Source organism: Pseudoalteromonas sp. R86517, assembly GCF_042466295.1.
Classification (GTDB): Bacteria; Pseudomonadota; Gammaproteobacteria; order Enterobacterales; family Alteromonadaceae; genus Pseudoalteromonas; species Pseudoalteromonas atlantica.
This window is the reverse complement of sequence record NZ_JAXHCB010000001.1, coordinates 1391441-1506783: the sequence shown is the minus strand read 5'-3', so window position 1 is coordinate 1506783 and position 115343 is coordinate 1391441. Positions and strand designations below refer to the sequence as shown.

General features: G+C 39.9%; 103 protein-coding genes (1 of these 103 cut by a window edge). 43 read left to right on the top strand and 60 right to left on the bottom strand.

Features of this window, described 5'->3' with window-relative positions; genetic code table 11:
- The first annotated feature begins 106 nt into the window (after positions 1–106).
- Together SJY38_RS06750 and SJY38_RS06745 are read left to right on the top strand one after the other, a co-directional pair.
- Complete coding sequence (locus SJY38_RS06750; RefSeq protein ID WP_377109463.1) at positions 107–907, top strand: hypothetical protein; 801 nt, start codon at positions 107–109, stop codon at positions 905–907.
- Between the two features lie 162 nt (positions 908–1069).
- A complete protein-coding gene (locus SJY38_RS06745; RefSeq protein WP_054982492.1) occupies positions 1070–1729 on the top strand; it encodes an NADPH-dependent FMN reductase in 660 nt (219 codons plus the stop codon).
- Between the two features lie 60 nt (positions 1730–1789).
- Here the strand turns inward: SJY38_RS06745 and SJY38_RS06740 are convergent, their stop codons facing one another.
- Complete coding sequence (locus tag SJY38_RS06740) at positions 1790–3805, bottom strand: TonB-dependent receptor (protein WP_377109462.1); 2016 nt, start codon at positions 3803–3805, stop codon at positions 1790–1792.
- A 235-nt stretch (positions 3806–4040) separates the two neighbouring features.
- On the opposite strand from SJY38_RS06740, the gene SJY38_RS06735 reads away from it, so the two are divergent.
- On the top strand, positions 4041–5858 hold the full coding sequence (locus SJY38_RS06735; protein WP_273610827.1) for a serine/threonine protein kinase: 1818 nt from the start codon (positions 4041–4043) through the stop codon (positions 5856–5858).
- Positions 5859–5913: 55 nt separating this feature from the next.
- Here SJY38_RS06735 and SJY38_RS06730 read toward each other — a convergent pair whose 3' ends face one another.
- Together SJY38_RS06730 and SJY38_RS06725 are read right to left on the bottom strand one after the other, a co-directional pair.
- Positions 5914–6438 (bottom strand): hypothetical protein, encoded by a 525-nt coding sequence (locus SJY38_RS06730; protein ID WP_377109461.1) that lies wholly within the window; start codon positions 6436–6438, stop codon positions 5914–5916.
- Positions 6439–6461: 23 nt separating this feature from the next.
- Positions 6462–7457 carry a YHYH protein gene (locus SJY38_RS06725; protein WP_377109460.1) on the bottom strand — a complete coding sequence of 332 codons (996 nt, stop codon included), beginning with the start codon at positions 7455–7457 and terminating at the stop codon, positions 6462–6464.
- 164 nt (positions 7458–7621) lie between these two features.
- On the opposite strand from SJY38_RS06725, the gene SJY38_RS06720 reads away from it, so the two are divergent.
- Positions 7622–8053 (top strand): DUF3859 domain-containing protein, encoded by a 432-nt coding sequence (locus SJY38_RS06720; protein WP_377109459.1) that lies wholly within the window; start codon positions 7622–7624, stop codon positions 8051–8053.
- 254 nt (positions 8054–8307) lie between these two features.
- On the opposite strand, the gene SJY38_RS06715 is transcribed toward SJY38_RS06720, so the two are convergent.
- The 3 genes from SJY38_RS06715 to SJY38_RS06705 all read right to left on the bottom strand — a co-directional run bounded on the left by SJY38_RS06715 (position 8308) and on the right by SJY38_RS06705 (position 10470).
- Positions 8308–8724, bottom strand: coding sequence for a VF530 family DNA-binding protein (locus tag SJY38_RS06715; protein ID WP_004586518.1), 417 nt, complete (start codon positions 8722–8724; stop codon positions 8308–8310).
- A 73-nt stretch (positions 8725–8797) separates the two neighbouring features.
- Positions 8798–9787 carry an MDR family oxidoreductase gene (locus SJY38_RS06710; RefSeq protein ID WP_377109458.1) on the bottom strand — a complete coding sequence of 330 codons (990 nt, stop codon included), beginning with the start codon at positions 9785–9787 and terminating at the stop codon, positions 8798–8800.
- A 50-nt stretch (positions 9788–9837) separates the two neighbouring features.
- Positions 9838–10470, bottom strand: coding sequence for a TetR/AcrR family transcriptional regulator (locus SJY38_RS06705; protein ID WP_138685721.1), 633 nt, complete (start codon positions 10468–10470; stop codon positions 9838–9840).
- Positions 10471–11080: 610 nt separating this feature from the next.
- On the opposite strand from SJY38_RS06705, the gene rmf reads away from it, so the two are divergent.
- A complete protein-coding gene (rmf, locus tag SJY38_RS06700) occupies positions 11081–11251 on the top strand; it encodes a ribosome modulation factor (protein WP_004586522.1) in 171 nt (56 codons plus the stop codon).
- 70 nt (positions 11252–11321) lie between these two features.
- Here rmf and fabA read toward each other — a convergent pair whose 3' ends face one another.
- Positions 11322–11837 (bottom strand): bifunctional 3-hydroxydecanoyl-ACP dehydratase/trans-2-decenoyl-ACP isomerase, encoded by a 516-nt coding sequence (fabA, locus tag SJY38_RS06695; RefSeq protein WP_004586523.1) that lies wholly within the window; start codon positions 11835–11837, stop codon positions 11322–11324.
- A gap of 204 nt (positions 11838–12041) precedes the next feature.
- Between fabA and SJY38_RS06690 the strand changes: the two genes are divergently transcribed.
- Genes SJY38_RS06690 through SJY38_RS06680 form a run of 3 tightly spaced genes read left to right on the top strand, consistent with a single transcriptional unit; the run spans position 12042 to position 14150 of the window.
- Complete coding sequence (locus tag SJY38_RS06690; RefSeq protein ID WP_029772284.1) at positions 12042–12899, top strand: 6-carboxytetrahydropterin synthase; 858 nt, start codon at positions 12042–12044, stop codon at positions 12897–12899.
- The gene (locus SJY38_RS06685; RefSeq protein WP_248442368.1) at positions 12892–13710 is read left to right on the top strand and encodes a M23 family metallopeptidase; all 819 of its coding nucleotides are present in this window, start codon (positions 12892–12894) and stop codon (positions 13708–13710) included. Before SJY38_RS06690 ends, SJY38_RS06685 begins: the two co-directional genes overlap by 8 nt.
- Positions 13711–13715: 5 nt before the next feature.
- The gene (locus SJY38_RS06680; protein ID WP_096041759.1) at positions 13716–14150 is read left to right on the top strand and encodes an acyl-CoA thioesterase; all 435 of its coding nucleotides are present in this window, start codon (positions 13716–13718) and stop codon (positions 14148–14150) included.
- Between the two features lie 209 nt (positions 14151–14359).
- Here the strand turns inward: SJY38_RS06680 and SJY38_RS06675 are convergent, their stop codons facing one another.
- Genes SJY38_RS06675 through SJY38_RS06655 form a run of 5 tightly spaced genes read right to left on the bottom strand, consistent with a single transcriptional unit; the run spans position 14360 to position 19943 of the window.
- The gene (locus SJY38_RS06675) at positions 14360–15682 is read right to left on the bottom strand and encodes a Na+/H+ antiporter family protein (protein ID WP_377109457.1); all 1323 of its coding nucleotides are present in this window, start codon (positions 15680–15682) and stop codon (positions 14360–14362) included.
- Between the two features lie 8 nt (positions 15683–15690).
- Positions 15691–17652, bottom strand: a complete 1962-nt coding sequence (locus SJY38_RS06670; protein WP_377109456.1) for a transglutaminaseTgpA domain-containing protein — start codon at positions 17650–17652, stop codon at positions 15691–15693.
- Positions 17645–18658 (bottom strand): DUF58 domain-containing protein, encoded by a 1014-nt coding sequence (locus SJY38_RS06665; protein ID WP_377109455.1) that lies wholly within the window; start codon positions 18656–18658, stop codon positions 17645–17647. The genes SJY38_RS06670 and SJY38_RS06665 overlap by 8 nt, the downstream gene beginning before the upstream one ends.
- Positions 18642–19547: a MoxR family ATPase gene (locus SJY38_RS06660; protein WP_248442361.1), complete on the bottom strand. Its 906-nt coding sequence runs from the start codon at positions 19545–19547 to the stop codon at positions 18642–18644. The genes SJY38_RS06665 and SJY38_RS06660 overlap by 17 nt, the downstream gene beginning before the upstream one ends.
- 12 nt (positions 19548–19559) lie before the next feature.
- Positions 19560–19943, bottom strand: a complete 384-nt coding sequence (locus SJY38_RS06655) for a response regulator (RefSeq protein ID WP_273588242.1) — start codon at positions 19941–19943, stop codon at positions 19560–19562.
- 466 nt (positions 19944–20409) lie between these two features.
- Here SJY38_RS06655 and SJY38_RS06650 point away from each other — a divergent pair, with 466 nt between their 5' ends.
- The 6 genes from SJY38_RS06650 to SJY38_RS06625 all read left to right on the top strand — a co-directional run bounded on the left by SJY38_RS06650 (position 20410) and on the right by SJY38_RS06625 (position 27147).
- Positions 20410–21732, top strand: coding sequence for a hypothetical protein (locus SJY38_RS06650; RefSeq protein ID WP_029772291.1), 1323 nt, complete (start codon positions 20410–20412; stop codon positions 21730–21732).
- 139 nt (positions 21733–21871) lie between these two features.
- Positions 21872–23176, top strand: coding sequence for an ABC transporter substrate-binding protein (locus SJY38_RS06645; protein ID WP_377109454.1), 1305 nt, complete (start codon positions 21872–21874; stop codon positions 23174–23176).
- Positions 23177–23294: 118 nt separating this feature from the next.
- Positions 23295–24167 carry a carbohydrate ABC transporter permease gene (locus SJY38_RS06640; protein WP_024033631.1) on the top strand — a complete coding sequence of 291 codons (873 nt, stop codon included), beginning with the start codon at positions 23295–23297 and terminating at the stop codon, positions 24165–24167.
- A 2-nt stretch (positions 24168–24169) separates the two neighbouring features.
- Positions 24170–25000, top strand: coding sequence for a carbohydrate ABC transporter permease (locus SJY38_RS06635; protein ID WP_377109453.1), 831 nt, complete (start codon positions 24170–24172; stop codon positions 24998–25000).
- Positions 25001–25010: 10 nt separating this feature from the next.
- On the top strand, positions 25011–26024 hold the full coding sequence (locus tag SJY38_RS06630) for an ABC transporter ATP-binding protein (protein ID WP_029772719.1): 1014 nt from the start codon (positions 25011–25013) through the stop codon (positions 26022–26024).
- Positions 26025–26187: 163 nt separating this feature from the next.
- On the top strand, positions 26188–27147 hold the full coding sequence (locus SJY38_RS06625; protein ID WP_004586535.1) for a sugar-binding transcriptional regulator: 960 nt from the start codon (positions 26188–26190) through the stop codon (positions 27145–27147).
- 891 nt (positions 27148–28038) lie between these two features.
- Here SJY38_RS06625 and SJY38_RS06620 read toward each other — a convergent pair.
- The 15 genes from SJY38_RS06620 to SJY38_RS06550 form a co-directional block, all read right to left on the bottom strand.
- Entirely contained in the window at positions 28039–28815 is a 777-nt protein-coding gene (locus SJY38_RS06620) for a DNA/RNA non-specific endonuclease (protein ID WP_377109452.1), read from the bottom strand.
- 467 nt (positions 28816–29282) lie between these two features.
- The gene (locus tag SJY38_RS06615) at positions 29283–30107 is read right to left on the bottom strand and encodes an alpha/beta fold hydrolase (protein WP_377109451.1); all 825 of its coding nucleotides are present in this window, start codon (positions 30105–30107) and stop codon (positions 29283–29285) included.
- A gap of 338 nt (positions 30108–30445) precedes the next feature.
- On the bottom strand, positions 30446–32095 hold the full coding sequence (locus SJY38_RS06610; RefSeq protein ID WP_377109450.1) for a response regulator: 1650 nt from the start codon (positions 32093–32095) through the stop codon (positions 30446–30448).
- 68 nt (positions 32096–32163) lie between these two features.
- Positions 32164–33276, bottom strand: a complete 1113-nt coding sequence (locus SJY38_RS06605) for a hypothetical protein (RefSeq protein WP_377109449.1) — start codon at positions 33274–33276, stop codon at positions 32164–32166.
- The gene (locus tag SJY38_RS06600) at positions 33273–34436 is read right to left on the bottom strand and encodes a hypothetical protein (RefSeq protein ID WP_377109448.1); all 1164 of its coding nucleotides are present in this window, start codon (positions 34434–34436) and stop codon (positions 33273–33275) included. Before SJY38_RS06600 ends, SJY38_RS06605 begins: the two co-directional genes overlap by 4 nt.
- A 9-nt stretch (positions 34437–34445) precedes the next feature.
- Entirely contained in the window at positions 34446–35261 is an 816-nt protein-coding gene (locus tag SJY38_RS06595; RefSeq protein ID WP_004586588.1) for a type II secretion system F family protein, read from the bottom strand.
- Positions 35258–36133, bottom strand: coding sequence for a type II secretion system F family protein (locus SJY38_RS06590; RefSeq protein WP_377109447.1), 876 nt, complete (start codon positions 36131–36133; stop codon positions 35258–35260). The genes SJY38_RS06595 and SJY38_RS06590 overlap by 4 nt, the downstream gene beginning before the upstream one ends.
- On the bottom strand, positions 36126–37424 hold the full coding sequence (locus tag SJY38_RS06585) for a CpaF family protein (protein WP_377109446.1): 1299 nt from the start codon (positions 37422–37424) through the stop codon (positions 36126–36128). Before SJY38_RS06585 ends, SJY38_RS06590 begins: the two co-directional genes overlap by 8 nt.
- Positions 37425–37430: 6 nt before the next feature.
- Entirely contained in the window at positions 37431–38198 is a 768-nt protein-coding gene (locus tag SJY38_RS06580; protein ID WP_054982510.1) for a hypothetical protein, read from the bottom strand.
- 64 nt (positions 38199–38262) lie between these two features.
- Positions 38263–38652: a hypothetical protein gene (locus SJY38_RS06575; RefSeq protein WP_024033620.1), complete on the bottom strand. Its 390-nt coding sequence runs from the start codon at positions 38650–38652 to the stop codon at positions 38263–38265.
- A gap of 395 nt (positions 38653–39047) precedes the next feature.
- Positions 39048–39725, bottom strand: a complete 678-nt coding sequence (locus SJY38_RS06570) for a tetratricopeptide repeat protein (protein WP_377109445.1) — start codon at positions 39723–39725, stop codon at positions 39048–39050.
- Positions 39722–41641 (bottom strand): pilus assembly protein N-terminal domain-containing protein, encoded by a 1920-nt coding sequence (locus tag SJY38_RS06565; RefSeq protein WP_377109444.1) that lies wholly within the window; start codon positions 41639–41641, stop codon positions 39722–39724. The genes SJY38_RS06570 and SJY38_RS06565 overlap by 4 nt, the downstream gene beginning before the upstream one ends.
- A gap of 183 nt (positions 41642–41824) precedes the next feature.
- Complete coding sequence (locus SJY38_RS06560; RefSeq protein WP_024033616.1) at positions 41825–42397, bottom strand: tRNA-(ms[2]io[6]A)-hydroxylase; 573 nt, start codon at positions 42395–42397, stop codon at positions 41825–41827.
- Positions 42398–42472: 75 nt separating this feature from the next.
- Entirely contained in the window at positions 42473–43102 is a 630-nt protein-coding gene (locus tag SJY38_RS06555; RefSeq protein ID WP_377109443.1) for a sulfotransferase, read from the bottom strand.
- Between the two features lie 11 nt (positions 43103–43113).
- A complete protein-coding gene (locus SJY38_RS06550) occupies positions 43114–43488 on the bottom strand; it encodes an MAPEG family protein (RefSeq protein ID WP_377109442.1) in 375 nt (124 codons plus the stop codon).
- Positions 43489–43606: 118 nt separating this feature from the next.
- On the opposite strand from SJY38_RS06550, the gene SJY38_RS06545 reads away from it, so the two are divergent.
- A complete protein-coding gene (locus SJY38_RS06545) occupies positions 43607–44965 on the top strand; it encodes a DUF2254 domain-containing protein (protein ID WP_377109441.1) in 1359 nt (452 codons plus the stop codon).
- On the opposite strand, the gene SJY38_RS06540 is transcribed toward SJY38_RS06545, so the two are convergent.
- The 3 genes from SJY38_RS06540 to ggt form a co-directional block, all read right to left on the bottom strand.
- Positions 44955–45683 (bottom strand): SIMPL domain-containing protein, encoded by a 729-nt coding sequence (locus tag SJY38_RS06540; RefSeq protein WP_054982514.1) that lies wholly within the window; start codon positions 45681–45683, stop codon positions 44955–44957. The two genes, SJY38_RS06545 and SJY38_RS06540, sit on opposite strands and share 11 nt — an antisense overlap.
- 152 nt (positions 45684–45835) lie before the next feature.
- Positions 45836–47530 carry an NAD-dependent malic enzyme gene (locus SJY38_RS06535; RefSeq protein WP_004586602.1) on the bottom strand — a complete coding sequence of 565 codons (1695 nt, stop codon included), beginning with the start codon at positions 47528–47530 and terminating at the stop codon, positions 45836–45838.
- 142 nt (positions 47531–47672) lie between these two features.
- Positions 47673–49451 (bottom strand): gamma-glutamyltransferase, encoded by a 1779-nt coding sequence (gene ggt, locus SJY38_RS06530; protein WP_054982516.1) that lies wholly within the window; start codon positions 49449–49451, stop codon positions 47673–47675.
- A gap of 97 nt (positions 49452–49548) precedes the next feature.
- On the opposite strand from ggt, the gene rrtA reads away from it, so the two are divergent.
- Complete coding sequence (rrtA, locus tag SJY38_RS06525; protein ID WP_377109440.1) at positions 49549–50133, top strand: rhombosortase; 585 nt, start codon at positions 49549–49551, stop codon at positions 50131–50133.
- 78 nt (positions 50134–50211) lie between these two features.
- Here rrtA and SJY38_RS06520 read toward each other — a convergent pair whose 3' ends face one another.
- The 5 genes from SJY38_RS06520 to SJY38_RS06500 form a co-directional block, all read right to left on the bottom strand.
- Positions 50212–52716 (bottom strand): prolyl oligopeptidase family serine peptidase, encoded by a 2505-nt coding sequence (locus SJY38_RS06520; protein ID WP_377109439.1) that lies wholly within the window; start codon positions 52714–52716, stop codon positions 50212–50214.
- Between the two features lie 104 nt (positions 52717–52820).
- Positions 52821–53984, bottom strand: coding sequence for an endonuclease/exonuclease/phosphatase family protein (locus tag SJY38_RS06515; RefSeq protein WP_377109438.1), 1164 nt, complete (start codon positions 53982–53984; stop codon positions 52821–52823).
- A 115-nt stretch (positions 53985–54099) separates the two neighbouring features.
- On the bottom strand, positions 54100–55251 hold the full coding sequence (locus tag SJY38_RS06510; RefSeq protein WP_096739643.1) for a 5-(carboxyamino)imidazole ribonucleotide synthase: 1152 nt from the start codon (positions 55249–55251) through the stop codon (positions 54100–54102).
- A 2-nt stretch (positions 55252–55253) separates the two neighbouring features.
- A complete protein-coding gene (gene purE, locus SJY38_RS06505) occupies positions 55254–55736 on the bottom strand; it encodes a 5-(carboxyamino)imidazole ribonucleotide mutase (protein ID WP_024033606.1) in 483 nt (160 codons plus the stop codon).
- A gap of 150 nt (positions 55737–55886) precedes the next feature.
- On the bottom strand, positions 55887–57476 hold the full coding sequence (locus SJY38_RS06500) for an ABC-F family ATPase (protein ID WP_083901794.1): 1590 nt from the start codon (positions 57474–57476) through the stop codon (positions 55887–55889).
- Between the two features lie 636 nt (positions 57477–58112).
- Between SJY38_RS06500 and SJY38_RS06495 the strand changes: the two genes are divergently transcribed.
- Positions 58113–59324 carry a porin gene (locus SJY38_RS06495; protein WP_377109437.1) on the top strand — a complete coding sequence of 404 codons (1212 nt, stop codon included), beginning with the start codon at positions 58113–58115 and terminating at the stop codon, positions 59322–59324.
- 203 nt (positions 59325–59527) lie between these two features.
- Positions 59528–60664, top strand: a complete 1137-nt coding sequence (locus tag SJY38_RS06490) for an MFS transporter (protein ID WP_377109436.1) — start codon at positions 59528–59530, stop codon at positions 60662–60664.
- Positions 60665–60958: 294 nt separating this feature from the next.
- Here the strand turns inward: SJY38_RS06490 and SJY38_RS06485 are convergent, their stop codons facing one another.
- Entirely contained in the window at positions 60959–61573 is a 615-nt protein-coding gene (locus SJY38_RS06485) for a MarC family protein (RefSeq protein WP_377109435.1), read from the bottom strand.
- A 172-nt stretch (positions 61574–61745) separates the two neighbouring features.
- Positions 61746–62228, bottom strand: a complete 483-nt coding sequence (locus SJY38_RS06480; protein ID WP_054982522.1) for a GNAT family N-acetyltransferase — start codon at positions 62226–62228, stop codon at positions 61746–61748.
- 99 nt (positions 62229–62327) lie between these two features.
- On the opposite strand from SJY38_RS06480, the gene SJY38_RS06475 reads away from it, so the two are divergent.
- Positions 62328–62531, top strand: a complete 204-nt coding sequence (locus tag SJY38_RS06475; protein ID WP_004586614.1) for a hypothetical protein — start codon at positions 62328–62330, stop codon at positions 62529–62531.
- A gap of 63 nt (positions 62532–62594) precedes the next feature.
- Here the strand turns inward: SJY38_RS06475 and SJY38_RS06470 are convergent, their stop codons facing one another.
- A complete protein-coding gene (locus SJY38_RS06470) occupies positions 62595–62789 on the bottom strand; it encodes a CPXCG motif-containing cysteine-rich protein (protein ID WP_004586615.1) in 195 nt (64 codons plus the stop codon).
- 236 nt (positions 62790–63025) lie between these two features.
- On the opposite strand from SJY38_RS06470, the gene msrA reads away from it, so the two are divergent.
- From msrA to SJY38_RS06455, 3 genes are all read left to right on the top strand, one after another.
- Positions 63026–63625 carry a peptide-methionine (S)-S-oxide reductase MsrA gene (gene msrA / locus SJY38_RS06465; protein WP_377109434.1) on the top strand — a complete coding sequence of 200 codons (600 nt, stop codon included), beginning with the start codon at positions 63026–63028 and terminating at the stop codon, positions 63623–63625.
- Positions 63626–63833: 208 nt separating this feature from the next.
- The gene (locus SJY38_RS06460; RefSeq protein ID WP_029774377.1) at positions 63834–64748 is read left to right on the top strand and encodes a 2OG-Fe(II) oxygenase family protein; all 915 of its coding nucleotides are present in this window, start codon (positions 63834–63836) and stop codon (positions 64746–64748) included.
- Between the two features lie 137 nt (positions 64749–64885).
- Complete coding sequence (locus tag SJY38_RS06455; protein ID WP_024033597.1) at positions 64886–65635, top strand: ABC transporter substrate-binding protein; 750 nt, start codon at positions 64886–64888, stop codon at positions 65633–65635.
- Between the two features lie 53 nt (positions 65636–65688).
- Here the strand turns inward: SJY38_RS06455 and SJY38_RS06450 are convergent, their stop codons facing one another.
- The 4 genes from SJY38_RS06450 to SJY38_RS06435 form a co-directional block, all read right to left on the bottom strand.
- Positions 65689–67797 (bottom strand): TonB-dependent siderophore receptor, encoded by a 2109-nt coding sequence (locus tag SJY38_RS06450; RefSeq protein ID WP_377109433.1) that lies wholly within the window; start codon positions 67795–67797, stop codon positions 65689–65691.
- A gap of 90 nt (positions 67798–67887) precedes the next feature.
- Positions 67888–69150 (bottom strand): DUF3526 domain-containing protein, encoded by a 1263-nt coding sequence (locus tag SJY38_RS06445; RefSeq protein WP_154944487.1) that lies wholly within the window; start codon positions 69148–69150, stop codon positions 67888–67890.
- Complete coding sequence (locus tag SJY38_RS06440; RefSeq protein ID WP_377109432.1) at positions 69147–70595, bottom strand: ABC transporter permease; 1449 nt, start codon at positions 70593–70595, stop codon at positions 69147–69149. The genes SJY38_RS06445 and SJY38_RS06440 overlap by 4 nt, the downstream gene beginning before the upstream one ends.
- Positions 70595–71422, bottom strand: coding sequence for an ABC transporter ATP-binding protein (locus tag SJY38_RS06435; protein WP_377109431.1), 828 nt, complete (start codon positions 71420–71422; stop codon positions 70595–70597). The genes SJY38_RS06440 and SJY38_RS06435 overlap by 1 nt, the downstream gene beginning before the upstream one ends.
- Positions 71423–71726: 304 nt before the next feature.
- On the opposite strand from SJY38_RS06435, the gene SJY38_RS06430 reads away from it, so the two are divergent.
- Both SJY38_RS06430 and SJY38_RS06425 read left to right on the top strand, forming a co-directional pair.
- The gene (locus SJY38_RS06430; RefSeq protein ID WP_377109430.1) at positions 71727–72428 is read left to right on the top strand and encodes a metal-dependent hydrolase; all 702 of its coding nucleotides are present in this window, start codon (positions 71727–71729) and stop codon (positions 72426–72428) included.
- Between the two features lie 400 nt (positions 72429–72828).
- Positions 72829–73431: a thiamine biosynthesis protein ThiC gene (locus SJY38_RS06425; RefSeq protein ID WP_377109429.1), complete on the top strand. Its 603-nt coding sequence runs from the start codon at positions 72829–72831 to the stop codon at positions 73429–73431.
- A gap of 363 nt (positions 73432–73794) precedes the next feature.
- Here the strand turns inward: SJY38_RS06425 and SJY38_RS06420 are convergent, their stop codons facing one another.
- From SJY38_RS06420 to SJY38_RS06405, 4 genes are all read right to left on the bottom strand, one after another.
- Complete coding sequence (locus SJY38_RS06420; protein ID WP_377109428.1) at positions 73795–74490, bottom strand: hypothetical protein; 696 nt, start codon at positions 74488–74490, stop codon at positions 73795–73797.
- Between the two features lie 140 nt (positions 74491–74630).
- Positions 74631–76460 (bottom strand): AAA family ATPase, encoded by a 1830-nt coding sequence (locus tag SJY38_RS06415; RefSeq protein WP_126007106.1) that lies wholly within the window; start codon positions 76458–76460, stop codon positions 74631–74633.
- Positions 76461–76605: 145 nt separating this feature from the next.
- Positions 76606–77079, bottom strand: a complete 474-nt coding sequence (locus SJY38_RS06410) for a hypothetical protein (RefSeq protein ID WP_126007108.1) — start codon at positions 77077–77079, stop codon at positions 76606–76608.
- A 261-nt stretch (positions 77080–77340) separates the two neighbouring features.
- Positions 77341–77937: a cold shock domain-containing protein gene (locus SJY38_RS06405; protein WP_377109427.1), complete on the bottom strand. Its 597-nt coding sequence runs from the start codon at positions 77935–77937 to the stop codon at positions 77341–77343.
- Positions 77938–78353: 416 nt separating this feature from the next.
- On the opposite strand from SJY38_RS06405, the gene SJY38_RS06400 reads away from it, so the two are divergent.
- The gene (locus tag SJY38_RS06400; RefSeq protein WP_058550084.1) at positions 78354–78974 is read left to right on the top strand and encodes a trimeric intracellular cation channel family protein; all 621 of its coding nucleotides are present in this window, start codon (positions 78354–78356) and stop codon (positions 78972–78974) included.
- Between the two features lie 94 nt (positions 78975–79068).
- On the opposite strand, the gene SJY38_RS06395 is transcribed toward SJY38_RS06400, so the two are convergent.
- Positions 79069–79578: a DUF421 domain-containing protein gene (locus SJY38_RS06395; protein WP_096041721.1), complete on the bottom strand. Its 510-nt coding sequence runs from the start codon at positions 79576–79578 to the stop codon at positions 79069–79071.
- 308 nt (positions 79579–79886) lie between these two features.
- On the opposite strand from SJY38_RS06395, the gene SJY38_RS06390 reads away from it, so the two are divergent.
- Complete coding sequence (locus tag SJY38_RS06390) at positions 79887–80297, top strand: hypothetical protein (protein ID WP_377109426.1); 411 nt, start codon at positions 79887–79889, stop codon at positions 80295–80297.
- A gap of 77 nt (positions 80298–80374) precedes the next feature.
- A complete protein-coding gene (gloA, locus tag SJY38_RS06385) occupies positions 80375–80902 on the top strand; it encodes a lactoylglutathione lyase (protein WP_248461512.1) in 528 nt (175 codons plus the stop codon).
- Between the two features lie 82 nt (positions 80903–80984).
- Here gloA and htpX read toward each other — a convergent pair whose 3' ends face one another.
- The 6 genes from htpX to bioB all read right to left on the bottom strand — a co-directional run bounded on the left by htpX (position 80985) and on the right by bioB (position 87610).
- Entirely contained in the window at positions 80985–81848 is an 864-nt protein-coding gene (htpX, locus tag SJY38_RS06380) for a protease HtpX (protein WP_024033579.1), read from the bottom strand.
- A 229-nt stretch (positions 81849–82077) separates the two neighbouring features.
- Positions 82078–83649, bottom strand: coding sequence for an FAD-dependent oxidoreductase (locus SJY38_RS06375; RefSeq protein WP_377109425.1), 1572 nt, complete (start codon positions 83647–83649; stop codon positions 82078–82080).
- A 145-nt stretch (positions 83650–83794) separates the two neighbouring features.
- Positions 83795–84478: a dethiobiotin synthase gene (bioD, locus tag SJY38_RS06370; RefSeq protein WP_248450969.1), complete on the bottom strand. Its 684-nt coding sequence runs from the start codon at positions 84476–84478 to the stop codon at positions 83795–83797.
- Between the two features lie 29 nt (positions 84479–84507).
- Positions 84508–85404 carry a methyltransferase domain-containing protein gene (locus SJY38_RS06365; RefSeq protein ID WP_377109424.1) on the bottom strand — a complete coding sequence of 299 codons (897 nt, stop codon included), beginning with the start codon at positions 85402–85404 and terminating at the stop codon, positions 84508–84510.
- Positions 85401–86558 carry an aminotransferase class I/II-fold pyridoxal phosphate-dependent enzyme gene (locus SJY38_RS06360; RefSeq protein WP_377109423.1) on the bottom strand — a complete coding sequence of 386 codons (1158 nt, stop codon included), beginning with the start codon at positions 86556–86558 and terminating at the stop codon, positions 85401–85403. Before SJY38_RS06360 ends, SJY38_RS06365 begins: the two co-directional genes overlap by 4 nt.
- Before the next feature lie 11 nt (positions 86559–86569).
- Positions 86570–87610: a biotin synthase BioB gene (bioB, locus tag SJY38_RS06355; RefSeq protein ID WP_004586639.1), complete on the bottom strand. Its 1041-nt coding sequence runs from the start codon at positions 87608–87610 to the stop codon at positions 86570–86572.
- A gap of 92 nt (positions 87611–87702) precedes the next feature.
- On the opposite strand from bioB, the gene bioA reads away from it, so the two are divergent.
- The 6 genes from bioA to SJY38_RS06325 all read left to right on the top strand — a co-directional run bounded on the left by bioA (position 87703) and on the right by SJY38_RS06325 (position 94206).
- Positions 87703–89004, top strand: coding sequence for an adenosylmethionine--8-amino-7-oxononanoate transaminase (bioA, locus tag SJY38_RS06350; RefSeq protein WP_377109422.1), 1302 nt, complete (start codon positions 87703–87705; stop codon positions 89002–89004).
- A 163-nt stretch (positions 89005–89167) separates the two neighbouring features.
- Positions 89168–89980, top strand: coding sequence for a hypothetical protein (locus SJY38_RS06345; RefSeq protein ID WP_377109421.1), 813 nt, complete (start codon positions 89168–89170; stop codon positions 89978–89980).
- Positions 89981–91021: an extracellular solute-binding protein gene (locus SJY38_RS06340; RefSeq protein WP_004586642.1), complete on the top strand. Its 1041-nt coding sequence runs from the start codon at positions 89981–89983 to the stop codon at positions 91019–91021.
- Positions 91022–92521, top strand: a complete 1500-nt coding sequence (locus tag SJY38_RS06335) for an iron ABC transporter permease (RefSeq protein WP_096739626.1) — start codon at positions 91022–91024, stop codon at positions 92519–92521. It begins immediately after the preceding gene.
- Between the two features lie 14 nt (positions 92522–92535).
- Positions 92536–93549: an ABC transporter ATP-binding protein gene (locus SJY38_RS06330; RefSeq protein ID WP_286936598.1), complete on the top strand. Its 1014-nt coding sequence runs from the start codon at positions 92536–92538 to the stop codon at positions 93547–93549.
- An 18-nt stretch (positions 93550–93567) separates the two neighbouring features.
- Positions 93568–94206, top strand: a complete 639-nt coding sequence (locus tag SJY38_RS06325; protein WP_377109420.1) for a Vat family streptogramin A O-acetyltransferase — start codon at positions 93568–93570, stop codon at positions 94204–94206.
- A gap of 18 nt (positions 94207–94224) precedes the next feature.
- Here SJY38_RS06325 and SJY38_RS06320 read toward each other — a convergent pair whose 3' ends face one another.
- A complete protein-coding gene (locus SJY38_RS06320) occupies positions 94225–94659 on the bottom strand; it encodes an ATP-binding protein (RefSeq protein WP_004586647.1) in 435 nt (144 codons plus the stop codon).
- A gap of 447 nt (positions 94660–95106) precedes the next feature.
- Between SJY38_RS06320 and asnS the strand changes: the two genes are divergently transcribed.
- Together asnS and SJY38_RS06310 are read left to right on the top strand one after the other, a co-directional pair.
- Complete coding sequence (gene asnS / locus SJY38_RS06315; RefSeq protein WP_024033570.1) at positions 95107–96504, top strand: asparagine--tRNA ligase; 1398 nt, start codon at positions 95107–95109, stop codon at positions 96502–96504.
- A gap of 150 nt (positions 96505–96654) precedes the next feature.
- On the top strand, positions 96655–97587 hold the full coding sequence (locus tag SJY38_RS06310) for a PstS family phosphate ABC transporter substrate-binding protein (RefSeq protein WP_377109419.1): 933 nt from the start codon (positions 96655–96657) through the stop codon (positions 97585–97587).
- 50 nt (positions 97588–97637) lie between these two features.
- Here SJY38_RS06310 and SJY38_RS06305 read toward each other — a convergent pair whose 3' ends face one another.
- Positions 97638–98564 (bottom strand): electron transfer flavoprotein subunit alpha/FixB family protein, encoded by a 927-nt coding sequence (locus tag SJY38_RS06305; protein ID WP_121637523.1) that lies wholly within the window; start codon positions 98562–98564, stop codon positions 97638–97640.
- Positions 98565–99314: an electron transfer flavoprotein subunit beta/FixA family protein gene (locus SJY38_RS06300; RefSeq protein WP_377109418.1), complete on the bottom strand. Its 750-nt coding sequence runs from the start codon at positions 99312–99314 to the stop codon at positions 98565–98567.
- A 206-nt stretch (positions 99315–99520) separates the two neighbouring features.
- Between SJY38_RS06300 and SJY38_RS06295 the strand changes: the two genes are divergently transcribed.
- The 6 genes from SJY38_RS06295 to SJY38_RS06270 all read left to right on the top strand — a co-directional run bounded on the left by SJY38_RS06295 (position 99521) and on the right by SJY38_RS06270 (position 106452).
- The gene (locus tag SJY38_RS06295) at positions 99521–101167 is read left to right on the top strand and encodes a 4Fe-4S dicluster domain-containing protein (protein WP_377109417.1); all 1647 of its coding nucleotides are present in this window, start codon (positions 99521–99523) and stop codon (positions 101165–101167) included.
- Between the two features lie 133 nt (positions 101168–101300).
- A complete protein-coding gene (locus SJY38_RS06290) occupies positions 101301–101765 on the top strand; it encodes an acyl-CoA thioesterase (protein ID WP_004586653.1) in 465 nt (154 codons plus the stop codon).
- Between the two features lie 240 nt (positions 101766–102005).
- A complete protein-coding gene (locus tag SJY38_RS06285) occupies positions 102006–102575 on the top strand; it encodes an outer membrane beta-barrel protein (protein WP_024033565.1) in 570 nt (189 codons plus the stop codon).
- Between the two features lie 292 nt (positions 102576–102867).
- A complete protein-coding gene (gene tsaA / locus SJY38_RS06280) occupies positions 102868–103572 on the top strand; it encodes a tRNA (N6-threonylcarbamoyladenosine(37)-N6)-methyltransferase TrmO (protein WP_377109416.1) in 705 nt (234 codons plus the stop codon).
- 90 nt (positions 103573–103662) lie between these two features.
- Positions 103663–105387 (top strand): proline--tRNA ligase, encoded by a 1725-nt coding sequence (locus SJY38_RS06275; protein WP_054982550.1) that lies wholly within the window; start codon positions 103663–103665, stop codon positions 105385–105387.
- Between the two features lie 225 nt (positions 105388–105612).
- On the top strand, positions 105613–106452 hold the full coding sequence (locus tag SJY38_RS06270; protein WP_029773612.1) for a UDP-2,3-diacylglucosamine diphosphatase: 840 nt from the start codon (positions 105613–105615) through the stop codon (positions 106450–106452).
- Positions 106453–106469: 17 nt separating this feature from the next.
- Here SJY38_RS06270 and SJY38_RS06265 read toward each other — a convergent pair whose 3' ends face one another.
- The 4 genes from SJY38_RS06265 to SJY38_RS06250 all read right to left on the bottom strand — a co-directional run bounded on the left by SJY38_RS06265 (position 106470) and on the right by SJY38_RS06250 (position 112617).
- Positions 106470–109526 (bottom strand): ATP-binding protein, encoded by a 3057-nt coding sequence (locus SJY38_RS06265; protein ID WP_377109415.1) that lies wholly within the window; start codon positions 109524–109526, stop codon positions 106470–106472.
- Between the two features lie 292 nt (positions 109527–109818).
- On the bottom strand, positions 109819–111027 hold the full coding sequence (locus tag SJY38_RS06260; RefSeq protein WP_024033560.1) for an ABC transporter permease: 1209 nt from the start codon (positions 111025–111027) through the stop codon (positions 109819–109821).
- Positions 111020–111808 (bottom strand): ABC transporter ATP-binding protein, encoded by a 789-nt coding sequence (locus SJY38_RS06255; RefSeq protein ID WP_024033559.1) that lies wholly within the window; start codon positions 111806–111808, stop codon positions 111020–111022. The genes SJY38_RS06260 and SJY38_RS06255 overlap by 8 nt, the downstream gene beginning before the upstream one ends.
- Entirely contained in the window at positions 111805–112617 is an 813-nt protein-coding gene (locus SJY38_RS06250) for a DUF3025 domain-containing protein (protein ID WP_377109414.1), read from the bottom strand. The genes SJY38_RS06255 and SJY38_RS06250 overlap by 4 nt, the downstream gene beginning before the upstream one ends.
- Positions 112618–112730: 113 nt before the next feature.
- On the opposite strand from SJY38_RS06250, the gene SJY38_RS06245 reads away from it, so the two are divergent.
- Together SJY38_RS06245 and SJY38_RS06240 are read left to right on the top strand one after the other, a co-directional pair.
- The gene (locus SJY38_RS06245; protein WP_096041668.1) at positions 112731–114356 is read left to right on the top strand and encodes a M28 family metallopeptidase; all 1626 of its coding nucleotides are present in this window, start codon (positions 112731–112733) and stop codon (positions 114354–114356) included.
- Positions 114357–114496: 140 nt separating this feature from the next.
- On the top strand, positions 114497–115343 hold the 5' portion of the coding sequence (locus SJY38_RS06240) for a putative manganese transporter (RefSeq protein WP_377109413.1). The gene runs 323 nt beyond the window's last position; 847 of the gene's 1170 nt are visible here — the first part of the coding sequence; its start codon is at positions 114497–114499; the stop codon falls past the right edge of the window.

Sequence of the window (115343 nt, the reverse complement as noted above, 5' to 3'; positions counted from 1 at the left end):
TGATATGAGCCATTTTTTAAATAAATTGTTTAAAAAGGCATCTTTTTATTGCTGAGCTTCGTTAAATAGCACTATTATGCGCAACTTTTTGGTTTTGGACCTTTTAATGAAAACTAATTTAAAAATCTCTCACTTGCTCTGCATTATGTCGCTGGCTTTAGGTACTAGTAAAAGCGCTGCGAATGAATCGCCACACGAGCTTGAGGTAGGTGTAGGGGGTAATATAAAAAGCGTTGCACACACTGACCACGAAAATGAAAAATTAAATTTTCATATTCATCCTTTATGGGAAAGCCATTATGTGACAGAAGGGCGCGATAACTTGCCCGGTAGCGCTTTAGCCTCTATTGCGGGCGAAATAAATTACAATGACTTTACGTTTATCCCTTGGTTAGCAACAGACACTGATAATGACTACGATGAGCTAAATTTAAATGCGATTTATTCGACTGAGCTTGCAGAGCACCTAACTTTGTATGCAGGTTACAACCATATAAAAGCACGCGAGGAAGGAGTAAATTCCCATGATAATGAGCTTAGCCTAGATATAAGCTATGCATATGATTGGGATATACATGCAATGGCGAGTATTTACCACTCGTTATCGCTCAGCGGCTCTTTTATAGAGCTGGCAATTACAAAAGAGTATGCATTTAGTGATTTAATGCGATTGGAGCTGCAAACTGCGGCGGGTTTTAATAGTGGTTATGTAAGTGATGGCCACAATGGCCTTAATAACGTAAAACTTGCTGCTAATTTATCTTATCAACTATTAAATAATGTCATGCTATCTGGCTATGCCAGTTACAGCGTTGCAATAAACAAAGATGCTGCACACTATAGCGGTGATGAGCATTTACGCTCCTTATTTTGGGCAGGACTTGGTGTTAGTTATCAATTTAATTAAGTGGAGATTAGGCGTTAGCATTAAAGCGTAAGTGATGGGTGCCACCCTTATTAATTTTTGTTTAGAGTGCTAAAAATTGTGCAAACAAATAAAAGTCTCGCATTTTTAATATGTTTTAGGTTTAAGGTATAGTGGGTACAACACTCAATTAAGGAGGCTTTTATGAAATTTTTAGTTTTTTTAGGCACCGTTCGAGATAGCACACCCCCTAAGCCAGCACGATTAGGAGAGCGAGTAGCTGAGTCATGCCTCAAATGTTTAAACCAGCGCTACAGCGAGCACGAGTTTGAGCTTATAGACGCGCTCGACTTTCCTTCAGAGGATGTATTTAAACCTCATTTTGCCTATGCAAAAAGCCAAGCTCCAGCACATTTAACAGCCTTAGCAGATAAAATTACCCAAGCAGATGGCTATATAATGGTAAGCCCAGAGTACAATCATAGTATGAGCCCGGCATTAGCTGATTTGCTAAACCATTTTGGCAGCTCGTTGTTTTCGTACAAGCCAAGCGCTATTGTCACCTATTCGGCAGGGCAATGGGGAGGGTTACGTGCGGCAATTAGTTTACGTACCTTTTTATCAGAACTTGGGTGTTTGCCAGTCTCTGCAATGGTTCATGTACCAAAGGCGCAAGAGGTGCTAAATAGCGATGGTTCAATGCAAGAGGGCGAAGAAGAAAAATCGTGGTTTAATTATTATTCGCGTACTTTTAGCCAACTGATGTGGTGGGCACAGGCGAGCAGCCAACATAGTAAAAACGTAGATCCCCACGCTATGTTAAAAAGTTTTAAAACAGCGCCATCTCAGCGAAATGCACCTTAAAAAATGTATTAAGGTGCGCTTTTATATGTGTGCTGTTTTTATATACAGTGTTTTGCTCGATTAAAACAATAAGCTAATTGATAAGCGGGCTGTGCGAGGCTCAATAGGATGAAAGTGGTTATCTTCTACACCTTGTGCAGGCTCGCCCGGTAAGCGCGAAGCGTAGTAGTAATCTATATCGTGATCGTTACTATCAAATAAATTCAGTAGTTCAAAATCGACTTTCCAGTGAGTTTGTTTATAGCTAATAGCACTATTAACTACCGTTAATGGTTCAGAGCGAATATCACCAGAGTCAGAAAGCGTACGTTTACCTATGTGGCGTACTCTAAATGATGATTGCCACATTTGACTTATATGCCAATTTAAACCTGCACTTGCAACAACAGGTACTGCGCCTTCTATATAGTTCTTGTCAGAGTTTATATTTAATCTTGAATGAGTAAACGAGGCTTCCATGTCTAGGCTAAAGCGTTCATTAATCCAGTAATACGCGCTTAGCTCTAGACCATAACGTTTTGATGCATCACTGGGCTCTGTATTACCCGCATCACCTACAAATAAAAGCTCTGAGTCGAGTGTAAGCCACCATAAAGCGGCTGATAAATTAACGTTTTGATCATCGGCAAAACGCAGGCCTAGTTCAGCACCTTCACTTTTTACCAGTAAATCTACTTTTTCGGCATTTTGTTGGCTAACAGGGTCAATATTAATGGTAGTGCCGCGGGCATCGTTTGAATGAAAAGACTGCCCCCAGTTTGCATAAGCGACTAACAAATCAGTAAGTTTATAATTTAAACTGCCTTTAAAGCTTACTAAGTCATCGTTTGCTTTTCCCGAGTTTACCCGTGTAATACTGCTTACATCGGTATCAAAATAGTCGTACCGCACGCCTGCAGTGGCCTCTAATTTAGGTGTGAAAAGTATTTTTGTTTGCCAATAACTCGAATAGCTTGTTTGTTTTATTGCATCTTGTCTTATTGTATTGAGTCTTTCTCGCGCTTTAGTGTTATAAAGTCCTACCTTGTCTATATCGTCATGGCGAACCTCAAGCCCTGCTGTGTGCTGCATATTTAAACCAGCAGTAAGGGAGTCAAATTGATAACTTAGCTCACCACCATAAATAGTGCGGCTATCTTGTTGGTTAAACTGATCGCCATTTATAGGGTCGTTTAAAAAATAGCTAAAGTTAGAAAACAGCGTTAAATCATAATTTATGGCATAAATACTGGTTTTTATATGCTTGCCTTGCCAAACACTTGATAGGCTATAGCGACTCGAACTCCCCCCAAGGGTGGTATCAAGCGACCCTAAGGGTGACGTTATATTTTGTGACACTGCGCGCTGTGGAATTTGATCGGCTGATTGCCATGTATTGTCGTAGGCCATTGCTGTAATAGATAAATCTCTATTTAAAGCTTTGCCAACATAACGAAGTAGGGCATTTTTCTTATTTACGTTTTCGTTTATATCATCCCATGGGCCATCGTAGCCTTGCCACTCAGCTGCTGCTATTAACTTGGCATTAGATACATCAACCGCACTAAGCACAACTGCACGTTTATAGTTATCTTCACCAATGCTTAGCTCTATTTGCTTGTGCTTTAAGTTATTAGCTAAATTAAATTGCGCACTCCCCGCACTTGAAAAGTCCCCTTGTGTAGCGCTGTATGATCCTTTTTGGTAATTTATAGTTGAAATAGCTTCTGGAATAATAAAATTAAGATCGGTATAACCTTGCCCGTGTCCATGGCTTCGCATATTTATGGGCATGCCCTCAATGCTGGTGGCAAAGTCGGTGCCATGATCTAAATTAAAGCCTCTAATAAAGTATTGATTAGCCTTACCCGAGCCACTGTGTTGTGTAACCGCCATGCCTGGAATAAGCTCTAACATTTCGGCGCTTCTGAGCATGGGGCGCTGCTGTATTTCTCCTTGACCAATAATACCGCTTGAGGCACTGATAGACTCGCCAATTAAACCATCTCTATGTCCATAAACAGTAAGGGTCTCTATATTCGCGTAGCTGCTAGTGCTAAATAACGTGCTCAGTGTAAGTAAGGCTAATCTCTTCATCGCTAAAATCCCTATGTATTTACTATCTAAAATAAGCAGATAGTTTAAATACGGCTTAGCTAATTGATTGGATGCAACATTTGTTAGCAAGGTGTAATAGCGCATATTAAACACTTAGCTAGTTAGCTTTTTATGTATGAGTAAAAACTACTTGGTGAGTATTGTAATCTGGCTATATAACACTAATAATCATCTGGCTAACTCACTATTTAACCTATAAAACAAAGAGCCTGTATTGAAAGCCAAAGAAATTCGCAATTTTTATATTAACGAAGAGCAATCTGTTTATTTGCTGTCGCATAGAGATGCCAAAAAACACCGTCAATGGCTTAATATTTGTATTAAACAACTGAGTGCGCTTGGGTATAAAAATGTAGAGATGATTGGCTCAGGCGCGTTTGGGTTTGTGTTTGCTGGCAATGACGAAAATGCCTTACCTTGGGTGTTTAAGTTCTCGCGTATAACGCTTGCCCAAAGTGTGCGCGACCGCCTAGAAGACGAAGCGTATATGCTCTCGCAAATTAATAACCCGCTAGTGCCCACCTTTTATGCTTTTGAGCGTATAAAAAAGCAAGGTATTTTAATGATGGCCCGCGCCATTGGAGAAGACCTTGAAAAGGTATCGCTAAAAAAAGGGCGTTTTAGTGCCGCCCATATTATGCAATTAGCGGTGCGGCTGCGTAATGTATTAATTGACCTGCGTAATCATAAAAATGGTTTAACCCCTCAACCTATAGTGCATGGCGATATTAAACCTTCTAACTTAGTATGGGATGAGCAAAGCGATGCGCTGTCTTTAGTTGATTGGGGAAGCTCTGTTTACGCACAGGTTGATAGTAAGGGTGAGCCTATAGCCAGTAATTTTATGGATTTAATGTCGGGAGATTTAAGCACTACTAATGCCAGAATGGGCGATGTGTATTTTATAGGTGATGCGCAAATGTCCGGTGAGCAGTCATCACCACGCTTTGATGAACAAGGCGTGGCTTCTACTTTATATGCACTTGCCTCCGCACAGTCGTGTCGTTTTGGCGCGCAAGCCATTCCTGCAAGCTCGCTTGGCTTACCCAAAGAGCTTGCCAATGTAATTGATGGCATGCTGTCTAAAAATAAAACCATACGCGATGGCGCAGGCGATTACTTTATGCGTAACATTACTAAAATGGCTAAGGCGTATTTACCTGAGCTTAAAAAAGCTGAGCCTCGTCCTGCTATCCCGTATTGGTTTGGCAAAGGTGATAAGCCCGACACCGTAGTATATAGCTCGCGCAAACAGTTTTTACGACAAGCCGATCATAATCAGCAATTGCTTGATGTAAACGATGCTCAATTAGACCGTTACTATAAAGAGTTTTTGTTTGATACCGGCGATACCGAAAAAGCCTTTTTGGCCTCTATTAGCCGCCTAGCTAAATACCCAGTAGTGGGTGGATTGAGTTTTCATTGGAAAGATGAGTCGTTGTTTGTTGAGTCATCGCTTATTATGCATGATGAAAGTTTAAAAACAGCCTTTACCGATGCCATTAATAATACCGTGATGCTTGCACAAGCAATAAGTCAAAAAGGTTTATTTAAGTGTTGTTTATTTGATGCGCGTAAAACCATTCAGTTAGAGCGAGATGGAACCGGGGCGTTTAAGTTTGATAACCTCCCTGAGCTTGATTATGAAGTTGTCAGTATGAAGGCAAACGAAATTGCACGTCCACATTCTTACTTTGAAGACGGTAAAGACCCTGATGAGCAGCTACAACTGCCTAAAAAAGTGATTAGATGCGTGTTTGAGTTAAACCAAATTCATCATACTGGCTGTATTATATTTGAAGCCCTGCCAGATAGAATGAAAATACACCATTACTATCGCTTACTCGATGAAAGCAAAGAAGTAGAGTTTAAACGGTTACTTAATAAATTAATGCAGTATGCAGTTAACATTACTGATGTAGGGGTAGCAGGATTTATGAAGCTTCCTTATAAAAACACTCGCGAATTTTCGCTTTGCGAAAAACAACCAGAGAATTTCTTTCCTAAAAATCCAAAATTATTAGCGCAGTAAAAATAAAAAAGGGCAGCTTAATTTTAAGTCTGCCCTTGGCTACTTAATTGTTAGTTTAAAACACTGTGCTAAAAGGAGTACGCGGTGTTAAGTCAAACTGATGAGTCATTTTTTGCTGTTTGTTAGTGGCAGTAATGTGGTACTTATTTAAATCAGAATTTTGACTAAATAACCTAACGTTTAATTTTAGTTGTGCGCTTATATTGGGCACTGTATATCGGCCCGTAATCGTTATGTACTCAATGTTATTAGTATCAGTATGCGACACTTCAGGGTTTAGTAATACGCCCTCTAAAGAAAACTTATAATGATGATCGTTTAAATAAACCCCTCGCATTATAGTTTTGCTGATTTGCTTTTTATGGGCGTTAAATTCATCCATAGATACTTTTTTATTTAAATCATCATCAAGGTTATTAAATGCTGAAATAGGTAGCGAGAGTACTATAAAGGCATGGTTATCAATCACGTTTAATGTTCCGTGTTGAGCCACCATTAAATGTGCATAAACAACCGGTGCTATAACAATGTTGGCCACTAAAATAAGCGCAACCAGTGCTTTTTTATGTAATTTCATCATGCTCACTTTGCCTATAAGTAAATTTATAGCTCGCCTTTAACACAGCGTTGAAAAAACGGATAAGTGTCAGTTGCATAGTAATGGTATATGCCTTGTGGAAATTCAGGGGTAACACCAAAGCGCCCGTTACACTCATCTAAATCGCCAGAGCCAGCTACATACTCCCAATCTTGTGCAAAAGTTCCCAGTGGATAAATATCGGTAGAAGGGCGGTTATCGCTCACAGTACTAATATGTTGGTAGCTACCTGTCATCACTTTAAGTGACGAACTTGCATCATCCGCGGTGCTATAGCCATAGCGCGCATAAATAGGAAACCCATCAGCCGCCCATGCGATTAGGGTCATTGTTGAGCTGTTGCCGCCTCTAAGGGAGATAAATCCCTCAGGCATGCCATGATAATGATATGTGCCATCGGGCTGTACGTGTGCGTTGTTATCGTCAGTACCAAAACTAAAGGTATCTTGGCTTAGTGCTTCAATACTCCAGTTGCCACTGTTATCGCCAAGCGAGCAATTATCGCCAGAGTTATCACAACTGCCGCCGGTACCGGCATCAATTTTAACGCCATTTAGTACTATGCCTAACACGCCTCGAGGGCCACCCATTAAGGTTGCGGTATCGCTTTGTATAGGCGTTAACGTAAAGCTCTCACTCACTGTTTGCTCAGAAATGGTGTTTGGATTGTCGGGGTTAGGAAACGTGCCCACATCATGATCGGGAATGCCATTAGCAACTACATCGCGTGTTGTACCTGTGCATGCCCAATCAGCAGAACTGGTGGTTTGAACTGATGTTGAGTCGTTGTATTCATTGTAACTGTATTCACATAGCACTTGCTCGGTTGAGCTGGTGCCACTTGTTGCTGTTGTGCTGTCACTGCTTGAACTTGTACTTTCATCAGTGGCGGTTGTTAGGTTTTGCTCATCACTGCCACATGCAACAAGAGAAGAAATTGCTGCGCTTAATAACGAAATTTTTAATAGTTTAACTTTATTACATAGAGAGTGATTCATCATACACTGCCAATTAAGTACTAATTGACGCTATTTTTGATCTTAAATGTGCAAGCAATGTGCAAAAATAAATCAACATTGAGTATGTTTGTTAATCAGGTGATTTTACTTAAGCTGCATGTATTATAAAATCAGTGCATTAACAGCCTAAAGTAAAGAATGGTGTAATGGCAAAATCAAAACCTGAGGTGTCGATTCAAAGTTGTGGGATTTATTCTACATGGGATAGCAAAAGTAAAGCGTTGCCACAAATTGAGCAATTTACTACCCATGTAATTGCCAAGCTTGATGTTGAATTTGGTTTAATAATTAATATCAAAAAAGCAAAAGGCGAAAAACTTCACTTTTGTATTTATCACCCCGATATACCAGACAGTAATGGCGAAATAATGCCGCCCTTTGAAGGCGTTGAATACATTAAAGAGAACGACTGGCAGTTTTACTTAGGTGATACGCTGTGGGAGCCTATTGAAAATAAATTAGGTGATTGGCGAATGACACTCACCCTAAATAATAAAATTATTGCCGATAAAACATTTAACGTTGCACTTGAAGAGCAAGGCTCTGTTAATGATTTTTGGCGTAAACGAGGTTACTGAGCCCTAAAACTGCAGAGCTAAAAAAGCCAATATACATTGGCTTTAAAAATATAACTTAACCTGAACTCTGGTTAAGAGATATACCAACATAATTTATCATGATGATCTTTAAGCTTAATTCTCTAGCCAGCGGTTTTCGGTGAAAACAAGGCGAATTTACGCGTCAATAGCTAGCCTATTGCAAGTAAATTCAACGCTGTTAGCGCTGAAAATAGCTGCTAGAGATAGATTTATTATCCAGAGTTGAGGTTAACTTAGTTACCCCACGGGTTAGTTGCATTTGAGCGTTGTTTTCGTGCCCTGGCGCGTTGTTTAGTGGCCTTTTTTTCCATAATTCGCTTTGCATCACTAAAACTTAATTCGCACGGCTCCCCCGGTTTATGATCAGCAGGAATGACTCTATCTCGTGGCGGTAATTCGTATTGCACATCGTCGGGTTTAGGTAAGTTTTTAAGGCGGTATAGGTAAAAGTTATCTACCTTTTCTTGTGCCCATTGTGTTTTACGTAAAAACTTAACCGCCGATTTTACATCTGGGTTGTTTTTAAAACAGTTTAATTGCAAATAAGCGTGTAGTAGCTCCCACCCATATTGCTCAACCAGTTCTTCAACCACTTGCTCTAATTTTACGCCTTGCAGTGGGTTATTACTGTAAAGATCTTGGTTGCTCATAGGTGTTGCCTCATTAATAAAAATACAAATGCCATTATAAATTTAATAACGAGGCTTTAATAGATAAAATTGCTTAACTTTGGCAATTAACAACTACGCGGCCGCGAATTTTACCTTCCATAAGTTGCTCGGCATTTTCGATTACTTTTTCAAGTGTAATTTCGGTTGAAATTTTATCAAGGTAATCGGCTTTAACTAAGCTTGCTAGTCTGTCCCATGCTTCTACTCTGTCTTTTTTAGGGCGCATAACGCTGTCTATACCAATTAAAGATACACCACGTAAAATAAAGGGCGCTACTGATGCGGGTAAATCCATGCCTTGGGCTAAACCACACGCAGTAACCACACCACCGTATTTAAGCGATGCACAAATATTAGCAAGCGTGTGGCTGCCTACCGAATCTATAGCACCCGCAAAGCGTTCTTTTTGAAGTGGTTTACCTGGGGTTGAAAGCTCATCGCGGCTAATGATTTGTGACGCACCTAGCTCTTTTAAGTAATCGCTTTGCTCCATTCTTCCTGTTGCAGCGGTTACGTTATAGCCTAGCTGATTTAATAAATAAATAGCAAAGCTGCCAACACCGCCGTTTGCACCGGTCACTAATATTTCGCCATCACTTGGAGTGATGCCTTGTTTTTCAAGGGCAATAACACTCAGCATTGCTGTGTAGCCCGCGGTGCCAATTTGCATTGCTTGTTTTGGCGAAAGCGTTGCAGGGAGGGGGATTAACCAATCACTATTAAGCGATGCCTTTTGTGCAAGGCCGCCCCAGTGTTTTTCACCCACACCAAAGCCATTTAGAATTACATTATCGCCAACAGTAAATTCATCGGTACTTGTTTCACTTACTGTGCCCACTAAATCGATGCCTGGTACCATAGGAAAACTACGCACAACAGGGCCTTTACCAGTTATGGCTAGCCCATCTTTGTAATTGAGCGTGCTGTAAAGTACATCAAGTTGTACGTTTTGATCTGGTAGGTCACTTTGCTGCACTTCACTAAGCGCCGCAGCGTAGTTTTCGTCTTTCGTAATTACAATAGCTTTAACTGAGTTACTCATAACATATCCTTTTAGACCGATCGGTTTTTAATGGCTAAATAAAATGCGCATTAGGTGAGTAATGCGCGTAAAAACATTTCTGTATACAACGTAAGGGGTTTACTTGATTGGGTAAGTTTAGCGCGCATAACGGCGCCTTCCCAGCCAATCCAAAAATATTCACTCATAAGCTGCGTATCAACAGTTTTAGCAAGCGTGCCTTGTTGCTGTGCTTCATTTAAACACAGCTCCACTTGCTGCTGCCATGCTACGTAGCTTTGTAGTAGCCGGATTTTAAATTCATCACTTAAATGATTGAGCTCTTGATTTAAATTTCCGACCAAACAACCGCGTTTGTACTGGTATTTTTGCATGCCCATAATGGCACTTTGCGTAAAGTGAATTAAGCGCTCAAGGGGCGGTGTATTGCTATCGGTTAAATATTTTTTGAGCTTAGTAATAAAGTAGTCATCGTAGGCATTTACTAAGGCAATACCAAACGCTTCTTTACTTTTAAAGTAATGATAAAACGAGCCTTTAGGCACGCCGGCTTTTTTTAAAATGGTATCAAGGCCAGTTGCGCTAAAACCAAATTCAGTTAAGGTTTCTAGGCCAACCCTAATAAGGTGCGCTTTGGTATCGGCGTTTTCGCGAGGTATTTTAGGGGGTCTTCCGCGCCGTGCAGGTGCCTGAGCAGTGTTCATTATAAGTAACCCCTAATAGCTTTTTTTTAAAGTTAACCTATATTAGACCGATCGACTTTAATTAATCAAGCATAAATACCAATTGTTTAAAAATAAATCGTTAAAGCTGTTTTTTAAACAAAAGGGAAAATTGCAATAAAGTTGTCATGATTACATTTTTGTTTGGAACTTAGCTAAAAAAGGTGTGTCGGATAAACAGGACGTGTTGATTTTTGCTGGTTAAATTTGCAGTGGTGTTTGGAATTTAGACAAGGCGATAATGCACCATAAATACCAACTATATGCTGCCCATTAGGTGCTTTCATTAAGCAGTTATTTAATCGCTCTACTGGATATATTTAAATCAGCAAAGTAGAACACGCCTTAGCACTTAAGTGCATTTAAGCGGTTAGATAGCCGTATTGTAAATTAAAGAAGCAGTAAGAAATGAAGTGGTACGACCACTGTGTTTTTATTAATGTTAAATTATTTTTGCATCAGCATGTTAGTTAATGTCAAATAAATTAATTAATTTTGCTATTTGAATTTAACATTTTTATTAACTATTCATTAAATGTAGATTTCACTAATGCTACAAAATTTATAATTAAAAAAGGTGAGGATATTACCGATGAAGAGACAAAAAAGAGATCGTTTAGAAAGAGCTCATTCTCAAGGTTTTAAAGCAGGTTTAGCCGGGCGCTCAAAAGAGCTATGCCCTTATCAGCAAATCGATCCTAAGTCCGAATGGTTAGGCGGTTGGCGTGAAGCAATTGAAAACCGAAACATGTATAAAACCTAATTCATCAGATAAGAATTAACGTAAAAAGGCCTCCAACTGGAGGCCTTTTTGCATACATTCATTACTAATTTTAGAATGCGCTTGTGTCTTGAAATAAGCCCACTTTTAAATCTTTTGCTTCGTAAATTACGCGGCCATCTACTTCAACTGTGCCATCAGCCATGCCCATAAATAATTTACGCTTAATTACACGTTTCATATCAAGGCGGTACGTTACTTTTTTAGCGGTAGGTAAAATTTGACCGGTAAATTTAACTTCACCCACACCTAAAGCACGGCCTAAACCAGGGCCACCAGACCAGCCTAAGAAAAAGCCAACGAGTTGCCACATAGCATCTAGCCCTAAACAACCTGGCATAACTGGGTCACCTTTAAAATGGCAATCGAAAAACCATAGGCTTGGGTCAATATCAAGCTCAGCTACAATTTGGCCTTTACCGTGCTCGCCGCCATCAGCAGTGATTGAAGTAATACGGTCCATCATTAACATGTTGTCGCTTGGTAAACGGCAGTTACCTTCACCAAACATTTCACCTTGACCACATAGGATCAAATCTTCTTTTGTATAGCTATTTTTAGGTTCCATAACACTTATCTTCGCTTAGAAATTGCCAAGTACTTTAGCGTACACTTGTACGCTAAACAACTCGGAGCAGTTGAAAAAAACACTTTTTTGCGTGATTTATCGCCAATCAGTAGTGGCGATTGCTTTTTGCACTATAAAACCGCGCAATTACAATCAGAAATCATTATAATTACCCCTGACTTATAACCAGTTTAAAGGAAGTTTATGATCCTTTTTGTTAACTCACTAACAGTGATTGATTTTTCTTACTTATGTAACAAACGCGGCGCCGTTGGCGAGAGCTGGATTGTTGATTTAACGTTGCATGGCAAGCTAAATGAAGAGTCTATGGTGTTAGACTTTGGCTTAGTTAAAAAGCAAATTAAAGGCATAATTGACGACTGTTTAGACCACAAATTAGCAATTGCTAAAGGTTTAAATGGCACAGTACAAGAATTTGATTCGCACAAAACGCTCGATTGCACATTTGGTGATAACCACCATTTAGCCATGAGTGCTCCGCATCAAGCTTATTGCATGATAGATGCACCAGAAATTAGCGTTGAATCAGTGACTGAATTTTTAATCGACACTATTTTACCAAAACTGCCAGGAAACATTGAAAAAATTGAGTTGTCGCTTAAACCAGAGCACAGCCAAAGTTTTTATTACCATTACAGCCATGGCCTTAAAAAGCACGATGGTAACTGTCAGCGTATTATTCATGGCCATCGCTCGCAAATTGGAATTAGTTTAGATGGTATGTCTATGCCACGCTTACAAAAGCAATGGGCAGAAAAATGGCAAGATATTTACTTAGCCACGCGTGAAGACCAAATCACAGCAAGCGAATTAAAACACATAAGCGCTAAAAACGATGATGTGTGTTTTGCTTACACCGCTGCACAAGGTTACTTTGAAATGGCGATTAGCGAGTCACGCTGTGACATTTTACCTGTTGATACAACGGTAGAATGTATTGCTCAACACCTTGCTGAGCAAGTTAAGGCAGAATACCCAGACAAAGACGTAAAAATTACCGCTTATGAAGGCGTAGGAAAGGGATCGATTAGTTATGCTTAAAACTCTTTTAGCAACAGCGCTTGTAACCACAACTAGCTTTAGTGCATTAGCGCTTGAGCTAAAAGGGCACCTAACGCAGGGCGGCTTAGTGACAGGTAAGCTTGAAAATGTGAAGTCGGTATCGCTAGATGGTAAAACATTAAAGTTATCAGACTCTGGCGATTTTGTGTTTGGCTTTGGTCGCGATGCGAAAGCAAAACACGCCCTTACGTGGGTAGATAATAACGGTAAAACACACACGCAAGATTTAATGATCACTAAACGTGATTATAAAATTGATAAAATTACCGGTGTGGCTAAAAAGTATGTGTCGCCCCCTAAAGAAGTAAGCGCACGTATTAGCCGTGAGGCGCAAGCAATACGTAAAGCGCGCGCGGTTAACTCTGATTTACAGTACTTTTTAGACCCGGTATTAAAGCCTGCACAAGGACGTATATCGGGTGTTTATGGTAGCCAACGTTATTTTAACGGCGAACCGCGACGCCCACATTTTGGTTTAGATATTGCCAATAAAACCGGCTCGCCTGTTTATGCTCCGATTAGTGGTACCGTGGTGTTTGCTGACCCCGATTTATACTACTCTGGCGGTACGCTTATTATTGACCACGGCCATGGCGTTACCTCTACATATATTCATTTAAGCAAATTAGATGTAAAAGTAGGCGATACAATAAGCCAAGGCGACAAAGTTGCCGAAATAGGTGCAACAGGGCGTGTAACAGGCCCACACCTTGATTGGCGTTTTAACTGGGAAGGCGAGCGCCTAGACCCAGCATTATTGATGCAAGATAAGCTTGCTAATAAAAAGTAGATACTATGACAGACATTAACCGCGATGCAATTATTGCAAAGCGTATTGAAGACTCAACGACCTCGGTTACTAAAACGGTTTTTCCTGGGCGCACTAATCATCACAACACATTATTTGGTGGCGATGCGTTAGCATGGATGGACGAGGTTGCTTTTATTGCCGCCACTCGTTTTTGCCGAAAGCCGTTAGTGACTATTTCATCTGATAGAGTTGATTTTAAAGAGGCTATTCCAGCGGGGACTTTTGCTGAGCTAATTGCTAAAGTTGTGCATGTGGGCAATACATCACTTAAAGTGGATGTGGATATTTGTTTAGAAACCATGCATAAAGATGATAAGCACTCGGCTATTTCAGGCAGCTTTACCTTTGTAGCCGTAGATGATGATCACAGACCGACACCGGTTGTGTGCGATAAAATGATTTACGGTTTTGATAATTAAATATTAAGGCAAGCGGCCTTTAAATAAGCACCTTTATTAGGTGCTTATTTAATTTATATAAAAAGAACACATCATACTAATTAATTGTAAAAGCAACCTTAGCAGCTATAAAAATATATAGATTAAGTCAGCAAAGAGGGAGTTATAAAAAAGGCATGAAATACATGCCTTAAAAATAATGAATTATACACACTATAAGTGCAGAAGTGTTAAAGCACCATAGCCGCAATCCAACCAAATATAAGTAATGGAATATTAAAATGTATAAAGGTGGGGATCACCGAATCTCGTATATGGTCATGTTGACCATCGGCATTTAAACCCGATGTTGGCCCAAGTGTAGAGTCAGAGGCTGGAGAGCCCGCATCACCTAATGCACCCGCTGTACCCACTAAAGCCGCAGTTGCCATAACCGAGAAACCTAAATCTAAACATAAAGGAACAAATAAGGTAGCTATAATTGGCACTGTAGAAAACGAACTACCAATACCCATTGTTATCAATAATCCCACCAATAAAATAGAGCCCGCAGCGAGGGGCTTATTGCCATCAAATAACGCCGCGCCACTGTGAACTAAACTTGCTACATCACCGGTTGCTTTCATTACTGAGGCAAACCCTTGAGCCGAAATCATAATAAAGCCAATCATCGCCATCATGGCGACGCCTTTACTAAATACGTCGCCGTTTTCTTCCCACTTAACAACACCAAATACACTAAATATCATCACGCCAACAAGGCCGCCTAATATCATAGAGCCACTTAGGTTTTGTGCAACCAATGATGAAAGTACAGCAAACAAACCCACGATCATCACTTTTTTTGGTTTCTCAATGTCGCTAGCTTTACTTTGTGTTGTTAACGGTTGCGCTTGGTAGTCACGGCGCTTTGCGTAACTTATAAACACCGCAATAATTAACCCAACCAGCATACCGCAGGCAGGAATAATCATTGCCATAGGCACTTGTGTGTTAACTATGTCTAGGCCGTTATCAACTAAGTTTTTATGCAAAATAGAGTATAAGTAAATGCCACCAAATCCATAAGGCAATACCATGTAAGAGGTAGCTAAACCAAACGTTAATATACAGGCAATGGCGCGGCGGTCTAAACGTAGTTGATTAAACACAACGAGCAAAGGGGGGATTAAAATAGGTATAAAGGCTATGTGCACAGGCACTAAATTTTGAGAAGAAATAGCGCAGCCTAATATAATTAATAAAATAAAATAGCTTAAAAAGGTTTCGCTGCCTGTACCTTGTGCATTCACTTTGTTTAATAGCTTTTCGGCGAGGATACGGGTTAATCCCGATTTTGAAATAGCCACTGCAAAGGCACCTAACATTGCGTAACTTAGTGCAATTTCAGCGCCGGCCGACAAGCCAGAATTAAATGCATCAACACTTTCTTTTATCCCTAAACCTGCTGTTAAACCAGCTACAAGTGCACTAATTATCATAGCTACAATGACATTTACACGGGCTAAGGAGAGCCCAAGCATTAAAATAACGCCTATAACAACCGCATTCATAGTTTTCTCTATTTTGAAGATTTAATTAATTTTATCAGATCTTTAGCCTGATTTTTACGTTCTTTAGTAAAAGGTTTTTTAGCGTAGCGCACTTGGTTAAATAAATAGCTAAATTCGCTTAAAGGTTCCGCAGCATCAGGGCTTTGCTCAGCAAAGTATATTAACTGCTGATTAGGTGAATAGTGACTAGGCGCCGCTATGTCGTTTTTATCTGCCCAGTGCTTAATTGCTTCAAATTCTGAAACTAACGGCGGGCGTTTACTTTTATTGCGTGGCCAATTTAAATAAATAAAGTAAGCAGCAAAGCTAAAAGCAAGTCCTAAAATAACCGCTAAAGGTACCAGCCAAAGATGTTTACTACCAAAAAGTGATTTTAAAAAGTTGCTTTGCTTTTCTTCGTCAAAGCCAAGTACCCAGCTGGTCCATTGGTAATCAAGGGTTTCTAGTTTGAGCCTTAACCAATTAACGGCTGCAAAGTTACTTAAACTCACTAAGCCAAAATCGAGATTACTTTTAAATTCATCATTGAGTTCTTCGTTTTGCGAAAGTGAACCATTTAAACGCTCGGGGGCGACCACCGCAGTGGCATCAAAAATCTGCCACTGATTATTAATATACACTTCAACCCAAGCGTGGGCATCGTATTGGCGAACCGATAAATAGTTATTTGTTTGGTTTTTTTCGCCACCCAAATAACCGCTGGCCAAGCGCGCGGGAATACCGGCGCTTCTAAAAATATACGCTGCTGCACTGGCGTAATGGCCGCAAAAGCCGCGTTTTTTATCAAATAAAAATTGATCAATAGTGCTGTCACCGGTCATTGGCTCAGGGGTTAACGTGTAACTAAATTCTTGTTTCGCAAAGTAGCTAAGCAATGCATTATAAAAGTCACTTTGCGAGGTTGTTGATTGTTTAAGTTTGGCAGCAAGCTTGGCTGCTTGTTGGTTTGTTTGGTTATTTAAGCGTGTGTAATAAGCGGTTTGCCAATTTGAAAGTTGCTCTGTACTCAGTGCTGCACTTGATACCTGATACTGCAAGCTTTTAGCTTGATATTGTTTTTTTCGTAATAGCCCTAGCGCATTACTTTCAACATTTTTATTATTACTGGTTGCGTATTCAAGCCCATATAACCATTTTTGATTAGCAGGCTCGGCAATAATAGTGTAGGTATGTTGTACTAAAGTTTGTTTATTGGGATCAGCGCTTTGATTATTATATTTTAATAAATCAGATGTTTTCCACGCTTTACCATCAAAGGTATCGTGTACAAGTGCTCGCCAATAATAAGGTGAGGCGGGCGTGTCGTTATCAAAACGCGCTCTAAAAACCAGTTCATCAGAATTAGACAGCTTTGCAATATCAAACGGGTCTACTTGTTCAGAGAGCCCTGTTTTAGCAAGCTTTGGCCCAGGTAACTGCCAAAAAGCGGGCATTTTAGGTAAAAACAACAGCAAAAATATTGCTAAAGGCAAAGCAATAAATAACAGCTTAGCACTTTGTTTAGAGGCTAATTTTAAACTATGCGAAGATTCAATTAAGCTCAATACAGCAAAGTTGAGTAAAAATAGGGCGCTCATGGTTAAGGTGGTTATTATGCTTTGGTTAAACAAATACGCCGATGAAATAGAAAAAAACGTGAGTGTGACAATAATATGGTAATGTTTTTTTGTTTTAGCCTGCAGTAATTTAAAAATACTAGAGAGCAATAACATAGCAACAAATAATATTACTGTATCGCCTATACCTATGGTGTAAATCATTAATATTAAAGCTAATCCAGCCAAAATATTTGCAAGCCACGCGTTAGGTTTAGGGTTGTTAGTCAGTGTTAAGTACACGTTCCAAATGCATAAAAGCGATAAAACCCCAATAAACAGTATGGGCATATGCGATAAATAAAACGCAAATAAGCAGGCGTATATAAAGCTCATTGCTAAATTAATTGCCCGGTAATTTAATAGCTCAGCCATTAGTTGCTCCGCCGTATTCGCTCAGAAGTGCTAAACACTGTGATTTATCGTGCGTGTCGTTAGTTGCTTTGTAACTTGCTGAGGGCAAAATTAGTGTAAACGGTGTGTTGTTTTCGCATGCATTACACACTAAAAAGCAAAGCTGACTCAAGCGTTGCTCGGTGTTACCCGTTAGCAGGTTAAAATCAAAAACAATATCGGACTTTTTATAATCTATAAATTCTTTTACGAGTAACTGCTGTGATTTAGCGTAATGTTTCCATGAAATTCGCTGCAATCCCATTTCTGGTAAATGCGTAATTAGCTCATCAAACTCTTCGCTGCCGAGCTCTTTAATACTGCCTGTTTGCGTTGTGTGTTCAAACGTACTGTTGTAAGTGTCGTTTAATACATGCTCTGGCGCAGGGTAAACGTAAACAGAGTCATTGGGTTGTATATAACTCCACACGCTTACCAGCCCAAATGGGTAATTACTGTGTATTTTAAAACGTTCAAGGGTATATTTACCGCGGGCATTATAAGGTAGGTTAATAATTAAAGCGCTGTCTTTGGGCGTAACTTGCGCTAAGTGCTTTGCATATTCAGGGTCACTCGAGTAGCTAAGCGATACTGATTGCGTAAGTGTAGGGGCTTTTAAAATAAATTTAACCGAGCCTTTATTTGGTGAGAAGCTGGCAAAACTTTTTATATATTCAACTTTTAGCCCTTTGGCATTTGTATAACCAAGCAGAACGGCAATAATCATCACCACAAACATTAAATAAGCCATCACCAAAATTAAGTTATTTTGATAATTAATGCCCATAACAAAATTTAAAATAGCCACAATAATAAAGTAAAAGCCGAGTTGCGAGGGCACTACATATATATTGTTATGAGCCAGCGTAATGGATTGCTTTGAATGCTTGTTTTTAAGTAGTTTATTAAGTAAACGCTTTTTTAATGCGCCTAATATACTGACCTTTTTGGCTTTTTTTTTAAATAACACGTTAAACTGGCACAGCAACGGTTTTTAAGATTTCATTTACTTGCGCTTCTCCCGACTCGTTATGCAGTCCTAAGCGGTGTTGGCACACACTTGCAAATACAGCTTGTACATCGTCAGGGGTTACAAACTCTCGCCCTTCAATAAATGCCCACGACTTAGCCGCTTTAGCCAGCGCCATACTTGCCCGAGGGGAGAGAGAGCCTGCAAATGCTGCGCTTTGACGAGTATGCGTTACTAATTCAATAATATAATCGATTACAGGGCTACTTATCACAATTTGGTTAATTAAGGTTTGAATTTGTTGTAGCTGCTTAGCGTCTATTCTTTGTGGTAATTTGCTGTAGTCTCGCGGTTTAATGTTTAAAATAAGTTGTTTTTCAGCCTCTTTAGGAGGAAAACCTAAACTTATACGCATTAAAAATCGATCTAACTGCGATTCTGGAAGTGGGTAAGTACCCGACTGATAAAGCGGGTTTTGCGTGGCAATTACAAAAAAAGGATTTAGTAATGTGTACTTAGTACCATCTACTGTAACTTGCTGCTCTTCCATTGCCTCAAGCAATGCACTTTGCGTTTTAGGGCCCGCGCGGTTTATTTCATCTGCTAATACAACTTGGCTAAAAATCGGCCCTTTATGAAATGTAAACGTGTGCTCATTAGCGTTAAATACATTAGTTCCTAAAATATCGGCAGGTAAAAGATCGCTTGTAAATTGTATACGCTGATACGACAGCCCAAGCACAGCAGCAAGTGCATGTGAGAGCGTAGTTTTGCCCATACCGGGTAAATCTTCTATCAGTAAATGTCCTTCACTGAATAAGCAGGTGAGTGCTAGTTTTATTTGTTGTTTTTTTCCAAAAATTACACTCGATAAATCGTCGATAATTGCCGTAACAGTGCTTTGCATACTGACCTTATATTATTCGCTTAGTTCGAGACGCTTCATAACAGAATTAACTTTTTTAGCGTTAAAAGGTTTTTCTATAAAGCCTTTAGCGCCTAATTCCCATGTGTTTTGCACGTTTTCAAGGGTGTTATGACCCGAGCACATAACAACGTGAGCGTGAGGGTAGCTATCATTAATATGTTCTAGAATATCAGAGCTTTCAGAATCAGGTAAGTCCACATCCAAAAATATGACATTGGGTAATTTTTTATCAAGAAGGGGTTTTGCAGAAAGGTAATCGTTGCTTTCTAAAATATCTTCAAAGCCTAGCTCCGTTAATATTTGATTTAGGTAGTCACGTATTTCCTTAACGTCATCAATAATAAGTATAGGCTCAAGCGGGCGCACAAATTCCATATGTTAATTACTTCTATTTTTTATACATCTAAAGTAATTTAATTTTATGCTAAGCACTGTATAAGCTCAAGAAAGTAAATCAAAAAACAACCAATTAGCGCTTTTACGCGCCTAAACCTGCCGTATTAATTAAACGCCCATACCATTTAATTGGTTAATAAATGTTAAATAACGATCTTCAACAGCCCTCTACAGAACACTTTAAATAAGACTTTAGTCATAACTGGCAATTTTATTTTGGAATTCAAAACTATTAAACCCTTGTTTATAAATGTAAATTTTTATAAGTGCGATTTCATGTAAATGTTTTGTAATAAAAGATGTTGACGTTACATTATTCATTTGTGATTATGCTCATTAGCTGGGCCAATGCTCATTACGAAGTTTAAAAACACATTTAAATAAAATGCCCATTTGCTTTAGCTGCACACTGAAAATACACAACACACTAAATAGAGAGTTCATTATGTTAAATAATAAGAAAGCTAAATTTGCGCTAACTTTAGTAGCAGCAGCATTGGCGGCGCCTGCACAAGCAGAAATGTCAGATTACTTTGACCGCCTTGACGTTAACTTTCTAGCAATGCAAAACTTTCAGTCTATTCAAGCTAAAGACGGTGCATTTCGTCCTGGAGATGAAGAACAATCATCAGGTTTTGGGCGTATTAGAGCTAACTTAATGCTTAAGTTTCATATAAATGAATACATTACTGCCGACATTGATATAGCCGAAGAGCCAAACGATTTTGGCGGCGGCGACCGTGATTTTTCGTTCCATAACGACTTTGCAGGTATTGAATTTGATTTACTTGGCTTATACGGCACACCAAACGAAAACGAAAATTTAACGCTTCGTTTAGGTAATATTGGTGCGTCTCCATTTCAGTTTAAAGGTTTTCAAGATGGCGCAGATAACCAAGGTAATGCCTTAATTGGTAACGGCATTAACGACTACGCAACCGCAGAAAACGGTGCACAATTAAGCTACACAGAAACTTTTGACAGTGGTGTGCTTCGTTCTTATAACGTGGCAGGTCACATTACTACATCAAGCTTTGGCGAAGCATTTCAAGAAGATAGAGGCTTTAATTACCGCTTACAAGGTACATTAGAGTTTGAAGGTGGCTTTAAAGTTGGCTTAAATTACTTACAAGCTAACCAAGGCGACCAACTTCGTTTTGAAAATGGCGTAGCGAGCTTAGATGGACTCACAACAACAAATTACCGTTTTGGTGATGGCGAAAACTATAACTTTTCGGCTTCTCCTTCAAGCGAACGTGATACTCACGTAGGTGTTATGCCAGGGCTTGATCAGTCTATCATTCAATTAAATTTAGCGTATCAGCCATCAGATCAAACCAGCATCATTTTAATGTTGGGTAAATCGTCTGACGATTACACCTTTGCAGACTCTGCAGGTAACGCAGTGGCAGGTATTACCTATTTTGGTACAGATGGCGTGGCAGACGAAAACGGTACTACGTTTGATTCTAACAGTGTAATTAAAGGCGAAAGCTCAGTAGAATATTACGCCGTTGAAGCACAGCAATATATCATTCCTGAAAAACTTTACGTAGCCGCGCGCTATGCAGAGTCAGAAAACACTTCCGATTTAATCAGCCAAAACGATAACACCGTTGAGCGCTTACAAGTAGCCGCAGGTTACTGGTTTACAGATTCTACACTTTTAAAAGTTGAGTATGTAAATCAAGAAGAAGGCGCAAACTCAGGCGGCCAAATTGGTCGTGGTTTTGACGGTTTCACCTCAGAAATCTCAGTTAAATTTTAAATAGCTTACTAACTTACTGTTTGGTTTAAAAGTAATTTCAGCGCTGTAAATACGTTGAAATTACTCACCGCTTTATTTACTAAGGCGCTTTACAGTTATTTTTTAAGCGTCATTTAACATATTTATGAGGGTTAACCCGATGAAAACTAAATTATTAATGCTCGCGTGTTCAGTTATGGCTATTAACGTAGCCGCTAAAGAAACCATAACCATTGCCACTGTTAATAATGGTGACATGATCACCATGAAAGAGCTAAGCAATCATTTTGAAGAACAAAACCCAGATATTTCATTAAAATGGGTAACACTAGAAGAAAATATTTTACGTCAACGTGTAACAACCGATGTTGCCACAAAAGGCGGCCAATACGATGTAATGACAATTGGCACATATGAAGTGCCAATTTGGGGTAAACAAAACTGGCTAACTGAGCTTGATAACCTAGGTGAAAATTACGACGTTGATGACTTACTACCGGCTATTCGCAGTGGTTTAACCATAGATAACAAATTATACGCGGCCCCATTTTATGGCGAAAGCTCTATGGTTATGTACCGTACAGACCTAATGGAAAAAGCCTGCCTAGAAATGCCAAACGCGCCTACGTGGAGCTTTATTCAAAAAGCTGCAAAAGCGATGACCAATAAAGATGAAGGTGTTTATGGCCTTTGCTTACGTGGTAAAGCAGGTTGGGGCGAAAATGTTGCTTTAATTACTTCAATGGCAAATTCGTTTGGCGCTCGCTGGTTTGATGAAAATTGGAAACCACAATTTAACACCCCTGAGTGGAAAGCCACACTCCAGTACTATGTAGATGTTATGAAAGAGTCTGGTCCTGCGGGTTCGTCAGCGAATGGGTTTAACGAAAACCTAGCGTTATTTCAAACGGGTAAATGTGGTATTTGGATTGATGCAACGGTTGCTGGCGCATTTGTAACCAATAAAAAAGATTCTGAAGTCGCTGATAAAGTAGGCTTTGCACTTGCACCAGATAATGGCTTAGGTAAACGCGGTAACTGGCTATGGTCATGGACACTTGCAATTCCTTCTAGCAGTAAAAAATCTGATGCTGCAATGAAATTTATTAGCTGGGCTACATCAAAAGAGTACAGCCAATTAGTTGCCGATAACAAAGGCTGGGCAAAAGTACCGCCGGGTACTCGCGCATCACTTTATGAAAACGAGCAATACATGAATGCAGCACCGTTTGCACAAATAACGCTTGATTCTATTAATTCGGCCGACCCGAAAAACCCTACTGTTAAACCCGTGCCTTATGTTGGCATTCAGTTTGTTGCTATCCCTGAATTTCAAGGAATTGGCACTGCTGTTGGGCAGCAGTTTTCCGCTGCACTTACTGGGCAAATGACTGTTGAGCAAGCGCTTAACACATCACAACGCCTAGTTGAGCGCACAATGCGTAAAGCACGCTACCCAAAATAAATAAGTAGGCGGGTAAGTTTAACGCTTACCTCGTATTTTTCGTCAGCATTAGCATGTTATCTAGTAGCCGTTTGTCGTTGTTGCTAAGGTTAATGCTGACTTTTTGAAGGTCACTGATATGGCAACTACACAGTCTCGTACGCTTGCACGCATAATGCTATTTCCTAGTGTAATTTTATTACTAGGATGGATGATAGTGCCGCTGTGCATGACACTCTATTTCTCGTTTGTAGATTACAACTTACTTATTCCTGGTGAACGCGAATTTGTAGGCTTTTTAAACTACGAGTTTTTTTTAACAGATCCCGCGTTTGTTGAATCCTTTTTTAATACCCTTTATTTAGTAACGGGTGTATTAGCTATCACAATTTGTGGTGGTATCGGTTTAGCTGTTCTCCTCGACCAAGCAATATGGGGGCGAAACTATGTTCGTATTATGGTTCTCGCCCCATTTTTTGTTATGCCAACCGTATCGGCTTTGGTGTGGAAAAACATGTTTATGAACCCTGTAAATGGATTATTTGCACACTTTGCAATTTGGCTCGGGTTTGAACCTATCGACTTTTTTGCGCAAATGCCTTTGTTTTCAATCATTATTATTGTTTCTTGGCAGTGGTTACCGTTTGCAGCGTTGATATTACTCACGGCAATTCAATCCCTTGACCGCGAACAACTCGAAGCTGCCGATTTAGATGGTGCAGGGCCTTTTAGTAAGTTTTTTTACATCGTGCTGCCGCATTTATCACGCGCTGTTACCGCTGTTATTTTAATTGAAACTATATTTTTACTGTCTATTTTTGCAGAAATTTTAGTGACAACCAGTGGCGGGCCTGGGTATGCATCCACCAATATTACTTACTTAATTTACACCCAATCGTTATTACAATTTGATGTAGGCGGGGGCTCAGCAGGGGGCATAGTTGCAGTAATTATTGCCAATATTGTAGCCATATTTTTAATGCGCCTTATTGGTAAAAACTTAGAGGGTTAATCATGGCTAGTGCAGCAAATAAAAAATCAAAACTAATTTATACCCTGGCAGCATGGACCATCAGTGGGATGATATTTTTCCCAATTTTATGGACATTAATCACCAGTTTTAAAACCGAAGCAGAAGCAATATCAGCCACACCAGCGTTATTTGCTTTTGATTGGACACTGGAAAACTATCAAGATGTGTTAGCCCGCTCGCCGTATTTTGATCACTTTTGGAACTCGGTGGTTATATCACTCGGCTCAAGTTTATTGGGCTTATTAATAGCCGTACCAGCCGCGTGGTCAATGGCGTTTGTGCAAACGAAAAAAACTAAAAACCTACTTATGTGGATGCTTTCTACAAAAATGCTCCCGCCGGTAGGGGTGTTAATTCCTATTTATTTACTCTTTAGAGACTTTGCTTTATTAGATACAAAACTGGGCTTAGTTATTGTTATGACCTTAATAAACTTACCGATTATGATATGGATGTTATACACCTACTTTAGAGAAATTCCGGGTGAAATTTTAGAGGCGTCACGAATGGATGGTGCAACTATTGGCGAAGAAATATTTCATGTATTACTGCCAATCGCATTACCCGGCATAGCCTCAACATTACTGTTAAACGTAATTTTGGCATGGAACGAAGCATTTTGGACACTCATTTTAACCGCTGCGAATGCCGCACCACTAACGGCATTTATTGCCAGTTACTCAAGCCCAGAAGGGTTATTTTACGCCAAGTTGTCGGCAGCTTCTGCCATGGCCATTGTGCCAATATTAATTCTTGGTTGGTTTAGTCAAAAACAATTAGTGCGCGGCTTAAGCTTTGGCGCAGTAAAGTAGGAGAACACACATGGGCAGCATCACACTAAAAAAAGTAACTAAAAGTTTTGATGAAGTTAACGTAATTAAACCGCTTGATTTAGAGATAAAAGACGGCGAATTTATTGTATTTGTAGGGCCATCGGGCTGTGGCAAATCAACATTACTACGTATGATTGCTGGATTGGAAGACACAACCAGCGGCACAATTGAGATTGATGGCCAAGATGCAACACAGACGCCACCGGCAAAACGTGGTTTAGCTATGGTCTTTCAGTCGTACGCTCTGTACCCGCACATGAGTGTACGCAATAATATTGCGTTTCCACTAAAACGTGCAAAAGTAAGCCCTGCTGAAATTGAAAGTAAAATAGCAAATGCTGCTAAAATACTTAATTTAACTGATTACTTAGACCGTAAACCAGGGCAATTATCGGGCGGGCAACGCCAACGTGTAGCAATAGGGCGTGCAATTGTTAGGCAACCGTCGGCTTTTTTGTTTGACGAACCGCTTTCAAATTTAGATGCATCGCTGCGTGTAAATATGCGCTTAGAAATTTCTGAGCTACACAAAAGCTTAGCTACAACAATGATTTATGTAACACATGATCAAGTTGAAGCGATGACTATGGCAGACAGAATTGCAGTATTTAATGGGGGGATTATTGAGCAAGTCGGTACGCCACTTGAGCTGTATCAGCACCCGGTAAATAAATTTGTGGCAGGCTTTATTGGTTCACCAAAAATGAACTTTATTGAAGTAGATAACGATAGCCATGCACAAACGCATAGTTTAGGTGTGCGTCCTGAGCACTTTGAAATTTCAACTGAGTCAGGAACTTGGCAAGGTACTGTGGGCGTTATCGAGCATTTAGGTTCTGAAAGCTTTTTACATGTAACTATTAACGATGGCAGCACGGTTACGGTAAAAGCAGATGGCGATTGCCCATTACAATATGGCGATACAATATATTTAAGTGCGCCTGAGCACAAGGTACATAGATTTGATAAAAATGGGTTAACGATTAAAAACCCAACAGTTTAATCCGCCGTTTTAGGCCAATACTTTAGGAATAGCAAATTTACCTAAAGTATTGGTTATTAAATTAATGTGACACTTCGGCATTTTATAAATGAATGATATATTTGCAAATATTATAAAATGATTTATCGCTAAACTAAGCGGCTTATCAAAATAAGAGGTTTGTGTGGCAAAGCTATCAAATACAGAAATACGTAAGCTCGATGATGCAGCTAGAGCAGGGTGGCTCTATTATGTTGCGGGTAAAACACAAGACGAAATTGCCAAAAAGCTCAATGTATCTCGTCAATCGGCTCAACGTATGGTGGCATTATCTGTAAGCCAAGGGCTTATTAAAGTAAGGCTCGATCATCCTATTGCTAAATGTATGGATTTAGCAGAAAAAATTAAAAGCCGTTTTGGCTTAGACTCTTGTGAAGTAGTGCCTAGCGATGGCTCAGATCCAAACTCTACAGTAGGTTTAGCGCAAGCCGGTGCAGCTGAAATACAACGTCATTTAAAATCAGAAACACCGAAAATTTTAGCTATGGGTACTGGGCGCGTATTACGTGCATGCGTTGATGAACTGCCAACGCTAGATTGTAGCCAACACAAAGTTGTGGCTATGCTTGGTAACATGGCACTTGACGGGTCGGCTTCACCTTATGATGTAGTTGTTAGAATGGCCGAGCATATAAATGCAAAGCATTACCCAATGCCGCTTCCTGTATTACCAAGAAGTGTTGAAGAGAAACAGCAATTGCATTCACAACATAATATTACCAGTAACTTAAAATTGGCCACCCAAGCCGACGTAACGTTTGTGGGTGTAGGTAGCCTAGGCGAAAAATCGCCATTGCATATTGATGGCTTTGTTGATGAGCAAGAGCTAAAAGAGCTACAAAATTTAGGGGCTGTGGGCGAAATGATCAGCTGGGTTTACGACAAACGCGGCCAATTAATTGACTGCACTGTAAACCAACGAGTTGCCAGTACGCCATTAAAAATTGAAGGTAATAAACAAATTTACGCTATAGCCGCCGGTGAAGATAAAGTACTTGCGATACTTGGTGCAGTTAGATCGAATATGATCAGCGGTTTAATTACTAACGAATACACAGCAGAACGTATTTTAAGTATGGATTAGCTAAGGTTGTTTAGCTAGCTTTTTAAAATCTACGGATAATAACTGACTGAATGAGCCTTTATTTTTCAAATAAAGAAAATTAACAGGCTCATTTAAAATACCAATAAAGTTTTAATAAATTTAGCCTTTTCATAAAACGTTTTAAATAGCGCTGTAATAAAAGAGCGCCGCAATGAAAGAACGTTGATGAAAATAGCAAAGCAAAAACTGGTGTAGTTAAAATTTTAAAGTAGCCAATGCTTAAAGTTCTTTGTAAGTAATATAGTTAGTAAAGTTTTAAGTGTAATGGATAATAAAAGCGTAATGACCAGAAATAAACTAAAAGCACTTAGCAAAGTAAGGCTTGGTATAGCTTGGTAAAAACAACCTTAATGTCCGATACCGTCTAGTATTGGACATAGTGGGAGTGTAATACGCACTCCTTATTATAATATACATAACTACCTATAATTCATATTATGTTAAATAAGGTAAATTAATACATAATCAGAGTAACTATGCTTCTATTATTACGTATAAACCCCTATTTATGGTGTTTTGAGTAATAGTCTTTTAAAGTTGGTCTTTCAGTTAACCGTTCGAATTATTATGCACAGTAACTTTTAACAACAACTTACGCACTACATTTACACCGATATTTTCGCTAATATTTATGTAGTCTTTCAATCTTATAAAGCCTAGCTATTACAAATTCCATATAGCAGCCTCTATATTCCCTTTATAAAAATTAATTACCCTTTTTAAACAGAATCAAATTTAGTAATCTTCGTTTCTATCATTTTATTTAAAGCTAACTTATTGCTACAAGATTTTTTGCGACTCATATCAGGTTTAATTTAAAGCCTTAGATTTTTCTTCAAAACCTAAGGCTTTACTCAAAAATAATATGACTTAGTTACAACCTAGCTCAGACCTTAAACCATACACTGATGATTCAATTGTTTGTGCACTGTTATACGATAAGTTTGGCATTACATTTATACCAGAGCGCGATTCAACTTCATCAATACTTACTTCGGTATTACAAAAGTTATCACTGCGACTTGCTGTTTGCTCCATAATAAACGCCGATGCTTTAATTGTGCTACCAGTTTGCTGCATAACAATTTTAAAATAGCCACTTGGAATGGTATGCGCTTCGTTAGCTTGTGGTAACTCTGCAAAATAATATTCGTATAATGGACCCGTTACTACATATAAATCATTTCCATTTCCTACGTGATTTCGCACTGCAGATTCAAGCCTAACCCATGGGCCTTGATTTAATGCGGATGATTGCGGCGTAATATTAGAAAGTAAGTTTGTTAGTTTCCAATCATCCGTATTGCTAAAAGATGCTAATGGAACTTGATGGCCTCTATCGGTATTTATTGTTGCATATGCATCAGTATAATCATTAGGCTCTAACGTGTAATGTGAGTATAGGTCAGGATCGGCTTTCCAACTTCTGCTTCTCGATGGTCCACTCATAGTGCTAGTCGTAACATGGTAAGCTACCCAATCTGCAAACTTTGTATAACGATTATTTTTTAAAGTATAAATACTTCGCTCAATTGTATTACCATTATTCAAACCTGTTGGGCAACCTTGTAAACAATTGTCTGCACTTGCACTGTGCGCAAAACATAAACCTGTAAGTACTATTGATGCCTTTATTATTGTCTTCATTGTTTTATCCTCAATTAAATGAGGGTAAAAATTAGCAGTACATTATTACAGCAATATGTATCTAACTAATTGTTTATAAATACAATAATATCGTCTTAGGCTTTTGGTATTACTAATAAAAGTCGCGAGTATACAGTTACCCTCGCCTTATATTTAACGTAGTAACGTCACTTGTAGACCTAGCGAATAAAGGGGTTTTTATATACCTACATGTATTATGTTAAATTGAGTTCTTTGTGGTTTTCTATGCGTAATAACCCTGATATAAAGCGTTTACGCATACTTTTAATGTATGAATATTGAGCTATTAGTAGCGGTTTATACTTAAATGGTTTAATACTAAAAAATAGATGAAAACAAAAAGCCGTTTGAGTAACTAATTATATAAAAATTAATACAGCTCAAACGGCATGGTGTTATATACATGTTAGCCAAAGTGGCTAACTAGGCTTTTAAATTAAGGTATTTTAAAACTTTTTATCAGCCAAAAATTCACCCATTAACGAAGTTACCCGTTCTGGTTTTTCATCAATAACCCAGTGCCCTGCTTTTTCTATCCAAGTTAGTGTTGCATTTGGTAAGGTTTGAGCTAACTGAGGTGCATATTTAGGTTTTTGAAAGTTATCTTCATCACCCCATAAAATGAGGGTTTCATGCTTTAAGCTTTTAAGCTCACCGGCAATTGCTTGTGTATACTCTTTATTAAGTCGGCGCATATTATTAAATAACGCTGCTTTACCTTGCTCATTACTCCATTGCTTTAAATACTGTTTTTTCAGCTCATCGGTCATTATGCTTTTATCGTATACACCTTTTGGCATAAAATCATTTAGCGTACCAACAAACTCATCAACCGATGTTTCTTGCTCTACACCAGGCTCAAGCAAAGGTTCAAACTCGGGTATTGGCCAAGAATCAAAGCAAACACTATCAATTAATATTAAGCTGTTTACTTTATCTGGGTAATTTACCGCCATGAGTTGTGCAATTCCGCCACCTATATCATGAGAGGCAATGTTTGCTTTAGCAATACCTAGCTCATCCATAAATTGAATGATTATTTTGCACTGAGCATTAATTGATACATCGGTATTTTTTGGCATATCCGATTCGCCGTAATTGAGTAAATCAGGTGCAATAACACGATGTTGCTCACTCAGTGTTGGCATAACATTTCGCCATAACGATTTATTAGTCGGAATACCATGTAATAATAGTAGAGGTGTGCCCTCGCCCATTTCTTGATATGCAATTTTGTGGCCTTCAACGGTAATGGTTTGTGTTTTACTCATACTTAATATCCTCATCAATATTTTAAATTTAGCCTAAACCTGTGTATGTATAGAGATGAGCAATTATCATCCCAGCTTGTTTTTTAAATAATTTTTTTGAGGTTTAAATAATTACAAAAACCTGAGAGCGCTTTAAAACGCGGTCTGTGGCTATTAATGGTAAGTAGGGTTAATTTTGAGTTAAGCGAAAAGAGTAAAATATAAAGAGTTATAAAATAACCTTCATTTTTAAAATTATGAAATAAAGTAGCAGCTACATGAAATAATTACTGCCAGTTTGGGCCTATTAAAAATAATAAGCCCTGTGTATTTTACAGTTTTATATTGTTTAATTTGGCCTAGCTTAGCAAATGCTTAATTTTATTAATTAATACTTGCTGCTTTACTGGTTTTTCAAGCATGTCGTCAAACCCAAGCTCAACATACTTAGCATTACTATTTGTGTCAGAATCTGAAGTGTGGGCAATAATTTTGGTCTGCTTGTCTGCGTTATGTTTTTTTATTTTAAGCATCGCGTCTGTGCCCGAGAGTTCTGGCATAACAATATCCATTAAAATAATATCGTAATTATTTTGCGACACCATCAACATAGCTTCTATTGCATTGCTTGCATAATCTATTGCTACGTTTTCATCTTTCAGCATGGCTTTAATAACCATTTCTACGAGCGGTTCATCATCAACTAATAACAACGATTTGGTGTTGTTAAATTCTGTATGCGTTGTAGTTTCAGTAATAAACTCTTGCTTGTTTGCACTTACGGGTAACAATTCTACCGTGTTAACTAATAACGATAAATTAATAGATGTTGTTTTACCGCGCTCGTGCACAGTAATATTTTTACCGCCGAGCATTTTAAAAATTGAGAGAAAAAACCGCAGCTCTAATGTAGCATCAAAATTAATATCGCTTTCAAAAGACCGTTGTTTGCATACCATTTGTAACTGACTATAAAAACTTCCCTGATTTGCTAAGTTATTTATAGAAAAATCCAGCGACAAATAATGTTTACCTTGCTCGTTAATCAGCTCAGAATTTAACGACAATTTGCCTTGATGTGTGCTTTCTATAAGCTCACTAGCAAGCTGAATAATTAATTGCATAATCAGTTTTTCATCACTGCTTATGCCTTTATCTATGGGCACATTGTTATTAATAATTATATTTTTATCATCAGAGTCTTTATTAAGAATATCGGCCGTATTTTTAAGTAAGTCAGCTAAATTAATAGCGCTCATTTTAAGCTTTAATTTACCGGTATCGGTTTTATTTATATTAACCAACTGCTGCACAACACAACTTAACTGTGTGCATGCATTTTCTAACTCATTGTTAAAATTGCCTTTACTGTTTTTATAATTAAGCTCTACTATAGATTGCAGTGAACTAAGTGGTGCTTTTAATTGCATTGCTAAGCGTGCTACAAATTTATCTTTTAGCTGGTTAGCTTGCTTAGATTTTTCTACTACTTGGGCAAGTAATAACTCTTTTTGATGCGCTTGTGTTTCATCTCTAAAGTAACAAACAAAGCCACCAAAGTCGGTATGCCTTTGCACAACGGTGATCCAGCGGCCATCGCTAAATCCTATATCTATTAATTGGCTATGTTCATTAGCTAATTTATTATGCTCTTGATAATGCGTAATAATATTATTTTGTTGAGAAATACTCATTATTTGGCTGTAACTTAATTGCTTATTGTTTTGAATAACATGAGAAAACAATTCGTTAAATGCCTGATTAGTTATTACCGGAAATTCGTTACTATTAAAAATGGCAAAGCCATGCGGCAGCGCATCAAGCGAGCTTGAAAACAGCGATTCTCTATTAAGTATAAGGGTATTTTTTTGTTTAATTTCGTCATGTAAGCGCCTTGGTAAACGTAAAAAATAATAAACAAATGCAAATATAGCTAAGCTAATTAATGCCAGTTTAAATAAGTCGAACCTAGATACATTAGCAGGCGTTATCGGTTTAATGGGTTGCACATGCAAGCGCCACGTAGCAGGAAAACGGCTACTTGCTGCGCTTATGCTGTTAGGGATAGTTTTAACATTTAGCTCCCCCTACTTCCTAATATAAACTGAGGGGTTGATATAAATAAATTATAATTTTGCGTATTTAGCTTACCTATTATGGCATTTAAAAACTTACTTAAATCAAAGGCTGTGAGTGTATAAATAGCGCTATTACCCAAGTTTATTTCTGAAATTAAAAACGCTGTATCGGCCACAGTAAATACCTCTACTGATTGTTTATTTGCTCGCATTGAAAATGCGTTTAGCCACTTAGTAAAGCCGTAAGCTGCTAAATCAAAGTTGTTTTTAGACCATATGGCAAGTTGTTTATAGTCATTATCAAATACAACAAAACCTTTATACGTTAAACTGCTTGATACCTGCGTTTTTACTAAATCACTTAATTGTTGCTGAGTATAACTTTGTTGGCTTTTTAAAAAGCCTGCGACAATTTTATCTTTTTGAGTAATATAAAGTGCTTGGTTGTCAAAGCGCTCTAATGCATCAAACAGCGTTTGCCTTAACTGCTGAGTTTGTATGGCATAGGCACTTTTTTTATCTTTTTTATCTAACGTATATAAAAGCAAAGCCGAGAACGAGCAAATAACCAGCGCAATTAAAAAGGCCACCGGCGCTAAGCTAAATAAGTGAACAAAACGATTTAGTGATTTTGTCTCACTCGGTTTAATTGTCTTAGTTGGGGTAAAATGCTTATTAAGCTGGTTTTGCAGTAATTGCGCAAAAGATACAAATTGCTCTTTTTGAGAGCCTATAAATGTTTTAGGTGAAATATCGGCAATGATCAGTACGCCAATTAAGCTGTTATCTAAATTATAAATGGGATATTGAGAGTAAAAGCGTACCTGTTGGCAGCGCCCTTTTGTTAGTGGGTCAAATAAGGTGTCTTCAATTATGTAGAGTTTTTCTTGTGTGCACGTTTGTGCCAAGCTATTTAATTCACTGTCGGCTTTGTATGGGTCATCGCAGCTAATAATTTGTTGCGTATACAAGGCATTATAATCAACGAACTTAACAATAGAAACATCATAAAACTGCTTCATTAGGGTCAGCGTTTCGGTTATTTCTTGTTTTATTTCATCTATTTGTGTGTTGTTAAATTCATTTATATTATTTGCATATAAACTGTTCATGGGCGCACTCCTTCACCTTTCGGCGGTGTAGAAATCCAACGCGTGCTGTTAGCACTTGTATGTGATGGAAGTTTTACTCTAAATGGCGGAAGTAAGTTATTTAAAGCAGGTTCGCCTTGTGTATTTAACACCGGCTCTGCCGAAGTTAAATTGAGCGAAGCCTCGCAGTAAGTTACGCCAGGCTCTATGCCAATAAGGGCCAGCGTTTGAATAATTATGTCGTTATTTATTAAATCGATACCTAGCAGCTCAAAGGTTGTTTCTAAAATTGTAAATACCAGTGTTTCTACTATATTTTCATCTTCTTCTAGTTGCGTACCTTGTGGGCAGCAAATACTGCCTAGCTCTACATCTACACTGCTTGCTACACCTATGAGCGACAGTGCATCAAGCGCGGTTCCTAATAACACTTCAACTTGTGGCAAATATAAATCAAGAATATCGCCTTGTGGCTCATACCCTGTTTGGCAACTATTGCACGACTGCGATAATTGCTGACTGTCTATGCCTAATAACGGATTACCAAGCGCAGTTACACCAACCAAGCAACTACTATCGGCTTGCTGTTTAGCAATTGAAAAGCTTTCGCATGGGTTACCAGTAACTACCTTTTGAGACATATAGCGCGATACAATTTCGTCACCGGTTGCGGGGCACGCTAATGCTGTACTTTTTAGTAATTGCCCCATTACGGAGTTACTTAATTGCCCAATGGCATAATTAGGGCCTTGCTGTAGCGCATTGATATAACTTACATTGCCACTATTCGCGGTGTTACTAACTCCTAAACTATCTGAAAACTCATCACTTAAACTTTTTATACACGGGTTGCCTTGGCAATTAGGCGCATCGTAATAAATGGCTTCTCGTGAGGTGAACCTGTCATCGCGTATCCCAATTAAAGCGCGATATGTTGCATTGACTTGGCGGTCTGTGTAAAAAATTAAAGGGGCCTGGTGCTCATCAAACCCAATGGCGATTCCCAAAGGGGTGTTATTAGCATCAACCACTGTTATTTGATTATCTACTTTTGTGTGATAGCGCTTAATAAGTGCATCGCGCACTAAAATAACACCCCCAATAGAGCCAATAATTAAAATGGTAATAATTAAAATCAGCTCAATAGTGAGTATGTAGCCCTGTTGGTATTGTTTATTCATAGAGCGCTCCTATAGCACTTCAACCAGCATTTTTAGTACATTCATTACCTGCAACGCCGCAGGAAAAAACACCAGTACTAAAAACATAGGAAAACAAATTAAGATAATGGGAAAGGTGGTATGCAGTGCTTTTTTATTTACTTTTTTAGCTAATAAAATATTTTTTTTAAGCGCAAAGCTTTCTAATTGTGACTCAACCGCCTGTATTAACGGGGTGCCAAGTTTAGAGCCAATAAGCATTAAATTAGCTAATTTTTTTAAACCCGAAACCCCTGTTCTGTCATATAACGAATTAAAGGCTGTTTCGCGGTCTTTACCGGCACTGAGCTCAAACAAAAATAGTTTAAGCTCTTTATATAAAGGGTGTTTTTTACTTAACCCGTGATCAACCGCTAAAGCAAATGCGCGCTCTAGCGAAAAGCCAGCGCGCATATACACTAACAACACACTTAAAAAAAACTCTAAGCTATTGTTTATTTGTACTTTACGCTGGCCTTTTTTAAATAAAAACCACATATCAGGTGCAAAAAAACTAATAAAACAGATAATGGCTACAAGCGGTGTACTTAATACATAACCAGTGATCTCTATGGCAGTATAAGCACAAAATGTGGCGGCCATTTTAAAGCAGTACATGCTCAATAAAATTTTATTTAACTGATACCCTGCTTGTCTAAATTGGCTTTTTGAAATAACAATTAATGGATACCAATTTATATTGGTTTTGATAGGTTGCTGAACCTCAGCCTTTAATGACTGCTTTTGAATATGGATAAATGCACCCATACTTACCAATAAGCCAACAAATAAAAATATGTCTATCATAGCGTTATCCTCAAGCTTAGGCGAAGCCATAAAAAGCCAAATAACTGGCAAAGCACAGCAACGGTAATAAAGGCCATGCCATTGGGGTTATTTAACAGCGGATCGAACCAAGTTGGATCGGTGTAATTAAATAAAGGCACTAAAGCGTAGGGTAAAACGCCACTAAACAGCGCAGCGTATTTAGTACCAGAAAGCTTAGCTTTGAGCTGCTGGCGATCTAGCGTTCTTAACGACATCATTTTGCATACACTTTTAAGCATGTCAGTTAAATCGCACTGGCTTTGTGTATGAGTAATTATGCTATGTGAAAATAACCGCACGGTTTCGCAGTTGTAGCGTTTAATTAAAGGGGCAAATGAGCTTTGTATATCACTGCCCATATTTAAGCGCTGCAGTAATAAATGACTTTGCGGTTTAATGTATTTATCAGCGTGTTCGTCGGCAAATTGCATAGCCTGAACAAGTGAAAGCCCAGTACTTAAACACGATTGTACGGTTTCTATGTACTCTAAAAATAAGTGCTCAAACTTGGCTAATTTATAGTGCGCTAAATCAATAATCACAATAAAGCAGGTTATAAATACAACCAAAGAAACGATTAATGCACTCGTAGTTGCTTGAGGGTAAAAATACTGTGCAACATACCAAGTACTGGTGGCAAGCGAGCAAGCAACGCTTATAAATAAAGCATTACTGATGTTAATCCCAAGTACCCGCAGTGACACTGTGATAATGTCTTTTTCTTCAAGTACATCGACCTCGTGCTTAGTATTTGTAGCGTGTGTTTTTACTTTAAGTGTTATAAAAACACTCAGTGCTAAAGTAAATGACATAATACTTGCTATGGCCAGTAAGTAATCAAGTTTATTCATAATTACGCTCCCTGGCCGGTTGCAGTAATGCACTTATTTCGTTTGCATTGGCACCTTGGCTTTGCATAAAGCTCACCACGCTTGAGGTACTAATTGCCTTATCATTTACTTGCTCGGTATCACTTACGCTATACAGCGCAGAGTATTGCGCACGTGCGTCTACTCGCTTTATTTCGCCAATACTTTTTAGGGTTCTTACACCGTTTGTATTTCTAGAAACATGTACAATTAACTGTATGCTTGATGCGATTAATGCGCTGGTGTGGGTATCGCTTAGCTGCGCGTTATGTAATTGCACTAGCGTTGATAATCGGGTTACCGCATCGCTTGCACTATTAGCATGTACGGTGGTCATTGAGCCTTGATGGCCGCAGTTCATGGCTTGCAGCATGTCTATTACTTCACCTGCGCGTACTTCGCCTACAAGTATTCTATCGGCGCGCATTCTTAGTGCCGCTTTTACTAAATCACGCAGGGTAACGGCGCCTTTTCCATCGCTGTTGGTGTCGTGCGCCTCTAACTGCACAACATGATTATGGTGCAAATTTAGCTCTGCACTTTCTTCTATAGTTACTACCCGCTCGTTGGTATTTATTGAATTAGCCAATACATTTAACAAAGTAGTTTTACCTGCGCCGGCATTACCACACACTAAAATATTAACCCCTAAGGCCACCGCGGTTTTTAAAAAAGTGAGGCAGTTTTTGCTTAAAAACTTATTGTCGATTAAAAAATCATCGTTAATTTTTTTGTGGTTAAATTTTCTAATCGAAACAATAGCAGCACTGGTGCATGCCGGTGGCACCACAATATGTACCCTGCTGCCATCTTTTAGTTTGCCATCTACAATGGGAGTCAGTGCGTTAACTTGTCGAGCGCAACTATCAAGTAATCTATCAACAAAACGACGTAAGTGACGTTCATCGTCAAACTTACTGGCTGTACATAGCAATTTACCTTGCTTATCTATCCAAATATTTTGCGTATCGTTAATTAAAATATCGCTTACTTGGTCATCCAGCATAAATTGCGCTATTGGCCCTAAACCTTGTATTTCGTCGTAAACGGCTTGTACTACTTGAGCTTGTTGATGGCAGTTAAATGATGATTGTGCAAATTCGTCAATATCACTGCAAAGGGCAGATATTTTTTCAAGCAGCGCATCATTCAGTAAAGCACTTGGGTCTTGCTCGTACTCTTCAATTACCGCATCGTGTAGAATTTTTTTAAGTGATTCAAAGGTATTTAAATTGGTTTCTACAGACTCTGGTTTACTTGATAAATTAAACATAGCGCCTCACTTAGCCACATATACAGCTTGGTTTTTAACGCCTTTAACCACTTGAATTGTTCGGCTAGTTTGTAATTGGGAGAAATTTTGTAAGCGCCCTTGTTCAATGTCATAAGCGCTGTGCACAATTATCGATACCTTATCTTGGGTATCAATTGCGGCTAACGAATATACATCTTTAGGAAGTACAGCCAACACTAATGACACACCCGCGCTGGTTGCCGGCTCCTTTTTTGCTAGGCTGTCCATCACGCCATTTTTTTGCGCTTTACTGCCAGGACCTTTTGAAATGCCAATAAGCTGCACATCGCGCGCAACGGTTCTTACAAGCCGGTTTGTTTTAGCAACAATATCTAAGCGGTCGCCTTTGTGCACCCGCGATAATGGAATATCTAAAGTGGTTAATTTTAATGTATAAAGCACTCTGCCTGCGGGGATCGCCTCTGATAAATTTTGGCTTTTAACCTGCATAAAATCTGTTTCAAATAGTGGTTGTTCACCCATTTTATTAGTGGCTAATTGCTTACCAATAAAGGCGCGGGGATTTTGTATACTTAGCGCCATATTTGCATAGTTACTGGGGTTTACATCTTTTTGGGCAATATCGTGCACACTCACTACTTGCCCCGCCGACATATTTTTATTTACCACCCAGGCAGTAACTAAGTCTTGTTCGTTTACTTGTCTGATGCCAAGCGCTGAGGCCAACATGCCAGAGGTGATAAGTAAGGTGAGTGCAGCGGTAGTCGCCCCTTTATTATTTTTACTTTTCATAATTTCCTCCTGACAAATTTCACTGCCACACGGTTGTGGCAGTGTGATTTAGGTAGTTATAAATTTAATTACCTTGTGAACCACCTGCTGCTGTACGTGTTGCAGCATCGCCGCTTGGCGTTGCATTAATAAGTGCAGCACTTTCACTAAAGTCAGAGGCAACAAAAGTAAACGAGCTACCATCACCTGCGTAAACATCTACTGCATCAACATAGCCAGAGCCTGAAATTTCTGCAGTGCCTTCGGCGTTGATCATGCCATCAAATACATAGCTTTGATCTAACGAGCCAATTGCTTCTGCTACATCTTCAAGCTCGCTGGTTACAGAGTCTCGTAAGGTTGATAAACCAATTACCAGCGCTGCCACCATAGAAGTTGAAAGAATAATTAGCTCAGAAGTAAGTACAAAGCCTTGTTGTTTTTTACCGTTTAAGTTGCTTTTCATAGTTTTCATAATGATCACCTTAAATGTGTTAGAGCTTATGCCCACTTTATATATAGCGAGGACCGTGCCATTTATTAAGTACATAAAAATCAGTTAGTTACTTTTATTTTTTAAAATATGCTTTGCTTATCCTTGTTATGATTCGCATTTTGCAAATCATTATTAAAGTGCGTTAAAACGCAAGCAGAGATTAATTAAAAGGCAAGGTGTTAACTCATTTATGGCAAGCTTTTAAAAGTAAGAGAGACGAGCAATTAGTTGGGATTATTCACAAAGCGAGATAGGTTTAAACAACGCCGAGGATTGCTATTTTAATTGTTTAGGTAAGTACGTTGCTTTTACTTTTTATGAGCGGGTTTAACTAAGGAGTGCGCAGTTTTATAAAATAAAAAGGCCTTGCGGCCTTAACTTTTACAATTACCAAGTACCGAAAGTTTCGCGTAGCGTGCTGTGGCTTGGCTGTGCTGCGCATCAAAACCTATTGCCTCATTATAATAATGACACGCCAATGCGTTATCAGGTGTCGCCTCAGCTATTAGCCCTTTGTGATAGTAATAATGACTTTTATGCGTGCCAAATTTATAGGCAAGCTCTAAATAATTAGCTGCGATAACATAATGCCCTTGCGCATAATAAATAGACGCCATTTGTAAATACAGTGAAGCCTCAGTACCAAATTCATCAATAGCGTACTGGGCAATTTGTTTTGCTTTGGCTAAATTACCTTGCTCAATAGCCAAGTTAATACCTAAAGATAGCGCGTTTAAAGGTGGATTAGGTAAATTAAGAAGCTTGTTTATTACCGATTGCGCCTGATTAGCACGTCCGCTTTTATACAGCGCATAAGCTGATACAGATAAAATAACCTTATTGTTTGGGTGCTCAAGCATTAACTGGTTAAGCTCATGCACTAAGGCTAAACAATTAACCGCGCTTGCCCCTTCACAAGTTAAAGCACTGCTGTTTAGTGCATACTTAGTAACAATATCACTGATTGCAGTATGTGGGTTTACACTGGGCGCATAATCTATATGTGCGCAGCCCGATATACTCAGTAAAATAACGATATATATTATTTTCATAACCCTTGCTCCTGTATAAAACTGGCCATTTGGCTATCTAAATCAACTGTTTGCCATACGCGTAAATTATTAACCGGCTCGCGGACTAAATTAGGGGTAACCACAATAATCAACTCGCGGTTGTTCTCGCTTTTACTGGTTGTTTCGCTTAATTTACCAAACAGGCTCTCGCCGTTTGCATCAGGTACAAAGTCGTGACTGGCGTTGTTATCTGTACTAATTAATCCACCAATAATTAAAGGTTGCCCGTCTTGTAAACGGGTAGATGTTTGCATGCTGCGCGTATTAAATGCACTGCTGTTTAAACTGCTGCCGGTGCTTTGTGCTATTTCTGCTGTGAGTGTGGTGTCTGGCAATGAAATAACCGGATTTAAATCAAGGGTTATGCGGTCTTTGTCATCCACTAAAGCACGTACATTGAGCTCAACGCCGAACGATTTAAACTCAGTACCACTAAACACTGAACCGCTGTTACCTTGTTGCCCGCTGGTAACGCCAGATGGGCTATAGCTTGTAGGTACTGGTACTTCGCCGCCGACTTTAAATACCGCGCTTTCGCCTGCAAGTACGGTAAGTGTAGGTCGCGAAAGCGTTCTTGATATTCCCTCTTGCTCTAGCAAAGAAAACAACATATCAATGGCAAATTGCGAGGTTGATAACTGTAAGTTATTTGTTAATTGTCCGCCAATTAATTGCAGTGCGTTTTCTATTGATGCTGAGCCAGACTCACGGGCATTCATGCCTTCTAGACCAAATAAACCTTGCTCGTTGTTATACCCATTAGAAAGCACGCTAATATCTGGACGCCATTGCTTTAAGCGGCGCTGATTAACTTCATAAAGCTGCACCGACACCCTCACTTGAGGTAAGTCTTCTACTTCAATGCTTGAGAGCACTTTACCTTTAGCCACCGAAAGCAAAGTTGCCCGCGCTACGTTTGAATTTACATTACTTAAAGTCAGGCCAGAATCGTCATTTAATAAGCCGCCAGACTCATTTGCGAGTACTTCAATAGCGCTTGTTTCGTTTTGCGTTGCACTACTGATAAGCCCGTTTGGATCTAGTGCCGAAGTGGGTGCTTGGCTTGCTTGCTCTGGTTCAAATAATTTATTGATGGTATTTAATAAACGCACCAGTTCAATTTGATTTTTAACCGTGCCGCTGAGCATAAACACATCGTTATCATCGTTTGATAACTCATCAACCGAAATACGTTTTACAGTTACTTTGTCAGCCCCCATCGATTTTAACACCTGCGCTATGCGCGCCTCCTTAGGCTTTGGCGCTTGCGTAACTTTAATAAGGTTAATAATCGCTACTTTACTTGAGCTTTGTGCTAAGCCATTGTTTAAATTACCCATGCCCTGTAAGCGCTGCGCTAAAGAATTAAACATTCCTTGGTTAGGAGCAGAGGTAATAACAGGTTGAGCCGATTGCGAGCTACTTGCATATAAATAGTTTTTTGCCGCTTCGTGGGCTGCATGGCGATAATTAAGCGTAGGTACTTCGCCGCGTAGAACCACTGCGTGTCTATCAGGTGCGATGGTGAGCGCTAAGTTAGAGTGAATATCGTTAAGGGCATTTTCAAGTACACTGTAGTCTTCGGTCACGCCTAGTAAAAATGTTTCTGATGTGTTGTCGTCATACCACACCATCATAGAGGTGCGGCCCAACTTTTTAGCTAAAATTAATAGCTCGCGTCCGTTTACTACGTTTACATCGAGTGTGGTTTCGTGGCCTAGCGCAACACGTGCTATATCGCGGTTAAATACAAAGCGAGTATGGGTCCACTTAACTAAGTGGGATACTTTTTTTACTCTATCGCCATTGGCGTTTTCTATGTAATTTAAATTGCTTTGCTTAGCGTATACACAGCACGGTAAAAAAAGTATTACAAAAATAATGGCTTTAAACATATGCGCGTCCTCAAGTATGCGTTGGTTTAACAGAGCAAGTTTAAGACCAGCAAATATTTATTTTTAAATTCAATAAATTAAAATGATTGGAGATATAAGCACAGGCGGCTTTAGTATTTTGATTTGCAAAATGCAAATGAAGTTAGGAGAGAAGGCACAAAGCAGTGCTTTGTGCCAAAAATATTAATGCAGTGCGGCAGTAAAAGGAATGTTTTTACAAATTTCGGCTTCAGCGACTAGTAGCTCTTCTAAACGAACATCAACTTCTTCTTTATCAAAGTATTCGTACGCTAACTCTACAAATAAGTTTTTATGTTTTTCTTCTGATTTAGCAATCGCCACATAAAAGTCTTTTTCTTTACCCTCTGGTAATGCTTGGGCAACCAATGAAAAGCGCTCGTGGCCGCGGGCTTCAATAACGCCGCCAACCAATAATCTATCCATTAAAAATCCATCACGGCCATGTCTAAATAAAGCGCGTATTTGTTTTATGTATGGATCTTTTTTGTCATCACCTAAATTAGTATCGCGTTCAATAAGCAGTTTAAGCACTTGTTTAAAGTGGATTAACTCCTCAAGCGCTAAATCGGTCATGGCTTTTACCAGTTTACGTTTGTCTGGGTAATGAGACAGCATAGAAATAGCCATGCCCGATGCCTTTTTCTCAGCAGCAGCGTGGTCTTGTAAAAACGTATTAAAGTCGGCTAAAACCGCTTCGGTCCATTCAAAGGGGGTGTTGTATTTTAATTCAAACATTTTTTGTACTACTTAAAAAATAATGCGGGGATTTTAGCGTATTTAATAGTAAAAATCTTGCAGCGCAGGGCAAAATTAACGCATATAAGGTAAATGCTTATCTATGCGCCCTTTTGCTGTTGAGTCAATTTTTAACGGGTGTTTAATATCGTTCCATGCGGTCACTTTGCCGCCTATGTTCATTTTTTCAAAGTCGGTGCGCTCGCTTTTAATGTCTAAAAACGCAGTAAGCTGGGCAAAACTTTGTGGCTTTGCTATATCAATTTCTAAGTAGTCGTTACTGCGGTGCTTAAAATACTCACGCGCGTTGGCTAAATGTGTGTTGTAGCACTTTGCTAAATAATCATCTTGGTTAATATTATCAATCGTTAAGTCAGTAAAGGTCGTTAAGTAACACCGTTTTATATGAATATTAAAACCACCGTCTGGGCGCGTTAAATTAGTATGCATTCGCAGCAGCAATTGCCTAATTGAGGCAATCCAGGGTGTTTTTTCGCGCGCTAAATATATAAATTTAGCGCCGGGGTAATGGCTATCTAATGCTCGGTAGTCATTAAACACAGGGGTATCGGCTATGGCTGTGGCGTTTTCAAAACAATACGAGGTGTACGCAGTGTGCGCCGTGGCAATGCCAAACTCTAAAAAAGCATGGCATACACTAGTGGTGCCTGTACGCGGAAGCCCTATTATAAATATTTTACTCATAACAGCTATTACTAACTATTGCGTGTTACAAGCAATAAAAAGGCACTAATAACCATCACTAAAAAGGTGGCAATGGTACCAATTTGGCGATATTTAAGATTGTTTTCAACAATGCCTAAATTGTGAAAAACGCGCCCTACTAATAATGCCCCCCCTAAAATATTACAATAATGACTGGCGAGGCCTTGGTATTCGGCTAAAAAAAGCAAAATAATCGCAAAGGGTACGTATTCCATAAAATTAGCATGGGCACGCACAGCACGTTGTAATTTAGGGTTGCCGTTATCGCCAAGCGACACTTGCTCACTGCGGCGCACTTTGATCACATTGAAACTTAAGTAAATATAATAAAACGCTAAAAGCGCAGCATACGTAGAAACTATCACGGTGTTGTCCTGTTTTATTTTTGGCAATAATAACATAGTTTTGCACAATCATAAGTTTACTTAGTAACTATGCTACAGTGTGTATTAGTTGAATTTTATAACGTAATGAAAGGAATTTATGTTTGTCCCTCGCAAAGTAGCCGACCGCTATCGTGAAATGATCAACAGCATTGGCTTTTACCCTTCTGTACTTTCGGTTGGTTTTTTACTTTTTGCTGTAATTACCATGTCGCTTGAATACATAGCGCCTGTAGAGCAGCTCAAGGCGATTATATCTGTTGTGCTCGTAGATAGCGCCGAAAATGCCCGCACCATTTTAAGCACCCTAGCAGGCAGTATTATATCGCTTACGGTGTTTAGTTTTTCTATGGTGATGGTGGTTTTAAATTCGGCCAGTGCCAGTTTATCTCCGCGGGTTGTACCTGGGCTTATTACCCGTAAGTCGCATCAAATGGTATTGGGCTTTTATTTAGGCAGCATAATTTACTCAATTATTATGCTCATTAATATTAATAAGCTTGAAGGTGGCGATACTGCTATTCCATCGCTTGGGGTGCTGCTGTCATTGGTGTTTGGCTTAGTATCGCTTGGCTTGTTTGTATTTTTTATTCATTCAATATCTAAAGCCATTCAAGTAGATAATGTACTTAACGGTTTATTTAGCCAAACTAAACGCGAAATTCAAACCATTGTTGATAGGCAATCAGAAAAACCGTTCACTGACTTTCCTGATTTTACACAATGGCACTCAGTTAATAGCACCACCGAGGGTTATTACAAAGGGGTGCATACAGATAAGTTATGCGCCATATTAGCCGAGGAAAATATTCGGGTGTATATCTCGGTAAACCAAGGTTACTTTACCGTTAAAGGCTATCCGTTTTTAAAATGTGATAAAGACATTTCTAACAACGAAGAACTTATCGCTAAAATTTTAGACTGCTTTATTTTTTATATAGAAGAGTACATTAGCGATCATTACCGTTATGGATTAACGCAAATTTCAGAAATTGCCGTTAAAGCAATGAGCCCAGGTATTAACGACCCTGGTACAGCGGTTAAATCGATAGATATGCTGAGTATTTTATTAATTGAGCGCCTGTCGCTTAACGATACAAACTATTCGTTTAAACACAGCGACAACGCCCCGTTACTCTTTATACACGAAACCAGTTTTGATGAGTTACTGCACGATAACTTTACGCCACTGCGTAATTACGCAAAAGGCGATGCGTATGTAATGACGAACGTTTTAGAGGCATTTAAAAATATATTGTTTGTAGCGCATGGCAATGATGCAGCCCGAAACAGCCTATTTAATTACTTAAATGCCATTGTAGATGACATAAACGAGCATGTAAGTAACGAATACGACAGACAAGAAATTACCAACATGCTTAACGCGATTGCCCGCATTAGCAAGCCACAAGGGGATAAACTAGTGGCTCGTTTTACCTGCCAACATACTAGTCAATAAAGTAAACCGCATAGCTAGACGCTGTTACTTTAATTTCTCCAGCATGATATGCATCAGGAACAAAATTACCGGGTGCGCTATCTGCTACCATCATGGTTTTTTCTGAGCGTGCATAAGGCTGAGCAGGTACGTTCATTGGGCTTAGCGATGCCGTATATAACCCTTTTAGCTCAACGCCGTAATCGGCACTTAATTCTTTGGCGGCTTTACGGGCATCTTGAATGGCCAATTTTTGCGCCTGTTTGTGCAGCTCTTCATAGTTACTTGCTAAAAATTGAGTTTGATTTATTTGGTTAATGCCGTTATTTACCAGGTTTTGTAACAGCTGAGGGTATTTTTCGATTTGCGAGAGTTTAACGCTTAACGTGCGCGACACTCTAAAGCCTTTAAATTCTTGCTCGCCAGAGCTTCTGTTGTATTGGCTTTCGCGATTTATAGAAATATGCCCTGCATTAATATTACCGTCTTTAATGCCAAGCTCTTTTACTAATTTGATCGCTTTAGCCATGGTTTTATCGGCTTTGTTTTTAGCATCAATTAGGTCTTTATCTATTTCTACAATGCCTACGCTTAATTGTACGTAGTCAGGCATAGTGGTTACGGTTGCTTCACCTTTAACATAAATATGAGGAGCGTTAGGTGTTGAGTTTGCATGCGCATCAAGGCTCAAGGTACTTAAGGCAATTGCGCTACTTAATAAAAGAATGTGTGTTTTCATTGCATTATCCATTGTATTTTTGTTGTCACCATTAAAGAGCCTACGTGGTTAACAATAAATGAACAAGCACAAAAAAACAGGCAATTGCCTGTTTTTTGTAACTGGCTGTAACGCAATGTACAGCCTTATTTACTTTACGTTACTCAGCGTAATTAAATGCTGCAACGTTTGTAGTTACGGTATTTAGGTAACCAGTAATTTCTATCAATAGCAGCCCACAGTGCATCGTCGCTAATCTCAAGAGCTACGCCCTCTTCAATTGCTTTTTTAGCCACTGCAAATGCAATACGCTTACTTAATGTTTCAATTTCAGTCAGTGCAGGTAATAAGCTGCCTTTACCGGTGTTTGCACGTGGTGATGACTCAGCAAGCATTTCGCTCGACATACTCAGCATTGCATCGGTAATGCGTGTTGCTTTTGCTGCAATTACACCTAGGCCAATACCTGGGAAAATATAACTGTTGTTACACTGTGGGATTGGGAACACTTCACCATTAAATTCTACTGGCTCAAACGGGCTTCCCGTTGCTACAAGTGCTTTACCTTCAGTCCATTTAATAACATCAGCTGGGTGTGCTTCAACCTGCTTAGATGGATTACTTAATGGGAAAATAATCGGTTGTTCACAGCCTGAGTGCATCGCGCGGATAACTTGCTCGGTAAATAAACCCGGTTGACCCGATACACCAATTAAAATGTCAGGTGCTGCACAGTGCATTACATCTAATAATGAAGCGTATTCGCCGCTGTAAGTCCACTCGCTTAATGCAGCTTGTGGTTGCGCTAGTGCTTGTTGGAAATCGCGTAAGCCTTCCATGCCTTCAGTGAGTAGGCCAAAACGGTCAACCATAAATACTTGGCTGCGCGCTTGTGCTTCGCTAATGCCTTCAAACACCATTTGACTAATAATTTGCTCTGCAATACCACAACCGGCTGAGCCTGCACCAACAAATACCACTTTTTGCTCGCTAAGGGTTGAGCCTTTAACACGACACGCAGCTAATAAAGAGCCTACAGTTACCGCTGCAGTACCTTGAATGTCATCGTTAAAGCTACAAATTTCGTTACGGTAGCGTTTAAGTAATGGCATAGCGTTTGGCTGTGCAAAATCTTCAAACTGCAGTAATACATTTGGCCAGCGACGTTTAACCGCTTTAATGAATAAGTCTAAAAACTCATCGTACTCATCTTGCGCAATACGCTTATGACGCGCGCCCATGTACATAGGGTCATTAAGCAGTTTTTCGTTGTTAGTACCTACATCAAGCATTACAGGTAATGTGTACGCTGGGCTAATACCACCACACGCTGTGTAAAGTGATAATTTACCAATAGGGATACCCATGCCACCAATACCCTGATCGCCTAGGCCTAAAATACGTTCGCCATCGGTAACCACAATTACTTTTACTTTGCCTTTGGTGGCGTTACGTAGAATGTCGTCAATTTGATAGCGATCTTCGTACGAAATAAATAAGCCACGTGCACTGCGGTAAATATCTGAGAATTTTTCACAGGCATCACCAACCGTTGGCGTGTAAATAATTGGCATCATTTCTTCAAGATGATCACGCACTAAACGGTAGTAAAGTGTTTCGTTGTTATCTTGAATGGCACGCAAGTAAATATGCTTGTTTAAGTTATCGTTAAAGCTTGAATACTGCTGATAACAACGCTCAACCTGCTCTTCAATTGTTTCAAAACGTGGAGGAAGCAAACCCGCAAGGTTAAAGTTTTCGCGTTCTTTTTTACTAAACGCGCTGCCTTTGTTTAAAAGCGGAGTTTCAATTAGGCCAGGGCCAGAGTAAGGAATATAAAGGTAGTTAGGATCAGTATTAGTTGTCATATTTCCAGGCTTTAACGGAGTCTTAAGTTATGATCTGCCATTATCATTGTAAAAGGTTAAATTGCAATGACAATTAAGCTTGTCAGACCATTGAGAGAAAACACATGCAGGCTTCACTGCCTGCATGGCTATTATACATAAATTAAAATTTGATAGTGGCGTTTTTGTCAGTTAAATCCGACAAAGCAACCCCTTCACGGCGCGGATCGGCACCGCCATACAATTTATTGTTTTTAACTTCTACGGCATGTAAGCCAGAGTTTAAATCAAGCACACGTACCGCATGGCCGCGTTTAGTTAATTGTGGGGCTATGGCTTCAAGCGCGGTGCCTTTTTCAAGGCTCGTGTAATCGTTACGATTGGTGGTTCTTGGCAGGTTAATCGCCTCTTGTGCCGATAAATTCCAATCCAGCACACCAATAACCACTTGCGCTACATAATCAATGATACGGCTGCCACCTGGCGAGCCAACCACTAAGCGTAAGCTGCCGTCGTTGTTAAACACCATTACTGGCGACATAGAGCTACGTGGGCGTTTGCCCGCCTCAACGCGGTTAGCTACTAATTTGCCGTCAATGCGTGGCGAAAGCGCAAAATCGGTTAATTGGTTATTTAAAATAAAGCCATTAACCATCACAGTTGAGCCAAACGCCATTTCAATTGAACTGGTCATTGATACGGCATTACCAAAGCTATCTACAATGGATACGTGCGATGTTGATGGCAACTCAAAAGAATCATCTTTTGCGTAGCTTAAATAGCCTACCGGATTACCTGCAACTGCTTTTGTGTCTTGCTCAGTAATAAGCTTGGCGCGCGATGCAATGTACTTTTTATTTAACAGCTCTTTGGTAGGCACTTGTGTAAAATCAGGGTCGCCCATGTACATATTACGATCAGCAAATGCTATGCGTGAGGCTTGGCTAAAGTAATGAATTGCCTCTTCGCTATTAGGTTTAAGCGCGCTCATGTCTTTGTGTTCAAGCAAGCCCAAAATTTGTAATACCGCTACACCACCACTGCTCGGTGGGGCCATAGAGCACACATTATAAGCACGGTATTTAATACATACTGCATCGCGTTGCTTACTTTTGTAATTAGCCAGGTCTGATTCGCTTAATGTACCCGGTGCAATTTTTGAATTTTGCACTGCGTTTACTATTTGCTTAGCGTTATCGCCTTTATAAAATGCATCAATGCCTTGTTTAGCAATGTCTTTGTATAAATTAGCTAAGGGCTGATTTTTTTTAATCGTACCGGCTTTAATTAATTCGCCATTAGGGTAAAAGTACTCGTTAATCACCGGCATACTCATTACACCTGGGTTTAATTGGCGTGCCAATAAACCGTGTAAACGAGGCGACACTTCAAAGCCCTGCTCGGCAAGTTTAATAGCGGGTTTAAATAACTCGCTCCACGCAAGTTTACCGTATTGTTGATGTGCACTTGCAAAGGCATGCAAAATACCTGGCACACCCACAGAGCGACCGCCAACAACTGCTTCAATCCACTTAACGGCTTTACCGTGTTTATCTAAAAACAGATTTTCGTCAGCATTTTGTGGCGCGGTTTCTCGGCCATCAAAGCTTGTAAGTAGGTTATCGGCTTTGTTGTAGTACATCATAAATGTACCACCACCAATGCCCGATGATTGTGGCTCAACTAAGGTAAGCACTAATTGCGTTGCAATTGCCGCATCTACCGCGCTTCCGCCTTTAGCTAAAATCTGTTGTCCGGCTTGTGAGGCATACGGGTTGGCCGCGGCCACCATATATTGATCACCGGTTACTAATTGTTTTTGTACAATTGAGGTGGTGGCTTCTGGCTCACGAATTTCTAATTTTGCAGGTTCTTTTGCTATTGTTGGCAGCGTTACTGCAAACAAACCAATAGTAAATAATGACTTAAGTTTAAAATGCATAAAAATACTAAAAACACTTAATTACGTAGTTGTATTTGGCATCTTAAAGTTAAACGGGCACAATATGCAAAAATTTTGACTAAAAAAACATAATAAAATGCTTAATTTACCGCTACAACCTCGTTATTTACTTCCGCCATTATTTTTGATGCTTTTTAGTATTGTTTTTGCTGCATTTGATTTAAATAATTTACTTGAATTTAACCGAGCGCTCATTGAAAACGGCGAAGTTTGGCGAGTGTTTACCAGTCAATTTGTTCACGCTAACTGGGCGCATTTAGGATTAAACGCATTAGGCATATTTTTAATTTGGTTACTGCATGGCGAATACACATCACCTGCACGTTATGCCTTTAATGTGTGTTTTTTAGCACTGTGGTGTGGGGTCGGCGTATTATGGTTTTGCCCTGCTATATCTATATACACGGGCTTAAGCGCCCTATTGCATGGTGTCATTATTTGGGGAGCGGTGAAAGACATTACCCTGTCACTTAAATCGGGTTATTTATTATTTATAGGTGTGTGGATAAAAATAATAATGGAGCAAGTAAACGGCCCCGATGCCAGTATTGGCCAATTAATTGATTCAACCGTTGCCATTGATGCGCACTTAATTGGCGCAGTGGGCGGCACATTGCTTGGCATACCTTTAGCAATTAAATACTTAAAAAATATCGATTAAGCTTTTCAATATTAATAAAAACGCCGCGTTAGTTAACGCGGCGTTTTTGTTTTTACACTTTAATTTTTAAATTTAAGATTAAAGTGTTTCTTTAAATAATTTATGAATACGGCGGTATTCATCTAACCAGCTTGACGGCTGTACAAAGCCATGCGGCTCTACCGGGAAGATAGCTGTTTCAAAGTTTTGTTTTTCAAGTTCAATTAATCGCTGTACTAAACGTACTGAGTCTTGAAAAAACACGTTATCGTCAACCATAGGTGCGTTAATTAATAAGCGCTTGTTTAAGCCCTCAGCGTAATAAATTGGCGAGCTGCGCTCATACGCAATGGGATCTACATCTGGGTGATTTAAAATATTAGCCGTGTATGCGGTGTTGTAATGCGCCCAATCGGTTACTGGACGAAGTGCTGCCCCAGATTGAAATAGCTCAGGGGCAGTAAATAGCGCCATAAAGGTCATAAACCCGCCGTATGAGCCACCGTATGTGCCTACTGCGTTGGTATCAACATTTGCGTTTTGCGCCATCCATTTAACGCCATCTGCTAAATCTTGCGTTTCAGGTGTACCCATTTGGCGATAAATCGCAGTACGCCAATCGCGGCCATAACCTTTAGAAGCGCGGTAATCCATATCCATCACTATGTAACCTTCATCGGCAAGTAATGAATGAAACATAAACTCACGAAAATACACAGACCAACCCATGTGTGAGTTTTGTAAATACCCTGCTCCGTGGTTAAAAATAACCGCTTTACGGGATTTGCCTGTTTCACCTTCTACATAGTCACTTGGGTAATACACCTTGGCATAAATAGGTTGCTCTGTGTGGCTAGATGGCACAGCAACAATTTTAGGTGCGGTGAGCTTTTTAGCTAAAAATTCATCCGACACCGTATGGGTGAGCTGTGTAGCCGTGGTGTTAGCTTTAGCATCGGCAACAAAAAGCTCTGTTGGCATTGTTATTTTAGAGTGCTTAAGCAGTAATTTACTTTCGTCTGGGCTTAACGTGTAGTCGGTCATACCGTTAAGGTCAGTCACTTGCTCGTTTTTACCTGTTTGTGGATTAACACGGTAAATTTCGTAAAGGCCTGGGTGCTCTACGTTTGCCTTGTAATAAATAGCGCTATTATCATGAGTTAACGTAATGTCCGATACTTCAAACTGGCCACTAGTTAAAGCGGTTGCTTTGCCGTTAAGCGGTTTTTTGTAAAGCTGACTATAGCCCGACTCTTCTGATAAGTAATACAGGGTGTTTGAATTATGTAACCAGCCAAAATTGTTAAACGCATAGGCTATCCAAGCATCATCATGTAGGCGGTGCTGCGACACAAGCTCGTTTTTATCAAAGTCGATTGTGGCTATCCAGCGGTCTTTGTTATCCCACGCCTCTAGCATAATGGCAACTTGCGTGCCGTCATCGTTCCACACTATGGGAGCTTGGTTTAAACCCCAATTAGTAATTAAGTTAATACCGCGTGGCGCTTTTTTAGATTTATACGTTTTACCATCACGCGCGTAGTTTTCTTTTTTAACCTCGGCTAAAACATCTTCATCAAAGCCCGGTAGCGTATCAAAGCTCAGTGGCGTTTGTGTTTTATCTACAAGGTTAATGTGTATCACCGATGATGTTTGCTCTTTTGCATCAGCCACACGACGGCGCACTTTTTTAGGCTCAATAGTGGCATCATCGGTGATGTAATTAGGCATAATATCGCCTTTATCACGCCACGATTGCTGCTTTTGCAGCACAACAATTAAAGCATCACCGTTTGGCGATAGTTGCGCTTCTTTAATTACATTGCCATCACCTAAATAAAAAGCGGTGTTAGCAATGGAGCTATTTTGCGCGTTTATTTGTTCATTGCGTGTTTGTGTATCCTGCTTGTTTTTATGTTGCAGCGCCACAAACTCAATCAGTTTATGCTGCTCTTTTGCTATGTAACTAGTTGGCTCTTGTAAGCCTTTTGGCTCATCGGCCAATTTTAAGTTAGCAAGCTCTGTACTTAGCCCTGTTTTTAAATCAACTTTAAAAAACACATTACCTTGGCGGTAAACTAAATCGCCATTATTTAAAAACTGTGGTTTAGACTCATTTGCTGAGGTGGCTGTTATTTGTTTAAGTTCACCCGTTGTTAGGTTTTTAACAAATACATTGCCTTTAAACGTATAAGCTTGAAGTGTTCTATCTGATGAATAAACCGCTTTAGAAGCACCTACAGTATGCAGTTTATCAAGTGATACTTGCATCGCTTTTTTGCTGTTAATTGGCTGGCTATAAATATCGTTTAGGTTACTGCCTTGCTGCTTTTGAGCATAAATAATGGTGGCTGAATCACTTGCCCAGTACGCATTTTTAGGCTGGTTGCCTATCCAATCAGGGTTTGCCATGGCTTGTTCTAGCGTAATATTTTGCGAGCCAGCATCAGCAGGTGTGTTTACAACCGCAGCAACGGGAGTTGCTGGTAAAGCGCTTTGCTGTGATGAAGAGGTATTAGCGGTAGCACTACAACCTGCAAGCATAATGCTAGAGGTTACAGCAAGCGCTACTAATGTTTTTGATGACGATAGGTTAAAAATCATAGTGCTTCTATACGGTTATTATAATTGAGCCGTATTTAAGCAGAAGCACTTGAGTTATTGCAATTTTTTAAGATAAATAACACATTTTCACGGTAAAGCTGAGTTTACTCTATTAGCAAATCGAGCCACACCAATCGGTGATCGCTCGATGCGTTTCTATCTTTTATTAATCTATATTGCTCGCTGTTTTTAGTGGGCCAAAACACCCCGCCATCGTGTATTTTAAACCCATAGGTAGAGGGTAAAACATAATCTACACGCGCCTGCCAGTTAGCGGTAAAGTGCTTTGCGTATGGCTGCGGGTATTGCTCTTTAGCACCGGCGCTTTGCGGTATAAATTGCGAATTTATAAGTGGGTTATTTAAAATTTGATTGGTGGTTTCAACCCGTGCTTTATCCCCTTCAGGCGCGGCGTTTAAGTCACCTAAAATAACAAACCGCGAGTTTGCTTTTAATCCGCCTTTTTGGCCGTTATCGTCGTAAATATAGGCTTTATTAGCAACATAATCGGCAATTAACCTAACTTCGTCATGATTACGTTTGCCGTTTCTGTCTTCGTCGCCATCAAACACCGGCGGTGTTGGGTGCGAGGCAAGTACATGCACTGTTTTATTATTTACTACAACAGGTACATCCCAAAACGATTTAGAGCTAAGCCTAAGCGCCTGCCATTCTTGCGTGTTATACCAATTCTCTTTTGTTTTTGGGTCTATTGGCATTTGCGCATTAGGCATATCTTTATATTTAAACGTTTGAAGCGTGCGCAGTTTCTCAAGGTTAATGGGGTATTTAGATAAAATAGCCATAGCGTAATGGCCTTCAAAAAAACCAAAGCCTTGAGCATCGCCCATTACAGCGGTTTTTTTACCGTTGTTATCAAGGTCAAACTCAGTAGCAAGGCCTGTATTTACAGGGGCAATAAAACTGTATGGGTAATCAATCGGGGCTTGTTTATTTTGGCTTACATTTAAAAACTGGCGTTTAAAATAATCTATACCTTGCGCTTTTGGTACGTAGTCAAACTCGTTTAATAAAATAATGTCAGGGCGAACACGCTGAATTATTTCGGCTATATTTTTTATTTGCTGGTGGTTTGATTTTAGTGCATTAACTAGCGCATCGGGGTTAACTTGTTCGCCTTTTGGCGTGTGATTAGTTGCATCCATACTCACATTAAAGGTGGCAATACGAAGGCTCTCGCTGGCTGTAGCATTTAAACTAAATGAAGCGGCAATGGCTAATGCGCCATAAAGTATGTTTAGTTTCATTTTTTTACTTCAAAAAATTAAAAAATAGACTTTACCAGTATTACACAATTAATACCTATTTTTATGACAAAAAAATACCGGCTTAAGCCGGTATTTAATAAGTTAATTACAGCCTTTACTCACTTAGCATAAGTGCAGTAGCGGCTTTTAAAATGCCGGGATACGCTTGCTCAGGTAGGTAATCGGTAAGTTGCCCAAGCTTATCGGCAAGGTTATTAATGTTATCTGCAGATACATTAATATGCCCCATTTTACGTCCAGGTTTTGCCGTTTTTCCGTACCAGTGGCTGGTTACATCACTGACTGTTAAAACCTCGGTAGGAATACATCCTTGGCCCAACACATTAATCATGGCGGTAATATGCTTAAGCTCTGTACTACCTAGTGGTAAACCCGCTACAGCTCGCATGTGGTTTTCGAACTGCGAACAATGGCAGCCTTGCTGTGTCCAGTGCCCTGAGTTATGAACTCGCGGCGCAATTTCGTTAACCAGTAAAGTACCGTTTACATCAAAAAACTCAATGGCAAGTACGCCAACATAATTAAGCTCGTTGGCAATTTTTGTAAATGCACTATGGGCCTGCTGCTCAACCAGCGTGTTATTTTTACCTGCAATCGACAAAGTAAGCACACCGTTGGTGTGCTCGTTTTCAGTAATTGGGTAAATAGCCACATTACCTTGCTTATCGCGTGCACCAATAATAGAGACTTCACGGTCAAACGGGATCATTTTTTCAGCAATAATGCTGTGGGGCGCATCTTGTGTGCCAGAGGCAATAAAATCAGCCATTTCTGACCAAATTTGCTCAATTTGGTCATCTGATTTTAAACGCCACTGCCCTTTACCATCGTACCCTGCTTGGCACGTTTTAATAACCAGCGGTTTACCTAGGGTTTTAACCGCTAACTCTAAATGCGCTTTTTCTGTGATCAGTTGATACGGCGCACATGCTACGTTTGTTTTATCTAGTAACGCTTTTTCTAATGCGCGGTCGCCACCAGTTTTTATGGCAGCTTTACCTGGGTAAAATTTATTACTGTTGCAGCACAGTGTAAGTACATCATCGGGGATATGCTCAAACTCTGCGGTAATTGCATCAGCGTCACTAATTGCCTGCTCAAGTGTGGTTGTGTAAATTTCACCGGTTAGCGGATGCATAATTTTTTGGCTGCCTACATCGTAAGCAACCACATTTAAATTAAGGGGGGCGCCTGCTAGGCTCATCATTCGCGCAAGTTGGCCGGCACCTAAAATTAAAATTTTCATTTTTACTCTGCAGGATTAGGGTTAGCTAAAATAGTCTCGGTTTGCTCTTTACGAAATGCTTCAATTTTTGCAAAAATTTCTGGGTTTTGGCACCCTAAAATTTGTGCAGCAAGTAAACCTGCGTTAGCAGCGCCTGGCTCACCAATAGCCAGTGTACCCACGGCTACGCCTTTTGGCATTTGGCAAATAGATAACAATGAATCTACACCGTTTAAGGCTTTAGATTTAACCGGTACACCAAGCACAGGAAGCGATGTAAATGCCGCTGCCATACCTGGTAAATGCGCAGCACCACCGGCGCCAGCAATAATCACTTTTATGCCACGATCTGCGGCTGAATTTGCATAATCTGCAAGAAGTTGAGGAGTGCGGTGCGCAGAGACCACTTTTGTTTCGTACTCAATACCAAATTTTTCGAGCATGAGCGCTGCGTGTTCCATGGTTGGCCAATCTGATTTAGAACCCATAATAATGCCAACAGTCATAAATACTCCTCAGTAATGTATTTTAAAAATAGCGGACTTATGTCCGGTTTTAGGCGGGTATTATACCCAAACCAAGTTTAATTGCGACTCACAAAAACAAAAAAAGCCACGTTTAAACATGGCTTTTAAAGGGTTGCAGTTACAAAGTGCTTATACTTCTTTGCTTGCTAGGTATTCGCTGTAGTTGCCTCTAAAGTCAATCACCTGGCCGTCTTTTATCTCCCAAATACGGGTGGCAACCGATGATACAAACTGGCGATCGTGCGATACAAACAGTAATGTGCCTTCGTACGCTTCTAATGCAAGGTTTAACGCCTCGATAGACTCCATATCCATGTGGTTTGTTGGCTCATCCATTAACAGTATATTTGGTTTATGCATCATAATTTTACCAAATAACATACGGCCTTGTTCACCACCTGAAATAACCTTTACAGACTTTTTAATATCGTTTTGCGAAAACAACATGCGCCCTAAAAAGCCACGAACCACTTGCTCGTCGTCGCCTTCTTGTTGCCATTGCTCCATCCACTCAAACAAGTTCATGTCTTTTTCAAACTCGTCAGCATGATCTTGCGCGTAGTAACCAATATTGGCATTTTCAGACCACTTAAACTCGCCCGACTTAGGTGCTAAACGCCCAGCAAGCGTATTAAGTAATGTTGTTTTACCTACACCGTTTTCACCGATAATAGCAATGCGCTCGCCTACTTCTACTAAGCCTTCTAAATTTGAAAACAACGTATTGTCTTCAAAACCTTGGCTTAGGTTAGTCATTTCTAGTGCGTTACGAAATAGCTGTTTTTCTTGCTCAAAGCGAATAAACGGCGATTGGCGAGAAGAGGCTTTTACTTCTTCTAGCTGAATTTTATCAATACGTTTTGCACGCGACGTTGCTTGTTTAGCCTTTGACGCGTTTGCAGAAAAGCGCGATACAAACTGTTGTAGTTCAGCAATTTGGCTTTTCTTTTTCGCGTTTTCACTTAATAGGCGCTCACGTGCTTGTGTTGCTGCAAACATGTACTCATCGTAGTTACCTGGGTAAATACGAAGCTCGCCGTAATCAATATCAGCCATGTGCGTACATACTGAGTTTAAAAAGTGACGGTCATGCGAGATGATGATCATGGTGCAGTCGCGTTGATTAAGCACATCTTCTAACCATTTAATGGTGTAAATGTCCAAGTTATTGGTTGGCTCATCAAGTAGCATAATATCAGGGTCAGAAAACAGTACTTGCGCAAGTAACACACGTAGTTTAAAACCGGGTGCTATTTCAGACATTGGGCCGTAATGCTGCTCTGTCGAAATACCTACCCCTAATAAAAGCTCACCCGCTTTAGACTCAGCTGAATAGCCGTCCATTTCGGCAAATTCAGTTTCTAAATCGGCTACTTTCATGCCGTCTTCTTCACTCATCTCTGGTAATGAGTAAATGCGATCGCGCTCTTGTTTAATATCCCATAATTCTTTATGGCCCATGATCACAGTATCAATTACAGAGTATTCTTCGTAAGCAAACTGGTCTTGGTTTAGTTTAGCCACACGTTCATTTGGATCTGTACTTACGTTACCTGCAGAGGGCTCTAGTTCGCCACTTAGGATTTTCATAAATGTAGATTTACCACAGCCGTTTGCACCAATTAAACCGTAACGGTTTCCTTCGCCAAACTTTGCAGATATGTTTTCAAATAACGGTTTAGCACCAAATTGCATGGTGATGTTAGCTGTACTAATAATAGCGCTACCCTCCAAGGGGACATGATGTATTTAAATTGCGCGCAGTTTAAACTAAATACAGCTTTTTTTCTATGAAAGTTTAAGGTTGAAAGCGCATGAACTATGCCCTATTCCACTCATTAAAGGCGTAAATTACTGCCTAACAAATAGTGCCTAAAACGCGATTAAGCCAGTGAATGCTTATTCAACTAAAAAAATGCGCTTAGCTAAAAATAATAGCGCGATTTGTGCGCCATATCAGGGTTTAAATTTTAATTAATAAACCCGTTTAACTTAATAAGTCGATTGTTTATCGCAAAGCATTTTAAAAAACAGATAGCTGGGTATATATTTATGATATAAAATGCTTTTTAGAGTTTTTGCACTAGCGTTTTATTTTTATCCAACATGAAAAAAACTCAATTTAAAACCCACTTACTTGCGCTATTTTCAGCACTATTTACGTAGTTTTTAATCAAAAAAAACCTATCCCTTAACAGATAAAAAACACCATTAACCTCCAGTGAATATTTATTCATTTTTGGCGCTAATTTCATTGATTATTTTTCACTTTTGAGCCCATAAGGGCTTTGTTAGTCTTCATGCCTTCTAAATTTAATGTCACTTTTTAAAGTTAATACACACAAGGCATCACAAATGATTAAAAACTTTGTAACCCTACTATTAGGAACAAGCATAGTAGTCGCGCCAGCTGCTTCAGCAGTAGAGCTCTATAAGGATGAAAAGAACACTATTAAAGTAGGTGGTTACCTTGATGTGCGCGTTATTAATACGCAAAACCAAACCGAAGTGGTAAATGGTACATCGCGTATAAACTTTGGCTTTACTCGCCAACTTAAAAAAGACTGGTCGGCACTGGCGCTAGTTGAATGGGGTGTAAACCCTGTTGGTAGTAGCGATATTATTTACAATAACCGCTTTGAATCTATTCAAGATGAGTTTTTATATAACCGTTTAGGTTATGCTGGCCTTTCGCACGAAAAGTACGGGCAAATTACCATTGGTAAACAATGGGGTGCGTGGTACGACGTAGTTTATGGCACCAATAACAGCTTTGTATGGGATGGTAATGCTGCGGGGGTTTACACATACAATAAAGACGACGGTGCAGTAAATGGTACTGGCCGTGGTGATAAACTAATTCAATACCGAAATAGCTACAACGACTTTAGCTTTGCAGTTCAAGCGCAACTTAAAAACAGCGAATTTTATACCTGTGATGTTAATGACATTTCGGAAGAAGCGTGTGAAGCCCTGTGGAATACTGGCGACAGCGCAGCTCAAGAAGTAGAATTTAACTACACCTTTGGTGGTTCTGTAACTTATAACGCAACCGACATGCTAACGTTAACAGCAGGCGTAAACCGTGGTGAATTTGATGTAACGTATGGCGATGGCACAACACAAACTGTTGAAGACTTAATTTTTGGTGCGGGTGTAATGTGGGGCAGCATTGAAAAACCAGGTTTATACGTTGCCGCTAACATAAATAAAAGTGAAAACCACGATACCGATAACCTAGGGCGCTTAATTAAAGACTCTATTGGTGTAGAAACATTTATGTCGTACCGTTTTGATAACGATGTGCGCCCTTTTGTGGCTTATAACATTTTAGATGCCGGTGACGATTACGTTATTCAACCTAACTTTAATACCGATCCTAATGATGTATTCAAACGTCAGTTTGCTGTGATTGGTGTTCATTACTTAATTGACGAAAACACCATTGCCTACGCTGAAGCCCGTAAAGATTTTAGCGACTTTGAAAGTGATGACAAAGACCAGCAATCACAAATGGAAGCGTCAGAAGACGACGGGATTGCATTTGGTTTTAGATACAAGTTTTAACTTCCCACCATAACAACAAACAAAGCCCAGCTATTTGCTGGGCTTTTTTATTTTAAACGTTAAATGATGAAAAAAATTAAATGTTTGAATGCGTTAACAATCGCTATTATTTGTTATAACACTTTATAAAAGCTGTGTGCGCTGCGTATTAATAATGCCTGTAAACATGCTTATAAATTCACCCGTTAATTAATGGAAAGAAAATGAGTTCACTCAAAACCGCCGGTAATTTTACTCTACTATGTATTGCCAGCTTAACCATAATGGTTGGCACCCTATTAGCGCCGGGTTTAGTTACCATTGCTGATGGCCTAGGTATACAAAGCAACAGCGTATTATTAATTACTTTACCTTCTTTAGGTGCGGTGGTGTTTGCCCCCCTAGCCGGAAGATTAATAGACAAGTACGGCGCATACCCTTTACTTATAATAGGTTTATTTTTATACGGATTAGTGGGTGCATGTGCTTACGTTTTACATGGCCCAACCTTAGTATTTATTAATCGTTTTGCATTAGGTGGTATTACAGCAATAGTGATGGCAAGTTGCACCGTATTAATTTCAACGTGGTACAGCGGCGAAGCCCGCTTGAATATGATTGCCAAACAAGGCATGGCGATAGAGCTAGGTGGCGTTATATTTTTATTTTTAGGCGGTGTTTTAGCGTCAATGTATTGGGGATTACCCCTTGCTTTATATTTAATTGCTTGGGTATTTTTAGCTATGTTGCTCATGTTTGTCCCCCGCAAGCAGCAATTAAATGCCCATAACACAGAGCAAACTCAACAAATAAAAAAGAGCCATTCAAACGCATTAACGCTTAAAGGGGTGTATATAGTATCAACCCTAGCTATGACCATATTTTTTACCTCTACCGTGCTTTTACCTATTACCTTGCACGCACTAAATTTTAATGAGTCTGAAATAGGCCAACTATTGGCTTTTATATCGTTAATTGCGGTATTTACAGCGGGATTTATGCCTAAAGCAACTAAACGCCTTAGTGAGAAAAACGTATTAGCAATCGCATTTTTTGCCTTTGGTTTATCATACCTTTGCTTTATACAATCGAGTACATTGATATTAGTATTAGGCGCGCTATTAATTGGTATTGGCTTTGGTTTTAGCATTCCCCTTTTAAACCACATGACCGTAGAGCTAAGCCCAGAAAATGTTCGCGGACGTAACTTATCGTATTTCACAATGGCTGTGTTTTCTGGCCAGTTTTTTACCTCGTTTATGGAGTACATACCTGGGGGTGAACATAACGTATTTATAATATGCAGTATTTTAAGCGCCGTTGTAGCTATCGCCCTTCTTGTAAAACCTAAAGCGCACTAAGTAGCAATCAATAACCGGTAAAATTATCAAATTAAGTAGCCAATTATCCCCTATTTATTGGCTACTTTTATTCTTCTTCACTCTTTAGCTAAGTTAAGCACTTTAGAACAACATAGTATGATGTGTTCTTTTGCTATAAAGCCACCAGCAATGGTTGTTGCTTTAGTTAATTGCGTTGTAAAGTCAGTTTTTTAGCCTTAGCAAATAAGTATTAATTAAAGGGATTATAAGCAAAAAGGCATGCACTGTATATAAATACAGTGCATGCCTTTTTTATAAAAATCTTAAGATTGATTAGGGCCCTAGCGTTACCCACTGCTTAACTTCAAGTGCAGTCATTATCAGCTCTACAGAAAAAGCAGCCAGTATCATCCCCATCACACGTGTTAAAATAGACGCCCCGCCAATACCAATAAGCTTTATAATTTTGCCCGACAGCAACAACAAAATTAAGGTTACACCCAACACTGCCAGTGTAATTAACGCTGTGCCTATTTGGGTTGTAATTGGGTGAATGTGATTATCGGTAAGTAATATAACGGCTAAAATAGCCCCTGGTGTGGCGGTAGCAGGTATAGCAAGGGGAAACACTGCAATATCGTGCCCTGGGTCTTGTTTTGCTTTGTTAGAATCATTGCCAAATATCATTTGTAAGCCAAACAAAAATAAAATTATCCCGCCCCCTAACTGAAACGATACCAGCCGTATACCCATCGCATTTAAAATAAGCTGCCCTATTAAAATAGAGCCAAGTAACACAGCGCCTGCATATAGCACAGTTTTAAACGCAGTTTTACAACGTTGTTGATCAGTTAAATGAGAAGTGAGCGCAGCAAAAAGCGCCATAGTCCCTATTGGGTCAATAGTGGCCCAAATAACGAGGGCATCTTGAGATAGTTTTTCTAGCATATAAAATCCTTGTTAAGCGAACACGTTTTAAAAACTCGGGTAACAAATTCATTTGCTTACGCTTAACTATAAGCCAAATTGGCTATTTTTTATATTGCATTTGTTCCTCTTATGATGAAATTTACTAACGTGTATAATGTAAATGCAGCACTAATACATTACTAATGCGGTACTAAACGTGTTTATACCAAATAGAATGCTCACCCAAGCTAAAGCCTAATTTAACTAATAAGTTATGCGAACGCGCATTATGTGCACTTACCTGCGCCGCTAAGTAATTAAGCGGTATAGCCTCTTTAAGTGTTTTAACAAAGCCGGTAATTACCTCAAACATAATGCCCTTATCCCAATACATAGGATCAAGCTCAAATCCAATAAACGCCCTACTTTTACAAGGCGATAAATTATAAAGCCCGCAGGTGCCCATGAGTTTGCCATTTATATTATGTTCAATAGCCACTCTTATCACTTCGCCTTCGTAATAGGCGGTAATATCGTCTTGTATTAATTGCTTAATTTGGCATTTACTTAAGGGGGTTTGATAGTCGTTAAATTCGCTCACTTGCGGGTGATTCAAAATAGAAAATAACTGCGGGGCATGCTTATGAGTAATTAAACGCAATGTAACGCGTTCAAGCTGAGTTGTTTTAAACATTTTATACAGGAGTTAAAATAGCGCTTTATGGTTAAGCATTATTAACTTACCATAGCGTATTCACAAGCATTATCTTTATAGCCAATATTGAGAGCAATAATGAGCGACGATTTTAAAGTAATTCAACCTACCACAACCGTATACTGCCCTAAACGTGGTGAGGGCTGGACCCTAACAGGCATTACTAATATAAACGAGTTTACCTCGGTAATGTTTGACGGCACACGCTATACACTCCCCGCACGCGAAATAGTAGAAGAGCTGTTACCAAACCAACTAGCCCGAGAGCAAAATAATAGCTAGCGCCCGTGTATAAACCGTAGTGGCTGCCACTGTGCAGCCAACTATATATAGAGTAACGAAGGATTAAAATGTATCGTCTTCACTGTATACATTTACTTTTAACTCGTCTTCATCTTCAAAAACAACAAACGAAATAGGCTTACAACATACTTGGCAGTCTTCTATGTATTGCTCACCAATATCTGCCGCGTCTAATAATACTTCTATACTTTCGCCGCAATACGGGCAACTTATCGATTTTTCGGTTAACTGGTTCATTTAACACCTGCTACTTTTATCTCAATGCTTTCACTTTAATAAACACACTCTGATAATACAACATTGTGCTATTGAGGCTAGCTAATGTACGTATGGCCATAATTAAAAACCATTACGTATATTACTTTTTCCGCTATTCACGTTAGCCTACTAAAAACAATGAAATAGGTTTTACAGTTAAAGGGTCTAACTATTAAGAATATGTATTTAAACTCATACTAGAGGTAGATTATTATATGAAAAAATCACTTACGCTTGCATTAACATCTGCCGCAATTTTGTTTAGCACTTTTTCACATGCAGCCAAAACCGAAAAAGCAGTTTTAGCCGGTGGATGTTTTTGGTGTATGGAAAGCGACTTTGAAAAGCTCAAAGGCGTAAAAGATGTTATATCGGGTTTTACAGGCGGTAAAATTAAAAACCCGACCTACAATGGTAACCATCAAGGCCATTATGAAGCAGTACAAATTACTTACGACCCTGATGTAGTAAGCTACAAAGGCATACTTGATCATTATTGGGTAAATATTGATCCCTTTGATGCCAAAGGCCAATTTTGCGATAAAGGCCCTAGTTATTTAAGCGCCATATTTGTCGCTAACGAGCAAGAGCGCAAAATAGCAGAGCAAACCAAACAAGCCGTAATAGCAGAGTTTCCAAATCAAACAGTGGTCACGCCAATACTTAATGCCAGCACTTTTTACCCAATTAAAGGTAAAGAAAGCTACCATCAGGATTATTATAAAAATAACCCCATACGCTACAATACCTACCGCTGGCGCTGCGGACGCGATAACCGCCTAGAAGAAATTTGGGGCGATAGAGTCACACATTAAAAACTATTGTTAGAACAATTGATGGGTTTACACAAACCCATCCCCATTACAGCTAACAGCTATCTGCTAATTCTATTCATTCCGCCCCTAATTATAAAGATTATTTTGATACTGTTTCCTAAAACAGCTTATTTATCTAACTTTATAAATATAATAAATTGCACTCCTAAATTGATAAAACCTAATTCAACAACTGGAGTTACACATTATGTCTGCCACCCAATTACAACTTGCTCGTGCTCTAGCGTTACCTTCAAGAGAAGCCATGTTAAATCGTGAGCACTCTGTACAGCATTTTTGGTACAACAACGACCAACTACTTACACAAGCCTGGAAAGAGTGGGAAGAAACCGAAGTAGATACAGCCACCTTTACCCTTGACGATTCATTACTAGATAAAAACTTACGTGAAGCCGTTAATGCTGCATGGCAAGATCCATCAAAAGAGCATTTAGTAAAATCACTACTAGAAGAAGTAGCGACTGATGTTTATCAGTTTCAATTTTTTGATCCTGAGCGCCTAGCAGTTTTACGTGGTTACCTAGAAAAAGTATGGAATGCTAACATTCCTATGCGTCCACCGTACGGTATTGTATTAAACCGCCGCGGCGCCATGCTCGACAAACGCTCAGAGGGCTATTTAGCTGCTCCTAGTTTTCAGGCATTTTATAACCAAGTATTAAATACATACATGCGCCCTATTTCACGTTTATTGTTTCCTGAAATCATAGGTTACGATACGCAAACGTTTGGTTTTTCTATTTATTACGACCCAAGTACAGATGCGTCTATTCGTCCGCATACCGATGCATCATCAGTAACATTAAATATTAATTTAAACTTACCTGGGGAAGAATTTAGCGGATCAGAGCTTGATTTTTACGACCAAGTAAACGAAAAAGTTGTGCAACTTAGCTTTAAACCAGGCACCGCCATGATCCACAAAGGCAATGTACCACACGCGGCAAAACCTATAACCAGTGGCGACAGAACAAACCTAGTGTTATGGCTTTTTGGCGATAATGGCCGTATACCAGCGCCGGGTTCTAAACGTACAGATATTGACGCAAAAGAGCGTTGGACTACGCCAAAAACAACGCCAGACGGCTACGCACCTTTTTAAACGGTGCCAAGTTTAACCTTTTTTGCCTAATACTTGCCCATTAAAGGTATTTAATCATACTTTAATGGGCTATTTACTTGTTACATAACCACTTAGTTACTATCTTTTTAGTATGCTAAGTTAATTTAAACAGCCTAATGAAGTTAAACTTTTTTATAATAACTACACTGCTTGTATCCTCTTTTGCCTGTGCATCGCCTACTAAACAAAAATTAGTTGTAGGTTTTGGCGAAACCCTACCACCTTTTGTAATGTCACATACCAACAGCGGGCTAACCCTCGATATTATTAAAGCCGCATTAACGCCTTTAGGGTATGAAATAGAGCCACGCTATTACCCTTATACTCGCCGCGCTAAAGAGTATATAGATGGAAAGCTCGACATACTAGCCGACATAAACTTAAGCACAGAAAACGGTAATCTCCTAAGCGGTTATATTTCAAATGAAGCCTATGAATACGAAAACGTTGCGATAGCCCTAAGGAGCAAGCATTTTAACTTTACTAAAATCTCAGATTTAACACATTACAGCTTAATCTCGTGGCCCAGCGCCGGCATACATTTAGGTGAAGAATATGCAAAAATGGCAAAAGCCAATACACAATATTACGAAGTGCACGACCAATCTCTTCAAGTTAAAATGCTTTTTTCAAACAAGGCTAATGTCATTCAAATGGATAAACAAAGTTTTGATTACTATCGCTCAACCCTTAAAGGTATTGATAGCACACAACCTGTAGATCACTTTGCGCTGTTTGGTAAAAGCCCTAGTGGCTATTTATTTAAATCAAAAAAATTACGTGATGACTTTAATATTCAGCTGCAAAAGTTAAAAAATTCAGGCGAGTACTCTAAAATATTAAAAAAATACAAACACGCCAAATAAAAAAGGTCGCTTTAACTAAGCGACCTTTTTACGTTTACAGCGCAAAATACCAATTAAAACTTATAAGAGGCAGAAAATTTAACGTTACGTGGTTTACCAGGTTGTACCCATGCATCGGCAAACGAGTTTGTGTAATACGTTTCATCAAACAGGTTATTTACCTCAGCCGTAACACCAATCGCGTCTGTTACATCGTAATTTACAAATACACGCGCGGTTGTATAACTGGGTAGTTTAAAGTCGGTACCAAAATAGCCATTGCGTTCGTCTACAAATAATAGCCCACCACCAAATTTAATTGCATTGCCATATAACTCGCCCGATTTAACAAGCTGCAAGCTAAGTTGATGCTCTGGTACATTTAAAAGTGACTCGCCGGCCTCTACTGTGTAGCCAAAGTTAGCATCAAAAAATGAGTTTTCTATTTGGGCATCTACATACGCATACGACGCCCAAATTTCTAAACTATCGCTAAGCTCACCTGTTAGGTCTATTTCTATTCCCTTACTTTGCGCTTCACCAATGGCGGCATAAGTAAACGCTGTTGGGTCATCTACTACTAGCATGTTGTCTTGTTCTACTTTAAATACGGCAACGGTAACAAATAACGCACCATCGTTAAGGGTAAATTTTACACCTAGCTCAGCAGAGGTAGATTGGTTTGGCTCAAAACCATCACCATTGGTATCAGTGCCCGACAGCGGGCGAAAGTTTTCGCCATAGGCTGCATAAACAGATACATAATCACCGGCTTCATACACCACACCAAACTGCGGGCTCACGCGCGACTGCGTTTGTTTAGTATTAGTGCCTGCTAAACGGTTATTTAAGCGCTGCTCGTAATCATCAAAACGGGCACCAATACGAATATCTAACTTATCGGTTACGCTTATTTGGTCTTGAATAAATACCCCTACCGACTCTTGAATCTCTACGCGGTCGGTATTAGATGTAGGCGTTGGTAATTCATACGCGCCGTATACAGGGTTAAATACATTAATGTATTGATCGCCCCGTACACGTAAAATAAATTGATCGTTTTCAAATTTATCAGCGTCAACACCCATAATTAAACGGTGCTCAAAACCGCCAAGCTCAAGGCTGCCGCTTAGCTCTGCACGCAATACATGGTATTGAGCATCAAAATCGCGGTAGCGCCTAAAGCGGTTTACTTCGCCATCAACTACGCCGCCAAAACCGGTTTCGGTTGCAAAGCCTTCCATAGAGGTATCACGGTAGTTTGCACCAAATAAAATGCTCCAGTTATCATCAAAGTCATGAATGTACTCTAACTGATGCCCTAGTACATCGGCTTCAATTGGGCCATCGCCCGGCTCACCTAAAAAACGGCTTTGTGGAATAAGCCCAAGCTCGCCATCTATGGCTAATACGCCTCTATCAAACGGCACTTCTTGGTCGCTGTATTCAAGCTCGTAAACAAGTTGGCTGCTGTCGTTAATATTCCACACTATTGACGGGCTAAAGCCGTGTTTAGTGGTTTCTATGGTGTCTCTAAAGCTCTGGGCGTCTTCGTAAAAACCAACCAGTCTAATTGCAACGTCATCGTTAAGCGCTGTGGTGTAATCAACATCGGCGCGGTAAGTATCAAAACTTGCTACCGAGAGCTTAATTTCACCTTGCGTATCAAACGTTGGGCGTTTAGTAACTAGGTTTACTGTACCACCTGGCTCACCACGGCCAAATAAAGCCGCACGCGGGCCTTTTAAAACCTCAACCGACTCAATACCCGACAAATCACGCGAGCCACCAAAACCGCGCCCAGCATTAAAACCATTTACTAAGTAGTTACTGGGTAGATTTTCATCGCCTACAAAGCCACGTAACGAAAAACTATTCCAAAGCCCTCCAAAGTTATTTTGCCGTGCAACAGAGGCCGATAAGTCAAGCGCTTGGTCAAGGCTTACTGCACCTGCATTTTCAAGGGCTTCTAAATCAATTTTAAGCTCTGATTGTGGAGTTTCTAGTTGGCTAAAGTTACCTTGGTAAGCTTGACGCGTAGCAACCACAGACAGCCTTTCAATGTTTGTGTTAGCACTGTGTGTTTGCTGGTTTTGATCAGCAGCTAAAACCTGGCTGCTAAATAAGCTTACTAGGCACGCACTTAAATAGGTGAGCTTAAGCCCTGTTGTGTTGGTTTTCATTGTTAACCTTGTTAGTAATATAAGTATTTTATAATTATGGTGTTGTTACTAGGTGCGCTAAACAACGGTGTTTAGCGCACCTAGTAAGGATTACTTTGCTATAGCCTCAAAGCGTGGCATGTTATTGAGAACTGATTTAGGCGGGTTACCCTTATAAAATAACCAAGGGTAATAAAACTCACGTAATTGCTGATGATAATCACGAATTTGCTGCTCGTATGCATACGCCGCTACTGAGTCGGTTTGGGCGGCTCGCGTTAAGCTGCGCTGCAATAACAGCGGTGGCGAAAACCACGACACAACGCCTGCTAAGTCATATTTTTTAGCGGCTGCGTCTCGGTATGCTTTAGAGAGCGACGCTGCTTTTAAATCGCCCATTTGCTGAAATGCGTAATACCATTTCCACTCAAACTCACTGCTCATAGCAATGTATGGCGCAAGTGCTGGGTACTCTTTAATAAAAGGCTGCATAGTGGCAGATTTTGGTAAATCCCAGGCATCATTTACCGCCTCACGCTGAGTAAGCATAATGTCGCCACCCTTAGGCGAATGCACCGACTTGTTTATAGCAAGGTCGCCTAAAATAGGAATAATAAAAGCAAATAATACCCATAAACCAATTAGGCCAGAGGCTACGCGCGGCGCACTAGTCGCGTTTTTGCCCCACCACACACTCAGCGCAGTCCAAAATGCAAGGTATGCAATACAAAGTAGCGATACATACGCAATTTCAAACGCGCTTGCCCCAGCTATAAATGCACCTATAAAAAATGGCAGCATTAAACACACTATTACTGCTAAAAACCTTACCGTTATACGTGCGCCCCACAAAGCAAAGTACGATTTAGCCGTAGTAACCAGTAAGTCGTGCCTGCCGCTAGTGCGCTCATTTGCAAATAAGTCATGAAACAGCAAAATAATAACCAGTGGTGCTAAGGCGCTAATTACAAATACAAAATCAATTTTACCGGCCTGTGCCAGCTCGGCATTTTGCGCATCGCTTTCGTAAATTTGCCCCTCTATGGCCAATAAATTAATACGGTGTTTCCACGGGAATATATCGCGTTCACCTAATGCTGCAAAAGCAAGGTTAGATGGCTGAGAATACGTTAAATGAAAACTGTAATAAGCCAACATGCCCGGATCGTCTTGCTTTTGCTGCACTTTAGCGCGATCGCTTTGATCTGCAGCTTTTAAACGCTCTATTGTTTGCTGCTGCGCGCTTACTTCGCTAAGCCCGCTGTATATTGCAAAGCCCGATAAAACAAAGCTACATAACAGCAATACCACAAGGTACTTTTGACGCAGTAAAAAGCCCCATTCTCGTGTAAGTTGTGTAATTAAATAACTCATATCAAACGTTTTCCTACCAATTTAATACCGCCTACAAGTACTACAATCCACAGTATTAACTGTAAAAAAGCAGGTACACTTCTTTGCGCGCGAACATCAGCGCTATCTACATCAAAGGTAAAGTTTTGCAGTATTTGCCAGTTCTCTGATCCTACGCGCGCTTTTTTAGTAGCCTCGGTATTGGCGTTGCGGTTCATATCAACTTGGTAATCAAGCTTTTCAATGTGTACTTTGTTAAGCCCTTGCACAAAATCAAAGCGCAGCTGTTCGGTTTCGCGTAAAAAGCGATGATGGGTTTCTATGCTTGTGCCTACTACAATCATCGACAGCGAGCGAATAGCCACCATAGGCGATACCCAACCAAAGTAACGCGATACCTGCGTTTGCTTAAGCTCACTTTGCATGCGCTGCTCGGTAAACTGGTTTAACACCTTAGTTTGTTTGGCCTCTGATTCACTGGCCACTACCCCTCTAAAGTTTACTGGCAGCTCATCAATGCTGCTTACGTTGTATTTTTTTAGCAAAGATTGTTTAAATTGCTTAAAGGCGGGATCGTTGGTGTTATGGCCATCACCTAGTTTTCTAAGCTCAGCTTTTACTGCAAAGTCGGTTTCTATTTTACCGGCCGATGGCACAGCCGTAGAGGCACTGGTACTTGCTACTCGCGGCATAACAATGCACAGTAAAATCCACACAAACGCAAGCGCTGTAAAGCTACCACTATTTTTACTAAACACGCTCGATGCTAATAAAACAACTAACACCCACACGCTTAAATACAATGCATAGCCCACAATAAAACTAACAACTGCTAAAAGGCTCTCACCAGCGCTAAGCGTAAATAACGCCGACACCGCTAATGGCGCAATAATTAATCCAACAACACACAAAAGCGCCAGCCCTTTGCCCGCAATAAGCGTGCTGCCCTTGGTGCCTTGCGCCAATAAATACGACAGCGTTTGCGATTCGCGCTCACGGCTAATAGAGCTGTAACCAATTAAAATAAGCAGTAACGGCGCTAATGTTTGCACAATAAAAGCAGGCGTTAAGCTGCCAAGTTTTGTTAAAGCTGTGCCTTGGCGCTGCTCGGCAAACATTGCACTATTTTGCCTATGCCCTTCTAAAAATATTGAGTTACCTGTGTAGGCATCAATCCCCGGATCTAGGGTGCTCAGAGGGGTTGGGGTTCTAAAAGCGTAATGCCCGTAATGCACCATTCTGTGTGGGTGGCGATCGGGCTGCTCAGCAAAGCTTTGCTCTGCATTGCTTTGTAATTCATTACGAGTGTGGCTAAGTTCGTGCATTGTAATGGCAGTAACCACCACAGATGAAAGCGTAAGTAATAAACCTATGGCTAAAACGGTCATCGCCAGTTTTGAGCGAAGCCAATAGCGCCACTCATCTTTGGCAACTATCACCACCTTTGAAAAATTATTTTTGCTCATTACGCGCCTCTTTGTGCAAACGCGGCATGGACTTGCTCGGTATCAATTCGGCCGTTTTCTGGCGCGTCAAATTCGCCCACCAGCTCGCCCGCTCTTAATAAACCAATTCGGTTTGCAACTTGGCATGCGCCGTATACATCGTGCGTTACCATTAAAATAGTAGCGCCGGTTAATGCAAGCTCACGCACTAACTGGTTAAACTCATCAATAGCAACAGGGTCAAGGCCCGATGTAGGCTCATCGAGTAAAAATATGGGGGCTTGGCGTAAAATAGCCAGTGCAATCGCAGTTTTTTGCCTCATGCCTTTAGAATACGTTTGCATAGGACGCTCCCATGCAGCTTGCTGTAGCGCTACACGGTTAAACGCAGCATTAATTTGCTCATCGGTTTTTTTAATATCAGCAAGCGATAAAAAATACGCCACGTTTTCGCGGGCAGTTAAATGCGGATATAACGTTGCTGACTCTGGCAAATATGCTGTTTTGCCGCGTACAAAATCAAGTGCGTGTGTTACCTCTTTGCCCGCTACTTTTACAGAGCCTTGAGTGGGTTTATTAAACCCAAGCAAGGTTTTTAATGTGGTTGATTTACCCGCACCATTACCGCCAAGTAACGCGTAAATTTCGCCAGAGCCTACGCTAAAGTTTAGGTTTTTTAAAATGGCGTTGTTTTTAATGCTAAAACTTAACGAGTCCACTTCAATAATGGCTTCGCTTTTAACTGTTTGAGTAACGGCTTGAGTTGTATTTAGGGCTTCATTATGTGTTTGTTCCACACGTGGAGATTCTTTCGGTGATGTTTGATTAACAGCTGTAGGTGTACTCACATTCAAACTCTATTAAGGGAAATTAGAATGCAGTGAATGTTATACTATATCAATCGCATATTGCAACACTATAACATATTAATAATTAACAAATGATGCAGTAGTTTAAAAAGTGTTACCCACGTTGGTTTATTCAACGGGTTTTGCCTATTACAAAAATCCATAACCATTTAGGTTAAAATCATTCATAACGCAGCGTTTAATATTAGGTACTTAAGTTATTTACGCTTTACCTTTAAAGTAAATTGAACAATGAACTTTTCAATTGCTAGAATGCCAACCTATTTTTCTATCAAGAGATACAATGGCAAATTTCAATACTCATCTTAATACTGCAGTCATCATCACAGGTTTAGGCTCGGCCACTTTATTAACTGCAGGCCATATTGATTTAAACGGCGCACTTTGGTTATGGTTTTTAGGCTCAATTGGCGGCTTATTACCCGACATAGACTCAGATAACTCAACCTCGCTCAATACTATTTTTAACTTATTCGCACTGAGCGCTGTATTACTGGTGCTGCATTACACAACCACCGAGCTAATAATCGAAATTAGTTTTATAGAGCTAATCGTAGTGCCGTTATTGGTGTACGGGTTTATGAAATATATTATTAGGCCCATTTTTGAATGGATCACCGTGCACAGAGGCAGCTGCCACTCATTATTATTTTTAGTGCTATGCGCGCTGTTAACAACGCAAGTAACGTGGCAACTAAACGAGCAAACAACCACACAAGCAGCCACCTTTGCCTGGTTAACAGGTGGGTTTATTTTAATCGGCGGGTTAATTCATTTATTACTCGATGAAATTTACAGTGTAGATTTAAGCAATGTCACCATTAAACGCTCCTTTGGCACCGCGTTAAAAATAGCCGACTTCGACAATAAATTAATTACCTTGGCATCAATAATTGCCATTGCAGGTTTAATCTATGTAGCCCCGCCTACAGAGCAAACTATTACCGCATTAAGTGATTGGTCTCACTTTAGGCTTTTATCTTAATAAATAACATTTATAGGCTTAGTCACACAAAATACCCATAAACATTGTTTGTGGGTATAGATTCTTATTTAAGTGATTGTTTTAATTCCATTTATTAAAAACAGCCACCTTAGTTAGTCGAAGTAACTCCAACATTTATTTAAAAGTTGATTCACAAAGAGGATAAGAGGCGCTGAATTTTTAAAGGCTTAATAGCTTAACTCAATGCGGCTTTGCAATTTAAGTTTCATTAAAAGCGCAAGTTTTAGCTTATTTAATATTAATTATTATTTTTATTGGTTTTAGTGAAATAATTACTCCGCTTTACCTGTCTTATAGCAGCAATACTTTCATCTGTTTGATGTATGCAAAGCGACTACAACTTTTAAAGCGTCAAATATAAAATTATAAGAGGACCATAATGGAATTTACACATAAACGCACCACCCTAATTACAGCATCGTTATTGTTGGCGTTGGCGATAACTCAGGCTATTTTTACTGCCCTTTACAGTGCTGAAATTAGCTTTTCAAGACAGTATGCATGGGGACTAGAAGCCGTGCTGTTTACTGTGCTTGTGGCCTTTGCAAGTACCACTATGGTGCAAGCTAAAAACGCTCAACTAGGTTGGTCGGCTATCACATTTAGCGCAATACTTAACATAGTACAGGTAAGCATTGGCCTAACGTTGTTTTCAACATTTGGCAAAGTAGCGGGCGCAGTAGAAGGCGCACAACCTTTAATTGGTGGCGTGGTGTCTCTATCATTCATGATTTACTACGCAGCTAAATTATTATTAGGCTTAGCAGCTGTTGTTTTTGGCCTATCTTTCATTGCTAAAGGTGGCAAAGCCATTGGCGGCCTTACAGCCCTAGCAGGTGCAGTTGCAATGCTTGCCAATGCAGTATTAATTATTGCTGGCCGTGATGGGTTCTTACCATCAGGCGTTGCTGGTGCATCAGGTATGATTGCAACATTGCTTTTAGCAATTTGTTTAATAAGCCTTAACCGTAAAGCAGACTAAGGCTTAATAGCTTACAAGTAATTTGCTTATTTAAATAAGATATAAACATCGGCGTGTATTAGAGAACCTAATCCGCCGATGTTTTACGTTTAAGTGTTTATATTTAAAGTGCCAGCCACCTTAAATATTTATAGTTAGTTCACAAAGAGGCTCTGAGGCGCTTCGCTTTTAGAGGGTAGAAATAGCTAATATCAAAACCTTTTAACCGATTTATGTTTTGATGTATGAAGACTAGATTTGAGCCCAATTACTTTTAGCCATTAATACCCCTTAATATATGCAAGATTATAGTGCCTAACTCCTCCCACTAACGGCGCAAGGTAGAGTGTCCGCCGGCCGCTGGGAGCGTATTTGATGACTGTGTTAAGCATTTTTTATCCTTTTAAGTTCGTTAGAGAATACAGTTAAATCCTCTTCAGGAATTGGTAATATAAAGGCCAGTTTATTTCCATACCCTCCTAATGAAGTACCAAGTAAAACTGCATCACAATCATTTTTTATAAATACCCTATCGTGTATCTCATTTGTTTCCACAAAGCGTACTTTGATTTTTATAGAACTGATCATTTTATTAAATTTACTAAAAATTCTGCTATTTGGCCCAGGCAAATGAAATACTTCTAAGTATTTAACAGATAAAGGAATTAACTGTAGAATAAAGTCCGTGTATTTGCTTTCCTTATCGAATATTTTATTGGTGCCACTCCATGAGAAAAAGTATGGATCAGCAATTGTTAGGCTTTCAGCACCATGAAGCTGACGGTCTAAATATTTTCTTTCTTGTTTTATCCGGTTTGGAAGCCCAGTCAGAAGTTCCATTACTCCTTCATAGTTTTTGCTTTTATAAGATAATGCACATTTTGTTCGCCTATTAGCGAGCTCGCCAACTTGTTTTGAAAGTTGATGTACCTGTTCCTGCAGCTCCCTCATCCTGTAGTAGTCTCTACCAAAGCAGAAATCCCTCCTTCTATACAACTTTTCAATAGGAAAATCTGCTTCTTTTAATAAGCTAATTTCTTCTTCTAAATGCGCTATTAGCCTTTCACGATAACGATCCATTATGACTCTCTAAATTTTTACCTAACGCTACATTAAGATGTGAGCAACGCTACCACAAGACCTAACCATACAATCATAAACACGTAACCCAACGATGGAATAAAAATGCCAATCGTTAGTAATCACCCACAAATACTTTGTTATGGGGCTAGTTTTAGATGATCTAAGTGCGGAGAACAAAGATTTAAAAACACACTTTTCCAGCGTTCTGGTAATACGTTAAACTCTTCACCCCAGTTTTGAGAAATGTGCTCATATGCCTTATATGGTTTTTCACCTGATGGTGCATCATAACCTAACAAATCTTCGATACACTCTTCGATCATGATTCTGCGTTCTGCGCCTGTTTGAGCAAGAATAGGCGCATTCATTGCTTCAGCCCTCTCAGTCCCAGCATCTCGATCGTGCATAAAGATATAATTAACATCTAATGCATTTAGGTATTTAGCTATAGAAATCAGCACTGCTTTACCACGAGCTCTCAGGAATTCACAATTTCCTATAACCCTAGCTTTATCTTCAGAGCTTAAACGTTTAATTGTTTCTCTGACGACAACTTCTTCTGTGTCTCCTTCCACAAATATACATTTTTTTGTAAAGAACATTCTTGAGATATAGTCATCAACTTTTAAAAGCATCTTCAAATTTTGCTTTTCATCCCGTTGAAGATCAGAGAACGCATTTTCAAGATTGAATGATGTAGTTCCAGTAAACCCACCATCGACATATGAAAACTTAGTTAAGCTAATGCTCTTATCTGTACCAAGGTTTACCATATATGGAGAATGAGTAGTCGCTACAATTTGACAACTAGGTCCAGCTAGTTCGTACAACGAATCCCTGAGTTGATTTGAAGCCGAAGGATGCAAATAAATTTCAGGCTCTTCAAAGCAGAAAATTGTACTTCTAGGGTTTTCTGCATTTTTATTCACAAATTCCTGTACAAACCTCAGTAATTGGAACGCTGTTGCTCTGATCATGCCGTGACCTTGGTATGAGACTTCTGTTTTTACATTGCTTTCTAGTTCGACAGAAAACTGAGGTTTAATAGTTTTCTCTGGTTTATCTAATGCAGCAGATACATGGACAGATGAATCTGGGAACAAGTTGTGAACCATACCATTTAGTTCTTGGATTAACTTACCAAAGTCAGTTTCAGTATCACTTGGATTTAATTCTGACGCTAATTCATTTAAAAAACGCTGTGCTTGTTCATAGTTTTCCGACTGAGACCGCACCTGTTCAAATAAATCACCTAAAAGAGAATGCAATGCTCCGTTGCTTGATGTTAATTCAGATACGCATGATTCAGCTGGTACAACAACTATACGAGGTAATTTAGAAAGCACGTTACCAGGAATACCACCTGGATTTTCAACCCAACCTGGTTCTTGATCTTCCTGCACTTCCCAGTATTCAGTTAAATCTTCAAGTTTTTCTTTTACTGCTTTAATAGTTAGTTTTTTTGTAAAGTTAGCCTCCTCGAAGTATTCTTTCAAAAACTCTTCAGTGAAGCTATCGCCTACCAACTCAGATACTTGCGTTGCAGCAACAAACTGGTCTTTAGGTACTTTGGGATATTCAAGCATGTAAACTTTTGGTTTTGACAGTTTGATAGACCAAACCTTTTTGTAAACTATGCTGTTCTCGGTTTCATCTGGTAAAGGGGCTTCAGCCCTAATAATTCTTCCTTTAAAACCGACCCACTCTTTAGCTTCTTCTGGTAAATTGTGGTATTCCGCAACTATTTCAATTTCTTCGGAATATTCATACAAATCTTCATCTTCATTGTATGTTTTCGAATAATCTTCTCTCAGTGCATTTTTAGCGCTATGTAGAAGTTGAATTGCTGAAAAAACACTAGATTTACCAGCATTATTTGCACCAATTAGAAAAGTCGAGTCTCTAAAGCCAATCGTACAACCTTTTAATTTGCGAAAATTATCGATCTTGATTTCATGTAATCTCACCTAGCCACCTTATTATAATGTAGTACTGAGTTTAAGCCCCATATACCCAATTAAAGGGTAATAATATAGTTGGTTAAAATGTTGAGGAACTAAACACAGCAAGCTGTATTTTGTCCCGTTTTAACAACTAGTTTTAATCAACTTTTTACTTGTAGATTGCAACGTTAATAAAATTACCACTAGGTAATATAAACTCTTGGAAGTTCTTATTTCCAGCAACAACTTTTAGCGTTTTGGTATGTTTAATCTGTTTTACTTCACCTCTAAAACATTCGCTTTTATCATAGTCATTATATTTTGAGGCGTCGATTCCGTACTCAGTAAACTCGACAAGCCCTTTTTGAGGCTCTACTGAATAGCTATACCCAACTATGAATTCTTTACTTTTAAAGGATCTAGTTTTCTTTTGTAGCGTTTCTAAACATTCAGTTATTGCGTATGACTTACTACTTGTTTGACTATCATATCCAGTATCTAACATTAATGATGATGAACTAAGAATTTCTTTTTTCTCTGAATCAAGGAGTTGCAGAGAAACGGTATAGTTGTCATCGGCATACACATTTAAAGATGGTAGCAATGTACAAGTAACTAATATTGATAGAAGTTTTATTTTCATTTAGGTAATTCCTTTCATAGATATTAAATGATATGACTTTGGGGAGTAATAAGTCCCCAAAAAGCGTATTACTTTTTCGATAATTACACCACACAACTCGTTTATGATCAGACAATAACAATTGCTACTCAGTAGCCTTTGTTATTTAACCCCAAAACGACTTTTAATAATGTTATGGGACAAAACTCAAATCACTGTATTTATACACAGCGATTAATTGATTCTATTTTTTTAAAGCTGAAAGCTTTATAGCCCTACCCTTTAAAACCTTGTATCGTTCTCGCATGGGTCACCATCTCTATCGCCATCCATTTTTGTATTCGGGCAGTTATTTATAAAAAATACCGCCTCTGCTCGGGAAGTCATTTGGCTACAGTGCTGCCTGCCGTCACAGGTAAAATTTTGCGTGCTTTTTGGAATCACGATTTTTGGGTATTGCTCATCAAAGGTGGCTAAATCGGCGTTGGTAATAACGGGAGTGTGGTTATTAAACTGCTCACTACTTTGATAATGGTTGTATTTATTTACTGCAACAAAACCAAGTACGGCGATAATGCTAATTGAGGCGACTTTGCCTAAAAAACTATCGGTAAAATTAGATTTAGCAACACGATGATGGTTTGATTTTTTAGGCGTGACTTTAATTGCAGCTACGCCTTCTATTCGGCAATTAACGGCTTTGGTTTTACCATCGGGCTGTGTAGCGACTTCAAAATAAATGGTGTCGCCCACTTTTGGCTTGCGGCTCATGTGTTTGAGCGCTGAAATGTGTATAAAGGTGTCGTGAGCTAGGGTGTCTGATTTAATAAAACCAAAGCCCTTTTCGTCATTCCACGCTTTTAACAATCCTTTGTTCATGTATTTACCTGTGCTGATTAAGCTGCGATTACGCAAATTCCATTTAAGTTAAGAGTTGTTAGTATACGTTCCTAAATTGCTACCACGCAACCAAATATTCATATTAGGTTAATTTAAACACGCTAACTAGTTTGCAAAATACTTAACCGTATAGGGAAAATACCGAGCTTTGAGGTTTAAAATGCAGCAATAAAATAGCCTGTTTTATTTTATAAATTACGGCCATTTGTCCTTTATTCTACTACTGCTGACTTTTGCAAAGCGATTAGCTTAACAGCTTGTTTACACTAGGTTTTGTTATTAGTTATTTCTATCTGAATTAAGCGTTTTTAGTGTGATTTTTCATTCGTTATTTACTTAATTTATCTATACAATCCACACCTTATTTTTACGTGCAATTTTCAAGTGATTATCTCATGCTATTAACCGTTGTTTATATTATTGGTATTACTGCAGAAGCCATGACCGGCGCACTTAGCGCTGGGCGAATGAAAATGGATTGGTTTGGCGTTGTACTGGTTGCCAGTGCAACAGCAATTGGTGGTGGCAGTGTGCGAGATATTTTACTTGGCAATTACCCACTTACCTGGGTTCAGCACCCAGAGTATTTATTAATTACTTGTATAGCTGGCATTGTTACTACGTGGCTTGCTAAGTGGGTGGTTAAATTTAAAGGCATTTTTATGCGCTTAGATGCGCTAGGGCTTGCGGCGTTTAGCATTATTGGCTGCCAAGTGGGGCTAAATATGGGCCTGCACTATGGTATTTGTGTTGTGGCTGCAGTTGTAACCGGTGTTTTTGGTGGCTTACTGCGCGATTTAATATGTCGCCAAGCGCCTTTAGTATTACATAACGAGCTATACGCGAGTGTATCGTTACTTGTTGCCTGCTTATTCTTGGCACTGCACCATTACAATATTGATGACAACATCAGCATTATTGTAAGCCTTGTTGCAGGCTACTTAATACGTATGGCGTCAATTCGCTTTAAGTGGCGATTACCTACCTTTAGTTTGTTAGAGCAGCACGCTAAATAAATTAGGCTTTAATAAAAGATAAGGCAGGTATTAAACCTGCCTTAATTAATATAAGTATAAGTATAAGTATAAGTATAAGTACTAGCGCCTTACTTTATTGCTCGCTAACATCACTTAACGCGGTTTTTAACCCGCTGTTATTTTGCTTTAGTACGCTAAAACTGCCGTCGGTTTCTAGCACTACAGCGGCTACATCTTCTATGGCTAATATACCCGCACCACGAATAGCAGCACGAATTTCGGATTTAGTTACCCGCTGCGATTTAAGTGCCGCCGTGCAGTATTCACCATTACTCAGCAATAGCGTAGGCTCTGCTTTTATAAGCGAAGCAAATTTAGATGAGCGCACACTTAGCCACGTAATAAAATATTGCAGCCCTATTAACACAACAAACGCGAGCATGCCCTCTAGCAGCGCAACGCTTTTTGTAATGATCACCGAGGCTAAAATAGATCCCAGCGCAATAGTGACAATAAAATCAAACACGTTCCATTTAGAAAGCGTACGCTTACCCGATATACGCAGCCAAAACACCAGCGCTACATAACCCAGCACGCCAATAATAAGTACGCGTATTAAGCCCTGCATATCATCAAAAAACATAGTTACTCCTTTATATGCGTTATTTACTTACTGTAAGTAGTTCCTGCAATAGTTAATTAAACCCTACATTGCACATAGTTAAATAACGATGAATAAAGCGCCCTATTTTATTTTGCTAATTGTTTTACAAACTTAATTTTACTTAGCATCGTACTTTGTTTATCGACATAGGTACCTACGTATTACAAAAGTATTCAAAGTAACCGCTATGGAGTTATAAGTTTACTTTTTCATAGGATAATGTGATTATCATTTTAGGTACAAATTAACAGTTTTCTTTGCTCAATAACGTTATAAAGGGATTTATCTTGAAATTAATTAAAAAAGCGATAGTTATCGGAGTATTAATACTGGTACAAGGGTGTGTTTCTTACGATTTAGTGCACGTTGAAACGTATACTTCAGGCCAAAAGCCAGTTAAAGGTACCGCCGTTAAACAAATTAAGTATGGAGATGGCTTTAAATGGGTGGGTGTTATAATTTCGCCAATCATTCCTATTCCTCTTATATTACCTTATGGCCGTGAACGCACCACTACTTGGTTATCTGATGATGGTGCTAGTGTTTACACAGAAATTCAAAAAACAGAAGCCAATGGGTATGGGTGTATGTTTATAAGCTCAGAAATAAATGGCTGTAGCGATGAAACTACATGGGGCGCATTAATGATAAATGATATGACTATTTTGCATCACTCTTTTATGCTCAGGGCAGTTTAAATTTAAACGATGGTTGATTATGATAACTTAAACATTATATCTAAGTTTTCGCTTCTTAATTTATACAAAGGATTACCATGTCTAGCTATAACGAATCTCCAGAGCAAATAGAACAAGCCACTAAAGGCTATGTGATGCAGCAAACTATGTTGCGTATTAAAGATCCCAAACCGTCGCTCGAGTTTTATCAAAACGTATTAGGTATGAAGCTGTTAGGTAAGTATGACTTTCCTGAAATGAAGTTTACGCTGTACTTTTTAGGCTACGAGCCAGAGCAGCCGCAAGGTGATGATAAAACCAAAGCTAAATGGGTATTTGGTCGCCCTGCACTAATCGAGCTTACCCATAACTGGGGCACAGAAGACGACGATAGCTTTGAGGGCTACCACAGCGGTAACCAAGAGCCTAAAGGCTTTGGCCATATTGGCATTAGCGTACCCGATGTATACGCTGCCAGTGAGCGCTTTGCAAAATACAATGTAGAATTTGTTAAAAAGCCAGATGATGGCTCAATGAAGGGCCTAGCATTTATAAAAGACCCTGACGGCTACTGGATAGAAATACTCTCACCAGAGGGCATTACTGATATTATTTTTGGTAAATAACCTTAACGCTTAATAAACCGGTTACCACATACTAAAAAGCCAGCTAATTAGCTGGCTTTTGTATTTTTAAATAAGGGTTAGCTTATTTACGCAGGGCGTCTATTCGCGCATCAAGCGGAGGGTGAGATGAAAACAGTTCAGCCATCCCTTTACCACTTGCTATACCAAAGGCCATCATTGAGCCTTGTAATTGCGATGGGTGATTTTGCTTTAATCGCTCAAGTGCTGAGCGCATTTTGTCTGCACCTACCAATTTAGCTGCGCCGCTGTCGGCTGCAAATTCACGCTTACGGCTGTAACTTGCAACCACTATGCTTGCAAGCACACCAAATACAACTTGGAATAACATGTCGAATAAAAAGTAAGACCAGCTACTACCGCCCTCTTCTTCATCGCCATTTAAAAAGTTATCAACTATGCCTGCCAGTACTTTTGCGGCAAATATTACAAAGGTATTTACCACGCCTTGTATTAGCGTAAGCGTTACCATGTCGCCATTAGCAACGTGCGATACTTCGTGGGCAAGTACGGCCTCGGCTTGATCTTGATTCATGTTATGTAATAAACCTGTGCTTACCGCCACCAGCGAGTTATTTTTACTTGGGCCGGTTGCAAAGGCGTTCATTTCTGGGCTGTCGTAAATTGCTACTTCAGGCATTTTTATACCTGCTTTTTGAGCTTGTGCTGATACAGTTTGTACAAGCCAGTGCTCGGTTTCGTTGCGCGGTTGAGTAATTACCTGTGCGCCTGTTGATTTTTTAGCAATCCACTTAGACATAAATAACGAAATAAACGAGCCACCAAAGCCAAATACAGAGGCTATAAGTAATATTCCGCCAAGGCTACGATGGCTTAAACCCAGCGCGCTCATTATTATTGAAAGCACTACACCTAATACCAACATAACCGCTAGGTTAGTTAATAAAAACAAAAATATACGTTTCATATTGTCCTCACAAAAATAGGTTTGATCACCGAACATAAAATTAAATTAGGTTAAAGCAATCATTACGCCATGACACACTATGTCATCACGTTGAGGCTATTCTGTGACAAACTATGTCATAACGCAAGGGTTATTTGCAGGTTTATTAATAAATTTTTGGGGGAGTTTAAAAAGGGAGTAAAGAGTGGCGTAACGCAGTTATAGAACCTCGTTACGCCTATAAAAACAATTAGTTGCTGGTTATGCCGCTAGTTGTAATGCAATTATTAATTGTTGCCATATCTGTAGGAAAGCCGCGCTCTTTTGCGAGTAATTGTGCCACCTTGGTTATATCTGCATGGTTGTGTTGTTGAAGGTACGTCCACTGGTGATGAGTACGATGCTCATTTATGTGCGCATCGTCGCTTATTAGGCCAAGTTTAGTAAATTCAGCCACTATTTCATCGGCAGCGATTAAGGTAGATGACGCTTTTACGTTTTCGGCTCGTGCGTAGCTAATATGCGAATATAAGCTAACATCAGCGACGCGCAAGGTATCGTCTTCTCCTGGGATTTGCTGGCCACCAAACAAGGCATTGTTTTGCGTGTTAGCGTTTTTAAATGCCGGAACAAACTCGGCTACATAATCAATCGCTTTTTGGCTACGTGCTTTTAGTACCTGCTGATCCCACCCATTGTTTATGTAATTTAAATATTTAGCTGGCAATTGCGGCTGTGCACTTTGCTCGTTGGTATCGGCTAGGCCATCGTTAAACAAGGTAATTGAGTTGGTCATACCATGAATTTGATAATAGCCATTAGGATAAGGCGTTAGCTGTGCCATGCCCTCTGGCGTACCACGGTTACCATAAATAATAATTTCTGGAATTTGCCCGCCAGCACCTTGCCAATGCGTAATGTAAGAGGCTTTAAATTCGACCATACGTTTGGCCTCTACGCCTACCATGTCATCTACAATACCGGTTTGAAAGCCACAGGCATTAATTAGGTAGTCTACCTCTACTGTTTGCGTAGAGTCGCTTTGGTTATTTTGGTATTCAATTTTCCAGGTTGGCGATTGGTTATTAGCACTGGTTTGCTCAACTTGCTTAACTTGCTTTACCTCTGTGCTGGTAAGTACATTAGCGTGTTCGTACTGGGCAAGCGCAAGTTGGGCGCTGGCCGATAACCTAAAAATATTCCACCCGTATTCTTGAGCAACAATTAGCGGGTATTTTACTTTGTTTAAGTTTAGGTGCTTAGCAACGGGGATCATCCACTCATCTAGCGTTTTAGGCTCACTAACCTGCTCTTTTTTACTCAGCGCTATCATTTGTTCATGGCTATACAGCTGGTAGTAATTGTCGGGCTCGCCAAGTACTTTGTTGTTAGGGTCTTGCTCAACTAACTCTTTATACGCGTTGGTGATTTTATTTAATCGTGGTAGTAAATCATCGGGTGAATCGTCATCGCGCGTTGGCACTGCAAACACGGTTGGGCGTACGTCTATGGTATAGGGGTATAGGCGTAAAATATCGATACATTGTTTGAGTAAATCTATGCAGTCTTCGTCTGGTATTTCACGGTATAAATTACCACCGGCGTGTAAATGGCACATAGGTGGGCCATCTATAAGTGACTTTTTTTTCTCAAAAATAGTGGTATGAATCCCTAGCGCTGCCAATCTAATAGCTATTGTTGCCCCTGCTGTGCCGCCACCTAAAATGCCCACACGGGTCTTAGGCTGAGCACTTGGCTTTACCTCGGGTTCACCCGTTACCTGTGTGTTTTGAGCGAAGCGTTTAATATATGGGTGCGTCATGTAGCGGTTTATTTCCTTAGTAACAATAGCTTTAACTTGTAATATGTGTACTAAAGTGGGTAATTTCAAGGCGTAAATACAATTAATAAGCTCATGTATTTAATATAAAAACTGCTTTGCATTTAAAAACGCAAAGCAGCCACAATTAGCTCTGTATATTGAGGGTATTAAGTAAGGTTTTGTATATTTGCAGTTTAGGGGTTTGCTCGCTGTATGGGCTTATAGCCAAAATAGGAAATGGCAAACGTGCTTTTAACGAATCAAGGTTAGCTTGGTATTCATCCATATTTGGGTCTACTTGGTTGGCAATCCAGCCTACACAGTTAATACCTAAACTTTGCATATGGGCAGCGGTAAGTAAAGCATGGTTTAAACAGCCTAGTTTCATGCCTACTACTAAAATTACGGGTAGTTGCTCGGCCTTAACCCAGTCGTATAAATAATCGGTATTATTAATTGGCAGTGCCCAGCCACCAGCGCCTTCGGTTAGGTGGTAATCGGCACCTTGTTGTTTAAGTGTTGAGTACGCTGCGCTTAGTTTATCGAGCGTAATGTTTACCCCCACTTGTTCTGCGGCTATGTGCGGCGCAATGGGCGGCGCAAAGGCAAAGGGGTTTATTACATCGTATTTAGCACTTACCGTGGCGCTTTCCATTAGCATGAGTGCATCGGCATTAACTAGCTGATCAAACGCCATTTCGCAGCCTGCGGCAAGTGGCTTAAAGCCAATTGCGTTTTTTTTATGTTGGGCAAGTAGCTTTAATAGCAAACTAGTCACGTGGGTTTTTCCGGCGTCGGTGTCGGTACCGGTAATAAAAAATTCTTTCATTTTACTGCCTTGATTAATTTTAATATTAGCTACTCATGGCTTTTTTGTAATGATAACAATACCACATGGTAAGATACACACGCTTGATTGTTTAAAAGCGGATACGCATTGCACACCCGTTGTAGCGCCGACTTAGTTAATAACCCTTGGCGTGAATTAGCATGATTTTGCGTTGTAGCACCAATGGCTTTAATAGATTTAATGGCTTTTAACGGGCTTGAATAACAATCGGTATAAATTACTTTTTGTGAGCTATTAATACTAAACCCCGCATTTTGTACCGACTGGTTTATATAAGCGTGTGTATTAAAGGTATTTATATGGCTACGGTTATCAAGCGCTGCAAACGCTGTTTTAATTTCGTTAAGCGAACCCGCAACCACTGTGCTTATATAAGCCTGCCCGCCAGGCTTTAAGCTTTTAAAAAGCGAATGCATTAATTTTTCAAAATTAGCCGACCACTGCACTGCAAAGTTACTAAATATAGCGTCAATACTGTTTGCTTGTAGCGGCAGGTTATCCATATCGGCGCAAATTTTTGGGTTAGTTAATGCAGCGCTTTTAAGCATGTTTAAGCTTAAATCTATGGCAATTACTTGGCCGTATTGTTTGCTTAGCTGTGAGGTATTAACCAGTGGGCCAGCTCCTAAATCTACACAGCGCTTATTTTGGTTGTAAGGCTGGGAGTTTATTAATTTAAATAAATCGCTTGCTGCCTGTTTTTGTACATTGGCATGGCTGTTGTATTGCTCAGCTGCTTTAGAAAACTTATCATTCGCCCCCTTTTTAAGCGCTGTATGAGGGCGTACTTGCTCAGCACTTTGTATAAGCGCACGCTTTTGTGAAGCCCCATTTATAGGTAAAAGCGCGGGCTTTTTATTTAAAGCTTGCTTACTGTGGGTATGAACTAAAGCCTGCGCAGTCATGCTATTGCGCCTTTTAAGTGCTCAACAAGGGCTGTTATATCTGCATGGGTATGCGCCGCTGTTAAGGTTACACGTAACCGCGCGGTATTATGCGCAACCGTAGGTGGGCGAATAGCGGTTAGCCAAATACCCTGCTGTTTAAGCCTTTGTGCTGCGTGTAACGTTTGTTCGGCGCAGCCAAGTACAATGGGCTGAATAGCGGTGTTTAACTCCATTACCGCAATGGCATGTTGTTTACAAAGCTGCTTAAAAAAAGCAATGTTACTACTTAGCTGCTCGCGTTTATTATCTGCACATTTAATGGCTTGCAAGCGCGTAAGCGTAAGCGCTGCCATAAGCGGCGACATAGCGGTTGAATACGTGTAATCGCGGTTAAACTGCAGCATGTAATTAATAAATTCGTTATTTGCTAATACACAGGCTCCGCTGCTTGCTACTGCTTTTCCAAAAGTAATAACCAGTATATCGGGAAGTGCTAAGCCTTCATCTAATAATGCCTCACAGCTACCTAAACCGGTTTTACCTAGTGCACCAAAACCATGTGCATCGTCAATCATAAGCCAAGCATTGTGCTCTTTAGCTAAAGCAAGCAACTCTTTTATAGGGGCGGTGTCGCCATCCATCGAAAACACCCCCTCGCTAATAATTAGCTTATTGTGTGCTTTTGATTTTTCGAGCCGCGAACGTAAATGCTTTAAATCGTTATGGTTAAAGCGGATCAATGCGGCATTTGAGTGCATTGCGCCGTCAATCAAACTGGCGTGGTTGAGTTTATCTTGAAAAATTGCACTGTTTTGCGCAGCGTTTTTATCGTTAAACAGCGCTTTAATTACACTGCTATTTGCACTAAACCCCGAGTTAAACAACATGCCTGCCTCGTAGCCAAGCGCACTACATAAGTATTGCTCTAGCTGGTGTTGCTGCGCCTGATACCCAGTAACTAAGGGTGAGCTGTGGCTACCGAGTACGTTGTTTTGCTCAAGGTTAATACTGCAATCACCAAAGCCTAGGTAATCATTACTGGCAAAATTAAGGTACGTTGCGTTATTTAACGTAATGGTACGTGCTGTAGCGCGCTGCACCACATGGCGTTTACGTAATAACGCATGTTGCTGTTGTTGCTGCAAATGCGTATTTAAAAATTCAAATGGCATAAAGGGTAAGCTTAGGCTTCGTAAAATAAGGCTGACGTTGCTTTATCGGCCACTTGCGATGACAGTGATGCGGCAACGGCTTCGTCTGAGTAGTCTTGGTGTTTTTCTGGGTTCATGCCTAATTTTTTAATTAGCTTCATGTCGGCATCGGCCTCTGGGTTTTCGGTAGTCAGTAGCTTATCACCATAAAATATTGAGTTAGCGCCTGCAAAAAAGCACATTGATTGCATTTGCTCGTTCATGGCGCTGCGACCTGCCGATAAACGCACATAGCTGTGTGGCATCATAATACGGGCAGTAGCTATAGTGCGTATAAATTCAAAATGATCTAAATCGTCTACGTTTTCAAGCGGTGTGCCTTTTACTTTTACCAGCATATTAATAGGTACGCTTTCTGGTTGTTGTGGTAAATTTGCCAGCTGCATTAATAAACCGTAACGGTCGCTTGCTTGCTCGCCCATACCGACAATACCGCCTGAGCATACTTTCATGCCGGCATCGCGTACGTGATCTATGGTGTTTAGTCTATCTTCAAAGGTGCGCGTTGATATAATTTGCTCGTAATATTCAGGCGAAGTGTCAAGGTTATGATTGTAGTAATCAAGCCCTGCGCTACTTAGCTCATGTGCTTTTTCGTTGGTAAGTTTACCAAGTGTCATACAGGTTTCTAGGCCAAGTTCTTTTACTTCTTTTACCATTTTAGAAATATACGGCATGTCTCTGTCTTTTGGATCTGACCATGCTGCGCCCATACAAAAACGGGTTGCGCCTTTTTGTTTAGCTAGGCGTGCTTGCTCTACCACTTTTTCTACTTCTAGTAGGCGCTCGCGCTCTAAATCGGTTTTATAATGCCCCGATTGCGGACAGTATTTACAATCCTCTGGGCAAGCCCCTGTTTTAATAGATAATAAAGTAGATATTTGTACTTCGTTAGGATTAAAGTTAGCGCGATGAACCGATGCCGCCTTAAATAATAAATCGTTAAATGGCATTTCAAATAATGCCTTTACTTGGGCGTGGGTCCAATCGTGGCGAACAGGTGCAAGTTCCATAGTAGTCTCTTATTTTTCTCAGTGGTGATGTTGGATTAGTCTACGTCTTGAAGTACCATTGTCAACGAAACTCACCACGCTAAAGTTTACATATGAATAAAAAACAAACGATTGACCTTGATTTTGATCGTGACCATATTTGGCACCCTTACACATCAATGACACAGCCTATTCCGGTTTACCCTGTTACTCATGCAAATCATAATTTAATTTATCTAGAAACCGGCGAGCAACTCATTGATGGCATGGCCTCATGGTGGAGCGCAATTCATGGCTATAATCACCCGGTATTAAATAACGCCATGATTGAACAAATTAATAGTATGAGCCATGTAATGTTTGGCGGCATTACCCATAATAGCGCGGTAGAGCTGTGTAAAAGGCTTATTACAATTACCCCAAAAAGTTTAACTAAGGTGTTTTTAGCCGATAGCGGCTCGGTAAGTGTAGAAGTAGCGATTAAAATGGCGCTGCAATATTGGTTAAGCCAAGGGTTTACAAACAAGCAAAAATTAATGACGCCGTATAAGGGTTATCATGGTGATACATTTGCCGCTATGAGCGTGTGCGATCCGGTTAATTCAATGCACAGTTTGTATAAAGGTTTTTTACCAGAGCATGTGTTTGTACCCGCCCCTGTAAGTAAATTTGATGGCGAGTTTAACCAAGCAGAAGCCCAAACGCTTGAACAATACTTTAAAACGCACCATCACGAGGTAGCCGCCTTTATTATTGAGCCCATAGTACAAAACGCCGGCGGCATGAACTTTTACAACCCCGAGTATTTAGCCTGCGTTCGTAAATTATGCACACAATATAATGTTTTACTAATTTGCGATGAAATAGCCACAGGGTTTGGCCGCACGGGTAAATTATTTGCTGTAGAGCACGCTAATATAGAGCCCGATATTTTATGTATTGGTAAAGCCCTTACCGGTGGCTCAATGACTCTTTCGGCCACACTAACCAGTGATAAAATAGCCACAGGCATTAGTGAAGGCGAAGCCGGCGTTTTGATGCACGGACCTACATTTATGGGCAACCCGCTTGCCTGTGCGGTTGCGTGCGCCAGTATAGATTTACTTTTGGCGCAGGATTGGCAACAACGCATTAGCGATATAAACACTCAACTACAACAGCTTAAAAAGTGCAATGAATTAGATGCGGTAGCCAATGTGCGTACCTTAGGCGCAATAGGTGTTGTAGAGCTAACTAATGCTGCTGGCAATGTAGATGTTGCTAAAATTCAAGCCTTTTTTGTAGAACAAGGCGTATGGATTAGACCCTTTGGTAAACTTATTTACCTAATGCCCCCGTATATAAGTGACTCAGCCAGTATAAACACCTTATGTGATGCCATTTACACTGCAATTGCAGGTAAGCATTACTGCTAAGCGTTAAATTATACCTAAGAGGCATAGTCATTATTTGCCTGTTAGGTATTAATTTTGCTCAGGTTTTGAGCTTTGCATTGACGTATTTGTTATATTGATTTTAGTAAATATTACGGATATGATAATGTCTATCATTTACAATTACCTTTTCGGACTCTTTACTATGAAACACCTTTCTAAATCTGTAAAAACATTAGGTGCAAGCTTATTGTTAGCTTCTGCTTTTGTAACGCAACCGGCGCTAGCTAACGGCCCAATTGGTGAGCACGTAAACCATTTACAAGAAAACATTAAAGACTATTCAGAAGAAGTTGAATGGATGGTTGGTAAAGTAGACACCATGGTAACTGACTACAGCAAAAGCGGTGCAAAGGCTGTAAACAGCGACGATTTAATTGAATATTGGGAGTCGGTTAAGTTTCACAGCGCCATTGAAACTAACTTTGTGCCTGTATATGCCTCAATTTGGCAAGGCATTTATGGTGTAAAAATGGCTATTGATAACAACAAGCCTGCCCAAGAAGTGCGCAATCAGCAAAAAGCCATGAACATAGCCTTGTGGCAAGGTCTTGGTGCTGTTAAGCTTGCGGCAAAATTCCAGCAAAAAGGCTTACTTGATACAATTAAAGCCACTGCTACAGAAGGCATGACCCAAAGTGCCACCATTGACGAAATCAAGCACAAGCTTGACCGTGTTGTTGCTAAATTTGCAGAGCGCTTAAACGAAGAAGCCACTGAAATTGTTCACGATACGTATTTACACCTTTTTGAAGGCGTAGAAGGTACGCTTATCGAACAAGATGCAAAACTAGTAGAAGTGCTGGAAAAAGATTTTAACGTAACACTACCGCAAACAATTAAAAGCGCTAAAAGCGTTGACGAAGTACGTGACGTGGTAAGTGATATGCACACTAAATTAGACCGCGCTAAAACGCTAATAGAAAAAGCGGAGAAGTCGCGTAAGGATGTTTTTTAAGTGAAGCGTAGGACCTTTATACAAGGCCTAGCTGCGTTAGGGGTTGTTGGCGCTTTGCCACTGCCCCTTTCTCGCGCACTAGCTGCCGATATAGCAAACCCAGTTTCTGTTGATAATTTACCAAAGCTTAAAGGTGATTTAACCTTATACCTAGGCCGTGGTGAAGGTGGTTTGTATGAAAATGTATTACAAGCGATTCAGAAAAAAAATCCTGACTTTAACTTAGCTATTCGCCGCGGTCCGACTGCTGCACTTGCCAATACTATAGTGGCAGAGGCAAAGGCAGGTGTACGCCGCGCCGATTTATTTTGGGCGGTTGACTCAGGCGCTATTGGCCTAGTTACCGATGCAGGCCTTGCAAAGCCCCTACCGAGTGATTTATCTGCACAGTTACAACCGCAATTTAGATATGATCAATGGGCGCCGGTTACCGGTCGGATCAGAACCTTGCCGTATAACACATCGCGTCTAACTAAAGACCAAATTCCCACAAGCATAATGGACATTGCAGATAGCGATTTATCAATTGGCTGGGCGCCTGCTTATGCGTCGTTTCAATCGTTTGTTACCGCTATGCGTATTTTAGAAGGCGATGATAAAACCGCTAAATGGCTTAAAAAAGTTAAAAAGCGCGCTAAAACATACGCCGGTGAACTCGGTGTTGTAATGGCGGTAGAACGTGGTGAAGTAGATATTGGTTTTGCTAATCACTACTACACGCTGCGTCTTAAATCGGGTAAACCAGATGCTAAATTAGACTTAGCCTTTACCGAGCAAGATGCAGGTTGTTTAGTCAATGCCTCGGGTATTTTAACGCTAAACGATGACCCACTTGCTACTAACTTTATGCGTTACTTATTAAGCGAAGAAGTACAAGGTTATTTAGCCCGAGAAGCGTATGAAATACCGCTTGTTAATGGCATTACTCAACCGGCAGGCTTACCATCGCTGAGTGACATATCTCCACCAAAGGTTGATTTAACTCAACTTGCGGATTTACGCCCCACCATCAACTTGATGCGCAACAACGGCGTTTTATAAATGCGAATACCTGCTTCTTACCCAATGGCGCTGCTTGCAGCGCTCATTACGATTACCCCTGTTTATATTTTAATTACCCTTGCTAGCGACTCCAGTACCCTTTTTGACAGTCATAATTTAAAAATACTGGGCAATACGTTATCGCTAATGGGCTTAACCGTATTTGGCTCAATTCTGATTGGGGTACCACTGGCTTTTATAAGTGCTTATGTGCATTTGCCTTTTAAAAAAATATGGCTGGTGATTTTTGCCGCGCCCTTGGCTATTCCAAGTTATATTGGCGCATTTACTTTGTACGCTGCGTTTGGCCCAGGTGGTGAAATAAATAACCTACTTGGCTTTGAAACCCCACCCATGTATGGGTTAAGCGGTGCAGCCATTGTAATGACCTTGTATACCTTCCCTTTTGTAATGATGACCACACGCTCGTCACTGCTCAGTTTAGATGCCAGCATGGTAAATGCAGCGCGTACCTTGGGTATGTCGATGACACAAAGTGTGTTTAAAGTAATTTTACCCCGTGTAGTTAACGGTATAGCAGCGGGCTCATTATTAGTGGCGCTGTATACACTTTCAGACTTTGGTACACCCGCAATGATGCGCCTAGATACCTTTACCCGGGTAATTTACGTAGAATACAATGCGTTTGCATTAGGGCGCGCGGCAATGTTGTCGCTGCAATTAATGGTTATTGTTGGCTTTTTACTTTTAATAGAATCCCAAATAAAAACCGCCTCTGAACGACACGGTCGCCCACTGGTTTTATTTCCAACTAAATGGCAAATAACCGCAATGATTACTGCGTTTGGCCCTATTTTATTGTTAGCTATTGGTTTACCGCTGGCGATATTTTTTGTTTGGCTAGCACGCGATGGTTACAGCAATTTTGACTTTAGCATAGCGTGGAACTCAGCGTATGCCTCAGCCATTGCTGCCATAGTGGCGGTTATTGTAGCTATTCCTGTTGCTCATGCCGCATTAAGCGGAAAAGCCGGCAGAATAATGGAGCGCGTTACCTATTTTGGTTTTGGTATTCCTGGCATTGTGATGGGCACCGCGCTGGTATATGGCGGCTTGCAACTTCCGTTTTTATATCAAACATTAGCGCTTCTGATTATTGCTTATATGCTACGATTTTTACCGCTTGCCGTTGGCTCTATTCGCACCAGTACAGAGCATTTAGATCAAAGCTTAATAAAGTCTGCTCGCGTATTAGGCGCAAGCCCGCGTGAAGCCTTTACTCGCATTACCCTGCCGCTAACAATGCGTGGTATTATTGCCGGTGCTGCATTGGTATTTTTAGAATCAATGCGCGAGCTTGAAGCAACGCTATTGCTAGGCCCAACCGGGTTTGAAACCCTTTCAACCTATTTATGGCGTGTGTACGAAGCCGGTTATTTTGGCCGTGCTGCCATTCCCGGTTTATTGTTAGTGGTGATTTCTGCCTGTGGCTTAGCTATTATGATGTCTGGCGAAAAACGTAACCAACTCGAACATTGAGGATTTAAAAACAAATGCTATCTGTAAGCCAGTTGTCTATAGATTACGGCAGTAACCGTGTAGTAAGCGATTTAAATATATCGTTAGGTGAAAATGAAATTCTCATGCTAGTAGGCCCTACGGGCTGCGGTAAAAGTACAATATTGCAAGCACTTGCAGGGCTTATCCCCATTAGCGAGGGTGAAATAAACGTAGGCAAATGGCGCGCAACACCAAAACGTAATGTGCCCCCTGAAAAACGCAGTGTTGGTATGGTGTTTCAAGACTTTGCATTGTTTCCACATTTAACGGTTGAGCAAAACATTTGTTTTAGATTAAAAGACACCGCCATTGCCGATCATTGGATTAAACTGCTTGGTCTAAATGATTTTAGAGCAAAAAAGCCAGCCACCCTCTCTGGCGGTCAAAAACAGCGCGTAGCACTTGCGCGTACACTTGCTCACCAGCCAGATTTTGTATTACTTGATGAACCCCTTTCTAACCTTGATGCCGCATTAAAAGATATGCTGCGCTGGGATATAAGAAACGCCTTAAAAGAAGCGGGAGTGCCTGCCGTGTGGGTTACTCACGACCAAGAAGAAGCGCTTTCGGTAGGTGACCGTGTAGGTGTATTACAAAACGGTGAAATACAACAACTCGATAGCCCTGAACAATGCTTTAGCATGCCAAACAACCGCTTTGTAGCACGCTTTTTAGGTGAGGCAAGCTTTATTGCTGGGCAGTTTGAAAATGGCCAAGCAACCACTAGCATTGGCGTAGCACCAGGGCAAGGTATAGACTGCGACAGTGGCGATGTAGATGTGTTGCTTCGCCCTGACGATGTACAGCTTATTCAAAACTTAAATCAACCTAACGGTGAAGTTGTTTGGGTACGCTTTGAAGGTGGCAGCCGTTTATGTGCGGTTAAATTAAGCTGTAATACGCTCGTTACTAGCCGTGTAAGCCACGAGGTTGTGGTTAATCCGGGTGACAGCGTTCATGTATCTATTGTTACTACTCACCCGCTGGCTGTGTATAAAAAACAATAATTAAACTATGAGGTAGCTATGTCTAAACAGGGCCCTAATCCAAATAACCTTGCCCCTGTTGAGGGCTTTCCTCAGGTTGGCTTTTTAAAAAACTTTATTACCTCGCCTAATATAGTGGTGGGTGATTATACCTATTACGACGATCCTGACGGCCCTGAAAACTTCGAAAAAAATGTCCTTTACCATTTCGATTTTATTAAAGATCGTCTCATTATTGGAAAGTTTTGCGCCATAGCTAAAAACGTGACCTTTATAATGAACGGCGCTAATCATCAAACCACGGGGTTTTCTACCTATCCATTTTTTATATTTGGCAACGGCTGGGAAAAATCGGCCCCGCAGGCTGGCGAGTTACCCTTTAAAGGCAATACGGTTATCGGTCACGATGTATGGATTGGTTATGACGCAACCATAATGCCAGGGGTAAATATTGGCAGTGGCTCTATCATTGCAAGTAAATCGGTGGTTACCTGCGATGTACCCCCTTATAGCGTGGTAGGTGGTAATCCGGCAAAAGTAATTAAGCCTAGGTTTGATAGCAACACAATAAATACGTTATTAGATATAGCTTGGTGGGATTGGAGCAATGAAAAAATCACTGCTCATCTAGATGCCATTACTCAATGTGATTTAAGCGCTTTAATAAAGCTTAAATAACCCATAAGTAACACTCACCTACCACTCAAACATGTACGCCATTTTACTAATGGTTTTTAAAGGCACGTTATGCGTATTGCGCTTAGCATATAAATGCTGCATAGACTTGTCTTTTACTTCACCAACAATAACTTCTTTAACTTGATAACCAAGTGCATGTGCTGCTTGAGAGTACGCAATAAACTCCCATTTTTTTATATTGGTGTTATCAACAATTACAAGCGGAATATTTTGCGCTAAAGCATTTATAAAGCGCGCTAAATTTAAATTATGATATTGCGGTAGTTTAAATTTATCAAAGTGATACTCGCCCTGTTCATTGACAAAGTAGTCATCGGTTGAACAAATTAAATACTGGCTTGTATCTACTCCACCAAGCTCGTCGGCTAGGGTTTGTGCATAGTAAGACTTACCACTTCCTGGTAGCCCTCTTAAAATAAAAACTTGTTTCATAGCATCCATTTTTGGGTAATGGTAAATATTAAATAGTTAAAATTATGATGTGCTGATTTACCGGCTTAATTGTTACTTATTATTTCATCATTGTAAGCCATTAGAATAACGCTGAAGCAGTTAGCGCGCCCACTAGCTTACAAATTTTGCTCGGTGATTGAATAGCCTTAAGGTTGGCTAATTTCAATCCGTAGAGTCAACACGCAGTAATAATGCCACAAAATCACTAAATTTCAGAGCACCAAATAACAATAGTGGTAATTTAAAGCAAAAAACGCTTTAAAAGTAACCCACTTGCATAAAAACTTTTAAAGAGTTGCTCACAATAGTTTTTTTATTTTATTTAACTAGGTAAGATACACGGTTCAAGTTCAACGCACTAAATTTAACCGCTGCGTTGAGTAGTTAATATTATACAGTTAGGCAACTTATATCATTGGAGTGAAGATGAGCCATTTAGCGATTTCAGAGCTATTAAAAGGCAATGTTGCGGTAGACAGCCAAGTAACAGTAAAAGGCTGGATCCGTACACGCCGCGATTCAAAAGCAGGAATATCATTTTTAGCCGTTCATGACGGTTCGTGTTTTGATCCTATTCAAGCGGTAGTTCCTAATTCACTAAATAATTATGATGAAGTTACTAGCTTAACAGCCGGTTGTTCTGTGTCGGTTACTGGTGTGTTAGTGCAATCTGCAGGTAAAGGTCAGTCATTTGAAATTCAAGCTAATTCTGTCACAGTTTTAGGTTGGGTAGAAAACCCAGATTCATACCCTATGGCCGCTAAGCGCCACAGCATTGAGTATTTACGTGAGCACGCTCACCTTCGCCCACGTACAAACATGATAGGTGCAGTAACACGTGTGCGTAACTGTTTAGCACAAGCTATTCACCGTTTTTACCACGAGCAAGGCTTTTACTGGATCAGCACCCCAATCATCACAGCCAGTGACTGTGAAGGCGCAGGTGAAATGTTCCGCGTATCAACACTTGATATGCAAAACTTGCCACGCACTGATAAAGGCGACGTTGATTACAGCGAAGACTTTTTTGGTAAAGAAGCCTTTTTAACGGTATCTGGCCAGTTAAATGGTGAAACATACGCATCGGCTATGTCAAAAATTTACACCTTTGGCCCAACATTCCGTGCAGAAAACTCAAACACGTCTCGTCACTTGGCTGAGTTTTGGATGGTTGAACCTGAAGTAGCATTTGCTGATTTAGAAGATATTGCAAAACTTGCTGAAAACATGCTTAAGTACGTATTTAAAGCGGTACTTGAAGAGCGCCGTGACGATATGGAATTTTTTGCACAACGTATCGAAAAAACAGCGATTAGCCGTTTAGAAGAGTTTGTAGAAAAAGACTTCGCCCAAGTTGATTACACTGACGCCGTAGAAATACTTAAATCATGTGGTAAAAAGTTTGAGTACGCCGTTGAATGGGGTGTAGATTTACAATCTGAGCACGAGCGCTACTTAGCTGAAGAGCACTTTAAAGCACCGGTTGTTATTAAAAACTACCCGCGCGATATTAAAGCGTTTTACATGCGCCAAAACGAAGACGGTAAAACCGTTGCCGCTATGGACGTTGTAGCACCAGGCATTGGTGAAATTATTGGTGGTTCACAACGTGAAGAGCGCCTTGATGTGCTTGATGCGCGTTTAGATGAAATGGGCTTAAACAAAGAAGATTACAGCTGGTACCGCGATTTACGTAAATACGGTAGCGTGCCACACTCTGGCTTTGGTTTAGGTTTTGAACGCCTAGTTGCTTATGTTACAGGTATGGGCAACGTACGTGATGTAATTGCCTTCCCTCGTACTAAAGGCAGCGCAACGTACTAATCAATTAATTGATTTTAAAAGCCAGCTTTTTTGCTGGCTTTTTAATGCCTGTTGTTTTTAATTATGGCTTTGTTAAATACTGTTTATAAATTAGAGATTTATAAATTTTGAACTATAGTTTTATAACGTATTCGTTATTTGGCTAATAGCATGATAAAAAACCTTATTTTAGCAGCCACCGTTCTGCTTTCTTCCTCTAACATTGCAACGTCAGTTTCTGATATCGCCCCCGATCACAAGCCTTTACTTATTGGCGGTTCTTCTTCGGTCTCGCACCTGTTGCTTTTATTAAAGCCCAACTATGAAGAGCAAACTAATACGGCCATGCAAGTCCGCTCCATGGGCAGTACTAAAGGCATTAAAGCCATAGCACAAAACATTATTGATATTGGTACTTCTTCGCGCTATTTAACCAATGAAGAGCAAGAGCAATACCCTCATGTACGTCAAATTGTTATTGCGCAAGATGCGCTGGTATTTTTTACTAACAAAAAAAATAACATTGATTCGCTAAGCGTAGAGCAACTCAGCGACATTTATGCGGGCAAATATAAAACGTGGCAAGAAGTTAACCCAAATTATAAACCAGAGACACAAAGAGATAATAAAATTCTCCTGTTTAGTAAGGCCTATAACCATGGCACCTTTGATATTTTATTAGAGTTTTTAAACCTATCTTTTATGCGGGTTCCAAATGGTAATACAATTAAACTAAAGCAGGCAGGTAACCACGGGTTATTTCCTAAAATGGAAGTGCAGATGTATGACGAATTTAACCAAGCCCTTGGCATAGTACAACGCATGCCCAATGCCATTGCTTTTGACTCTTACGGTGCAGTATCGCAGCTGCTTGGCTCTAAAAAAATAAATAAAATAAATTTACTTGGTATCAATGGCGTTAACGTTTCAGATGAAACTATTAAAAATGGTGAATATACGTTTGTTCGCCCCCTAATTTTATTGGTAAATAGCCAATCGAGCCGCTCTGTAGAACAAGCAGAGGTGTTGCTTAATTTATTAAAAGATAAGCGTGTTTTAGATACTTTGTCAGCGCATCATTATTCTATGCTTGAGGTGGAATAAAAAAAGCCGCAGGAACCTAAGTTCACCGCGGCTTTACAACCAGAATATGTTTATAGCGCGTTTTCAAGCTGCGGTAATACCTCAAATAAATCAGCAACCAGACCGTAATCTGCCACCTGAAATATAGGTGCGTCTGGGTCTTTATTAATCGCTACAATAACTTTTGAGTCTTTCATACCTGCTAAATGTTGAATAGCACCACTTATGCCCACGGCAATATACAGATTAGGCGCCACGATTTTACCCGTTTGTCCTACTTGCATATCGTTCGGTACAAAGCCTGCATCAACGGCAGCACGAGACGCACCAATTGCAGCGCCTAACTTGTCAGCAATACCGTTTAATAAAGCAAAGTTTTCACCATTTTGCATGCCACGACCACCTGATATAACTACCTCTGCTGCAGTTAGCTCAGGACGCTCTGACTCGGTTTGTTCAACACTTACAAAGTCACTTAATTGAGTATCACTTAACGTATCTAATGCATTTATGCTGGCAGGTGATTGTTGGCTTTGTAAGTCAAAACTACTCGCTCGTACGGTGATCACTTTTTTACTATCAAGCGATTTAACCGTGGCAATTGCATTACCGGCGTAAATGGGGCGTTTAAATGTATCACTATCTATTACTTCTATTATTTCTGACACTTGCGCTACATCTAAAAGCGCTGCAACGCGAGGCATAAAGTTTTTACCTGTGGTGGTTGCACTGGCAACAATATGTGTATAATTATCGGCAATAGTTAAAACAAGCTCAGCCATATTTTCAGCTAACTGATGCTGATAAAGTGCATTATCGGCGGTGAGTACAGTTGTAACACCTTCAATACTGGCAACCTGTTCGCTCATTGCGCCTACATTTAAACCCGCAATAAGTACATCTATATCAAAGCCTAATTTACTTGCCGCATTGATTGTTTTTGAGGTTTCTGGTTTTAGTGCACCGTTATCGTGCTCTGCAATTACAAGTGTTTTCATTTAAATCACCTTTGCCTCTGTTTTAAGTTTCTCTACCAGCTGGGCTACATCTTCAACAATAATACCGCCACTGCGCTTAGCCGGCTCTTCTACTTTTATTAACTGTACGCGGGGTGTTAAATCAACACCTAACGAATCTGCTGCTATTACATCAAGTGGTTTACGCTTTGCTTTCATTATATTTGGCAGCGATGCATAGCGAGGCTCGTTTAAGCGTAAATCGGTAGTTACAATAGCGGGCAATTTTAGTGAAACAGTTTGTAAGCCACCATCTACCTCACGGGTTACATTCACTGTGTTACCGTTGATATCCACCTTAGAGGCAAACGTACCTTGGCCGCGCTTAGTTAAAGCCGCAAGCATTTGGCCTGTTTGGTTGTTGTCTGAGTCAATAGATTGCTTGCCTAAAATAACTAGTTCTGGGGCTTCTTGCTCAACTAATTTTGCTAATAATTTAGCAATGTGCAGCGATTCTAGTTTTTCATCGGTTTCGATGTGAATGGCTTTATCTGCACCTAATGCAAGTGCGGTGCGTAGCTGCTCTTGGGCTGCTTTTGCACCAATTGTTACCGCTATAACCTCTGTTGCTGTGCCCGCTTCTTTTAATCGAATGGCTTCTTCTATCGCAATTTCACAAAATGGGTTCATTGCCATTTTTACATTTGCTAAGTCAACGTCGCTATTATCAGCCTTTACGCGTGCTTTAACGTTGTAATCGATCACTCTTTTTATTGGAACGAGAACTTTCATAGGAACTCCATCTATATTTAAACCTACAAGCTAACGTGTACGTCAACCTATTTATTTTATGAATTCAGACTACTTCCTGTTGACGTAAACGTCAACCTAAAATAACCTTAAAGTATTCACAGCCTGTAACATTTAATGTGCAAGTATTAAAAAGGCTGCATTGCTTATCTAATTTAGCTAAGCCCGTCATTGATTAAGAGGTTATTATGGTCGAACGTGAAACCATGGAATTTGATGTAGTTATTGTAGGTGCGGGCCCAGCCGGCCTTGCCAGTGCAATTAAGCTCGCACAGCTAGCGCAAGAAAAACAACAAGAACAAACTATCTGTGTGGTAGAAAAAGGCTCCGAGGTAGGCGCGCATATTCTTTCAGGCGCGGTATTTGAAACCAAAGCCTTAGATGAGCTTTTGCCTAACTGGCAAGAGCTAGGCGCTCCCGTCACTACACAAGTGACACAGGATGAAATTTATTGGTTTAATAACAGCGAAAAAGCCACTACTCTCCCTCGCTTTGCGACCCCTAAAACATTTCATAATGAAGGTAATTACATAGTTTCTATGGGCAATGTGTGCCGATGGCTTGCCGAGCAAGCTGAAAATTTAGGCGTTGAAATATTCCCAGGCTTTAGCGCTCACTCTTTAATTATTGAGCAAGACACTGTTAAAGGCATTATTACGGGCGATATGGGCGTTGATAAAGACGGCAATGAAAAAGATGGTTATATGCCAGGTATGGAACTTCGCGCTAAATACACTGTATTTGCTGAGGGGTGTCGCGGGCATTTAGGTAAACAGCTTATCAACGAGTTTGCGCTTGATAAAGATGTGTCACCACAGCACTATGGCTTAGGCTTTAAAGAGATTTGGCAAATAGATGCCAGTAAGCACCAGCAAGGTAAAGTAGTGCATGGTACGGGCTGGCCGCTAAGTGGCGATACCAATGGCGGCTCTTTTATGTATCACTGCGATAACAATCAAGTGGTTGTAGGGTTAATTGTTGATTTAAATTATTCTAACCCGCATTTAAGTCCGTTTGATGAGTTTCAGCGAATGAAACACCACCCTGTTTTTAAGCAAACCCTTGAAGGGGGTGAACGCATTGCCTATGGTGCCCGTGCAATTGCAAAAGGCGGCCTTCACTCGCTGCCTAAAATGCATTTTGCTGGTGGCTTATTAATAGGTTGCGATGCCGGTACACTCAATTTTGCCAAAATTAAAGGTAACCATACCGCAATGAAATCAGGCATGGTGGCGGCAGACGTTATTTTTAAAGCGCTTCAAAATGGCCAAGCTAATACTGATTTAGCCGATTATAAAAACGCGTTTGAAAATACTTGGGCTTATAAAGAGCTTTACCAATCGCGTAATTTTGGCCCCGCTATGCATACATTAGGTAAGTTTGCTGGGGGTGCGTACAATACCCTTGATCAAAACATCTTCAGCGGAGCACTGCCCTTTACCTTTAAAGACAACACGCCCGATTACGATACGCTAAAAGATGCAGCTAACAGCCCTCACATTGACTACCCTAAGCCTGATGGCCTACTTAGCTTTGATAAGCTCTCTAGCGTGTTTTTATCTAATACTAATCATGAAGAGTCGCAGCCTTGCCATTTAAAGCTTAAAGATCCCGCCATTCCTATTGCGGTTAATTTAGTAAAGTTTGACGAGCCCGCACAGCGCTATTGCCCTGCAGGGGTATACGAAGTGCAACAAATTGAAGGTGAAGATCAGTTTGTGATCAATGCTCAAAACTGTGTGCACTGTAAAACCTGCGACATAAAAGACCCAAGCCAAAACATTACGTGGGTAACACCCGAAGGTGCTGGCGGGCCAAACTACCCTAATATGTAACTAATTTATGCACAAAGGTGCATTAAAAACCTATCTTTTACATATAAATTATAAACCTATCCTAAATTGCAGGGGCTTCGGCCCCTTTTTTACGGTATGCTCATAGGTAAGTTTCATAAAGTGAGTATTTAATATGCCGTCGTCAAATGTTGTATTTCGTTTTTTAGCAGAGCCTACCGATGTAAATTTTGGTGGGAAGGTTCATGGTGGTGTGGTCATGAAATGGATTGACCAAGCGGGTTATGCCTGCGCTGCAGGTTGGAGCGGCCATTATTGCGTTACCGTTTCTGTTGCTGGGGTTAAATTTAGACGCCCTATTTTGGTTGGGCAAATTGTCGAAGTTGAAGCAAAAATTGCGCATACAGGGTCAACAAGTATGCAGATATTTATTCAGGTACGGTGTGGCGATCCTAAAACTCAAAACATGGTAGAAACAAACCACTGTGTTATTAGCTTTGTAGCAATGGACGAAACAGGTTACCCGGTAGAGGTTCCTGCTTTTAAAGCACAAACAGAAGAAGATATTAAATTGGAAAACTACGCTATTAAAATGAAACAAATTGCAATTGAGACAGAAAATTTGCTTCATAAAGTATAAAAGTACAATGTAAAATTCACATAGACCGTGTAAAAGGTACAACTTTTACTTAGAAAACAAAAAACTAAAAAAGTTCACCCTGCTTATAAAAAATACAAAATAGCCGTAAAAATGCCGTATAAGTCGTTTTTACGGCTATTTTGTAACCACAGCCTATTGTTGGCATGCTCACTGCAAATAACTAATTGTCGTTTGATAAGTTAAATCAAACATTTATTATTTTTTTAAAGGAGCTATACAATGATTAAAACACTTTCTCTTTCTGCAATTGCTTTAGCAACACTGGGTTTTAACTCTGCAGCACACGCTGACATTACGGATTTTGATTCTCCTCGCATTTATACAGGTGTTGGTTATGGCCAATACTCATTTGAATTTGAAGACAGCGAAAACGACACTGAATTTGATGACGATGCACAAATGCTAAAAGGTTACATTGGTACACAATTTAACGAACACTTTAGCGTTGAGTTAGCTTATCAAAACTTTGATGAAGTGAGCGACATCGACAGCAAAGCAGAAGTTGATGGTGTGTCATTAGCAGCTATTTTAGCGGCTCCGCTTTCTGAAAGCTTTTCAGTATATGCTAAAGGTGGTTGGTTTGAATGGGATGCAGATGTAGAGCAAGAGCTTCCTGTTGGTAGCATTTCAGCATCACAAGACGGCGGCGACGTGTTTTACGGCGCGGGTATTCAATACGCGTTTTCTAGCAATGTTCAAATGCGCTTAGAGTACGAACGCTACGAACTAGATGATGAGATTGACCCAGAAATGGATGTTGCATCAGTATCAATTCAATACATGTTTTAATTAGCATTTAAAACACTTAAGGGTGAGCCATGTGCTCACCTTTTTGTTGCTTATAAATAATACCCATCCGTAATAATAGCTAATCATTTTGCGGGGCTAAACGTGTCGCTCCAGCCTCAAAATAACTCCACTTAATTAAGCAGATTGGTATAAACACTAATTACTACATTTTAAACCGCTTAGTCCAATACTCGATTAAACCAGCCAGTCTAAAATATAACGCATTAACTGTACTGCTATAAATACTAAATAGAGGTAGAATAGCGCCCTATTTTTTAGTTAACTGAGCATTATGAGCGATTATAGCATTTCGGCTGTTGGCCACATTCAATCCCCTTATAAACAAAAGTTTGCAATACCTAGGCAGCCACGTTTAGTGCCTCAAGCTAAAGCCAAACTTATTTTTACTGCTGAGTTTAATCGTGAAGAATTTGTGCGAGGCATTGAAGAATTTAGCCATATTTGGCTGTTATTTAGGTTTCATGAAACCGCCGGTAAAGGGTATTCAGCTATGGTGCGCCCCCCACGTTTAGGCGGCAATGAGCGCAAAGGCGTTTTTGCAACGCGTGCCACATTTAGACCCAACGCCATTGGGATGAGCGCTGTAAAACTTGAAGGTGTTGAGTATAAAAACGGCCAACTTAGTTTACTGCTTGCTGGTATAGATTTACTCGATGGCACGCCTATTGTGGATATAAAGCCTTACTTACCGTATTCAGATGCAATGCATGACGCCAGTGCCGGTTTTGCCGATACCCGACCAGAAACACAAATGAGTGTAGCGTTTTCACCCGAGGCAATTGACTTTATTGCCAAGCAAACACACTACCCTGAGCTTGAAGATTTTATTGCTAATGTACTAAAACAAGACCCACGCCCTGCCTATAAAAAACAAAAACAAGGCGAGCAAAGTTATGGTATGACACTGTATAATTATAATATACGCTGGCAGGTTAACGGTGAGCATAACTTAGTAACAAGTATAGAAAATAACTAAAAAGTGCAGTTAGCGCTTTAGTGTAAAAGCAAGCGCTGGTAAACTTAGCGCCCTATTAAAAAGAACATATTACTTAATTTCGGAAAAATCATGCGTACCAGTCAATATATACTCGCAACACTTAAAGAAACGCCATCAGATGCTGAAATTGTTTCGCATCAATTAATGCTTAGAGCCGGTATGATCCGTCGCGTCGCTTCGGGTTTATATACATGGTTACCCTCTGGTTTACGCGTGCTTCGTAAAGTAGAAAATATTGTTCGTGAAGAAATGGATAAAGCAGGCGCAATAGAAATGTTGATGCCGGTTATTCAACCTGCTGATTTATGGCAAGAGTCTGGCCGTTGGGAGCAATTTGGTCCTGAACTTGTGCGCTTTAACGACCGCCATAACCGTGAGTTTGCGCTAGGTCCTACGCATGAAGAAGTGATTACAGATTTTGTTCGTAAAGAGATTAGCAGCTATAAACAACTGCCTGTTACTTTGTACCAAGTACAAACTAAAGTGCGCGATGAAAGACGCCCACGCTTTGGTGTAATGCGTGCACGTGAATTTACGATGAAAGACGCGTATTCATTTCATTTAAGTGAAGCGTGTTTAGATGCCACATATAAAGTAATGCACAAAGCGTACTGTAATATTTTTGAACGTTTAAACTTAGAATACCGCCCAGTACTTGCTGATACAGGCTCTATTGGTGGTAGCTTATCGCATGAGTTTCATGTGCTTGCTGAATCGGGTGAAGACGCAATTGCCTTTAGTGATGCAAGCGATTATGCAGCTAACATCGAAAAAGCAGAAGCGTTAGCTCCAACTCAAAGTCGTCCTGAGCCATCTAAAGAGCTTAAAGCGTTTCCTACACCAGATGCCAAAACAATTAGCGAGCTTAAAAAGCACTACGGCGTTAAACCACACCGCGGTGTCAAAACATTAATTGTGTACGGTACGCCTGATGAAAACGAACAACGTGGTTTAGTTGCGCTTGTACTACGTGGCGATCACGAGTTAAACGAATTAAAGGCTGAAAAGCATCCACTTGTAGATTCTCCACTTGAAATGGCCACTGAGGCTGACATTGTTGCAGCAATTGGTGCAAAGCCAGGTTCACTTGGCCCGGTGGGTTTAACAATGCCAATTATTGTAGACAGAACCGCTAATGTAATGGCTGATTTTGTTGCCGGTGCTAATAAAGATGACGAGCACTTTAGCGGAATTAACTGGGATCGCGATGTTAAAGAATATCAAGTTGCTGATATTCGTAACATTGTTGAAGGCGATCCGAGCCCGTGTGGGCAAGGTACTTTACAAATTAAACGCGGTATTGAAGTTGGTCATATTTTCCAACTTGGTACTAAGTACTCAGAAGCCATGAAAGCAGGCGTACTGAGCGAATCGGGTAAAAACCAAGTAATGACTATGGGTTGTTACGGTATTGGTGTTTCGCGCATTGTGGCAGCGGCTATTGAGCAAAATAATGATGATTACGGCATTATTTGGCCACAATCTATTGCCCCATTTGATTTAGCTATTGTGCCAATGAACATGCATAAGTCGCATCGTATTCCTGATATTGCTAATAATCTATATCAAGGTTTAAAAGATGCAGGCCTAGATGTTTTATTTGATGACCGTAAAGAGCGCCCTGGCGTTATGTTTAACGACATGGAATTAATGGGTGTACCTTATACTTTAGTGATTGGTGAGCGTAATCTTGATGAAAATAAGGTTGAGCTTAAAAATCGCCGCACCGGTGAAAAGTTAATGGTTGATTTAGACACCGCAATAGAGACTATTAAAGCGGCTGTTAAAGGTTAATAACACCTACGCTTAAAACAAACTATAAGGCCGCATTTAAACATGCGGCCTTTTTTATGCGCGTTTAATGATAATGTATAAAACTGCTCACCTAATCTCCTTCCCAGCCAATAAACTTTAATTAGCGGGATTGATATAAATTGTCATGGAGGCTTCGCTAAAGTGTCTCATAAGTGTCATTAGATTTATCTACAGTGTTTAATTATTACACTATGGATGACGGGCATGACAAACAATCAACAGCGTAAAAAACAACATTATCCAGCCGTTTGGATATCGGATGTACATTTAGGGTATAAAGACTGTAGAGCCGACTATTTATTAGATTTTTTAAATTCAATTGAATGCGATACGCTTTATTTAGTGGGTGATATTGTTGATTTGTGGTCGATGAAGCGCAGTTTTTATTGGCACCCATCTCATTACCAAGTGCTTAGTTGCATTCAACAAAAAGCCCTTGATGGCACCCGTGTAATATACATACCTGGTAACCACGACGAGACCTTTCGCCACTACATAAATCAAACTTTATTTGGTGTAGAAGTCCACCAGCAGTTTATTCATACCACAAAAGCCAATAAACGCTTTTTACTGATCCACGGTGATGACTTTGACTCGGCAACCCGCTACAACAAGCTCATTAGTATTGCAGGCGATGCAGGTTACGACTTACTGCTGTTTTTAAATCGTTGGACTAACCGAGTTCGTAAAGTGTTTGGCGGTAACTACTATTCGCTTGCTGCATGGATAAAAGCACGCGTACATAAAGCCCGTGAAGCCATAGCGGCTTTTGAAGATGCCGCTATACATGAGGCAAAAAAACAAAAGGTCGATGGCATTATTTGTGGACACATCCATCACCCTAAAATTAAAGTAGTAGATGGCATAGTGTATTGTAATGATGGTGATTGGATTGAAAGCTGTACCGCATTAGTTGAGCAACCAAACGGTAAAATAGAGCTGTTGCATTGGTCTGATACGCAAAAAGTACTTGATACAGCCGATGTAACCAGCTTAGTTAAACCTATTCAAACTGATACCAAACCAAGTAAGTCAGCAGCGTAACTGCTGACTTAGCTCATTTAGTTTAACCAGGTTAGCAGCCTATTTTTAAGCGTTTTAGGCTTTATTGGCTTGGTAATATAATCATTCATGCCGGCGGTAATGCAACGCTCTCTATCGCCTTCCATTGCACTTGCGGTCATGGCAATAATTGGAATGCTAATATACTCAACCCCAGCTTTAGCATTTCTTATCTCGCTGGTGGTATCGTAGCCATCTAGGTTAGGCATTTGGCAATCCATTAAAATTAAGTCAAACGGTTGCTCTTGATTAAATTTAAGGGCAGAGAGTGCTTCTATACCATCACTTGCACAGGTAATTTTTATCCCTGTGCGTTTTAAAATAGCCTTCGCTACCTCAATGTTAATCATGTTGTCGTCAACCAATAATACATGATACTTAGACAACTCAGGCTCTGGCTCTATGTCGTTTGCTTGTTTAGGCGCGGTTAAAACAAACTCATTATTAGCGCCAAAAATACTGCCTAGCTTATAGGTAAATTGATCTTGCGTAAGTGGTTTGTGCAAAATGTGGCTATGCTCAGGAAACACCTTTTTAGATTGCTTATTAACCACCATGTCTCGCAATATAAGCACATATTTTTTATCTGCCTTTTCGCAGTAGCTTATTAGCGCATTAACTTGCGGGTGTTCGTCATCAATAATCAGTAAATCGGCATCAAATTCGCTGTGTTCACTAAAGTAGTCGAGCCTTGTAATGTGGCTTGGCTGAATTTTACAGGTTTGAGTTAATAATCCGCATACATTTTTAAATACGTTATCGCGCGCAATAAGCGCCGCTACACTGACCTCTTTTGAAAGCTCAATGCCGGTATTAAGTTTTTGCTGTTGCGCCACATGTAACTCTACCGTGGCAATAAAGGTGCTGCCTACGCCTTTTTCACTGCTAACGGTGATATTACCGCCCATTAATTGCGCCAGTTTTTTACATATAGATAACCCTAAACCTGTGCCACCAAAATGGCGGGTTGTGCTTGAATCTTCTTGGGTAAACACATCGAACAGTTTATCGATGTTTTCAGGGGCAATACCAATACCGGTGTCTTTAATTATAAAGCTCATTAAAATTTTACTGTCGGTAATGTATTTAGAGTTTAAGGTTAAACTTACTTCGCCTTTATGCGTGAACTTAAACGCATTATTTATTAGATTAATTAAAATTTGCTTAAGGCGATGGCTATCACCAATAACCATTCTATCAACCACGTTTTGGGTATTTAAAAAGACCTCTAGCCCTTTACGTTGGCCCTGCAGCGCAATTGAATTAATCATATCGCTACAGACAGAGATAACATCAAACGAGTGATTATCAATATCTAGTTTACCCGCTTCAATTTTAGAAAAATCTAAAATATCGTTAATTAAATTCATTAACGAGTGCGCACTGCTATTAGCTAATTTTAAATAGTGTTGCTGTTGCTCAGTGAGGCTGTCTTCTTTTAGCATTTCAAGCATGCCTAAAACACCGTTCATGGGTGTGCGTATTTCGTGGGAAATATTGGCTACAAAGTCACTTTTTGCTTGGCTTGCGGCAAGGGCTTGGTCAATCGCTCGCTCAAGTTCAACAGTACGCTGAGATACCTTTAACTCTAACGTGCTATTTAAACCCTGTAACTGTGATTGAGTTTGCTTTAACGAGCTGATATTACGCAAAATAGCAGCAACCTGATAACGGTTGCTAAATACATCAAATACGCTGGTAAGCGTGATTGAATAGTATTCTTTATTACCATCATCACCAGTATAAACCGCTTCAAATGGCATTTTAGAGCCATGCTCTATGGTTTCACTAATGCAGTTTTTATCTTCATCTGCAAGGGTAAATAAGTTACTAAAGCGGGTGTTGTCATTACCTAGCCTACTTGCAAAAACTTTTTTAGCCGTTTGATTACAGTGAATAATAGTTTCATCACTGTCTATGGTAAAAATAGCGTCGAGTGAATTTTCAATCACTTTATTATTTTGCTCTGTTAAAGAGTGTATAAGCAGCTTGCGATTAATATAGCGCTGATACAACAGCGTAATAATTATAAATATGGTAAAAAATGTGGCGGTGATGGCAATAAAACTTTCGCGCCTTTTTGCAACGCGTTCCAACAAGGTTTCAGAATCAATAGAAACGGCCATCTCTAACGGCAGCATGGCAATATCGCCTTCAAAACTTACCCGTTTATTTAAAAAGTACTGTTTTGGCGCATCACCTATTAACAAGGTTTCGTGAGAGTTCATGTTTTGTGTGGGGCTAAATTCATCGCTCCAGGTTTTGGCTTGGTTAAATTCAAAGCCAAACCGTAAATCAGGGTTTGGGTGGTATAAAAATTCGCTTTCATTATTAAGCAAATAAATACTAATCCCAGGTGGAAGTTCAAACGTTAAACTTTCAAATAACTTATCTGCGGAGTAGTTTGTCACTAAAATTGCAAACACTTGCTTTAAATGATCAAAAACAGGCTTAGCTACGCGGTATGTACTCACAAAGGGTTTTTGTATTTCACCGTTTTCGCGGTTGTAGTTAATAGGCGATATATACACGCTTTTTTCATCAAGCATGCTGGCTTTAAGTACGTAGTCTCGCCCGCCTTTTTTTTGCAGTTGTGCGCCCTGTAGCCTAATTATGTCACCTAAAAAGCGGTCTACACGTACTATCTCTTGGCCATTTTCAGCAAGCATAATGTAACGTGCTTGCAAAATAGAATCGTCGGTTTGCATAAACCCGCTAAAAATATCAGCAAGGCGGTCTTGCCATACAGCAATTGGGGTTTGTAATAGAGGGTCAATTAATTGGTTATCGGTCGCTCTAGATATACCTTGAATAGGTGGAGTGGCGTTTAAAAAGCGAATAGCGGTAATACTGTCGTTTAAATGATTTTTTAAAGACGCGGCTTTTGTTTCAAGCTCTCGATTGAGTTCACTACGTGCATCGTTATATATCTCTGCGCGCACTTTTTTTTCAAACACATACACCGAAGGTAATGCAATAACTAAAAAAACAATAATGGCAACCAGTAACAATTTATTACCTTTTGCTGCTGTTATAAATACATTCCTTTTTAGCATTGAACCCTCACTCCTCACTATTTTCTAGTTTAGATTATAGAGGATTATTTGATAAAAAATAGAAGTAAAAATAATTAGTTACTTAAAAAATGTAATTAAAGTTTGAACAAATACTCTAAACCAATCACTTAGTATTACTATTAAAAAGCAGTGTTAATTTAAGATGAATGCCACTTTAAAAAACATACAAATTAATATAAACGGCAAATAAAAAAATTATAAGCGATAACAGTTAATGGGTAGTAAAAGTAAACGAGCAAGGCAATACCCTGCCCGTTTATAAAACCTTAAACTATCTAAATAATACGTCTTCGCGGTTAAACCACTTAACACAAAAGGCAAGTAACGCGCCGGCTATAATAGCTGTTGCTAAAAATATTAAGCCTACAAGGGTGTAATCTACCGTGCCTTTAACAATTTCTTTAATTGCGAGCGCTACATTAGTAACAGGAATAAAAGCAGTTTTAGCTGTTAGCTCTACATTAGGCATAATGGATACAATGATGGGGAAAAACACCCCCATACTTAATGGTGCCATGTAGTTTTGCGCTTCTTTAAATGTACGAGCATAAATAGATATTGCTAACGCCAATGCTGAGAATATCGCGGCAATAGGTAGTAACAATACAAAAATCATTAATAAATCGCTTACCGCTAATGAGCTAAATGCTGTTTTAATTACTTCTAGGTCTGCAAATGCAAGGGCTACGGCTATCCACCCGCCCATACTGAGTACAGTTATAGTTGTTGATGCAATTGAGGTTGTCAGTAAGGTTATAAATTTGCCTAGTACCAGCTCGGTACGCGTAATAGGTGTAAGCAATAAGGTTTCTAATGTACCGCGCTCTTTTTCACCTGCACCTAAATCTATTGCTGGGTACGTAGCGCCCATAAGAACTATAGGAATAAGTAGGTAGGGCAAAAAGCCACCTAGTTTTTCACCTAAGTTTTCACGTTTATCGGCGGTATCAACCTTTACTACTTCAATAGGGGTTAAAAGTGCTAAATGGGCTTCTTTTTCAATACCAAAACTGATTAATTTTTCTGTTTGTAATGCATCGCTATATTCTTTGGCGAGCTCTTTTACACGCTGAAATAAAAAGTTGATAGATTTAGCATCATTAAATACCACTTCCCACTTACTTTGCTGGGCATCATTTAAGGCTTGTTTAGCGTTAGTGGGTAAATATATACCCATGTCTATATCACCTGCGATTACTCCTTCTTTTAGCTCTTCAATGCTATTAAAGGTTTTAGCACCTTTATAAAGTTCAAAGCTTTTATGATAAAACACTTTTTCGGTAAACTCTGGCGCGTAGTCGCCATTAATAATGGCGTAGGTATGTACCTTTTGTTCAGCATCGAGTGCCGCTTGAGAGCTAATAAACGCCATAACGGCAAATAATAAGGGAAAAACCGCAACGGGTAGAGCGACTACAAACAACAAGGTTTTTTTATCGCGTAGGAGTTCTGTTAATTCCTTTTTAAAAACTTCAAACATCGTGTTTCTCCGTTAATATGTTCATAAACGCTTGGTTTAGCTCTTCGCTATTACCTGCCTGTTTGAATTCAGCAAGCGTGCCATCAAAGCAACTTACGCCTTCATTAATTACCGCAACACGGTCACATAAAAGGGCGACTTCATCTAAATGGTGCGTTGAAAAAATAACAGGCGTGCCTTGCGCCTTTAAGCCTTTAATAAAGTTTATAACCGTTTGTGTGGTCATGATATCAAGGCCTGTTGTTGGCTCATCGAGTACCACCACCTCAGGGTGATGTACCACAGCACGGGCAATATTGGCTTTTTGCTTCATGCCGGTAGATAGGTTTTCTGCACGTTTATCAATAAATTTATGCATGTCGAGCAAAGTAAAAAGTTCTTCGCAACGAGCCGCTATTTGCTCTTTGTTCATTCCATGAAGCTTTGCAAAGTATTCAATATTTTCTTTAACGGTCAGGCGACCATACAAACCAGTTGAACCGGATAAAAAACCAATAGACTTGCGCCCTACTAACGGCTTTTTAATTATGTCGTTGCCAGCAATAGTTATTGTGCCTTCATCGGGCTTAAGTGCAGTTGAGAGCATACGCAATGTAGTAGTTTTACCCGCGCCATTAGGGCCAAGTAACCCTAACACTTCGCCTTTTGCACATTGAAAGCTGACATCTCTTACTGAATGAAAAAAATCTTTATCTTCACGCGGGTCTATATCATCAACTTTATTTTTTTTGTGATCCTTGGTTAACTTAAACTTTTTTTTAAGCCCTGCGACTTCTATCATTTTCGTATCCTTCGTTTAGCTCTAAAGTAATCGGTATTATCATAGAACGATTCATTCTCATTTGCGTCATGCCACCCTGGTACACCTAATAATGGCAATGGAGAAAGCTGTTTGTTATCGGCTAAGCAATGCTCTGTTTTTATCTTCTCATAAAGTACTTGGTCTAGGTACTGATATTGAGTAACTAAATCTTTACAAAATATTTCATCCGGTACACTTACAAATAACACTTTACCCGTTAAACCAATATAGGGTTTTGTGAGCATTTCATAATTAGCGTGGCCAAACATAAAAGGTTGTATTGTTTTGCCCCACTCTTCTCGGTGAGTTATAAATGCAGTTTTCCATTGGTGGTCTGTTAAAAGCGTTTGCCACTTAGTATCACTAATGGCAAGCACCACGCCGCACTCGTCAAATAATGTGAGTGCATTACGATGTTTAGTACGTTGCTTTAAGCCATGTTGCGCTATTTCTTGTACGTGGCGCTGATTAATAAGCGCCTTGGTTTTTGGAAACAAACACCAAATAAAGCCACCAAATAAATCGTGCCAATTTTTACTGCGTGTTGGCACTACGCCAGTTTCAAAAATGACTTGCTCATAATAGCGCTCACCAAAATCAACGTTTTCATCGTCTTCAAACGTTATTGGCAGGTTATTAGCATTAATGGCATTCAAATACACAGTGAGCCAATCGGGGGTTGGCCAATCAGTTTGTTTATCAATATTAAACAGTGTTCGTAAGTGCTCAAACGCACCGCTTTTCAAACTACTAACTTGCCATTGCTCGGGCGGAGTAAAGCGCTTCATTTATACCTTTAACAATTTATGCTGTTAATTTGCGGGCAGTTTACCGCAAAAACTGGTTCTAATTAATAGAAGTTAATATACTAATCACATCTTAGAACAAGAATAGAGCTACTATGAAACGATATTTCTCTCTCACACTGATTGCTGGCGCTGTGTTAGCTGGCTGTGCAACAACAAGTATTACACCTACCGATGTAACAAATGGTTACAACAGTATTAAAGCAGATGAACTTGCAGCGCACATTAAAGTGCTTGCCTCTGATGAATTTGGCGGTAGAGCGCCTTCATCTGAAGGTGAAAAACTAACCCTAGATTACTTAACTACACAATTTAAAGCATTAGGGTTTGAACCTGGTAATGGTGATAGCTTTTTACAAGAAGTGCCGCTTGTTTCATTGGAAGCTGATTCAAATATGGTATTAAGTATTGGTGGTAAAGATTATCAATACAAAAAAGACATGGTTATGGGTAGTAGCCGCATTAGCGCACAAGAAGGGATTGAAAATTCAGAGCTTGTATTCGTAGGTTACGGTGTAAATGCCCCAGAATATAACTGGAACGATTACGAAGGCCTAGACGTAAAAGGCAAAACTGTTGTAATGCTTGTTAACGATCCGGGTTTTGCTACAAAAGATCCTGCGTTATTTACCGGCGATGCAATGACCTACTACGGCCGTTGGACTTATAAATATGAAGAAGCGAGTCGTCAAGGTGCAGCCGGTGCTATTATCATTCACGAAACCGCCCCTGCGTCATACCCGTGGTCAGTTGTTGAAAACTCATGGAGCGGTGAGCAGTTTGGTTTTCAAAAAGAGAACAACAATATGGACCGCGTTGCGGTTGAAGGCTGGGTGACCACTGATGTAGCTAAAGAGTTATTTGCTAAAGCGGGTCTTGATTTTGAGACTGCAAAAGCCAATGCAGCTAAAGGTGCGTATAACGTTGACATGGGCGATTTAACTGCATCGGTTAATGTTAAAAATACAATTAAAAAATCGGTGTCGTATAACTTTATTGCCACGTTGCCGGGTAGCGAAAAAGCGGATGAACATGTTATTTATTCAGCGCATTGGGATCACTTAGGTACAGATACAACCCGTAAGGGCGACCAAATTTATAATGGGGCACACGATAACGCCACAGGCACTGCGGGGCTAATTGAGGTTGCAGAGGCATTTACTAAGCTGCCAAAGCACCCTACTCGCTCAATGACATTTTTAGCTGTTACGGCTGAAGAGCAAGGCTTACTTGGATCTAAATACTACGCTGCTAACCCAGTTATTGCTGCCGATAAAACAGTCGCCAATATAAACATGGATAGCCTAAACTTATTAGGTAAAGTAAAAGACATGAACGTAGTAGGTTTAGGTAAGTCGCAAATGGACGACCTACTAGCCAAAGCAGCAAAAGAGCAAGGTAGAACAATAGCGGGCGACCCTAAACCATCATCAGGTGGTTATTACCGCTCTGATCATTTTGCATTTGCAAACATGGGCATTCCGGCTATGTATGCAGGCGGCGGAACTGTTGCTGCTGATGAGGATACAGCAAATTATCGTAAACGTATGAGCTTAGTGCTACGTGGTTGCTACCATCAACCCTGTGACAGATACCGCGATGAGTGGGATTTATCGGGTGCGGTGCAAGACTTACAATTGTTTTATAAAGTAGGCTTTGATATTTCTGAGCAAGCACAATGGCCAGCATGGTACGAAAACTCAGAGTTTCAACGCAAATAATGTATTTAGCCTGAGCGTAGGTTATTTACCATCGAAAAACTCAAACTGAGCTATCGATTTAAATAGATGCAAATGATATTGATTATCATTTGCAAAATGTATACAGTGTGTCCTAGTTAAACTAAAACTGGGGCACACTTATGATTTTACTCTCTCAAATAGGATTTATTACGCCAGCTTCCAAACGGTTTGTTAGCCAAAATAAACGTTTACTCCTACCACTTTTTTTATTGGTATGTTTAGCTGTTCCTAGTCTTCGCGAAATAACCATTACTGCTCTCAGTGATGCGTTTTTTCAGGTTAGTGTATTTGTAGCGGCTACGTTACTTATTTACTACTACGCAATAGAACATATCCCTCAATTAGAAATGAGCTACTTAAGCGCTAAATCTAAGTCGCTTGAAGTGCTGTTTGCATCCGTTCTTGGCGCTTTACCCGGCTGTGGTGGTGCAATTATTGTGGTTACTCAATACACTAAAGGCCAAGCAAGCTTTGGGGCTATTGTTGCTGTACTTGCCGCCACAATGGGCGATGCTGCTTTTTTACTGCTTGCTACGCGCCCTACTGAAGGCTTAACAATAATGGCTATAGGTTTAGTGGTAGGCACGCTGTGTGGATTAATAGTTAATGCAATTCACAAACCTGATTTTTTACGTCCCAGCGCACAAGAGCAAAAACACCAAGTAAAAGTTTTGCCCACTAAAATAATAAAAATTAGCAAACCTGTGTGGATGTTTGCCATTATTCCAAGTTTAATCATTGCGTTTTTAATTGCATTTAATGTGGACTTTAACCAATTTGGTCAATATACCAGCACCGGTATTAGCTTATTTGGTGCAGCAATGGCACTGTTTACGGTTGTTATATGGGCCTACTCTTCTAAAGGTGAAACCTATAAAGAAATTACCTCAGAAGACGATGAATGTAATCCGCCTTCTAAGCTTATAAAAGTATTACAAGATACCCATTTTGTAACTGCATGGGTGG

Coding starts and splice junctions, on each gene's coding strand:
- SJY38_RS06750 (WP_377109463.1), top strand. CDS start 107: ATGAAAACTAATTTAAAAATCTCTCACTTGCTCTGCATTATGTCGCTG.
- SJY38_RS06745 (WP_054982492.1), top strand. CDS start 1,070: ATGAAATTTTTAGTTTTTTTAGGCACCGTTCGAGATAGCACACCCCCT.
- SJY38_RS06740 (WP_377109462.1), bottom strand. CDS start 3,805: ATGAAGAGATTAGCCTTACTTACACTGAGCACGTTATTTAGCACTAGC.
- SJY38_RS06730 (WP_377109461.1), bottom strand. CDS start 6,438: ATGATGAAATTACATAAAAAAGCACTGGTTGCGCTTATTTTAGTGGCC.
- SJY38_RS06725 (WP_377109460.1), bottom strand. CDS start 7,457: ATGATGAATCACTCTCTATGTAATAAAGTTAAACTATTAAAAATTTCG.
- SJY38_RS06720 (WP_377109459.1), top strand. CDS start 7,622: ATGGCAAAATCAAAACCTGAGGTGTCGATTCAAAGTTGTGGGATTTAT.
- SJY38_RS06715 (WP_004586518.1), bottom strand. CDS start 8,724: ATGAGCAACCAAGATCTTTACAGTAATAACCCACTGCAAGGCGTAAAA.
- SJY38_RS06710 (WP_377109458.1), bottom strand. CDS start 9,787: ATGAGTAACTCAGTTAAAGCTATTGTAATTACGAAAGACGAAAACTAC.
- SJY38_RS06705 (WP_138685721.1), bottom strand. CDS start 10,470: ATGAACACTGCTCAGGCACCTGCACGGCGCGGAAGACCCCCTAAAATA.
- rmf (WP_004586522.1), top strand. CDS start 11,081: ATGAAGAGACAAAAAAGAGATCGTTTAGAAAGAGCTCATTCTCAAGGT.
- fabA (WP_004586523.1), bottom strand. CDS start 11,837: ATGGAACCTAAAAATAGCTATACAAAAGAAGATTTGATCCTATGTGGT.
- SJY38_RS06690 (WP_029772284.1), top strand. CDS start 12,042: ATGATCCTTTTTGTTAACTCACTAACAGTGATTGATTTTTCTTACTTA.
- SJY38_RS06685 (WP_248442368.1), top strand. CDS start 12,892: ATGCTTAAAACTCTTTTAGCAACAGCGCTTGTAACCACAACTAGCTTT.
- SJY38_RS06680 (WP_096041759.1), top strand. CDS start 13,716: ATGACAGACATTAACCGCGATGCAATTATTGCAAAGCGTATTGAAGAC.
- SJY38_RS06675 (WP_377109457.1), bottom strand. CDS start 15,682: ATGAATGCGGTTGTTATAGGCGTTATTTTAATGCTTGGGCTCTCCTTA.
- SJY38_RS06670 (WP_377109456.1), bottom strand. CDS start 17,652: ATGGCTGAGCTATTAAATTACCGGGCAATTAATTTAGCAATGAGCTTT.
- SJY38_RS06660 (WP_248442361.1), bottom strand. CDS start 19,547: ATGCAAAGCACTGTTACGGCAATTATCGACGATTTATCGAGTGTAATT.
- SJY38_RS06655 (WP_273588242.1), bottom strand. CDS start 19,943: ATGGAATTTGTGCGCCCGCTTGAGCCTATACTTATTATTGATGACGTT.
- SJY38_RS06650 (WP_029772291.1), top strand. CDS start 20,410: ATGTTAAATAATAAGAAAGCTAAATTTGCGCTAACTTTAGTAGCAGCA.
- SJY38_RS06645 (WP_377109454.1), top strand. CDS start 21,872: ATGAAAACTAAATTATTAATGCTCGCGTGTTCAGTTATGGCTATTAAC.
- SJY38_RS06640 (WP_024033631.1), top strand. CDS start 23,295: ATGGCAACTACACAGTCTCGTACGCTTGCACGCATAATGCTATTTCCT.
- SJY38_RS06635 (WP_377109453.1), top strand. CDS start 24,170: ATGGCTAGTGCAGCAAATAAAAAATCAAAACTAATTTATACCCTGGCA.
- SJY38_RS06630 (WP_029772719.1), top strand. CDS start 25,011: ATGGGCAGCATCACACTAAAAAAAGTAACTAAAAGTTTTGATGAAGTT.
- SJY38_RS06620 (WP_377109452.1), bottom strand. CDS start 28,815: ATGAAGACAATAATAAAGGCATCAATAGTACTTACAGGTTTATGTTTT.
- SJY38_RS06615 (WP_377109451.1), bottom strand. CDS start 30,107: ATGAGTAAAACACAAACCATTACCGTTGAAGGCCACAAAATTGCATAT.
- SJY38_RS06605 (WP_377109449.1), bottom strand. CDS start 33,276: ATGAACAGTTTATATGCAAATAATATAAATGAATTTAACAACACACAA.
- SJY38_RS06600 (WP_377109448.1), bottom strand. CDS start 34,436: ATGAATAAACAATACCAACAGGGCTACATACTCACTATTGAGCTGATT.
- SJY38_RS06595 (WP_004586588.1), bottom strand. CDS start 35,261: ATGATAGACATATTTTTATTTGTTGGCTTATTGGTAAGTATGGGTGCA.
- SJY38_RS06590 (WP_377109447.1), bottom strand. CDS start 36,133: ATGAATAAACTTGATTACTTACTGGCCATAGCAAGTATTATGTCATTT.
- SJY38_RS06585 (WP_377109446.1), bottom strand. CDS start 37,424: ATGTTTAATTTATCAAGTAAACCAGAGTCTGTAGAAACCAATTTAAAT.
- SJY38_RS06580 (WP_054982510.1), bottom strand. CDS start 38,198: ATGAAAAGTAAAAATAATAAAGGGGCGACTACCGCTGCACTCACCTTA.
- SJY38_RS06575 (WP_024033620.1), bottom strand. CDS start 38,652: ATGAAAACTATGAAAAGCAACTTAAACGGTAAAAAACAACAAGGCTTT.
- SJY38_RS06570 (WP_377109445.1), bottom strand. CDS start 39,725: ATGAAAATAATATATATCGTTATTTTACTGAGTATATCGGGCTGCGCA.
- SJY38_RS06565 (WP_377109444.1), bottom strand. CDS start 41,641: ATGTTTAAAGCCATTATTTTTGTAATACTTTTTTTACCGTGCTGTGTA.
- SJY38_RS06560 (WP_024033616.1), bottom strand. CDS start 42,397: ATGTTTGAATTAAAATACAACACCCCCTTTGAATGGACCGAAGCGGTT.
- SJY38_RS06555 (WP_377109443.1), bottom strand. CDS start 43,102: ATGAGTAAAATATTTATAATAGGGCTTCCGCGTACAGGCACCACTAGT.
- SJY38_RS06545 (WP_377109441.1), top strand. CDS start 43,607: ATGTTTGTCCCTCGCAAAGTAGCCGACCGCTATCGTGAAATGATCAAC.
- SJY38_RS06540 (WP_054982514.1), bottom strand. CDS start 45,683: ATGAAAACACACATTCTTTTATTAAGTAGCGCAATTGCCTTAAGTACC.
- SJY38_RS06535 (WP_004586602.1), bottom strand. CDS start 47,530: ATGACAACTAATACTGATCCTAACTACCTTTATATTCCTTACTCTGGC.
- ggt (WP_054982516.1), bottom strand. CDS start 49,451: ATGCATTTTAAACTTAAGTCATTATTTACTATTGGTTTGTTTGCAGTA.
- rrtA (WP_377109440.1), top strand. CDS start 49,549: ATGCTTAATTTACCGCTACAACCTCGTTATTTACTTCCGCCATTATTT.
- SJY38_RS06520 (WP_377109439.1), bottom strand. CDS start 52,716: ATGATTTTTAACCTATCGTCATCAAAAACATTAGTAGCGCTTGCTGTA.
- SJY38_RS06515 (WP_377109438.1), bottom strand. CDS start 53,984: ATGAAACTAAACATACTTTATGGCGCATTAGCCATTGCCGCTTCATTT.
- SJY38_RS06510 (WP_096739643.1), bottom strand. CDS start 55,251: ATGAAAATTTTAATTTTAGGTGCCGGCCAACTTGCGCGAATGATGAGC.
- purE (WP_024033606.1), bottom strand. CDS start 55,736: ATGACTGTTGGCATTATTATGGGTTCTAAATCAGATTGGCCAACCATG.
- SJY38_RS06495 (WP_377109437.1), top strand. CDS start 58,113: ATGATTAAAAACTTTGTAACCCTACTATTAGGAACAAGCATAGTAGTC.
- SJY38_RS06490 (WP_377109436.1), top strand. CDS start 59,528: ATGAGTTCACTCAAAACCGCCGGTAATTTTACTCTACTATGTATTGCC.
- SJY38_RS06485 (WP_377109435.1), bottom strand. CDS start 61,573: ATGCTAGAAAAACTATCTCAAGATGCCCTCGTTATTTGGGCCACTATT.
- SJY38_RS06480 (WP_054982522.1), bottom strand. CDS start 62,228: ATGTTTAAAACAACTCAGCTTGAACGCGTTACATTGCGTTTAATTACT.
- SJY38_RS06475 (WP_004586614.1), top strand. CDS start 62,328: ATGAGCGACGATTTTAAAGTAATTCAACCTACCACAACCGTATACTGC.
- SJY38_RS06470 (WP_004586615.1), bottom strand. CDS start 62,789: ATGAACCAGTTAACCGAAAAATCGATAAGTTGCCCGTATTGCGGCGAA.
- msrA (WP_377109434.1), top strand. CDS start 63,026: ATGAAAAAATCACTTACGCTTGCATTAACATCTGCCGCAATTTTGTTT.
- SJY38_RS06460 (WP_029774377.1), top strand. CDS start 63,834: ATGTCTGCCACCCAATTACAACTTGCTCGTGCTCTAGCGTTACCTTCA.
- SJY38_RS06455 (WP_024033597.1), top strand. CDS start 64,886: ATGAAGTTAAACTTTTTTATAATAACTACACTGCTTGTATCCTCTTTT.
- SJY38_RS06450 (WP_377109433.1), bottom strand. CDS start 67,797: ATGAAAACCAACACAACAGGGCTTAAGCTCACCTATTTAAGTGCGTGC.
- SJY38_RS06445 (WP_154944487.1), bottom strand. CDS start 69,150: ATGAGTTATTTAATTACACAACTTACACGAGAATGGGGCTTTTTACTG.
- SJY38_RS06440 (WP_377109432.1), bottom strand. CDS start 70,595: ATGAGCAAAAATAATTTTTCAAAGGTGGTGATAGTTGCCAAAGATGAG.
- SJY38_RS06430 (WP_377109430.1), top strand. CDS start 71,727: ATGGCAAATTTCAATACTCATCTTAATACTGCAGTCATCATCACAGGT.
- SJY38_RS06425 (WP_377109429.1), top strand. CDS start 72,829: ATGGAATTTACACATAAACGCACCACCCTAATTACAGCATCGTTATTG.
- SJY38_RS06420 (WP_377109428.1), bottom strand. CDS start 74,490: ATGGATCGTTATCGTGAAAGGCTAATAGCGCATTTAGAAGAAGAAATT.
- SJY38_RS06410 (WP_126007108.1), bottom strand. CDS start 77,079: ATGAAAATAAAACTTCTATCAATATTAGTTACTTGTACATTGCTACCA.
- SJY38_RS06405 (WP_377109427.1), bottom strand. CDS start 77,937: ATGAACAAAGGATTGTTAAAAGCGTGGAATGACGAAAAGGGCTTTGGT.
- SJY38_RS06400 (WP_058550084.1), top strand. CDS start 78,354: ATGCTATTAACCGTTGTTTATATTATTGGTATTACTGCAGAAGCCATG.
- SJY38_RS06395 (WP_096041721.1), bottom strand. CDS start 79,578: ATGTTTTTTGATGATATGCAGGGCTTAATACGCGTACTTATTATTGGC.
- gloA (WP_248461512.1), top strand. CDS start 80,375: ATGTCTAGCTATAACGAATCTCCAGAGCAAATAGAACAAGCCACTAAA.
- htpX (WP_024033579.1), bottom strand. CDS start 81,848: ATGAAACGTATATTTTTGTTTTTATTAACTAACCTAGCGGTTATGTTG.
- SJY38_RS06375 (WP_377109425.1), bottom strand. CDS start 83,649: ATGACGCACCCATATATTAAACGCTTCGCTCAAAACACACAGGTAACG.
- bioD (WP_248450969.1), bottom strand. CDS start 84,478: ATGAAAGAATTTTTTATTACCGGTACCGACACCGACGCCGGAAAAACC.
- SJY38_RS06365 (WP_377109424.1), bottom strand. CDS start 85,404: ATGACTGCGCAGGCTTTAGTTCATACCCACAGTAAGCAAGCTTTAAAT.
- SJY38_RS06360 (WP_377109423.1), bottom strand. CDS start 86,558: ATGCCATTTGAATTTTTAAATACGCATTTGCAGCAACAACAGCAACAT.
- bioB (WP_004586639.1), bottom strand. CDS start 87,610: ATGGAACTTGCACCTGTTCGCCACGATTGGACCCACGCCCAAGTAAAG.
- bioA (WP_377109422.1), top strand. CDS start 87,703: ATGAATAAAAAACAAACGATTGACCTTGATTTTGATCGTGACCATATT.
- SJY38_RS06345 (WP_377109421.1), top strand. CDS start 89,168: ATGAAACACCTTTCTAAATCTGTAAAAACATTAGGTGCAAGCTTATTG.
- SJY38_RS06335 (WP_096739626.1), top strand. CDS start 91,022: ATGCGAATACCTGCTTCTTACCCAATGGCGCTGCTTGCAGCGCTCATT.
- SJY38_RS06330 (WP_286936598.1), top strand. CDS start 92,536: ATGCTATCTGTAAGCCAGTTGTCTATAGATTACGGCAGTAACCGTGTA.
- SJY38_RS06325 (WP_377109420.1), top strand. CDS start 93,568: ATGTCTAAACAGGGCCCTAATCCAAATAACCTTGCCCCTGTTGAGGGC.
- SJY38_RS06320 (WP_004586647.1), bottom strand. CDS start 94,659: ATGAAACAAGTTTTTATTTTAAGAGGGCTACCAGGAAGTGGTAAGTCT.
- asnS (WP_024033570.1), top strand. CDS start 95,107: ATGAGCCATTTAGCGATTTCAGAGCTATTAAAAGGCAATGTTGCGGTA.
- SJY38_RS06310 (WP_377109419.1), top strand. CDS start 96,655: ATGATAAAAAACCTTATTTTAGCAGCCACCGTTCTGCTTTCTTCCTCT.
- SJY38_RS06305 (WP_121637523.1), bottom strand. CDS start 98,564: ATGAAAACACTTGTAATTGCAGAGCACGATAACGGTGCACTAAAACCA.
- SJY38_RS06300 (WP_377109418.1), bottom strand. CDS start 99,314: ATGAAAGTTCTCGTTCCAATAAAAAGAGTGATCGATTACAACGTTAAA.
- SJY38_RS06295 (WP_377109417.1), top strand. CDS start 99,521: ATGGTCGAACGTGAAACCATGGAATTTGATGTAGTTATTGTAGGTGCG.
- SJY38_RS06290 (WP_004586653.1), top strand. CDS start 101,301: ATGCCGTCGTCAAATGTTGTATTTCGTTTTTTAGCAGAGCCTACCGAT.
- SJY38_RS06285 (WP_024033565.1), top strand. CDS start 102,006: ATGATTAAAACACTTTCTCTTTCTGCAATTGCTTTAGCAACACTGGGT.
- tsaA (WP_377109416.1), top strand. CDS start 102,868: ATGAGCGATTATAGCATTTCGGCTGTTGGCCACATTCAATCCCCTTAT.
- SJY38_RS06275 (WP_054982550.1), top strand. CDS start 103,663: ATGCGTACCAGTCAATATATACTCGCAACACTTAAAGAAACGCCATCA.
- SJY38_RS06270 (WP_029773612.1), top strand. CDS start 105,613: ATGACAAACAATCAACAGCGTAAAAAACAACATTATCCAGCCGTTTGG.
- SJY38_RS06265 (WP_377109415.1), bottom strand. CDS start 109,526: ATGCTAAAAAGGAATGTATTTATAACAGCAGCAAAAGGTAATAAATTG.
- SJY38_RS06260 (WP_024033560.1), bottom strand. CDS start 111,027: ATGTTTGAAGTTTTTAAAAAGGAATTAACAGAACTCCTACGCGATAAA.
- SJY38_RS06255 (WP_024033559.1), bottom strand. CDS start 111,808: ATGATAGAAGTCGCAGGGCTTAAAAAAAAGTTTAAGTTAACCAAGGAT.
- SJY38_RS06250 (WP_377109414.1), bottom strand. CDS start 112,617: ATGAAGCGCTTTACTCCGCCCGAGCAATGGCAAGTTAGTAGTTTGAAA.
- SJY38_RS06245 (WP_096041668.1), top strand. CDS start 112,731: ATGAAACGATATTTCTCTCTCACACTGATTGCTGGCGCTGTGTTAGCT.